This window comes from Streptomyces sp. NPDC058663, assembly GCF_042716745.1.
GTDB lineage: Bacteria > Actinomycetota > Actinomycetes > Streptomycetales > Streptomycetaceae > Streptomyces.
Genome location: NZ_JBHXRV010000006.1, coordinates 112,525 through 199,193 on the forward strand (window position 1 = coordinate 112,525; position 86,669 = coordinate 199,193).

73 protein-coding genes are annotated in these 86,669 nt (G+C 72.2%); 48 read left to right on the forward strand and 25 right to left on the reverse strand.

From position 1 onward, the window contains the following. Positions 1-61 precede the first annotated feature (61 nt). The 3 genes from rplQ to ACFWVV_RS06410 all read left to right on the forward strand — a co-directional run bounded on the left by rplQ (position 62) and on the right by ACFWVV_RS06410 (position 2,490). Complete coding sequence (rplQ, locus tag ACFWVV_RS06400; protein ID WP_384349976.1) at positions 62-550, forward strand: 50S ribosomal protein L17; 489 nt, start codon at positions 62-64, stop codon at positions 548-550. A 95-nt stretch (positions 551-645) separates the two neighbouring features. Beyond that, entirely contained in the window at positions 646-1,524 is an 879-nt protein-coding gene (gene truA / locus ACFWVV_RS06405) for a tRNA pseudouridine(38-40) synthase TruA (RefSeq protein ID WP_384349979.1), read from the forward strand. 165 nt (positions 1,525-1,689) lie between these two features. Beyond that, the gene (locus tag ACFWVV_RS06410) at positions 1,690-2,490 is read left to right on the forward strand and encodes a hypothetical protein (protein WP_384349982.1); all 801 of its coding nucleotides are present in this window, start codon (positions 1,690-1,692) and stop codon (positions 2,488-2,490) included. Positions 2,491-2,536: 46 nt separating this feature from the next. Here ACFWVV_RS06410 and ACFWVV_RS06415 read toward each other — a convergent pair whose 3' ends face one another. Continuing rightward, positions 2,537-4,024, reverse strand: a complete 1,488-nt coding sequence (locus ACFWVV_RS06415; RefSeq protein ID WP_384349985.1) for a hypothetical protein — start codon at positions 4,022-4,024, stop codon at positions 2,537-2,539. An 89-nt stretch (positions 4,025-4,113) separates the two neighbouring features. After that, on the reverse strand, positions 4,114-5,124 hold the full coding sequence (locus tag ACFWVV_RS06420; protein WP_384350160.1) for a hypothetical protein: 1,011 nt from the start codon (positions 5,122-5,124) through the stop codon (positions 4,114-4,116). A gap of 626 nt (positions 5,125-5,750) precedes the next feature. Between ACFWVV_RS06420 and ACFWVV_RS06425 the strand changes: the two genes are divergently transcribed. From ACFWVV_RS06425 to glmM, 4 genes are all read left to right on the forward strand, one after another. After that, positions 5,751-7,379 carry an ABC-F family ATP-binding cassette domain-containing protein gene (locus tag ACFWVV_RS06425; RefSeq protein ID WP_384349988.1) on the forward strand — a complete coding sequence of 543 codons (1,629 nt, stop codon included), beginning with the start codon at positions 5,751-5,753 and terminating at the stop codon, positions 7,377-7,379. Between the two features lie 290 nt (positions 7,380-7,669). Then, the gene (gene rplM / locus ACFWVV_RS06430; RefSeq protein WP_189821091.1) at positions 7,670-8,113 is read left to right on the forward strand and encodes a 50S ribosomal protein L13; all 444 of its coding nucleotides are present in this window, start codon (positions 7,670-7,672) and stop codon (positions 8,111-8,113) included. 44 nt (positions 8,114-8,157) lie between these two features. Next, positions 8,158-8,685: a 30S ribosomal protein S9 gene (rpsI, locus tag ACFWVV_RS06435; RefSeq protein WP_384349992.1), complete on the forward strand. Its 528-nt coding sequence runs from the start codon at positions 8,158-8,160 to the stop codon at positions 8,683-8,685. Between the two features lie 168 nt (positions 8,686-8,853). Continuing rightward, positions 8,854-10,212 carry a phosphoglucosamine mutase gene (gene glmM, locus ACFWVV_RS06440; RefSeq protein ID WP_384349995.1) on the forward strand — a complete coding sequence of 453 codons (1,359 nt, stop codon included), beginning with the start codon at positions 8,854-8,856 and terminating at the stop codon, positions 10,210-10,212. A gap of 92 nt (positions 10,213-10,304) precedes the next feature. On the opposite strand, the gene coaA is transcribed toward glmM, so the two are convergent. Then, positions 10,305-11,282 (reverse strand): type I pantothenate kinase, encoded by a 978-nt coding sequence (coaA, locus tag ACFWVV_RS06445; RefSeq protein ID WP_384349998.1) that lies wholly within the window; start codon positions 11,280-11,282, stop codon positions 10,305-10,307. 344 nt (positions 11,283-11,626) lie between these two features. Here coaA and ACFWVV_RS06450 point away from each other — a divergent pair, with 344 nt between their 5' ends. The 3 genes from ACFWVV_RS06450 (at position 11,627) to ACFWVV_RS06460 (ending at position 14,895) form a co-directional block, all read left to right on the forward strand. Continuing rightward, complete coding sequence (locus ACFWVV_RS06450; protein WP_384350001.1) at positions 11,627-12,415, forward strand: hypothetical protein; 789 nt, start codon at positions 11,627-11,629, stop codon at positions 12,413-12,415. Between the two features lie 298 nt (positions 12,416-12,713). Continuing rightward, positions 12,714-13,082, forward strand: a complete 369-nt coding sequence (locus ACFWVV_RS06455) for a holo-ACP synthase (protein ID WP_384350004.1) — start codon at positions 12,714-12,716, stop codon at positions 13,080-13,082. A gap of 154 nt (positions 13,083-13,236) precedes the next feature. Continuing rightward, positions 13,237-14,895, forward strand: a complete 1,659-nt coding sequence (locus tag ACFWVV_RS06460; RefSeq protein ID WP_384350007.1) for a bifunctional ADP-dependent NAD(P)H-hydrate dehydratase/NAD(P)H-hydrate epimerase — start codon at positions 13,237-13,239, stop codon at positions 14,893-14,895. Between the two features lie 193 nt (positions 14,896-15,088). Here ACFWVV_RS06460 and ACFWVV_RS06465 read toward each other — a convergent pair whose 3' ends face one another. After that, the gene (locus tag ACFWVV_RS06465) at positions 15,089-15,961 is read right to left on the reverse strand and encodes a L,D-transpeptidase (RefSeq protein WP_384350010.1); all 873 of its coding nucleotides are present in this window, start codon (positions 15,959-15,961) and stop codon (positions 15,089-15,091) included. Positions 15,962-16,253: 292 nt separating this feature from the next. On the opposite strand from ACFWVV_RS06465, the gene alr reads away from it, so the two are divergent. The 4 genes from alr to ACFWVV_RS06485 all read left to right on the forward strand — a co-directional run bounded on the left by alr (position 16,254) and on the right by ACFWVV_RS06485 (position 20,019). Continuing rightward, complete coding sequence (gene alr / locus ACFWVV_RS06470; protein WP_384350163.1) at positions 16,254-17,561, forward strand: alanine racemase; 1,308 nt, start codon at positions 16,254-16,256, stop codon at positions 17,559-17,561. A gap of 31 nt (positions 17,562-17,592) precedes the next feature. After that, on the forward strand, positions 17,593-18,819 hold the full coding sequence (locus ACFWVV_RS06475) for an alpha/beta fold hydrolase (RefSeq protein WP_384350013.1): 1,227 nt from the start codon (positions 17,593-17,595) through the stop codon (positions 18,817-18,819). A 72-nt stretch (positions 18,820-18,891) separates the two neighbouring features. Further along, on the forward strand, positions 18,892-19,428 hold the full coding sequence (tsaE, locus tag ACFWVV_RS06480; protein WP_384350017.1) for a tRNA (adenosine(37)-N6)-threonylcarbamoyltransferase complex ATPase subunit type 1 TsaE: 537 nt from the start codon (positions 18,892-18,894) through the stop codon (positions 19,426-19,428). A gap of 285 nt (positions 19,429-19,713) precedes the next feature. Then, the gene (locus ACFWVV_RS06485) at positions 19,714-20,019 is read left to right on the forward strand and encodes a hypothetical protein (RefSeq protein ID WP_384350021.1); all 306 of its coding nucleotides are present in this window, start codon (positions 19,714-19,716) and stop codon (positions 20,017-20,019) included. Between the two features lie 62 nt (positions 20,020-20,081). Here the strand turns inward: ACFWVV_RS06485 and ACFWVV_RS06490 are convergent, their stop codons facing one another. Then, entirely contained in the window at positions 20,082-20,657 is a 576-nt protein-coding gene (locus tag ACFWVV_RS06490; RefSeq protein ID WP_384350024.1) for a hypothetical protein, read from the reverse strand. 145 nt (positions 20,658-20,802) lie between these two features. Between ACFWVV_RS06490 and tsaB the strand changes: the two genes are divergently transcribed. The 7 genes from tsaB (at position 20,803) to ACFWVV_RS06525 (ending at position 25,664) form a co-directional block, all read left to right on the forward strand. Next, complete coding sequence (gene tsaB, locus ACFWVV_RS06495) at positions 20,803-21,624, forward strand: tRNA (adenosine(37)-N6)-threonylcarbamoyltransferase complex dimerization subunit type 1 TsaB (RefSeq protein ID WP_384350027.1); 822 nt, start codon at positions 20,803-20,805, stop codon at positions 21,622-21,624. Between the two features lie 38 nt (positions 21,625-21,662). After that, positions 21,663-22,133: a ribosomal protein S18-alanine N-acetyltransferase gene (gene rimI / locus ACFWVV_RS06500; protein WP_384350166.1), complete on the forward strand. Its 471-nt coding sequence runs from the start codon at positions 21,663-21,665 to the stop codon at positions 22,131-22,133. Next, a complete protein-coding gene (tsaD, locus tag ACFWVV_RS06505) occupies positions 22,130-23,278 on the forward strand; it encodes a tRNA (adenosine(37)-N6)-threonylcarbamoyltransferase complex transferase subunit TsaD (RefSeq protein WP_384350030.1) in 1,149 nt (382 codons plus the stop codon). The genes rimI and tsaD overlap by 4 nt, the downstream gene beginning before the upstream one ends. Next, positions 23,275-23,535, forward strand: a complete 261-nt coding sequence (locus tag ACFWVV_RS06510; protein ID WP_384350033.1) for a hypothetical protein — start codon at positions 23,275-23,277, stop codon at positions 23,533-23,535. Before tsaD ends, ACFWVV_RS06510 begins: the two co-directional genes overlap by 4 nt. 215 nt (positions 23,536-23,750) lie before the next feature. Beyond that, positions 23,751-24,512: an amidohydrolase family protein gene (locus tag ACFWVV_RS06515; protein ID WP_384350036.1), complete on the forward strand. Its 762-nt coding sequence runs from the start codon at positions 23,751-23,753 to the stop codon at positions 24,510-24,512. 114 nt (positions 24,513-24,626) lie between these two features. Next, a complete protein-coding gene (locus tag ACFWVV_RS06520) occupies positions 24,627-24,989 on the forward strand; it encodes a hypothetical protein (RefSeq protein ID WP_384350039.1) in 363 nt (120 codons plus the stop codon). A gap of 54 nt (positions 24,990-25,043) precedes the next feature. Beyond that, positions 25,044-25,664 carry a hypothetical protein gene (locus ACFWVV_RS06525; protein ID WP_384350042.1) on the forward strand — a complete coding sequence of 207 codons (621 nt, stop codon included), beginning with the start codon at positions 25,044-25,046 and terminating at the stop codon, positions 25,662-25,664. Between the two features lie 153 nt (positions 25,665-25,817). Here ACFWVV_RS06525 and ACFWVV_RS06530 read toward each other — a convergent pair whose 3' ends face one another. Then, the gene (locus ACFWVV_RS06530) at positions 25,818-27,122 is read right to left on the reverse strand and encodes an SAM-dependent methyltransferase (protein WP_384350044.1); all 1,305 of its coding nucleotides are present in this window, start codon (positions 27,120-27,122) and stop codon (positions 25,818-25,820) included. A gap of 226 nt (positions 27,123-27,348) precedes the next feature. Here ACFWVV_RS06530 and ACFWVV_RS06535 point away from each other — a divergent pair, with 226 nt between their 5' ends. The 4 genes from ACFWVV_RS06535 to groL all read left to right on the forward strand — a co-directional run bounded on the left by ACFWVV_RS06535 (position 27,349) and on the right by groL (position 31,637). Beyond that, the gene (locus tag ACFWVV_RS06535; protein ID WP_384350047.1) at positions 27,349-28,341 is read left to right on the forward strand and encodes a polysaccharide deacetylase family protein; all 993 of its coding nucleotides are present in this window, start codon (positions 27,349-27,351) and stop codon (positions 28,339-28,341) included. Next, positions 28,338-29,297 (forward strand): polysaccharide deacetylase family protein, encoded by a 960-nt coding sequence (locus ACFWVV_RS06540; RefSeq protein WP_384350050.1) that lies wholly within the window; start codon positions 28,338-28,340, stop codon positions 29,295-29,297. The genes ACFWVV_RS06535 and ACFWVV_RS06540 overlap by 4 nt, the downstream gene beginning before the upstream one ends. 277 nt (positions 29,298-29,574) lie before the next feature. Next, on the forward strand, positions 29,575-29,883 hold the full coding sequence (gene groES / locus ACFWVV_RS06545; protein WP_345229175.1) for a co-chaperone GroES: 309 nt from the start codon (positions 29,575-29,577) through the stop codon (positions 29,881-29,883). A gap of 128 nt (positions 29,884-30,011) precedes the next feature. Then, positions 30,012-31,637 (forward strand): chaperonin GroEL, encoded by a 1,626-nt coding sequence (gene groL / locus ACFWVV_RS06550; protein ID WP_384350053.1) that lies wholly within the window; start codon positions 30,012-30,014, stop codon positions 31,635-31,637. A gap of 115 nt (positions 31,638-31,752) precedes the next feature. Here groL and ACFWVV_RS06555 read toward each other — a convergent pair whose 3' ends face one another. The 5 genes from ACFWVV_RS06555 to ACFWVV_RS06575 all read right to left on the reverse strand — a co-directional run bounded on the left by ACFWVV_RS06555 (position 31,753) and on the right by ACFWVV_RS06575 (position 37,547). Continuing rightward, positions 31,753-32,778, reverse strand: a complete 1,026-nt coding sequence (locus tag ACFWVV_RS06555; RefSeq protein ID WP_384350056.1) for a hydroxyacid dehydrogenase — start codon at positions 32,776-32,778, stop codon at positions 31,753-31,755. A gap of 60 nt (positions 32,779-32,838) precedes the next feature. Next, complete coding sequence (locus tag ACFWVV_RS06560) at positions 32,839-33,714, reverse strand: carbohydrate ABC transporter permease (RefSeq protein ID WP_384350059.1); 876 nt, start codon at positions 33,712-33,714, stop codon at positions 32,839-32,841. Beyond that, the gene (locus ACFWVV_RS06565) at positions 33,711-34,715 is read right to left on the reverse strand and encodes a carbohydrate ABC transporter permease (RefSeq protein ID WP_384350170.1); all 1,005 of its coding nucleotides are present in this window, start codon (positions 34,713-34,715) and stop codon (positions 33,711-33,713) included. Before ACFWVV_RS06565 ends, ACFWVV_RS06560 begins: the two co-directional genes overlap by 4 nt. A 143-nt stretch (positions 34,716-34,858) precedes the next feature. Continuing rightward, a complete protein-coding gene (locus ACFWVV_RS06570) occupies positions 34,859-36,181 on the reverse strand; it encodes an ABC transporter substrate-binding protein (protein WP_384350062.1) in 1,323 nt (440 codons plus the stop codon). 229 nt (positions 36,182-36,410) lie between these two features. Next, complete coding sequence (locus ACFWVV_RS06575; protein ID WP_384350066.1) at positions 36,411-37,547, reverse strand: substrate-binding domain-containing protein; 1,137 nt, start codon at positions 37,545-37,547, stop codon at positions 36,411-36,413. A gap of 328 nt (positions 37,548-37,875) precedes the next feature. On the opposite strand from ACFWVV_RS06575, the gene ACFWVV_RS06580 reads away from it, so the two are divergent. Beyond that, the gene (locus ACFWVV_RS06580) at positions 37,876-39,720 is read left to right on the forward strand and encodes a DUF2264 domain-containing protein (RefSeq protein ID WP_384350173.1); all 1,845 of its coding nucleotides are present in this window, start codon (positions 37,876-37,878) and stop codon (positions 39,718-39,720) included. Positions 39,721-39,753: 33 nt separating this feature from the next. Here the strand turns inward: ACFWVV_RS06580 and ACFWVV_RS06585 are convergent, their stop codons facing one another. From ACFWVV_RS06585 to ACFWVV_RS06595, 3 genes are all read right to left on the reverse strand, one after another. Next, positions 39,754-40,527, reverse strand: a complete 774-nt coding sequence (locus ACFWVV_RS06585) for an SDR family NAD(P)-dependent oxidoreductase (protein ID WP_384350069.1) — start codon at positions 40,525-40,527, stop codon at positions 39,754-39,756. A 10-nt stretch (positions 40,528-40,537) separates the two neighbouring features. Beyond that, positions 40,538-42,061, reverse strand: a complete 1,524-nt coding sequence (locus tag ACFWVV_RS06590) for a multicopper oxidase family protein (RefSeq protein WP_384350071.1) — start codon at positions 42,059-42,061, stop codon at positions 40,538-40,540. Positions 42,062-42,250: 189 nt separating this feature from the next. Beyond that, positions 42,251-42,925 carry an MOSC domain-containing protein gene (locus ACFWVV_RS06595; RefSeq protein WP_384350074.1) on the reverse strand — a complete coding sequence of 225 codons (675 nt, stop codon included), beginning with the start codon at positions 42,923-42,925 and terminating at the stop codon, positions 42,251-42,253. Positions 42,926-43,007: 82 nt separating this feature from the next. Between ACFWVV_RS06595 and ACFWVV_RS06600 the strand changes: the two genes are divergently transcribed. Beyond that, entirely contained in the window at positions 43,008-43,904 is an 897-nt protein-coding gene (locus ACFWVV_RS06600) for a LysR family transcriptional regulator (protein ID WP_384350077.1), read from the forward strand. Positions 43,905-43,968: 64 nt separating this feature from the next. Here the strand turns inward: ACFWVV_RS06600 and ACFWVV_RS06605 are convergent, their stop codons facing one another. Continuing rightward, positions 43,969-44,370, reverse strand: a complete 402-nt coding sequence (locus ACFWVV_RS06605) for a WhiB family transcriptional regulator (RefSeq protein ID WP_384350080.1) — start codon at positions 44,368-44,370, stop codon at positions 43,969-43,971. A gap of 330 nt (positions 44,371-44,700) precedes the next feature. Here ACFWVV_RS06605 and ACFWVV_RS06610 point away from each other — a divergent pair, with 330 nt between their 5' ends. The 4 genes from ACFWVV_RS06610 (at position 44,701) to ACFWVV_RS06625 (ending at position 49,062) form a co-directional block, all read left to right on the forward strand. Further along, on the forward strand, positions 44,701-45,312 hold the full coding sequence (locus ACFWVV_RS06610) for a response regulator transcription factor (protein ID WP_003948568.1): 612 nt from the start codon (positions 44,701-44,703) through the stop codon (positions 45,310-45,312). Between the two features lie 254 nt (positions 45,313-45,566). Next, positions 45,567-46,154, forward strand: coding sequence for a sigma-70 family RNA polymerase sigma factor (locus tag ACFWVV_RS06615; RefSeq protein WP_185028094.1), 588 nt, complete (start codon positions 45,567-45,569; stop codon positions 46,152-46,154). 164 nt (positions 46,155-46,318) lie between these two features. Beyond that, positions 46,319-47,824 carry an IMP dehydrogenase gene (gene guaB, locus ACFWVV_RS06620; RefSeq protein WP_384350084.1) on the forward strand — a complete coding sequence of 502 codons (1,506 nt, stop codon included), beginning with the start codon at positions 46,319-46,321 and terminating at the stop codon, positions 47,822-47,824. A gap of 110 nt (positions 47,825-47,934) precedes the next feature. After that, positions 47,935-49,062, forward strand: a complete 1,128-nt coding sequence (locus ACFWVV_RS06625; RefSeq protein ID WP_384350087.1) for a GuaB3 family IMP dehydrogenase-related protein — start codon at positions 47,935-47,937, stop codon at positions 49,060-49,062. Between the two features lie 118 nt (positions 49,063-49,180). Here the strand turns inward: ACFWVV_RS06625 and ACFWVV_RS06630 are convergent, their stop codons facing one another. After that, the gene (locus ACFWVV_RS06630) at positions 49,181-49,747 is read right to left on the reverse strand and encodes a hypothetical protein (protein ID WP_384350090.1); all 567 of its coding nucleotides are present in this window, start codon (positions 49,745-49,747) and stop codon (positions 49,181-49,183) included. A gap of 186 nt (positions 49,748-49,933) precedes the next feature. Then, positions 49,934-51,196, reverse strand: coding sequence for a nucleotide sugar dehydrogenase (locus ACFWVV_RS06635; RefSeq protein ID WP_384350093.1), 1,263 nt, complete (start codon positions 51,194-51,196; stop codon positions 49,934-49,936). 334 nt (positions 51,197-51,530) lie between these two features. On the opposite strand from ACFWVV_RS06635, the gene ACFWVV_RS06640 reads away from it, so the two are divergent. From ACFWVV_RS06640 to ACFWVV_RS06665, 6 genes are all read left to right on the forward strand, one after another. Beyond that, a complete protein-coding gene (locus tag ACFWVV_RS06640; protein WP_384350096.1) occupies positions 51,531-53,237 on the forward strand; it encodes a glycerol-3-phosphate dehydrogenase/oxidase in 1,707 nt (568 codons plus the stop codon). Between the two features lie 227 nt (positions 53,238-53,464). Continuing rightward, positions 53,465-55,501, forward strand: a complete 2,037-nt coding sequence (locus tag ACFWVV_RS06645) for a serine/threonine-protein kinase (RefSeq protein WP_384350098.1) — start codon at positions 53,465-53,467, stop codon at positions 55,499-55,501. A gap of 210 nt (positions 55,502-55,711) precedes the next feature. Further along, the gene (locus ACFWVV_RS06650; protein ID WP_384350101.1) at positions 55,712-58,861 is read left to right on the forward strand and encodes a protein kinase; all 3,150 of its coding nucleotides are present in this window, start codon (positions 55,712-55,714) and stop codon (positions 58,859-58,861) included. A 573-nt stretch (positions 58,862-59,434) separates the two neighbouring features. Further along, positions 59,435-61,285, forward strand: a complete 1,851-nt coding sequence (locus ACFWVV_RS06655; RefSeq protein ID WP_384350176.1) for a protein kinase — start codon at positions 59,435-59,437, stop codon at positions 61,283-61,285. Between the two features lie 268 nt (positions 61,286-61,553). After that, the gene (locus ACFWVV_RS06660) at positions 61,554-63,170 is read left to right on the forward strand and encodes a succinic semialdehyde dehydrogenase (protein WP_384350104.1); all 1,617 of its coding nucleotides are present in this window, start codon (positions 61,554-61,556) and stop codon (positions 63,168-63,170) included. Between the two features lie 141 nt (positions 63,171-63,311). Then, positions 63,312-65,147, forward strand: coding sequence for a GMC oxidoreductase (locus tag ACFWVV_RS06665; protein ID WP_384350106.1), 1,836 nt, complete (start codon positions 63,312-63,314; stop codon positions 65,145-65,147). 204 nt (positions 65,148-65,351) lie between these two features. On the opposite strand, the gene ACFWVV_RS06670 is transcribed toward ACFWVV_RS06665, so the two are convergent. Both ACFWVV_RS06670 and ACFWVV_RS06675 read right to left on the reverse strand, forming a co-directional pair. Then, complete coding sequence (locus tag ACFWVV_RS06670; RefSeq protein ID WP_384350109.1) at positions 65,352-66,326, reverse strand: LAETG motif-containing sortase-dependent surface protein; 975 nt, start codon at positions 66,324-66,326, stop codon at positions 65,352-65,354. A gap of 547 nt (positions 66,327-66,873) precedes the next feature. Then, positions 66,874-67,218, reverse strand: coding sequence for a chorismate mutase (locus tag ACFWVV_RS06675; RefSeq protein ID WP_384350112.1), 345 nt, complete (start codon positions 67,216-67,218; stop codon positions 66,874-66,876). Between the two features lie 319 nt (positions 67,219-67,537). On the opposite strand from ACFWVV_RS06675, the gene guaA reads away from it, so the two are divergent. From guaA to ACFWVV_RS06700, 5 genes are all read left to right on the forward strand, one after another. After that, positions 67,538-69,115: a glutamine-hydrolyzing GMP synthase gene (gene guaA / locus ACFWVV_RS06680; protein ID WP_384350115.1), complete on the forward strand. Its 1,578-nt coding sequence runs from the start codon at positions 67,538-67,540 to the stop codon at positions 69,113-69,115. 110 nt (positions 69,116-69,225) lie between these two features. After that, positions 69,226-70,023, forward strand: coding sequence for a class II aldolase/adducin family protein (locus tag ACFWVV_RS06685; RefSeq protein ID WP_384350118.1), 798 nt, complete (start codon positions 69,226-69,228; stop codon positions 70,021-70,023). Between the two features lie 36 nt (positions 70,024-70,059). Continuing rightward, complete coding sequence (locus tag ACFWVV_RS06690; protein WP_384350121.1) at positions 70,060-70,638, forward strand: hypothetical protein; 579 nt, start codon at positions 70,060-70,062, stop codon at positions 70,636-70,638. Positions 70,639-70,739: 101 nt separating this feature from the next. Further along, positions 70,740-72,005 carry a hypothetical protein gene (locus tag ACFWVV_RS06695; RefSeq protein WP_384350124.1) on the forward strand — a complete coding sequence of 422 codons (1,266 nt, stop codon included), beginning with the start codon at positions 70,740-70,742 and terminating at the stop codon, positions 72,003-72,005. Between the two features lie 142 nt (positions 72,006-72,147). Then, entirely contained in the window at positions 72,148-72,669 is a 522-nt protein-coding gene (locus ACFWVV_RS06700; protein WP_384350127.1) for a DoxX family protein, read from the forward strand. On the opposite strand, the gene ACFWVV_RS06705 is transcribed toward ACFWVV_RS06700, so the two are convergent. Both ACFWVV_RS06705 and ACFWVV_RS06710 read right to left on the reverse strand, forming a co-directional pair. Continuing rightward, positions 72,576-72,839 (reverse strand): hypothetical protein, encoded by a 264-nt coding sequence (locus ACFWVV_RS06705; RefSeq protein WP_384350130.1) that lies wholly within the window; start codon positions 72,837-72,839, stop codon positions 72,576-72,578. The genes ACFWVV_RS06700 and ACFWVV_RS06705 overlap by 94 nt on opposite strands. Then, positions 72,826-74,313, reverse strand: a complete 1,488-nt coding sequence (locus tag ACFWVV_RS06710) for a PspC domain-containing protein (protein ID WP_384350133.1) — start codon at positions 74,311-74,313, stop codon at positions 72,826-72,828. The genes ACFWVV_RS06705 and ACFWVV_RS06710 overlap by 14 nt, the downstream gene beginning before the upstream one ends. Positions 74,314-74,466: 153 nt before the next feature. On the opposite strand from ACFWVV_RS06710, the gene ACFWVV_RS06715 reads away from it, so the two are divergent. From ACFWVV_RS06715 to ACFWVV_RS06725, 3 genes are all read left to right on the forward strand, one after another. Next, positions 74,467-75,771 (forward strand): PspC domain-containing protein, encoded by a 1,305-nt coding sequence (locus tag ACFWVV_RS06715; protein WP_384350136.1) that lies wholly within the window; start codon positions 74,467-74,469, stop codon positions 75,769-75,771. After that, positions 75,768-76,478, forward strand: a complete 711-nt coding sequence (locus ACFWVV_RS06720; RefSeq protein ID WP_384350139.1) for a LuxR C-terminal-related transcriptional regulator — start codon at positions 75,768-75,770, stop codon at positions 76,476-76,478. Before ACFWVV_RS06715 ends, ACFWVV_RS06720 begins: the two co-directional genes overlap by 4 nt. A 110-nt stretch (positions 76,479-76,588) precedes the next feature. Next, complete coding sequence (locus ACFWVV_RS06725; protein ID WP_384350142.1) at positions 76,589-77,707, forward strand: alpha/beta hydrolase; 1,119 nt, start codon at positions 76,589-76,591, stop codon at positions 77,705-77,707. A gap of 299 nt (positions 77,708-78,006) precedes the next feature. Here ACFWVV_RS06725 and ACFWVV_RS06730 read toward each other — a convergent pair whose 3' ends face one another. Together ACFWVV_RS06730 and ACFWVV_RS06735 are read right to left on the reverse strand one after the other, a co-directional pair. After that, on the reverse strand, positions 78,007-78,168 hold the full coding sequence (locus ACFWVV_RS06730) for a hypothetical protein (protein WP_384350145.1): 162 nt from the start codon (positions 78,166-78,168) through the stop codon (positions 78,007-78,009). A gap of 113 nt (positions 78,169-78,281) precedes the next feature. Then, complete coding sequence (locus ACFWVV_RS06735) at positions 78,282-79,364, reverse strand: NlpC/P60 family protein (RefSeq protein ID WP_384350148.1); 1,083 nt, start codon at positions 79,362-79,364, stop codon at positions 78,282-78,284. Positions 79,365-79,653: 289 nt separating this feature from the next. On the opposite strand from ACFWVV_RS06735, the gene ACFWVV_RS06740 reads away from it, so the two are divergent. Beyond that, complete coding sequence (locus ACFWVV_RS06740; RefSeq protein WP_384350151.1) at positions 79,654-80,007, forward strand: hypothetical protein; 354 nt, start codon at positions 79,654-79,656, stop codon at positions 80,005-80,007. A gap of 292 nt (positions 80,008-80,299) precedes the next feature. Continuing rightward, on the forward strand, positions 80,300-82,774 hold the full coding sequence (gene pcrA / locus ACFWVV_RS06745) for a DNA helicase PcrA (protein WP_384350152.1): 2,475 nt from the start codon (positions 80,300-80,302) through the stop codon (positions 82,772-82,774). A 119-nt stretch (positions 82,775-82,893) separates the two neighbouring features. Here pcrA and ACFWVV_RS06750 read toward each other — a convergent pair whose 3' ends face one another. Both ACFWVV_RS06750 and ACFWVV_RS06755 read right to left on the reverse strand, forming a co-directional pair. After that, positions 82,894-84,558 (reverse strand): M23 family metallopeptidase, encoded by a 1,665-nt coding sequence (locus ACFWVV_RS06750; protein ID WP_384358865.1) that lies wholly within the window; start codon positions 84,556-84,558, stop codon positions 82,894-82,896. A gap of 273 nt (positions 84,559-84,831) precedes the next feature. After that, complete coding sequence (locus ACFWVV_RS06755) at positions 84,832-85,785, reverse strand: esterase/lipase family protein (RefSeq protein ID WP_384358863.1); 954 nt, start codon at positions 85,783-85,785, stop codon at positions 84,832-84,834. Positions 85,786-86,170: 385 nt separating this feature from the next. Here ACFWVV_RS06755 and ACFWVV_RS06760 point away from each other — a divergent pair, with 385 nt between their 5' ends. After that, positions 86,171-86,584, forward strand: coding sequence for a cobalamin B12-binding domain-containing protein (locus ACFWVV_RS06760; protein ID WP_384358861.1), 414 nt, complete (start codon positions 86,171-86,173; stop codon positions 86,582-86,584). Positions 86,585-86,669: the final 85 nt, after the last annotated feature.

An 86,669-nucleotide genomic window follows, 5' to 3' on the forward strand; every position in this document is an offset into this window, starting at 1 on the left:
CGCTCGTGGGGCCCTGACACCGGTACCTGATACGGCCGGTGCAGACACTAGGAGAATCACCATGCCGCGTCCCGCAAAGGGTGCCCGTCTGGGCGGCAGCGCCGCGCACGAGAAGCTGCTCCTCGCGAACCTCGCGAAGTCGCTCTTCGAGCACGGCCGCATCACGACGACGGAGGCCAAGGCCCGCCGCCTGCGCCCCGTCGCCGAGCGCCTCGTCACCAAGGCGAAGAAGGGCGACATCCACAACCGTCGCCTGGTGCTCCAGACGATCACGGACAAGAGCATCGTCCACACGCTCTTCACCGAGATCGCCCCGCGCTACGAGAACCGCCCCGGTGGTTACACGCGCATCACCAAGATCGGCAACCGTCGTGGTGACAACGCCCCGATGGCCGTGATCGAGCTCGTCGAGGCCCTCACCGTGCAGCAGAACGCTGTGGGCGAGGCCGAGGCCGCCACGAAGCGCGCCGTGAAGGAAGACGACTCCAAGAAGGCCGAGCAGGCCGAGGGTGTCGAGGACACGAAGACCGAGGGCGACGAGTCCAAGTAGTACCCCGCAGTACCTGGACGGGCCCGTTCCCAGTTTTTCTGGGGGCGGGCCCGTTCTGTGTTTCCGTGTGTTCCGGGTGAGCGTGGAGGTTGGTTGTGGCTGACGAGGTGGCGGACGGTTTCGTACGGGTCCGGCTGGACCTTTCGTACGACGGCAAGGATTTCTCCGGGTGGGCGAAGCAGCCCAGCGGGCGGCGGACCGTGCAGGGGGAGATCGAGGCCGCGCTGCGCACGGTGACCCGGTCGGACACGACGTACGACCTCACCGTGGCCGGGCGCACCGACTCCGGGGTGCACGCGCGCGGGCAGGTGGCGCACGTGGACCTGCCCGCGGAGGTGTGGGCGGAGCACGAGGGAAAGCTGCTGCGGCGGCTGGCCGGGCGGCTTCCGCACGACGTACGGGTGTGGAGTGCGGCGCGGGCGCCGGAGGGGTTCAACGCGCGGTTCTCGGCGATCTGGCGGCGTTACCAGTACCGGGTGACGGACCACCCGGGCGGCGTCGACCCGCTGATCCGCAGTCATGTGCTGTGGCACGACTGGACGTTGGACGTCGAGAAGATGAACGAGGCGTCGGCGAAGCTGCTCGGTGAGCACGACTTCGCGGCGTACTGCAAGAAGCGGGAGGGTGCGACGACCATCCGCACGCTGCAGGAACTGTGGTGGGAGCGGGGGGCCGACGGGGTGGTCGCCGGGACCGTGCGGGCCGATGCCTTCTGCCACAACATGGTGCGCTCACTGGTGGGGGCGCTGCTGTACGTGGGGGACGGGCACCGGGAGGTGGAGTGGCCGGCGAAGGTGCTGGCCGCCGGGGTGCGGGACTCGTCGGTGCACGTGGTGAAGGCGCACGGGCTGACGCTGGAGGAAGTGGCCTACCCGGCGGACGAGTTGCTGGCGGCTCGCGCGGTCGAGGCGCGGAATGTGCGGACCCTGCCCGGCGCGCCGGGAAGCGGGGACACGGGGGGCGGCTGTTGCTGAGGGGGAACGGCTGCTTCTGAAGGCCTGGTGCGGCCCGTGAGGCTTGTGCTGTCCGGGCCCGGGGCATTGTCAGTGGGCTGTGCGATGGTGATTTCGGGCGTCGCTCCGAGCGGCGCACGGGGGCTCCGAGGGGCTGCGGAGAGGACGCTGAGGGGGCGGGTTCGGATGACGGGGGCGGAGAAGCGCGGGGTGGTGGTGCTGTTCGTCGCGGTGCTGCTGTTCGTGGTGGGAGTGCTGCCGCGCGTACTGGAGCGGGGCGGCGGGGAACAGCGGATCGGAGTGGCGGGGGCCGCGCTGGGCATCCCGCGGGTGGCGCAGACCCCCGGCGGGTCCGGTACTTCCGGGTCGTCGGGGGCGGTGCCCTCCGGCGGAGTTCCGGGGAAGTCGTCCGGGGCCGCCTCGGCGGGGGCCGGGGACGCCGTGCCGGACGGGGGCGAGCGGGAGGACGAGCCGGACGCCGAGGAGCGGGCCGAGGCGTTCGCCGCGATACGGGCCGGGGACTGCCTCGCCCTGTACGACACGGGGAAGGGCTGGAACACCCGGATACCGCAGAAGGTGAGCTGCTCCGGCGAGGCGGGGCTCAGCCGGGTGAGTGCGGTGCGGACCGGCTGGAGCGCGTGTCCCACGGGCGACGGGCTGTCGTACGTGGTGAGTGTGACGGACGGGCGCAAGCGGGTGCTGTGCCTGGCCCGGCAGTACAGGCCCGGGTACTGCGTACTGGCGGAGAAGGAGACCCAGGGCGGCAGCACGCGCATGCGGCTGGGCTCGATGACGGCCGTGGACTGTTCGGCCAGGGCGCCGCGGTCTCCGTACAACACGGTCCTGCACATCACCGGCGTGTACGGGCCGTCGTCGGGGCGGGGTCCCGGGGAGTGCGCGCGGGCGGCGGGGGACCGGACCTACTACTGGTCCTGGCCGGTCGGCGTCGACTCGACCCTGCTGTGCACGATGGTCTACCGGGGGTAGGGGCGGGGCGTCGGCTCGGCGGTTGGGTGGACCGAGGGGGTTCGGTTCAGCGGCGGGTGGTGGCCCACAGGAGGGCGCCCGCGGCGGCCAGGGCGGCGAAGGTGGCGGCGCCGAGTCCGTACAGGAAGGGGAACCAGACCAGGGTGAGCAGGAGGCAGTAGCCGGCTGCCAGGACGGAGAGGCCGATCTGGAGGAGGGCCGGACCGCTGCGGTTGAAGCGCACCACGATGGCGATGAGGACTGCCGCCCACAGGAACGCCCGAGGCTGGTCGAAGGTGAGGATGCGGGCGAGTTCGCTGATCGCCTCGTACCAGTTCCGCTTCATCAGGTCGGCCTGGAGACGGGCGATCTCGCGCAGTTCGGGGGAGCCGCCCGCGGCCAGCTGGGCCGGGGTGAGGTTGCTGACCGAGGCGCGGAAGTACTCGTAGACGGCCAGCAGGGTGAAGCCGAGGGCGTGCAGGGCGCCGGTGGTGAAGCCGGTGGCACGCCGGCGACGGGCGGCCTGGAGCTCGGCGTCGTCCAGCGCCGCACGGTCCGGGGCGGGGGGAGCGCCGTCCGGGTACTGGCGGTGCTGGTTGAACTGAGCGGCGGGGTGCGCGCCGGAGTCGGCGCGGGCGCGTGGCCGTGCGGGGGAGCCGGCTCGGAGGGACGTGGTGGGCGGGTCCTGCGGGGATCGGGGCCGGGCGGGAGCTGGGGAGGGGCGGGGGATTCCGGCTGCCTTGCGGGGGCCGGCGGCGTTGCGGGGGCCGGTGCCGATCGCCTTGCGGGGGTTGGGGCCGTCTGTTGGTCGTGGGCGGGGGCCGGCGTGGGGGCCGCTGGTGCCGGTGTGGGCGCTGGTGCCGGTACGGGAGCCGGTGCCGGAGCGGGGGCTGGGGGTGCTGGAGCGCGGGCGGCCGGTGCCGGTGCCTGTGCGCGTGGCGCCGGCGGGTGGCGCCGGGGGCGGACCGGGGGGCGTGGGCTGAGTGAAGGGGGCGGCCGGGAGGGTGGGCCAGGGGGAGCGGGGGCGGCTGGTGGGCGGCGGGTCCTGCTGCGGCTCCGGCTCAAGGTCCCGCTGAGGGGAAGCGGCCGGGGCGGGGGTGGCTGGAGCCGGAGTGGTGGGGTGGGGTGTGCTGGTGGGCTCCGGGCCGGTTCGGGTGGCCGGAGCCGGAGCCGGACCGGGAGTAGGGGGGTGGGGTGTGCTGGTGGGGTGCGGACCGGTCGGGGTGAGCGGAGTGGTCGGGGTGGCCGGCCTGACCGGACTGGCCGGAGTGGCCGGAGTGGGAGAGGGCGGCTTCCGGGGGGCGGCAGGGGGCTCCAGCGAGGGCGGGCGGGTGGTGTCCGAGGGGGCTTGGGAGGGCTCGTTCGCGGTGGCGGGCGGGTCCGTCCTGGCGGGCTCGGAGGGCGCGGCGGTTCTGGTGGGCCGGGAGGGCGCGGCGGTCTTGGCGGGCCCGGAGGGCTCGGGTTGCGTCCCGGGGGGTGGGGGAGCGGTGTGGTCCTCGGTTGCGGGGCCGTCGGGGGTGGCTGCCGTCGGGTGGTCCTCGTCGTGGTGGTCCATGCGGTTCAGCCCCCGGGGTGTGGCGGTCCGGTACCGCCTCGGCGGCCAGGGTAGTCAGGGGGCGGGTGGGCGGCCAGAGGCGGAGTGGGTCAGCTGTGCAGGGTGCCGGAGGCGGCGGCGGCCGAGGCCTGGGTGCGGCCCCGCTCGACGATGCGCAGGAAGGTGTACTTGGCGGCGTCGTCGCCGAGGGCGAAGACCGGCCTGTCGCCAGTGGTGACGTTCCGCTTGTTGTCGGTGAAGCCGGCCACGGTGAAGTAGGCGTAGCGGCCGTAGGAATTGGCCGTCTTGCGGCAGATCGTGCCGTTGCGGCAGAAGGTGGGGACGCCCGCGCCCGGGAGGGAGGCGATGCCGTCCTTGACCTCGTTCTTGGCCTTGAGGGCCTCGGCCTCGGTCTTGAAGACCGCGACGCCGACCGTCACCGCCGCGCCGCCCTTGGTGAAGGTGGCGCGGATGACCTGGTCGCAGCCGTTGCGGGTGAGGATGCCGCCGAGGGCGCCCTGGGCGGCGGAGGCACAGGCGGTGACCCGGTTCGTGGCGCCCTTGTCGTAGGAACGCCCCTCCAGCGTCAGGGACTTGCCGGGAAAGAGGGTGTCCGCGCTGAGGGGGGCCTTGTCCTTGTCGGCGCTGGAGATGAACTCCTTGGGGTCCGGCGGGGGCGGCGGTGCCACCGGTGAGAAGGAGGGCGCCGGTCCTGCGGACTGCGTGGGCAGGCTCTCCGGGGAGGGGAGCGCGGAGTTCTTGCCGTCGGACGAGGTGCCACCCGCCGCGACGACGGCGGTGGCCACCAGGGCGCCCACGACGAGGGTGGCCAGTACACCGCCGCCCACGTAGAGGAGGCGCTTGCGGCGGGTGCGGGACGCGGCGGCATCCGCGAGGGCGGCCCAGTCGGGGGTGGGTCCCGAACCGGGGGTGGGTCCCGGGTGGGGGGCGGCGGTGGGGTGGGCGCCAGTGCCAGTGCCGGTGCCGGTGCCAGTGCCCGGGCCCGGGTGGCCGGGGCCCTCGCTCGTACCCGGGCCGAAGCCCGCGCCCGGGACGGGGTGCGGGGCAGCCCCCGGCGCCGTGGGGCCGGGCTCGTTCCTGACGAGCTGCACCGGGGGCATCGGCGCGGCCGGCTGGCGGGTCGGCTGGGCCTGCTGGGGCTGGTCTGCCAGGTACGGGTTCGGGGCCGGCTGCTGGGGCTGGGGGGCGGCGCCGTACGGGTTCGGATGGGCCGCACCGCCGTGGGGGTGCGGGTGGGTGGCGTACGGGTTCGGCTGCGGGGCGCCGTAGGGGCCGGGCTGAGCGGCGGGGTACCCGTGGGGGCCCAGCTGAGCGGCGGGGTACCCGTGGGGGCCGGGCTGAGCCGCGGGGTCTCCGTGGGGGCCGGGTGGCGGCGGGGTGGTCCCGTGCGGGCCGGGCTGGTTGGAGCCGTGCGGGCCGGGCCGGGCCGCGGAGCCGTACGGGCCGGGCTCGGCCGGGGGTGGGGTGGCGGGGTCCGGCGGGGAAGTGGCGTCGTAACTGCCCTGCTGTGGTGGGTTGTTGTCCTGCGGGGGCTGTCCCGCGGGGCCGCCGGAGGGTCCCCCATGCCCGAAGCTCATGCCGCGCATCCTAACGACTCGGACCCGGCGTGCCGCTTCCGCGCCGGGTGCCCGGGGCCGCCCGCTCGTCCGCCCGTACCGGCGCGTGCGGGGTGTGCGGGCCGGCGGCACCGTAATCCGGTTGGGAGGCGGTGCGGTGGACGGCGAGAATGATGCGCATGGGACATCTTGAGGTCGGACACGTCGAGTACTACTTGCCGGACGGGCGGGTGCTGCTCGGAGACGTCTCGTTCCGGGTGGGCGAGGGGGCCGTGGTGGCCCTGGTGGGGCCCAACGGAGCGGGCAAGACGACCCTGCTGAAGATCATCGCGGGCGAGCTGCAGGCTCACGGCGGCTCGGTCACCGTGAGTGGCGGGCTCGGGGTGATGGGGCAGTTCGTGGGTTCGGTGCGCGACGAGCGGACCGTGCGTGACCTGCTAGTTTCGGTGGCGCAGCCGCGGATCCGGACAGCGGCCGGCGCCGTGGACAAGGCCGAGGCCGCGATTCTCGAGCGCGACGACGAGGCCGCGCAGATGGAGTACGCGCAGGCGCTCAGCGACTGGGCCGAGGTGCAGGGGTACGAGGCCGAGACGGTCTGGGACATGTGCACCATGGCCGCGCTGGGCATTCCGTACGAGAAGGCGCAGTGGCGGGAGGTGCGCACGCTCAGCGGCGGCGAGCAGAAGCGGCTGGTGCTGGAGGCGCTGCTGCGCGGGCCCGACGAGGTGCTGCTGCTCGACGAGCCGGACAACTACCTGGACGTGCCCGGCAAGCGGTGGCTGGAGGGCAAGCTCAAGGAGACCCGCAAGACGGTCCTGTTCGTCAGCCACGACAGGGAGCTGCTGTCGCGGGCGGCGGAGAAGATCGCGAGCGTGGAGCCGGGCCCGACGGGGTCCGAGGTGTGGATCCACGGCGGGGGCTTCGACACGTACCACGAGGCGCGCAAGGAGCGTTTCGCCCGCTTCGAGGAACTGCGCCGGCGCTGGGACGAGAAGCACGCGCAGCTGAAGAAGCTGGTGCTGAACCTGCGGCAGGCGGCATCCATCAGCCACGAGCTGGCGTCCCGGTACGCCGCCGCGCAGACCAGGCTGCGGAAGTTCGAGGAGGTCGGGCCGCCGCCGGAGCCGCCGCGCGAGCAGGACATCACGATGCGGCTGCGCGGCGGACGCACCGGGGTGCGGGCGGTGACGTGCGAGGGGCTGGAGCTGACCGGCCTGATGAAGCCCTTCGACCTGGAGGTCTTCTACGGGGAGCGGGTCGCGGTCCTCGGATCGAACGGGTCAGGGAAGTCGCACTTCCTGCGGCTGCTGGCCGGGGACGACGTCAGGCACACGGGGAAGTGGAAGCTGGGGGCCCGGGTGGTGGCCGGGCACTTCGCGCAGACGCACGCGCATCCGGAGCTGATGGGGCGGACCCTCGTCGACATCCTGTGGGCCGAGCACTCCAAGGACCGTGGCGGCGCGATGTCCGTGCTGCGGCGGTACGAGCTGGAGGGGCAGGGCGACCAGGGCTTCGAGCGGCTGTCGGGCGGGCAGCAGGCGCGGTTCCAGATCCTGCTGCTGGAGCTGCGGGGGACGACGGCGCTGCTGCTCGACGAGCCGACGGACAACCTGGACCTGGAGTCGGCGGAGGCGTTGCAGGAGGGGCTGGAGGCGTACGAGGGGACGGTGCTGGCCGTCACCCACGACCGGTGGTTCGCGAAGTCCTTCGACCGGTATCTGGTCTTCGGGTCGGACGGGGTCGTGCGGGAGACGGCGGAGCCGGTGTGGGATGAGCGGAGGGTGGAGCGGGCTCGCTGACGCTCGGGGGGGCGGGGGGAGTAGGGGTGCGGGTGGCCCCGCCGCCCGAGGGGGCTGCGGGGAGGGTGCCGGGGTGGGACGTTTTGACCCGTCCGGGGGGGCGCGGGTAGTGTCAGGGGTTGTTATACGTATGGGCAGTAGCGTTTTCACGCGAAGGGCCCGTGCGTAGGTTCCCTGGAGCAGTTACCAGTGGCTCGCATACGGGCGGCGTCCCGGCATTGCGAGCCCCAGCTGCATGATCGCTTCAGGTGTGTCTGGATCCCATCCACTGAAGAAGCGAAGGCTACGAAGTGCGTACGTACAGCCCCAAGCCCGGCGATGTCACTCGCCAGTGGCACATCATTGACGCTCAGGACATCGTCCTGGGTCGTCTGGCGACCACGGCAGCGAACCTCCTGCGAGGCAAGCACAAGCCGACCTATGCCCCGCACATGGACATGGGTGACTTCGTCATCATCATCAACGCCGACAAGATCCACCTGTCGGGCAACAAGAAGACCCAGAAGATGGCGTACCGCCACTCCGGCTTCCCGGGCGGCCTCCGCTCCATGCGCTACGACGAGCTCATGGAGAAGAGCCCCGAGAAGGCCGTCGAGAAGGCCATCAAGGGCATGATCCCCAAGAACACCCTGGGCCGTCAGATGCTCTCGAAGCTGAAGGTCTACGCGGGCGACACGCACCCGCACGCTGCCCAGCAGCCGGTCCCGTTCGAGATCACCCAGGTCGCGCAGTAGTTCCGGCCACCCCCTAAGACGTACAGAAAGATCTGAGGAGAATCGTGGCCGAGACCACTGTTGAGAACCCCGTCGAGGGCACCGAGGGCGAAGAGACCTTCGCTGAGGTGACCACCTTCGAGTCGGAGGTTCCCGTCGAGGGCGAGTACACCAGCGAGTCGCTCGCCGGCCGCTTCGGCGACCCGCAGCCCGCCGCCGGCCTTGGCCGTCGCAAGAACGCCATCGCCCGCGTCCGGATCGTTCCGGGCACCGGCAAGTGGAAGATCAACGGGCGTACGCTCGAGGACTACTTCCCGAACAAGGTCCACCAGCAGGAAGTCAACGAGCCCTTCAAGGTGCTCGAGCTGGACGACCGCTACGACGTCGTCGCCCGTATCTCCGGTGGCGGTGTGTCCGGTCAGGCCGGTGCGCTCCGTCTCGGTGTCGCCCGTGCGCTGAACGAGGCCGACGTCGACAACAACCGCGCCATCCTGAAGAAGGCCGGCTTCCTCTCCCGCGACGACCGTGCGGTCGAGCGCAAGAAGGCCGGTCTCAAGAAGGCCCGCAAGGCGCCGCAGTACAGCAAGCGTTAATCACGCGCCTGCTGGCCGCACAACGCTTCACCGTTCGCCCCGGTGGCACTTTCCGTGCCACCGGGGCGTTCGTTTAGTTCGGATTGATCCTTATCGATCCCCTCGGGCGTATAACGGGCAGAAAGCGCTCAGGGGTTTTGCGTTTTCGGAGTATTTCGGAGGACAGCTGTGGGACGACTCTTCGGCACCGACGGTGTGCGCGGCGTGGCCAATGCGGATCTGACGGCGGAGCTGGCGCTCGGCCTGTCGGTCGCGGCGGCGCATGTGCTCGCCGAGGCCGGTACTTTTGCGGGCCACCGGCCCACGGCCGTGGTCGGCCGTGACCCGAGGGCCTCGGGAGAGTTCCTGGAGGCCGCCGTGGTGGCCGGTCTGGCGAGCGCGGGCGTGGACGTCCTGCGCGTCGGTGTGCTGCCCACCCCCGCGGTGGCGTATCTCACCGGTGCGCTGGGTGCCGACCTCGGCGTGATGCTCTCCGCGAGCCACAACGCGATGCCCGACAACGGCATCAAGTTCTTCGCCCGCGGCGGCCACAAGCTGGCCGACGAGCTGGAGGCGCGGATCGAGAAGATCTACGACCAGCACCGCGGCGGCGAGGCCTGGGACCGTCCGACCGGCGCGGGCGTCGGCCGGGTCGCCGACTACGACGAGGGCTTCGACAAATACATCGCCCACCTGATGGGGGTGCTTCCCAACCGTCTCGACGGCCTGAAGGTCGTCCTCGACGAGGCGCACGGTGCGGCCTCCCGCGTGTCGCCCGAGGCGTTCGCCAGGGCCGGCGCGGAGATCGTCACCATCGGCGCCGAGCCGGACGGCCTCAACATCAACGACGGCTACGGCTCCACCCACATGGAGCACCTGAAGGCCGCCGTCGTCGAGCAGGGCGCCGACCTCGGTGTCGCGCACGACGGTGACGCCGACCGCTGCCTGGCCGTCGACGCCCAGGGCAACGAGGTCGACGGCGACCAGATCCTCGCCGTCCTCGCGCTCGCCATGCGCGAGGCGGGACAGCTCCGCAAGAACACCGTGGTGGGCACCGTGATGTCCAACCTCGGCTTCAAGCTGGCCATGGAGGCCGAGGGCATCGAGGTCGTCCAGACCGGTGTCGGCGACCGCTACGTCCTGGAGTCGATGAAGGAGCACGGCTACGCGCTCGGCGGCGAGCAGTCCGGACACGTCATCGTCCTGGACCACGCCACCACCGGCGACGGCACCCTCACCGGCCTGATGCTGGCCGCCCGGGTCGCCGCCACCGGCCGCACCCTCGCGGACCTCGCGGGCGTCATGACGCGGCTGCCGCAGATCCTCATCAACGTTCCCGACGTCGACAAGTCGCGGGTCGGTACGTCGGCGGAGCTGGCCACGGCCGTCGCCGAGGCCGAGCGCGAGCTGGGCTCCACGGGCCGGGTGCTGCTGCGCCCGTCCGGCACCGAGCCGCTGGTGCGGGTGATGGTCGAGGCCGCCGACACCGAGCAGGCGAAGGCCGTCGCCGAGCGGCTGGCCGACGTGGTGAAGTCCGCGCTGGGCTGAGCGGCCCCGCACCGCGGGTGAGTGATGGCACGTACGGGAGGGGCCCGACCGGGAGTGCACCGGCCGGGCCCCTCCCGTACGTACCGGAACCGTCAGAGCTTGCGCAGGGAGAGACGCTGGATCTTGTGGTCGGGGCCCTTGCGGACGATCAGCGTGGCGCGGCCCCGGGTGGGGGCCACGTTCTCCAGGAGGTTGGGGCGGTTGATGGTGCGCCAGGTGTTGCGGGCGTACGCCATCGCCTCCTCCTCGGAGACCTGGGTGTACTTGCGGAAGTAGGAGAACGGGTTCTGGAAGGCGGTGGCGCGCAGCTTGCGGAACCGGTTGAGGTACCACTGCTCGATGTCCTCGGGGCGGGCGTCGACGTACACCGAGAAGTCGAAGTAGTCGGCGAGGCCGACCCGGGTCCGGCCGTCGCTGCCGGGCAGGGCGGGCTGCAGGACGTTGAGGCCCTCGACGATCAGGATGTCCGGGCGGTGCACGGTGAGGCGTTCGTCGGGGACGATGTCGTAGATCAGGTGGGAGTAGACGGGGGCGGTGACCTCGTCCTTGCCGGCCTTCACGTCGGCGACGAAGCGGGTCAGGGCGCGGCGGTCGTACGACTCGGGGAAGCCCTTGCGGGCCATCAGGCCGCGCTTCTCCAGCTCCCGCATCGGGTACAGGAAGCCGTCCGTGGTGACCAGCTCCACCCGCGGGTGTTCCGGCCAGCGGGCCAGCAGGGCCTGGAGGAGACGGGCGACCGTGGACTTTCCGACGGCGACGCTGCCCGCGACCCCTATGACGAAGGGCGTGCCGCGCTGGGTGCCGTTCTCGCCGAGGAAGGTGTTGAGGGCGCCGCGCAGATTGCCGGTGGCCCCCACGTACAGGTTCAGGAGGCGGGAGAGCGGGAGGTAGATGTCGCGCACCTCGTCGAGGTCGATGACGTCGCCCAGACCGCGCAGCCGCTCGACCTCCTCGGCGGTGAGGGGCAGCGGCGTCTTCTCGCGCAGGGCGCTCCACTCGGCGCGGGTGAGGTCCAGGTACGGGGACGACTCGGCCCGGCGGGGGGAGCTTCGTGGCGGCGAAGTGATCACCAAGTCATTGTCGGGGCTGCGGGGCGGTTCCGGTCGGTCGGGCGTGGTGGGCTCGGTCACGTGGGAGGGGCTCCGGGGGAGGGTTGTACGGCGGAGGGTTGTACGCGGCTGGATCTCGATTGGGGCGATGAGGGGTCGCACGCTTGTCACGATCACGGGGCCGGCCAGGAATTCAATGTTCCGGCTGGTGAAGAGGCTCTACATTGCATGAGCACAACAGATTCCGCGTGAGACAGGCCGAGCGAACTGCGCGCGGGGGGACCGTTGTTCGGCTCGGCTGATTTCGGCTCGTCGGGCCGGTGTGCTCACCGATTTCCGTTGTTCTCTTCCGGAGGAACCCTTTCATGCGCCGTACGTTGTTCCGTCGTCATGCCGTCGCCGTCGTGTCCGCCGTGTCGCTGACCCTGCTGGTGGGGGCATGCGGGGCCGACAAGTCCGCCGACGCCCCGGCGAAGGGCGACGCCAAGGGCTCGCCGAGCGCTCCCGCGAAGGAGGAGCCGGCGGCCAAGGCCCTGACGGCGGCCGAGCTGGAGAAGGCGGCCATCGAGCAGGCCGACCTGACGACGCACCTGGTGACGAAGGGCACGAAGGCGGATGAGGTCCCGCCGGGTGCCGTCAAGACCGACAAGGCCGAGTGCAAGCCGCTGCTGGACACCTTCTCCGCCGTGCCGTCCGGTAAGCCGGTCGCACACCTGCTGCGCAAGGCGGTCGAGAAGCCCGCGAAGACGAAGACCGACCCGAAGGCCACCGAGGAGGAGAAGGCGAAGGCCGGTCTGAACGCGCTCACCCAGCCGGTCACCGCCGACGTGCTCGCCTCGTACGAGGCCAAGGGCGCGCAGGACGCCTACACCGCACTCGGCAAGGCCGCGCAGACGTGCTCGGGCGGCTTCAGCGGTGAGCAGGCCGGCGAGAAGATCAAGATCAAGAAGATCGTGCCTGACCAGGTGACGGGCGGCGACGAGGCGCAGGGCTGGACGATCACCATGGAGGGCGACGGAAGCGACGTTGTTCTGAAGCTGGCGGCCGTACGCAAGGGCAGCACGCTGGCCACCTTCTCCACGATCAGCCTGGGCGGCACGGTCAAGGCGCAGCCGACCGCGGTGATCGAGGCGCAGCTGAAGAAGCTGGGCTGATTGAGGTGATCGGGGCGCAGCTGAGGAAGCTGGGCTGATTGAGGTGATCGGGGCGCAGCTGAGGAAGCCGGGCTGACCGCTCGGTGGGGTGCTCCCCGGTCGCGGAACCCCGTTCCGGCCTTCGGGCCGGGGCGGGGTTCTGTGCTGTGGGGGTTCCTGGGTTTCCGATGCACGGTTCTGTGCTGTCCGGGGTCCCGGGGTGGCGGCCCCGGCGGCCTACGCTGCTGGGTGGGGCGGGGGGCCCGGGATCCGAAATGGCGCGGTGGCCTCAATGGCCGGAGACATCTGGAGTGAGCACGTGATTGTTGGGGTCGGCATCGACGTCGCCGAGATCGAGCGGTTCGGGGCGGCGCTGGAGCGTACGCCGCAACTGGCCGAACGGCTCTTCGTGGAAAGGGAGTTGATGCTGCCGAGCGGGGAGCGGCGCGGGGTGGCCTCGTTGGCGGCCCGGTTTGCCGCCAAGGAGGCGCTGGCCAAGGCGCTGGGGGCGCCGGCGGGGCTGCTGTGGACGGACGCGGAGGTGTACGTGGAGGAGTCGGGGCAGCCGCGGCTGCGGGTCTCGGGGAGCGTGGCGGCGCGGGCGGCGGCGCTGGGGGTGCGGTCCTGGCACGTGTCGCTCAGCCATGACGCGGGGGTGGCTTCGGCAGTGGTGATCGCGGAGGCATAGGGAGCAGAACGCGAGGGGCGGAACGCGAGAGGCGGCAGCGAGGGGCGCAACGCGAGAGACGGCATGCGAGGGCGGAACGCGAGAGGCGGGACGTCGTGGTGGGGCGGGTGGGCCTTGGGGTGTGGGGTCGGCGGGCGTGGAGCAGACTCGGGGCATGCGGACTGCGTGGAGTGTGGAGACGGTGCGGGGGGCCGAGCGGGAGCTGATGGCCCGCCTGGGCGACGGGGTACTGATGCAGCGGGCGGCTGCCGGGCTGGCTGCCGCCTGCGCCGATGTGCTGGGGAAGGTGTACGGGGCCCGGGTCGTGCTGCTCGTGGGCAGCGGGGACAACGGGGGTGACGCCCTGTACGCAGGTGCGCGGCTGGCCCGGCGCGGTGCCGGGGTGACCGCCGTCCTCGTCGACGCGCGCGGGCGGGCGCACGAGGGCGGGCTCGCCGCGCTGCGCGGGGCCGGCGGCCGGGTCGTACCCGGGCCGCACCGCCCGCACGAGGTGCACGAGGGGGGCGCGGCGGGAGCCGGGTCCGCCGCGTACACCGCGATCGCCCGGGCCGGTCTCGTACTCGACGCGATCACCGGCATCGGAGGCCGGGGTGGGCTGCGGGACGAGGCGGTGCCGCTGGTGCGGGCCGCCGAGCGGTCCGGGGCGGTGCTGCTGGCGGTGGACCTGCCCAGTGGCGTCGACGCGGACAGCGGGCGGGTCGACGGGGAGTGCGTGCACGCGGACGTGACCGTGACCTTCGGGGCGTACAAACCGGGGCTGCTCATCGATCCGGCCCGGGAGTGCGCGGGTGCGCTGCGGTTCGTCGACCTCGGTCTTGAGACCGCCGGGGTGCCGGGCGCGGTCGAGGCGCTCCAGCACGCGGACGTGGCGCGGCTGCTGCCCGTACCGGCCGCGGGGAGCGACAAGTACCGGCGGGGGGTCGTAGGCGTGGTGGCCGGTTCGGACCGCTACCCGGGGGCCGCCGTGCTGGCCGTGGCGGGTGCGCTGCGGGGCGGCGCCGGGGCGGTGCGGTACGTCGGGGAGGGCGGCGACGCGGTGCTGGCGCGCTTCCCCGAGACGCTGGTCAGCACGGGTGCGCCGGGAGAGGCAGGGCGGGTGCAGGCGTGGGTGATCGGCCCCGGGCTCGACGACGGGGCGAAGGACGCGCTGGGTGAGGTGCTGGCGGCCGACGTACCCGTCCTGGTGGACGCCGACGGGCTGCGCGGACTCGACCCGGAGACGGTACGTGCGCGCCGTGCGGCCACCGTGCTGACACCGCACGCGGGAGAGGCGGCACGGCTGCTCGGCGTGGAGCGGGAGGCGGTGGAGCAGCAACGGCTCGACTCGGTACGAAAGCTGGCGGTGTTGTACGGGGCGACGGTGCTGCTCAAGGGATCGACCACGCTGGTCGCGGGCCCGCCGGGCCCGCCGGGCCCGCCGGGCCCGCCGGGCCCGCCGGGCGGCGCGGACGGGTCGGACGGGGAGCTGGGGGGAAGCGGGCCTGCGGGTGGTGACCCTGCGGGCGGGGGCGCTCTGGGCGTTGACCTGGCGGGCGTTGAGCCCGCGGACGGGGGCCCTGCGGGCGGTGGGCCGGGGCCGGTGCGGGTCAATCCGACCGGGACGGGATGGCTGGCCACGGCCGGCAGCGGCGATGTGCTGTCCGGGCTGATCGGGGCGCTGCTGGCGGCCGGGCTGCCCGCGCTCGACGCGGCGTCGGCCGGCGCGTACCTGCACGGGCTGGCGGGGCGGGGGGCGGCCCGGGGAGCGCCCATTTCGGCGATGGACGTGGCGGAGGGACTCGCGGAGGCTTGGCGGGGTGTGCGGGTCTGCTGAGGCTTGGTGGGGCTGAAGGGCCTGAGACCCGGCACGGTCCGGGCCAGGCATGGCCTGACCCCGCCCTCGGCTGTTCCCCCGAACCGCCCGGTTCCCCGCGCCCTGCCCCGGGACGCGGGGAGCCGCACGCACCGCCAGGCGCGTGCGGCTCCCCGTCACACCCCTGCGCCCCGCACTCGTGTCGTGGTGCGGGTCAGGGCGTGGCCGCCGGTGACAGGCCGGGCGTCAGTGGAGTGTTCAGGGTCCATTCCACCGGGATGTGCTCGCCGCCGAAGCCCTGGATGATCAGCTCGTCGTCCGTGAGGCGGCCGTCCCGCTTCCCGCGGACGTCGGTGCCCGGCTTGGCGCCCCAGACGTAGATCCTGCTGCCGACGCCGAGCTTCTTCCACAGGCGTTCCGCGTCGTGCACATAGAGGTTCACGCAGCCGCCGGAGCCCGCCTCGAAGAGGTCGCCATACGTGCCGTGCAGCGCCTGACCGCCGCTGAAGAACTGGCTGTACGGCATGGGGGCGTTGTTGTAGATGGTGGAGAAGTGGTTCTTGTGCTTCCAGTAGACCCGGTGCCAGCCGGTACGGGTCTCGTGTCCACGGATACCGCTGCGGATCGGCACCGGGGCGAAGGTGACCCTTCTGCCGACCTGCACCCACAGGAGCTGGCGGGGGAGGTCCACGCAGGTGACGGAGTAGCTGCGGACCGGGCACCGGCCCGCCGCGTTGGGGTTGCTGCGGGCCTCGCGGACCAGCAGCAGGCCGTACGTCTTCGCGGTCGCGCGGCCGTCCGCCGGGACGATGTTCAGCTGCCGCTGGAGCCTGCGGATGGCGACGCAGTCCGCCGGTGACTGCTTGCCGTCGACCGTGAGGCGCAGCTTGCGTTCCAGTTCCTTCTGGTACGGGCCGGTGGGGGCGGTGCACGGCGGCTCCGGCGCTGCTGCCGGGAGCACTGCCGGTGTGACGGGGCGGGGGGAGGCGAGGGACGTCTCGGCCGCCGCCGACGCGGCCGGGAAGGCCGCCCCCACGGAGACGAGTGCGGCCAGCGCGGATATACGGGCGGGGCGGGTGGCCCTCATGGTTCCTCAGCTCCTCCGGCGAACGGCGGCACCCCGACAGGGGCCCGCCTCTCGTCCCATCCGGCGGCCCCGCCGCCCCGCGCGCCAGGCACGGCTCGCCGGGCGGGTGAACGCCCGGGCCAAATGTGTGACATGACGTGAAGACGCGCATACGCACAGGCAGCTGACGCCGCGGGGAGTCGGGTGGCGTGGGTCACCAGGGTCCCCGCCCCGGCTGGGCCTGTCGTACCCCTCTGCGAGACTGGGCGGGATGACCTTGAGAGACGAGACCGTGGCGAGCGACGTGATGAGCATGGCGACGAGTCGGCCGACGACACCGGCGACGGTGGGTGCCCCCCTGCGCGCCCGCGCAGAGATCGACCTTGCCGCGCTGCGCGCCAACGTCCGTTCGCTGCGCGAGCGCGCCCCGCACGCCGCACTGATGGCCGTCGTGAAGTCGGACGCGTACGGGCACGGGGCGCTGCCCTGCGCCCGCGCGGCCCTGGCCGCCGGCGCGACCTGGCTCGGCACGGCCACTCCGCACGAGGCCCTCGCGTTGCGCGCCGCCGGGATCACCCCCGACCGGGCCCGTGTGATGTGCTGGCTCTGGACCCCGGGCGGGCCCTGGCGCGAGGCCATCGAGGCGGATCTCGACCTGGGGATCAGCGGCATGTGGGCGCTGCGCGAGGTCACCGCTGCCGCCCGCACCCTTGGACGCACCGCCAGGATCCAGCTCAAGGCCGACACCGGCCTCGGACGCAACGGCTGCCAGCCCGCCGACTGGCCCGAGCTCGTGGCCGCCGCCCGTGCCGCCGAGGCCGAGGGCACCGTCCGGGTGACCGGTCTGTGGTCGCACTTCGCGTGCGCGGACGAGCCCGGCCACCCGTCCATCGAGCTCCAGCTCACCGCCTTCCGCGAGATGGTGGGCTACGCGGAGGCCCAGGGCCTGGCCCCCGAGGTGCGCCACCTCGCCAACTCGCCGGCGACCCTGACCCTGCCGCAGTCGCACTTCGATCTCGTACGGACCGGAATCGCGATCTACGGGGTGTCGCCGAGCCCGGAGCTGGGCACACCCGCCGAGCTGGGGCTGCGGCCGGTGATGAAGCTGGCCGCTTCCGTGGCCCTGGTGAAGGACGTTCCCGCGGGTCACGGCGTGAGCTACGGCCATCACTACATCACCGAGCGGGACACCACCCTCGGCCTGATCCCGGTGGGTTACGGGGACGGCGTCCCGCGCAACGCGTCCGGGCGCGGCCCGGTGCTGGTCGGCGGCCGGTGGCGGCGGGCCCGCGGACGGATCGCGATGGACCAGTTCGTGGTCGATCTCGGCGGTGAGACCCTTGCGGCCGGGGCAGAAGCAGTCCTGTTCGGGTCGGGAGAGCGGGGCGAGCCGACCGCCGCGGACTGGGCGCAGGCCGCGGACACGATCGCGTACGAGATCGTCACGCGCATCGGTCCACGTGTTCCGCGTGTCTATGTGAACGAAGAGGATGGCGGGACGGCAGAGGGCGGAGGCGTCGGGGGAGGCGCCGGCGTCGGTGACGATGTCGTCGGCGGGGTCGTCGGTGACGATGCCGTCAGTGGGCAGGAGGGCCGGGAGGGCCCGGCCAGGGACCGGTAGGCAGCAGCCAGGCACCAGCGAGGAGCGGCACGTGAGCGAGAGCAGTGCGGAGGGGGTCGTCGCCGCGGCACTGGCGGCGGCCGAAGCGGCCGATGCCGCGCCGGCGGGCACCTGGCGCCGGGCCGGACTGGCCGGAGCCGCCATAGGCGTGGTCGCCGCGGGCGCGGCCGCCGGTGTCGCCATGGAGCGGCTCACCGTCGGCCGGGGCATGCGCAAGAAGGCCCGTCTCGCCCTGGACGCGGCCGGGCCGTACGGAGCCCTGCGCGGCACCCCTGGCACCGCTCTCGCCGACGACGGCACCGAGCTCTACTACGAATGCGACGAGCCGCAGGCGGACTCGGCCAAGCAGCGCCGCAAGCTCTTCGGCCGCCGCGGGTCCGCCCCGGTCACGGTCGTCTTCAGCCACGGCTACTGCCTCAACCAGGACTCCTGGCACTTCCAGCGCGCCGCCCTGCGAGGCACCGTGCGCGCCGTCCACTGGGACCAGCGCAGCCACGGCCGCTCCGCGCGCGGAGCGGCCCAGGCCGACGGCGTGCCCGTCGACATCGACCAGCTCGGCCGCGATCTCAAGGCCGTCATCGACGTGGCGGCCCCTGAGGGGCCACTGGTGCTGGTGGGGCACTCGATGGGCGGCATGACGGTGATGGCGCTGGCCGACCAGTACCCGGAACTGATCCGCGAGCGCGTCGTCGGCGTCGCCTTCATCGGTACGTCCTCGGGACACATGGGCGAGGTGAACTTCGGGCTCCCGGTCGCCGGGATGAACGCGGTGCGCCGCGTCCTGCCCCGCCTGCTGCGCACGCTGGGCTCGCAGGCGGAGCTGGTCGAGCGGGGGCGGCGGGCGACCGCCGACCTGTTCACGGGGATAGTCAAGCGGTACTCGTTCGGGTCGCGGGACGTGGACCCGGCGGTGGCGCGGTTCGCCGAGCGGCTCATCGAGGGGACCCCGATCGACGTGGTCGCGGAGTTCTACCCGGCGTTCCAGGACCACGACAAGGCGGTCGCGCTGCAGGTCTTCGCCGAGGTGCCGGTGCTGGTGCTGGCCGGGGCGAAGGACCTGGTCACCCCCAGCTCGCACAGCGAGGCCATCGCGGCGCTGCTGCCGGACGCGGAACTGGTCGTGGTGCCGGACGCCGGTCACCTGGTGATGCTGGAACACCCCGACCTGGTGAACGGCCGTCTCGCGGACCTGCTGGCCAGGGTCGGGGCGGTCCCGCCGACGGCCCGCACCTGTCCGGCCGATCCTGTCGGACAGTGAGACGCGCCGACGATCCCACTGCCGCCCCGACCCGTGACACGTTCCGCCGGACAGGCCCTAACGTTGACCGGCATGGAAGCACCGCACAGCGGGGCGGCTGAGCACGCCCCCGGTACCGACCCGGTCCACTCGTACTCCCTCACCGTCCACTCGCCCGCCGAAATGGGTGAGCTGGGGCGCGCGCTGGCCGCACTGCTGCGCCCCGGCGACCTGGTGATGCTCACCGGCGAGCTCGGCGCGGGCAAGACCACGCTCACCCGCGGTCTCGGCGCAGGACTGGGGGTGCGCGGCGCCGTGACCTCGCCGACCTTCGTCATCGCCCGCGTGCACCCGCCGCTCGCGCAGGGGCCCGCGCTGGTCCACGTCGACGCCTACCGGCTCGGCGGCGGGCTCGACGAGATGGAGGACCTCGACCTCGACGTGTCGCTGCCCGAGTCGGTGATCGTCGTGGAGTGGGGCGAGGGCAAGGTCGAGGAACTGTCCGACGACCGGCTGCACGTGGTGATCGACCGCGCGAAGGGCGACACCGACGACGACGTACGCCGGGTCCGGCTGGACGGGATCGGGGCGCGCTGGGCGCGGGTGGACCTGGCGGGGCTGGGGGCCTGAGGGACGCGGAAGCAGCACGACTGAGGGACGCGGAAGCACGACTGCGGGGCACGGAAGCACGACTGCAGGACACGGAAGTACGACGACTGCGGGGCGCCGGAGGTGGGAACTCCGGCGCCCCGCCGCGCGTTGTCCCCGTACATTCCGACAAGCTGTCGGGAAGATGTTGCGTCGGGGGCCCCGGACATGGTCACATGGGACCGGAGTCCTTGGTTAGGTATACCTAACCACGTCTCGCTGCGCCTGCTCCCGTCGCGCCTGCCCCCGTCGCCCCAGGAGGCGTCCATGTCGGCACCGGAACGAGAAGTCGAGAAGCCCATGACGCCTGCCCCCGTCACTACGGGCCCTGCGGACGGCGCCCCCGTGACCATGCGCGCGCTGCTCGCCTCGTGCGCGGCGGCCACGGCGGTCTCCACGCCGCCGCGGGACAAGGCACGCGACAAGGCGGGGGACAAGGCGCGCGAGAAGGCACCGGCCGGGGAACCGGCAGGCACGGGTACGGCGGTCACGCGTGCGGCCGGCACACGTGCGACGGACACGCGAGCAGCGGGCACCGAAAAGGGGACCGCCGAGCGGCGCGACGCCGCTTAGACGGCCCCCCGGGGGTACTGGGGACTCTCCGGAGGAGGGTGCAGGGGAAGGGCCCCTGTGGGCTACGGGACGACCACGACCTTGACGTTGACCGTCGCGAACTCCCACATCCGGTTCGCGTCCGCCCGGGTCATCCGCACCGCGCCCGTCCCCTCCTGCGGAGAGGCGCCCGGGCCCGGCATCGTGCCGTCCACCGCCGCGCTGAATCCGACCGTCACGCCGTCCACGCTGGTGAACCGCACCACGTGCTCCACCGGCTTGCCGTCCGACCCCGTGACCTTCAGGGAGCGGGTGGAGACCCGGTAGGTGTCCGGCGCGGGGCTGACCGCGCTCGGCGCGACCGGGTAGGTCGGCGGCTTCTGGCGCGCCGCCGCAGGGGCCTCGGTGTCCACCAGCCACACCCGCTTGCCGGACAGCGAGTACACGACCCGGGTGCCCGTACCCGAGTTCGCGGGCAGGGCGAGCGGCGAGGGCTTGGCCGTCTTCCCCTTGCCCTGGGGAACCGTGGGCGAGGCGGTCGCACTGGGCATGGCCACCGTGTCCGGCACGTTCGCCGACGCCTGGTAGGCGAGGAAGCCGACGACGGCGAGTGCCCCGGCGGTGAGCCCGGCCACGATTCCCGAGCTGCTGCTAGCCACCTTGCTGCACCTTTCGATCACCACTCGCGGACCCCTGCGCGGACGGCCCGCACGAGGTTCCGCACGACTTTGTCGTGACGGTAGCAGCAGCCGCCCCAGCCGTCCGGACGCCGTGCTTCCGCCGCGTGGGCCGTAGGCTGTTTGCGTGCTCCTGCTCGCTGTTGATACCGCCACCCCCGCCGTCACCGCCGCCCTCCACGACGGCAGGTCCGTCGTCGCCGAGACCACCCAGGTCGACGCCCGCCGGCACGGGGAACTGCTGCTGCCCCTGATCGACGCGACCCTGCGCGAGGCCGGGCTGAAACTCGATGCCGTCACCGGCATCGTCGTGGGCGTCGGCCCCGGTCCCTACACCGGACTGAGGGTCGGGCTCGCGACGGCGGAGACCTTCGGATTCGCGCTCGGCGTCCCGGTCCACGGCCTGTGCACGCTGGACGCCCTGGCGTACGCGGCCGGGGTCGAGGCCGGTGTCGAGGGCCCCTTCGCGGTGGCCACCGACGCCCGCCGCAAGGAGGTCTACTGGGCGCGCTACGACGACGCCCGCACCCGCACCACCGAGCCCGCCGTGGACCGCCCCGCCGACATCGCCGAGCGCCTCGCGGGGCTGCCGGTGGTCGGCGCGGGCGCGCTGCTCTACCCCGAGGCCTTCCCCGACGCGCGCGGCCCCGAGCACGTGTCGGCCGCGGCACTCGCGTCCCTGGCCGCCGAGAGGCTGGCGGCCGGGGCGCAGGCCGTGGGCAAAACGCCCGTCGGTGAAACGGCCGCCGGGACAGCGGCGGCAGGGGAGCGGGGCGACGGTGAGCCGACGGCAGAGGAGCAGAGCGGCGGGGAGCCGACGCCAGAGGGGCGGACCGAGGCCGGCGGGAAGCCGACCACCGGGTACGGCTTCCTGCCCCCGCTGCCCCTCTACCTGCGCCGCCCCGACGCCCAGGTGCCCAAGAACTACAAGGTGGTCACCCCCAAGTGACCACCGCCGCCAAGCCGTCGACGACCGTCCTGCGCGAGATGCGCTGGTGGGACATCGAGCCGGTGCTCGCCCTGGAGCACGCGCTGTTCCCCGAGGACGCCTGGTCACCCGGCATGTTCTGGTCGGAGCTGGCGTACGCGCGCGGCCCCCGCGCCTCCCGTCGCTACGTCGTCGCCGAGGACCCGGCCACCGGCCGGATCGTCGGGTACGCGGGCTTCGCGGCCGCCGGTGACCTCGGCGACGTACAGACCATCGCCGTCGCCCGCGACCAGTGGGGCACCGGCCTCGGCGCCCGCCTCCTCACCGACCTGCTGAAGCACGCGACCGCCTTCGAGTGCACCGAGGTGCTGCTCGAAGTGCGCGTCGACAACACGCGCGCGCAGAAGCTCTACGAACGCTTCGGCTTCGAACCGATCGGCTTCCGCCGCGGCTACTACCAGCCCGGCAACATCGACGCGCTCGTGATGCGGCGTACGACGACCGAAGAGACAGAAGAGATCCAGCCATGAACCTCACCAGCGGTATCGACGAGCCCCTGGTCCTCGGCATCGAGACCTCCTGCGACGAGACCGGCGTCGGCATCGTCCGGGGCACGACGCTGCTCGCGGACGCGGTCGCCTCCAGCGTCGACACGCACGCCAGGTTCGGTGGCGTGGTCCCGGAGATCGCCTCCCGCGCCCACCTGGAAGCGATGGTTCCGACCATCGAACGGGCTCTCGCCGAGGCGGGCGTCACCGCGTCCGACCTGGACGGCATCGCGGTCACCGCGGGCCCAGGACTGGCGGGCGCGCTGCTGGTGGGCACCACGGCGGCCAAGGCGTACGCGTACGCGCTCGGCAAGCCCCTCTACGGCGTCAACCACCTCGCCTCGCACATCTGCGTCGACCAGCTGGAGCACGGCAAGCTGCCCGAGCCGACGATGGCGCTGCTGGTCAGCGGCGGGCATTCCTCGCTGCTGCTGGCCCCCGACATCACCTCCGACGTACGGCCGCTGGGCGCGACCATCGACGACGCGGCCGGCGAGGCGTTCGACAAGATCGCCCGGGTGCTGAACCTCGGATTCCCCGGCGGCCCGGTCATCGACCGGCTCGCCAAGGAGGGCGACCCGAAGGCGATCGCGTTCCCGCGCGGTCTGACCGGCTCGCGCGACCCGGCGTACGACTTCTCCTTCTCCGGCCTGAAGACCTCCGTCGCCCGCTGGATCGAGGCGAAGCGCAACGCGGGCGAGGAAGTCCCTGTGCGGGACGTCGCCGCCTCGTTCCAGGAGGCCGTCGTCGACGTGCTGACCAGGAAGGCCGTACGGGCCTGCAAGGACGAGGGCGTCGACCACCTGATGATCGGCGGCGGCGTCGCGGCCAACTCCCGCTTGCGGGCACTCGCCGAGGAGCGCTGCGCACGGGCCGGCATCCAGCTGCGCGTCCCGCGTCCCGGTCTGTGCACGGACAACGGTGCGATGGTCGCCGCCCTCGGCGCCGAGATGGTGGCCCGCAACCGGCCGGCCTCGGACTGGGACCTGTCCGCCGACTCCTCGCTCCCGGTGACGGAGCCCCACGTGCCGGGGCACTCCCACTCCCACGCCGATGCGCACGGACAGGGACACGCACACACCCACGACCACGTCCACGAGATCAGCAAGGACAACCTGTACTCATGAGCGTGGCGCTGATGTGGGAGGCCCGTGCCGTCGAGGGCAGGGGCGCCGAGCTGCTGGAGTGGGCCAGGGCCCGGACGGGCGAGCTGGCCGCCACCCCGCTGCGCCGGGAGTTGTTCCGGGCCCCGCAGGACCGGGTGCTGGTCATCACCTGGTGGGAGGCTTCGTACGACGCGGAACTGCCCGAGCTGCCCGAGCCGGACGCGGAACTGATCACCAGGGCCGTGCACAGGTGGCGGTTCGAGAGCGTGGAGGACTAGGGCCTCCGCGGTGGACCGTGCCGTGCCGCGCGCGGAGCGGTGGACCTGGCTCGCGCGGTGTGGTGGACCGGTCCGTGTGCGGCAGGCTCCGTTCCGCGTGCGGTGGGCCCCGTTCCGCGTGCGGCAGGCTCCGTTCCGCGTGCGGCAGGCCCCGTTCCGCACGGGCGAGTACGCTCGGAAGCCGTAGCGAATAGGGCAAAAGGAGCGAAGCGGTCATGAGGGTCGACGTCCACGCGCACTACTTTCCCGAGCTCTACCTCGCGATGCTCGACGACTTCCACGGCCCCCCCGACCGCACAGCCGAAGCGCGCAAGAGCGGTGGCGGCTCTGCCCCGGCGCAGGTCGAGGCACGGCTGGCGGCGATGGACGCGACCGGGGTCGACGTACAACTGCTCTCCGCGCCGCCGCTCACGCCGTACTTCGAGGACGCCTGGCAGGCGCTCGGTGCGGCCAGGGTCGCCAATGCCGCGTACGCCGATCTGCTCGCCGCCCACCCCGGCCGCTTCCGCGCCCTGGCCTCCCTGCCGCTGCCCAACGGTCTCGCGGCGGCAGACGAACTGGGGCGCACGATGGACGAGTTGGACTTCCTCGGTGCCGCCGTCACGGCGACCGTGCTCGGACGGCCGCTCTCCGACCCCGAGTTCGTCCCGCTCTTCGAGGCGCTGGAACTGCGCGGCGCGGTGCTGCTCGTCCACCCGGTGGACGGCGAGGACCCCGCGCGGATCTACGAGCGGCTGGACCTCGCCCCCTACCCCTCCGTCCGGCTCATCACCACCGGCCCCACCCCGCCGCCCCGCCCGCTGAACCCCCTCCACCACCACGCGGTGTCCGACGCGGACGGGCTGCGGCGCGCGGCGGTGACCTTCGGCCCCGGGCGGCTGCTGCTCGGCAGCGGCTTTCCGTACGGTACGGAGACGGCGGACCACGCCCTCGTACCGGACGAGAACGCGGTGGAGCTGCTGGGGCTCGGGTGGTAGAGCCACTGGAGTCCGGCCCCTGTCCCGACGACAAAGGCTGCGGGGCCCGGCCCCGTTCGCCGAGGCGGCCGTACCCTGAAGGAACGGGGACGCGCTTGGGGGAAGGGGTGTCAGATGGCTTGGTACTGGTGGCTGTTCATCTTCTTCATGATGGGCGGCTTCGGCGGCATAGCGAACATGGGGCGACAGGCGCTCGCCACCCGGCACGAGCGGCAGATGGAGCGCATCGCGGCGCAGCGCAAGGAGCGGCAGGCGCTGGAGGCGGCCGGCAAACCGCCGGAGCCGGTCTGTGGCTGTACGCACCACCTGGCGAAGCACGACAAGGCGGGCAAGTGCCACGAGGTGGTGGAGCGGCCGACCGCCTGGGACGAGGACAAGAAGCCGGTGCGCTTCGAAGCCGGGGCCTGCAACTGTCAGCAGTACGTGGGGCCCCAGCCGCTCTCCCTCGTGTACGCGGATGAGCTGACGGACCTCTGAGACGCGGTAGCGTCGGCGCGGACCCGCCCGTACGTACGAAGGAACCCGAGCCGGATGCCTCGCCCGCCCCTGCCGCCGCCCCCGCCGCCTCCCGGGATCCGGGCCTGGCCCGACCGGGGCGCGCTGCTGGCCGACCGGGCCCGCGCCATGCGGGAGTTGGGGCGCCGCACGCTCGGGGCGCCGGCGGCGGTGAGCTTCTGGCTGTACGGGCTGCTGCTGGCGGTCGGGTGGGGGTGCGTGGGCGCGGCGCTCCAGGCCTTCGGGCAGGGCATCTTCCCGGAGGTGGTGATCGGCGGGATCCTGCTGCTGCTCGGCATCGGAGCGATCGTGCCCGCCGCGATCCTGCTGTGGCTGGGCGTCAGGCGCGACCGGGTGATACGGGAACGGCTGCGCGCCTGGGGCGAACTGGGCCCCGACCCGGCGGTGGACGCGGGGCTGCGCGCGCCGGTCCGCAGCCTCGCCTGGCTGCTGCCGTCCTTCGTGCTGGCTGCGGTCGGGCTGTGGATCTCGCTGGGCTGGGCGGCCCGTGCGCTTCCCGGCCAGGACACCTATGCCGACGCCGCGTACTTCATCGGGATGGGGTGCGTGCTGTGGCTGGTGGGTCTGCTGGGCATCGTGAAGGCCGTGGGGCACTACCGGTGGGCGCTGCGCGGGCTGGGACCCGTACGGGCGTAACCGTGACCTGAGTCCGGCTGACCCCGTGGACCTCGTTAACCCCGTGGACCCCGTGGACCCCGTGGACCCCGTTAACCCCGGGGGCCCCGTTAACCCCGGGGGCCCGCGGGCCCGGGTCCGGCGCCGCCGTGAACCGGAGTGGGGCCCTGCCCGTCAGGTGGTGGCCGGGTGGCCGATGAGCATGGTCGGGGCGCCGGCCACGCGGGTCAGGAAGACGGTGGCGGAGTTCTTGCCGGAGAGCTTCATCTTCTTGCGCAGCTCCTCGGGTTCGACGGCCGAGCCGCGCTTCTTGACGGTCAGGATGCCCACCTCGCGCTCCCGGAGCAGAGCCTTCAGCTTCTTCATGCCGAAGGGGAGCCGGTCGGTGATCTCGTACGGGGTGGCGTACGGGGTCGGACGGAGCTCGTCGGCCGTGATGTAGGCGATGGTCTCGTCGATCAGCCCGCCGCCGAGGTCTTCGGCGACCTCCGCGACCAGGTGGGCGCGGATGACCGCGCCGTCCGGCTCGTAGAGGTAGCGGCCGACGGCGCGTACGTCCGGATTGGGCAGGCCGCGGCCCACCAGGGAGGCGCCGCCTGGCAGGAGGGTGGCGCGGCGGACGCCGGGGGTGACGGGGGCGGATGCTGCGGGGGCGTTCGCGGTGTGCCCCACGACGACTTCCTCCGGCGGGGCTGCGTTCGCGGCATGCCACAGGACGGCTTCCTTCACGTCGCCGTGGTCGGAGATCCACTCCGCCTCGAAGTCGGCGGGTACGAGCTCATGCGGGATGCCGGGAGCGATCTTGATGGCGCCCGTGCCCACGCGGCGTACCGCCTCGATCGAGAAGGAGAGGGGCGGTGAGTAGGCCTCGGGGTCGAAGATCCGGCCGCGGGCCCCCGACCGGCGCGCCGGGTCGATGAAGACGGACTCGGCGCCGGTGAGGTCGTGGCTCAGGACGTCAGCGGTGACGACGGTGAGGGCGGACGGGGCGGGGAGCAGGGCGTCCGCGTTGGCCCGGGCGGCCAGGCAGGTGGCCGGGTCGAGGTCCACCGCTTCCACGGTCAGGCCCGCCCTGGCCATGGCGAGGGCGTCGCCGCCGATGCCGCCGCAGAGGTCGACGACGTGGGAGAGGGGGGTTCCCGATGCCGTGCCCAGGGCACGGAAGCGGGCCGCCCGGTACTCGGCGACCGACTTCCGGGTGGACTGCTCGACGCCGTTGGGGGTGAAGTACATCCGCCGCGCGTCCTCGGCCCCGAACTTCGCTGCCGCCCGCTGCCGCAGCCGTGCCTGGGCGAGTGCCGCGGACACCAGCTCGGGGGAGTGGTCGCGGCGCAGCCGGGTCGCCACCGCCAGCTCCTGGGCGGGGTCGTAGTCCCGGAGCTCGGCGAGCAGTGCCTGCCCCTCGGGGGAGAACAGGGCGCGGAAGGTGTCCGTGGGGCTGGTGGCCGCGGGGCCGGGGTGGTTCGTCACCCGGTCCATTGTGGGCCAGACCGGGGAGTGGGCCGGGAGAGGGACTGTCGGGCGGGTGTGGGCCGGGCGAGGGACGGCCGCGCGCGGGTGCGGGCCGGGGCGGGGACGGCCGGGAGAGGGTGTGGGCCGGGCGAGGGACCGCCGCGCGCGGCTGTGGGCCGAGCGGGCGACGGCGGGGCGGGCGGTCGCGGTGTCGGCCGGTTCGCGGGGTGCCGCACTGACAGGATGCGGCGCCATGCGACTTGTACGACAAAAGGAAGAAAGAAGGCTCTCTGTGGATATCTCGGGAGCAGGTGGGCGCCGTCGGGGGACGATGGTGATCGCGGTTCTGGTGATGGCCGCGATCGCCTCGGGGTGCGCGACCCCGGCGGAGGAATCGGGCGGGCAGGGCGGGTCCGCCCGGGAGAAGGGGGAGCACGGAGGGCAGGGGGTGGACGGCGCTGCGGGGGCGCTGCTCTCCCCGGCGGAGAAGCTGCGGCGCGAGCGGGCCGCGGCCCGGGCGACGAAGGCGGCCCGGGCAGCTGCGGCCCGGCGCTGGGGCCTCGCCCAGGTGCCGCTGACGGCGCCCGCGCCGCCCAAGGTCAAGCCGGCGCTCAGGACCCGGCCGGGCTTCGAGGTGGACGGGCAGGTGTCCGAGGGGCTGCCGCCCGTCTTCACCACCGTGCCGGTCAAGGACAGGGTCGTCTTCCTGACGATGGACGACGGGGCCGAGAAGGACCCCGAACTGCTGCGGATGATGGACGAGCTGGGGATCCCCTACAGTGCGTTCCTCTCCGACTACCTGGTGAAGGAGGACTACGACTACTTCAAGAAGATGCAGGACAGGGGCGTTGCCCTGCACAACCACACCCTCAACCACCCCTATCTGCCGGCGCTTTCCTACCGCAAGCAGAGGTACGAGATCTGCGGCCAGCAGGTCAACATCGAGAAGCGGTACGGCAAGCGGCCCCCGCTCTTCCGCCCGCCGTTCGGCAACTACAACAAGAACACGCTCCGCGCGGCCAAGTCGTGCGGTGTGAAGGCCGTGCCCCTGTGGGCGGCCGAGGCCTTCCCGGACCGGATGGAATGGCGCGAATGGGACCGCGATCTGCACCCCGGTGACATCGTCCTCACGCATTTCCGGGGGCGGGGTGACTGGAAGGGATCCATGCCCGACATGATTCGTCGCGTCATGAAGACCATCACCGCCAAGGGTTACGCCGTGGCCAAGCTGGAGGATTACGTGTGAGACGTGGACGGGTGGGCCGGCCGGGGATACGGGTGGCGCGAGCGGTGGCGGTCGGTGTGCTCGTCGCGGTGACGGGAGCCTGCGCCCAGACGGAGGGCGGCGGAGCGGGGGCCGGGGCCTCGCCCGGGCGCCCCGAGGTGTCCGCGGGAGCCGGGACCGGGATCGGTGCCGGTGCCGGTGCCGGTGCCGCGAGCGCGGTGCCGGGGGGCCGGGCCGGGGAAGGGGTGCCAGGGCGGGCGGCGCCCGTCGCGCCGGGGGTCGACGCCCGCGGAGTGGCGGCGAAGGCGTACGCGCGGTGGGGGCTGGCCGGGCCGCTCGCGCCCGTTCCGGTGAAGCCGGACCGTACGCCCGTGCTCAAGGCGTCCGGACCGCCCGTCGTGCTGGACCGGGTCCGCACCCGCGACAAGGTCGTCTTCCTGACCTTCGACGACGGCGCGGAGAAGGACCCCGCCTTCGTGCGGATGGTGCGGGAGCTGAAGCTGCCGATCAGCATGTTCCTGACCGACAGCGTGGCCGGCAGCGACTACGGGCACTTCGAGCAGCTGCGCGCGGCCGGTGCCACCGTCCAGAACCACACCACGGGGCACGCGAACCTGCGCACCCTTGCCTACGAAGGCCAGCGCGCCCAGATCTGCGGCCAGCAGGACCGGCTGAAGGCCCGCTTCGGCACCAGACCCGCACTCTTCCGCCCGCCGTACGGCAACTACAACGCGGACACCGTGCGGGCGGCGGGAAGCTGCGGGGTGCGCGCGCTGGTGCTGTGGCGCGAGTCGATGCAGATCAACAACATGCGCTACGCGGAGGGCGACCGGCTCAAGCCCGGTGACATCGTCCTCGCGCACTTCCGCGGCCCGGACGAGCTCAAGGGCTCGACGATCACCGAGATGACGGCCCGCATGCTGCGCCGCATCCAGGAGCAGGGTTTCACGGTGGCGAAACTGGAGGACTACCTCTGAGGAGGACCGCCCCGGGGCGGCGCGCCGGAGTGACGCCCGGGGCGGCGCGCCGGGGCGTTCGCGGAGCCCGGTGGGGGACCGGGTCCGCGCACCGCCGGGGGGCTTCGATTGGCACTCCGCTTGACCGAGTGCTAACCGCGTCATAGTCTCGGTTCTGGCACTCACCAATGGAGAGTGCCAACGCAGCGACGGGCAGGTCCGGCACCCGCGACGACGGATCCACCTGGTCGCCACCCCAGACTGTTAACCCCGTGAGATCTCCGAAGGGGGAGACCGGATCGTGACGACCGCCAGCAAGGTTGCCATCAAGCCGCTTGAGGACCGCATTGTGGTCCAGCCGCTCGACGCCGAGCAGACCACGGCCTCTGGCCTGGTCATCCCGGACACCGCGAAGGAGAAGCCCCAGGAGGGCGTCGTCCTCGCCGTGGGCCCGGGCCGCTTCGAGAACGGCGAGCGGCTTCCGCTCGACGTGAGCGTCGGCGACGTGGTGCTGTACAGCAAGTACGGCGGCACCGAAGTGAAGTACAGCGGCGAGGAGTACCTCGTCCTCTCGGCCCGCGACGTTCTCGCGATCATCGAGAAGTAAGCAGGCCGGGGAGTAACTCACTTCCCGCATTTGTTGACTGCGCCCCTGGCCCCCGCATACACGCCGGGCGGCCGGGGGCGTAGTTCATTTTGCGCAGTTCGTAATTCCGAGAGGACTTGAAAAGCTCCATGGCGAAGATTCTGAAGTTCGACGAGGACGCCCGTCGCGCCCTTGAGCGCGGCGTCAACAAGCTTGCCGACACCGTGAAGGTGACGATCGGCCCCCGCGGCCGCAACGTCGTCATCGACAAGAAGTTCGGCGCCCCGACCATCACCAACGACGGTGTCACCATCGCGCGTGAGGTCGAGCTCGACGACCCGTACGAGAACCTCGGCGCCCAGCTGGTGAAGGAGGTGGCGACCAAGACCAACGACATCGCGGGTGACGGTACGACCACCGCCACCGTGCTGGCCCAGGCGCTGGTCCGCGAGGGTCTGCGCAACGTCGCCGCCGGCGCTTCCCCGGCCGCCCTGAAGAAGGGCATCGACGCCGCGGTCAAGGCCGTGTCCGAGGAGCTCCTCGCGTCCGCCCGCCCGATCGACGACAAGTCCGACATCGCCGCCGTGGCCGCGCTCTCCGCGCAGGACCAGCAGGTCGGCGAGCTCATCGCCGAGGCGATGGACAAGGTCGGCAAGGACGGTGTCATCACCGTCGAGGAGTCCAACACCTTCGGCCTGGAGCTCGACTTCACCGAGGGCATGGCCTTCGACAAGGGCTACCTGTCCCCGTACATGGTGACCGACCAGGAGCGTATGGAGGCCGTCCTCGACGACCCGTACATCCTGATCCACCAGGGCAAGATCGGCTCGATCCAGGACCTGCTGCCGCTCCTGGAGAAGGTCATCCAGAACGGTGGCTCCAAGCCGCTGCTGATCATCGCCGAGGATGTCGAGGGCGAGGCGCTCTCCACCCTCGTGGTCAACAAGATCCGCGGCACGTTCAACGCCGTGGCCGTCAAGGCCCCGGGCTTCGGCGACCGCCGCAAGGCGATGCTCGGTGACATGGCCACCCTCACCGGTGCCACCGTCATCGCCGAAGAGGTCGGCCTCAAGCTCGACCAGGCCGGTCTCGACGTACTGGGCACCGCCCGCCGCGTCACCATCTCCAAGGACGACACGGTCATCGTCGACGGCGGCGGCAACGCCGAGGACGTCAAGGGCCGCGTCAACCAGATCAAGGCCGAGATCGAGTCCACGGACTCCGACTGGGACCGCGAGAAGCTCCAGGAGCGCCTCGCGAAGCTCGCCGGCGGTGTCTGCGTGATCAAGGTCGGCGCCGCGACCGAGGTCGAGCTCAAGGAGAAGAAGCACCGTCTGGAGGACGCCATCTCCGCGACCCGCGCCGCGGTCGAGGAGGGCATCGTCTCCGGTGGTGGCTCCGCGCTCGTCCACGCCGTCAAGGTCCTGGAGGGCAACCTCGGCAAGACCGGCGACGAGGCCACGGGTGTCGCGGTCGTCCGCCGCGCCGCCGTCGAGCCGCTGCGCTGGATCGCCGAGAACGCCGGTCTCGAGGGTTACGTCATCACCTCGAAGGTCTCCGAGCTCGACAAGGGCCAGGGCTTCAACGCCGCCACCGGCGAGTACGGCGACCTGGTCAAGGCCGGCGTCATCGACCCGGTGAAGGTCACCCGCTCCGCGCTGGAGAACGCCGCCTCCATCGCCTCGCTGCTGCTCACGACCGAGACCCTGGTCGTCGAGAAGCCGGCCGAGGACGAGGGCGACGCCGGTCACGGTGGCCACGGCCACTCCCACTGACGTCCCCGCAAGGACCGTTGGCAGCTGAACGGCGCCGAGGCCCGGCACCCCTTCGGGGGTGCCGGGCCTCGGCGTTTCGCGTGGTGGTGTGCAGCGGTGGTGTGCGGCCGGGGCGTTATGCGGAGTGGCCGAGCACGTCCGGGCGTACCGCCTCGGCGAACGGCGCCCCGGCCGCGTACCGCTCCAGCTCGGCGAGCGCGTGGTCGGCCATCCGGTGCAGCTCATTGCCGAAGGACCCGGCCATGTGCGGGGTGAGCAGCACGTTCGGCAGGGTGTACAGCGGCGAGCCCGGTGGCGGGACTTCCGGATCCGTGACGTCCAGTACGGCGTCCAGCCGGCCGGACCGGAGATGCGGGAGGAGCGCGGCCTCGTCGATCAGGGAGCCCCGCGAGGTGTTGATCAGCGTCGCCCCGTCCGGCATCGCGGCCAGCTCGGCGGCGCCGATCATGTGCCGGGTCTCCGGCAGCTGCGGGGCGTGCACCGAGATGACGGTGCTGCGCGTACAGAGCGCGTCCAAAGCGACCGGCTCCGCGCCGAGCCCGGCCGCCTCCGCGGGGCTCACATACGGGTCGTACAGCAGGACCGTCACGTCGAAGGGGCGGAGCAGCTCCATGACGCGGCGGCCGATCCGGGAGGCGCCGACGATGCCGACGGTGCGGCGGTAGTTGCCGGAGGTGTGCAGGACGGCGTGCCAGTCGTGGCCGGTACCGTTCAGCTCCCGGTAGCCGCGGGCCGCGCGGTGGACCTGCTTTCCGGCGAAGAGGATCGCGGCGAGCGTGTACTCGGCGACGGGCAGGGCGTTGGCCCCGGCGGCCGAGCTGACCCGCAGCCCGCGCTCCCAGCAGGCCGGGGTGATGTGGTGCTTGACCGACCCCGCGGCGTGCACGACGGCCCGCAGCCGCGGCGCCCTGTCCAGGATCCGCTCGGTGAGCGGGGTCGCGCCCCAGCAGGTGAGGAGCACCTCGGCCTCGGCGAGCGCGGCCGCGAACTCAGGGGCGTGCAGGTCGTGGGCGACCAGGTGGGGATCGGTGCGGGCGATACGGGCCAGCCGGGTGCGGCGGTCGTCGGTGAAGAGGCGGTCGGCGATGCCGGGGGCCATCGCGAGCAGGGTCGCGGGGCGATTGTCAGTGGCGTGGTGCATGGTGGAACTCGGGCTCCTCATCGATTCGTTGGGTGCCCGGGCGCGGCACCCGGGCACCCGTCACTTGACGCTGCCGGCGGTGAGCCCGGCCTTCCAGTGCCGCTGGAGGGAGACGAAGGCGACGATCAGGGGGATGACGGCGAGGAGCGAGCCCGTGACGACCATCGGGAGGTACGTCGGCTCGGCGTGGGCGCCCGAGTTCCAGGCGTACAGGCCGAGGCTCAGCGGGAAGAGGTTCTGGTCGGAGAGCATCACCAGGGGGAGGAAGAAGTTGTTCCAGATCGCGGTGAACTGGAAGAGGAAGACGGTCACGAAGCCCGGCATGATCATCGGCAGGCCGATCGAGACGAAGATCCGCAGCTCGCCCGCCCCGTCGATACGGGCTGCCTCCAACGCCTCGTTCGGAATGTAACCCGCGCTGAAGACCCGGGAGAGGTACACGCCGAAGGGGTGCACCAGCACCGGCAGCAGGACCGCCCAGTAGGTGTTGACCAGACCGATCCTGCTGGCCAGCAGGTACATGGGCAGGGCGAGCGCGGTGGTGGGGACCAGCACCCCGAGCAGCACGGTGGAGAACAGCTTCTCCTTGCCGCGGAAGGCGTACTTGTCGAAGGCATAGCCCGCCGCGACGCTCACCAGCGAGCTCAGGACGGCTCCGACGCCCGCGTAGAGAAGGGAGTTGGCGTACCAGCGGAAGTAGATGCCGTCGCCGTGTTCGGTCAGCGCGGAGAGGTTGGCGCCGAGGTCGAAGCCCTCGAAGGAGAAGGCGTTGCCCGCGAGCAGCCCGCCGACGTCCTTGGTGGCGGCGGTGAGCAGCCAGACCAGGGGGAAGAGCATGTACAGGGCGGCCAGCACGAGTGCGCCGTTGACCGCCGTACGGGACAGCCAGCGGCTCGCGGGTCCGGGCGGGGCGGTGGGGGAGACGGTGGTGCTCATGAGGTGACCCCCTTCACTGCCTGCTGCCCGGCCTCCTGCTGCCCGGCCTCTCGCTGCCCGGTCTCCTGCAGCCCGGCCCTCTGCCGCGTGGCCTTCTTCGGCTTGCGTCCGGCGGACAGTCTCGTCACCACGAACGACAGCAGCGCCGCCGCCAGGGCGAGGAGTACGGAGGCGGCCGCGGCCAGCCCGTAGTCGTTGCGGTCGAAGGCCGCGGTGTAGGCGTACATGTTCGGTGTCCAGGTGGAGGAGACGGCGGAGCCCGTCCCCTTGTTGAGGATCAGTGGCTCGGTGAACAGCTGGAGCGAGCCGATCACCGTGAACAGGGCGACCATCACCACCGAGGCCCTGATCAGCGGCACCTTGATGCTGAACGCGATGCGCCAGGCCCCGGCGCCGTCCACCGTGGCGGCCTCCAGGACCGAGCGGTCGACGGCCTGGAGGGCGGCGTAGAAGATCACCATGTTGTAGCCGAGCCACTCCCACAGCGCGATGTTCACCACCGAGGGCAGCGCGCCCGAGGGCGAGAAGAAGTCGAAGCCGATCCCGCCTGCCTCCATCGCGTCGACCACCGGGCTGAGCTGGGGCGTGTAGAGGTACACCCAGATCAGCGCGGCGATGATGCCGGGGACGGCGTGCGGCAGGAACAGCGCGAGCTGGAAGAAGCGGCGGGCGCGGGCGAGCGTCGAGTCCAGCAGCAGCGCCAGCGCGAGGGCCCCGCCGATCATCAGCGGAATGTAGAGCACGCAGTACCCGAGGAGGACGAGGAAGCCGTCGCGGAAAGCCGGATCGCCCAGGGCGGCGGTGTAGTTGCCGAGCCCGCTGAAGACGGTCTCGGCTCCGCCGAAGCCCAGCCCCGACTGCTTCTCGCTGAAGAGGCTGAGCCCGACCGCGTAACCGATCGGCACGACCATCACCAGCACGAACAGGACGAAGAAGGGAGTCAGGAGGAGGGCGGCCGCGGCATTGGTACGGGCTCTGGCACCCGAGCGGCCCCGGCCCATGCCCCGTCCTATGCCCCGGCCCATGCCTCGTCCCCGGCCCCTGGGGACGGCTCCGGTGCCGGCGCGGGCGGTGGCCCCGGAGGCCGCGCCGGCACCGGAGCCGGTGGTCCGGGTGGCGGACTTCGTGGTGTTCATGGTGCTGCTCAGCCCTCGACCTTCAGGCCGCGCTTCTTCAGTTCGGCGACCGTGGCGTCGTGCCCGGCCTTCACCGCGTCCGCGATCGTGCTGCTGCCGCCGGAGAGCTTGCCGAACTGGTCCTTGATGACGCTGTTGGTGGTGCCGGTGCTCGGACCCCACGACCAGTTCGGGTTGATCGACCTGCCCGCGTCCTCGAACACCTGGTAGATGTCCTGGCCGCCGTAGAACTTCGCGTCGAAGGCCTTCTTCGCCACCGGGCGCAGGTCGCCCGCGGCCGGGAACGCGCTCGAAGTGCCGGACGCGATACGGGCCTTGACCCCCGCCTCGGTGGTCGTCATCCACCGGGCGAACTCGACGGCCGCTGCCGCCTTCGCGCTGCCCTTGGTCACTGCGAACGTCGAGCCGCCCAGCATGCCGGAGGCAGCCTTGCCGTCCCAGCTCGGCATCGGCGCTACCGCCCACTTGCCGCTCTGCTCCGGCAGCGTCCCCTTCAGGACGCCCGCGCCCCAGGCCGCCCCGAGGTACCCGACGGTGCCGCCGCTCTTGAGGGAGTTGGTCCACTCCGGGCTGAACGAGGCGTTGTTGCGGATCAGGTCGTCGTCGAGCAGCTGCTGCCAGTACGCGGCGGTCTTCGTGGTCGCGGCGTCGGCGGTGTTCACCTTCCAGGTGTCGCCCTCGGCCTTGAACCACTGGGCGCCCGCCTGCCAGGCCATCGCCTGGAAGGTGGACGGATCGTCCGGGAAGAAGGTGCCGATCCTGGCCTTGGCGTCGGCCTTCCTGACCTTCTCGGCCGCCTTGCGGAACTCGACCCAGGTCCGGGGCACCTCCACGCCGTACTTGGCGAAGAGGTCCTTGCGGTAGAAGAACGCCTGCGGCGCCGCGTCGAAGGGCACCGCCCACGTCTTGCCGCCCAGCGTGGTCAGCTCCACGGCCTGCGGCAGGAACTTCTTCTTCACGTCGTCGCCGACGAGAGCGCCGATGTCCTGTACGGAGCCCTGGCTGACGAACTCCGGCAGCATCGGGTACTCGATGGACACCAGGTCGGGCGCGTTGTCCGCCTTCACCGCGTTGGAGATCTTCGCGTAGCCGCCCGCGTTGCCGGACGGGATCTCCTCGAACTTCACCCTGATGTCCTTGTGCGAGGCGTTGAAGGCGTCGACGGCGTCCTTCGTTCCCTTCGCCCAGCCCCAGAAGGTGATCTCGACGGGCTTGCCGTCGGCCCCCGGGGCGGCGGTGTCACCGCCACCGCCGCCGCACGCCGTGAGCACGGCGAGGGCGGTGGCAGCACCGGCTATGACATGGGTCGTACGGTTCCAACTGCGGCTCACGGCACGGCTCCTGTACGGAAGGCGACACTGACGTGTGGGGTTGGCCGCGATCCTGGGACCAGCCCTGACCGAAGTCAAGAGCGATTGATCGATTGATCGAAAACAGATCAGCCGAATGTGCCAGGGGAGACCCGAGGAGCCGCCCCCGACCCGCGGCCGGAGTTCCGGCCTCGGCTCTCCCCCGGCCCGCCGCCGGAGCCTCCGCGGCCCCCCGGCCCGCCGCCGGAGCCTAGACCTCCGTACCCCGTCGGCCCGCCGAGGAAGGCTCGCCCTCCGCGCCCCGCGCGGGCCTCGGCGCCCCGCACGACGACCGCACCCGCAGCCTCGGCAGCAGCGTCAGATGCCGCCGGGCGGCCTCCTGCGCACCGTCCCCGCCCAGTCGTTCCAGCAGGAGCTGCGCCGCGTGCTGTCCCACCTCCCGCTTGGGGGGCGCGACCGCAGTGAGCGGGGTGTCCGCCAGCGCCGCCACCTCGTCGTCGTACGCCACCACCGCCAGGTCCTCGGGCACCCGCACCCCCAGCTCGGCCAGCCGCTGCACGATCTGGATGGCGTCCACGTCGTTGTGCACCAGCGCGGCCGTCGCCCCGGCCGCCACCGCCGCCCGCAGATCCCCCACCGCTGCCTCGAACCCCGCCGGATCCAGCTCCGCGGGTACGGAGTCGATGACGGCGCGCGGCGCGGCCAGACCCAGCGCGCCCAGCGCCGCCGCGTACCCGGCCCGCACCGACAGCGCCGTCGGGCTGTCCGCCCGCGCCACCAGCACCGGCGTCCCGTGCCCGAGGTCCACCAGGTGGCGCACCGCGATCAGCGCCCCGTGCCCGTGGTCCGAGCAGACCCGGTCCAGCGCGTCCGCCGCCGAGCCGGGCACGGGCTGCCGCTCCAGCAGCACCGCGGGCACCGGAAGCCCGGCCAGCCACCCGCCGTGCTCCGCCGGGTCCTGCGGCCTCCGCCAGCCGGGCGCCACCAGCAGCCCCTGCGCACCGGCGGCGAGCAGCCCCTCCACCCGGGCGTGGTCCTCCTCGGGGCGGTAGTCCGAGATGCGCAGGATCAGCCGCGCCCCGGCCCGTGCCGCCGCCTCGTGCGCCCCGCGGATCACCTCGGCGAAGTAGTACGTCGCCGAGGGCGCGAGCAGCCCGAGTACTGGTCCTTCGGTGTGCCCGGGCGCCCCGTCGGCCGAGGGCCCCGGCCAGGACACCGACCCGTGCACCCGGTCCAACAGCCCTCTGCCGGCGAGTACTTCGACGTCCCGGCGGGCGGTCACGGGGGAGACCCCGAGCAGTCCGGCGAGATCGGAGACCCGTGCGGTGCCCTGCCGGCGGACCAGCTCCAGCAGGCGGTCATGACGTTCAGCGGCGCTCTCGCGCACGGCTGCCTCCCCCGGGGTCGTGTCTGGGCGGTGCGCGTCCGGTGACGCGGCCGGCTCCGACCCTAGACCAGCAAGTGTGATCGAACGGCGCAAGTTTCGATCATTCGAACGCGACCCATTGACCCGCACTCAACGGAAGTCGATGATTCCGGGCGACGCCGCCAAAGCCGCCCACCGCCCACCGCGACGCCGCCAAAGCCGCCCACCGCGACGCCGCCACTGCCGCGTGCCGCGACGCCGCGCGCCCCGCCACCGCCGAAGCCGCACGCCCATAGGGAGCACCATGCCCGCGCCGCCCCCAAGGAGCCGCATGCCCGCAGGGATCAGCATGCCCGCGCCGCCCGAGAACCGTGGGCTCAGCCCGTACACCGGCTGGACCCGCGCGCACTGGGAGCACGCGGCCGACCAACTGCTGCTCGCGGTCCGCCCGTACAGCACTCCCCGCCACGGCATGATCCACCTCCCGGGCCCGCGGCCCAGCGTCTCGGGCCCGCGTTCCGACGGCCTCGAAGGCTACGCCCGTACGTTCCTCCTCGCCGCGTTCCGGGTCGCCGGAGCCCGTGGCGACGACCCGCACGGCCACCTCCCGCGCTATGCCGAAGGGCTCGCCGCAGGCACCCGCCACCCCACCTCCAGCGGTGAGCTGAGCGCCGCGGACCCCGAGTCCTGGCCCCGTACCACCGACGTCCGGCAGGCCGTCGTCGAGTCCGCCTCGGTCGCCCTCTCGCTGCGGCTCACCCGCCCCTGGCTCTGGGACACCCTCGGCGACACCACCCGTCAGCGCACCGTCGACTGGCTGCTGCCCGCGCTCGGCCCGTCCCCGGTGAACAACAACTGGTGGCTCTTCGGCCTCACCGTCGCCGGCTTCCTCGCGGACGCCGGCATCGAGACCGACCGCGCCGCCGCCACCATCGACACCGCCCTCGCCCGCATCGAGGAATGGCACCTCGGCGACGGCTGGTACAGCGACGGCCCCAACGGGTGCTTCGACCATTACAACGCCTGGGCGCTGCACTTCTATCCCGTCCTGCACGCCCACCTCGCCGGCGACAGGGAGCTCCTCGACCGCTACGGCCCCCGCCTGCGCGCCCAACTGGACACCTACACCGCGCTGTTCGACACCAACGGCGCCCCCATGCCGTACGGCCGCTCCCTCACCTACCGTTTCGCCGCTGCCGCCGCCCCCTGGCTCGGCGCGCTCACCGGCCACACCCCGCTCACCCCGGGCGCCACCCGCCGCCTCGCCTCCGGCACCCTGCGCCACTTCCTCGACCGCGGCGCGACGGACCCCGAAGGACTGCTCACCCTCGGCTGGTACGGCCCCTACCCGCCCATGATCCAGTCGTACTCGGGCCCCGCTTCGCCCTACTGGGCAGCCAAGGGCTTCCTCGGCCTGCTCCTGTCCGCCGGCCATCCCGCCTGGACGGCCACCGAGGAACCGCTGCCCGCCGAAACCGCGGACGCGGTCACCCTCGTCGCCCCGCCCCACTTCCTCGTCCACTCCACCGCCGCCGACGGTCTGGTCCGCCTGCACAACCACAGCACCAACCACGTCGGCCCCGAGGGCGACCCCGGCTACGCCCGCTTCGCCTACTCCACCCGCACAGGACCCGCCCACCGGACCTCCGACAACCACTTCTCCCTCGTCGTCGACGGCACGCACACCCGGCGCGGCCCCGCCACCCCCCTCGCCCACGGCCCGGGCTGGGCGGCCTCCGCCCACACCCCGGCCCCCGGCATCCGCGTGCTCTCCGCCACCGCCGCCCACGGCCGCGGTGAGGTCCGCGCCCATCTGGTCCTGGGCGCAGCGCCCGGCACCCCGGTCCGCCAGACCGGCTGGGCGATCACCCCGGACGGACCCGCCGCCCAACTCCACCCGGTCCACGGCTACGGCGAGGAGGTCACCGAACTCCCCGTCGGCCCCACCCAGTTCGGCCCGCACGCCACCGCGCTCGCTCTGCACGGACGGACGGCGGAGAGCTCCGCTTCCCTCTTCGTCGCGCTCGCCTCCCTCACCGCCGAGCCCGCCCCGGGCCCGGCCGCCTCACTCGCGGACGTCCAGGTCCAGGGCCTCACCGCCCACGGCGCCGACCTCCGGGTGACCTGGCCGAACGGCACCACCACCCGGCTCCGGCTCACCCCGGCGGAACCGCCCGCACTGGCCCCCCACTGAGGCCTGCTGAGGCCCGTACCCGCCCACTGAGGCCTACTGAGGCCCGTACTTGCGGCCCGTCCGGGACGTGATCCCGCCGAGCAGGCCGCGCGGCGCCACCTTCACCACACCCATCAGCGCCTTGTACCGAGGGTCCGGGATCGACAGCGACTTGCCGCGCGCCAGGTCCTTCAGCGCCTCCGCGACCAGCTTGTCCGCGTCCAGCCACATCCACGACGGGATGTTGTCCGTCCCCATCCCGGCCCGCTCGTGGAACTCCGTGCGCACGAAACCCGGGCACAGCGCCATCAGCCGCACCCCGCTCCCCGCCATGTCCTTCGCGACGCCCTGGGTGAACTGCACCACCCACGCCTTGCTCGCCCCGTACGTCCCACGGGGCACGAAGGCAGCCACCGAAGCGACGTTGACGACCCCGCCGCGCCCGCGCTCCTTCATGCCCGCCACCGCGGCCGAGGTCAGCCGCAGCACCGCCTCGCAGTGCACCTTCAGCATCGCCAGCTCGTCGGCCATCGGCACGTCCAGGAACTCGCCCTTGTTGCCGAAGCCCGCGTTGTTCACCAGCAGGTCCACTGGGTGGGTGCGGTCCGCGAGCCGCTTTTCGACGGCGGCGATGCCTTCCTCGGTGGACAGGTCGGCGCTCAGCACCTCCGCCTCGACCCCGTGCTTGTCGTGCAGCTCCGTCGCCTGTTCCCGGAGGCGTTCGGTGGAGCGGGCCATTAGCACGAGGTTGTGCCCGTCGGAGGCCAGTCGCCGCGCGAACGCGGAGCCGATGCCCGCGGTCGCTCCTGTGATCAGTGCAGTCGTCATAAGGAACACGTTAGTGCCCGGCATGATCGCCCGTGGCTCCGCCGGCTCCCGGCGCCCCGGCCCGCTGCCCCTTCTCCACCACCACGAACTGCCCCATCATTCCCTGGTCCTCGTGGAACAGCAGGTGGCAGTGGTACATGTACGGCGTGTCCGGGTCGGCAGGGCCCTCGAACCGCATCGCGAGCTTCACCGTGCTCCCGCCCGGCACGAACACCGTGTCCTTCGCCCCGCGCAGCATGCCCGTGGGGGCCTTGCCGTCCACTTCCAGCACCCGGAACTGCACGTCGTGCACATGGAAGTTGTGCGGCATGCCGTCCTCGTTCCGTACGGTCCAGGTCTCCGCGGTGCCGCGCGTCACCGTCTCGTCGACGCGCGACATGTCCATCTTCCGGCCGTTGATCCCGGACATCCGCAGCCCGAAGAACCGCCCGCGCACCGCTTCCTTCTCCCGCGGCACCTCCCACGCGCCGAGCACGCCCGGCAGCTGCGGCGACGTGCGCAGGGAAGGCTTCGCCCGCAGTTCCAGCACGTCGAAGGAGTCGTCGCCGCCGCCGAACCGGCGCTGCCAGCCGTCCCCGTAGTTGTCCTGCGGAAAGCTGCGCAGGACGGCCTTCTCGCCCGCCCGCATCCGCACCACGATCTCCGCGCGCTCTCCCGGCGACAACTGCACCCGCCGCAGGGATTCCGGTTTCTCCAGCAGGCCGCCGTCCGTGCCGATCAGGGCGAAGTCCCGGTCGTCACCGAACCCGAAGTCGTAGATCCGCGCCGTCGACGCGTTGACCAGCCGGAGCCGTACGAGTTCGTCCCCGACCACCTTGTACGGGTCCAGCGTGCCGTTCACCATCGTCCGCTCGCCCAGGAAGCCGGTGCTCTGAAGCATCCCCTTCCCGTGGTCGAAGGCCGCCCCGTCGAAGGTCACGTCCTGCACCGCCACCGGCACGTCGTCCACCCCGTACCGTGCGGGCAGCTTCAGCGCGGACGCGCGCGCGTCGTCCACCAGGAACATCCCCGCCAGCCCCCGCTGCACGTGCTTCTCGGTCTTCCCGTGGGGATGCGGGTGGTACCAGAGCGTCGCGGCCGGCTGGCCGATCTTCCAGTACGGGGTCCAGGTCGCGCCCGCCGCGACCTCCTGGTGCGGGCCGCCGTCCATGCGGGCGGGCAGGTGCATCCCGTGCCAGTGCACGCTGGACGCCTCGCCGAGTTCGTTGGTGACCCGTACCTTCACCTTCTCGCCGCGCGCCGCCCGCAGCGTCGGCCCGAGGTAGGACCCGTTGAAACCCCAGGTGGGCGTCCTGACCCCGGGCAGGAACTCCGTCGTCCCGGCCCGCATCCGCAGGTCGAAGACCCGGGTGCCGTCCTTCTCGACCACCGACTTCGCCAGCGGCGGCACCTTCAGCTCGTTGCGGAACTCCGTCCTGCCGACGGTGCTGATCTCCGCACCCGTCCAGAGCGACAGGAACAGGCCGCCCACGGCGGCGACGAACACAGCCGCGGCCGTGCCGAGAACGATGAGGACGCGCTTCCATCGGGACATGCCCCGAGCCTCGCCCGGCACCCCTCGCCGGGGCATCGGGGACGCCCCCGGCCGCCCCCGGAACCAACCCCCGTACCGCCTGGGGGATTTCACCCAGACCGGTCCGAGGGCCCACCGCGGCGACGGCCCGCGGGAGACCCTCACACCGGCCCTCGATGGACCTCCGCGCAGGCCCTCGACAACCCCGGGTCAGCCCTGCTTCGCCTGCTTCTCCAGGTACGTGAGGACATGGTCGCGCGCCTCGGGCTCCAGCGCGTCGCCCGCCGCCAGCAGCCGAGGCAGCAGCGTGTTCTCCCTGAGGAACGCCTGGAAGAACAGGCCGACCGTCACGTCGTGCTCCGGCCTGTGCACGACCTCGATCGCATCCCCGGCCCGCACGGAACCGGGCTCGACCACCCGGAGGTAGGCCCCCGGGGCCCCCGCCTCGGTGAAGCGCTTCACCCAGCCCTTCTCACCGACCTCGCCCGCGAACGTACGGCACGGAATGCGCGCACTGCTCACCTCCAGCACCAGGTCCGCCCCGACGCGCCAGCGCTCGCCGATCAGTGCGCCGTTGACGTCGAGGGAGCGGGTGGTGAAGTTCTCGCCGAACTCGCCGTTGCGCAACGGACGTTGCAGCTCCTCCTCCCAGGCGTCCAGGTCCTCGCGCGCGTACGCGTAGACCGCCTGATGGGTCCCGCCGTGGTGCCGCAGATCGCACACGTCGTCCCCGGCGACCCCGCTGGCGCCCACCCCCTTCGGACCCGGCTCCGACACCCGCACCGGCCCTTCCACGGGCCGCTTGCCCGCACCCGTCACCTTGTCCGGGTTGGCGGTGTACTCGCTGGCCGTGGCCCGCCCCGCATTCACGCTCAGTAGCTCCATGGCCGGAACGCTAGCCCAATCGAGCTAAAAGACGATATTGACAATTCGCCTACGGCCCCAAGTCGGACTTATACTCCATGCCATGATCGAAGCCCGCCACCTCCGCGTCCTGCGCGCGGTCGCCGCCACCGGCTCCTTCTCCGCGGCCGCCCGCGAGCTCGGCTGCACGCAGCCTGCCGTCAGCCAGCAGATGAAGGCCCTGGAGCTGTCGGCGGGCACCCCGCTCCTCATCCGCACCGGCCGCGAAATGCGCCTCACCCAGGCCGGCGAGGCCCTCGTGCGGCACGCCGCGGGCATCCTCGCCGGACTCACCGCCGCCGAGGAGGAGGTCGCCGCCATCGCGGGCCTGCGGGCCGGCCGGGTGCGTCTGGTCTCCTTCCCGTCCGGCAGCTCCACCCTGGTCCCCACCGCGCTGGCCGCCCTGCGCGCCGCCCACCCCGGCACCCGTGTCTCCCTCGTCGACGCGGAGCCGCCGCGCTCGGTGGAGATGCTCCGCGAGGGCGACTGCGACGTGGCTCTCGCCTTCCGCTACGGGCCCGGTGGCGCCACCGAGGACTGGAGCGACCTGGTCGTCCGCCCGCTGCTCACCGACCGCCTGGTCGGCCTGGTTCCCGAGGGCCACCGGCTCGACGGGGCCGGCACGGTCGGCATCGGCGAACTCGCCGGGGAGCCATGGATCGCGGGCTGCCCGCGCTGCCGCCGACAGCTGGTCGAGGTCTGCGAGAGCGCGGGCTTCGCCCCGCGGATCGACTTCGCCACCGACGACTACCCGGCCGTGATCGGCCTGGTCGGCGCGGGCCTGGGCGTCGCCGTCCTGCCCGCGCTCGCCATGGAGTCCGTGCGGCACAAGGCCGTCCGCACCGTCGTCGTCGAGCCGGCCGTGCAGCGCGAGATCGTCGCGCTCACCCTGCCGGACCTGGCCCAGGTGCCCGCCGTGGCGGCCACGCTCGACCAGCTCGCCCTGGCAGCGACCCGCTGAGCGGGCGCCCGCCGGGCGGGTGTTCCTTGCGCAGAAACGTTCCTTCGCAGGTTTGGTCCGCCGATTACTTCACCAGAGTGATGCGGCGCGAGTGCTCGGAGCCGCCGCCGTGCACCGGAGGCGGTCCGTCCGCGGAGGGTTTCTTTCCGCCCGCCGGCCCTGTGGCCGATCCGGCCGGGACCAGGCGGTGCCTGGCCCGGCCCATCAGCTCTTCCCGCTCGTCCTCCGTGAGGCCGCCCCACACGCCGTAGGGCTCGCGCACCTGGAGCGCGTGCGCCGCGCACTGCGCGCGCACCGGGCACCTCATGCAGACCTCCTTCGCCGAGTTCTCGCGTGCGCTCCGCGCGGCCCCGCGCTCGCCCTCCGGGTGGAAGAACAACGAGCTGTCGACGCCGCGGCAGGCGGCCAGGAGCTGCCAGTCCCACAGGTCGGCGTTGGGTCCGGGAAGGCGGGAGAAATCTGCCATTGGTTGTCCCCTTGCGTCTGTGCTGAGGCGGAAACGTGAGCGAGCCCGTACATCTACGGTGTGAGTAGATGAAAATATGACTCATTGGAAATCTAGCCCTAGACACCAGCAAAAAGGAAGAAAACTGACTAAATGGGGCACCTGGGCCGCGAGAGGCCGAATCCGGGGCCGTAACTCTTTCGAGTGACCGTCGTTGAGTTGGCTGAGGCGGTTGAAGGAAAGAGCGATCGGGCAAGTGTCCGAGAGTGTCAACCGCTCAGGTGACGACTTGTATTCAGCCTGGAGGCCCAAGGTGACGCGCATCAGCTGTGCGAGCGGCGGAGGTCGGTCATGACATCCGTCCTCGTCTGCGACGACTCCCCGCTTGCCCGAGAAGCGCTTCGCCGTGCGGTCGCGACCGTGCCCGGCGTCGAGCGCGTGACGACGGCCGCCAACGGTGAGGAAGTCCTCCGCCGCTGGGGCGCCGACCGTTCGGACCTGATTCTGATGGACGTACGGATGCCCGGTCTCGGCGGTGTCGAGACGGTCCGGCGTCTGCTGTCGGCCGACCCCGGCGCCCGGATCATCATGCTCACGGTCGCGGAGGACCTCGACGGGGTCGCGCTCGCGGTCGCCGCCGGAGCCCGCGGCTATCTGCACAAGGACGCGTCCCGCGCCGAGCTGCGCGCGACCGTGACGCAGGCCCTCGCCGACCCGACCTGGCGGCTCGCCCCGCGCCGGCTGCGGTCCGCCGAGATGGGCGCGGCCCCCACGCTCACCGCGCGCGAGATCCAGGTGCTGGAGGGCATGAGCCACGGCCGCTCCAACGCGGAGATCGGCCGTGAGCTCTTCCTCTCCGAGGACACGGTGAAGACGCACGCCAGGCGGTTGTTCAAGAAGCTCGGCGCCTCGGACCGGGCGCACGCGGTGGCGCTCGGGTTCCGGTGGGGTCTGGTCCGCTAGGACCGCGGCCGGTGTCGAACCACCACGCGTGAGAAGGTCCCCCGTCCGCCTCGTGCGGACGGGGCGCAGGACGCCCGATCCCGGTTCGGCGGCCGATGCCGCATCCTTGAGGGATGGGGTTCCTCGGGAACGGATCGGTCGAGCGGAAGGGGAGGGCGCGGGAGATGAGTCCTGGCGTACCTGCTCATAACGCTTCAGTGCACAACTACGGGCGCGGCGGCGCGGATGCCGGTACGTCAAGGCACCATGGACCGATGCGCGACGACGAGGCGGTGGCGGCCCAGGGGGCCATCGGTGCCCTGGTGCACCACGCCGTCGAGGGGGACGAGCAGGCCACGCACGACCTGCTCGCCCACGTACACCCGCTGGCCCTGCGCTATTGCAGGTCACGGCTGTCCCGGCTGCCCGGTGACGCTCGTCACTTCGTGGAGGACCTGGCCCAGGAGGTCTGCGTCGCGGTGCTGATGGCACTGCCGCGCTACAAGGACACCGGCCGGCCCTTCGAGGCCTTCGTCTTCGCCATCGCCGCCCACAAGGTCGCCGACCTCCAGCGTGCCGCGATGCGCCACCCCGGGTCGACCGCGGTGCCCTCCGACGAGATGCCGGAGCGGCCCGACGACTCGCTCGGCCCCGAGGAGCGGGCGCTGCTCAGCAGCGACGCCGCCTGGGCCAAGAAGCTGCTGGCCAATCTCCCCGAGCACCAGCGCGAGCTGCTGGTGCTGCGTGTCGCGGTCGGGCTGACCGCCGAGGAGACCGGGCAGAAGCTCGGAATGTCGCCGGGGGCGGTGCGTGTTGCACAGCACAGGGCGCTGAGCAGACTGCGCGCCCTCGCGGGGCAGTAGCCCCCCACGTCCGGCCCGCTCCTGTCGTACCGCGTACCGCATCGGCGTACCCGCGCGCGGGAGAAACGTACAAACTCGGCCGCTTGTCATGATCGTGGAATCCGACACGTCAGGTTCCCGTTAGCATGGACATCCGCGCCGGGCAAGACCATTTGGAAGGTGTCATGACTGCGAACGTCGATGGAGTGCCGGAGAAATTCGCGACGCTCGGGCTGACCTACGACGATGTGCTGCTGCTTCCTGGCGCGTCCGACATGGCACCCGACCAGATCGACACCTCCTCCCTGATCTCGCGGAACGTACGGGTGAACATCCCCCTGCTGTCCGCGGCCATGGACAAGGTCACCGAGTCCCGGATGGCCATCGCGATGGCCCGCCAGGGCGGAGTCGGCGTCCTGCACCGCAACCTCTCCATCGCCGACCAGGCCAACCAGGTCGACCTGGTCAAGCGCTCCGAGTCCGGCATGGTGACCGACCCGATCACCGTGCACCCGGACGCGACGCTGGCCGAGGCCAACCAGCTGTGCGCCAAGTTCCGCATCAGCGGCGTGCCGGTCACCGACGCGGCGGGCAAGCTGCTGGGCATCGTCACCAACCGCGACATGGCCTTCGAGACCGACCGCAGCCGTCAGGTGCGCGAGGTCATGACGCCGATGCCGCTGGTCACCGGGCACGTCGGGATCTCCGCCGTGGACGCGGTGCAGCTGCTGCGCCGCCACAAGATCGAGAAGCTGCCGCTGGTCGACGACGCGGGCATCCTCAAGGGCCTCATCACGGTCAAGGACTTCGTCAAGGCCGAGAAGTACCCGAACGCGGCCAAGGACGCCGAGGGCCGCCTCCTCGTCGGCGCGGCCGTCGGTGTGGCCGGTGACGCCTTCGAGCGCGCCCAGGCGCTGATCGAGGCCGGCGTCGACTTCATCGTGGTCGACACCGCGCACGGCCACTCCCGGCTGGTCGGCGACATGGTCGCCAAGATCAAGTCGAACTCCTCGCACGTCGACGTCATCGGCGGCAACATCGCCACCCGCGACGGCGCCCAGGCGCTCATCGACGCCGGTGTCGACGGCATCAAGGTCGGTGTCGGACCGGGCTCGATCTGTACGACGCGCGTCGTCGCCGGCATCGGCGTTCCGCAGGTCACCGCGATCTACGAGGCCTCGCTCGCCGCGAAGGCGGCCGGGGTCCCGGTCATCGGTGACGGCGGCCTGCAGTACTCCGGTGACATCGCCAAGGCGCTCGTCGCCGGCGCGGACACCGTGATGCTCGGCTCGCTGCTCGCGGGCTGCGAGGAGTCACCGGGCGAGCTGCTGTTCATCAACGGCAAGCAGTTCAAGTCGTACCGCGGCATGGGTTCGCTGGGTGCCATGCAGACCCGCGGCCAGGACAAGTCGTACTCCAAGGACCGGTACTTCCAGGAGGGCGTGCGTACCGACGACAAGCTCGTGCCCGAGGGCATCGAGGGCCAGGTGCCCTACCGGGGCCCGGTCTCGGCGGTCGTGCACCAGCTCGTCGGCGGTCTGCGCCAGTCGATGTTCTACGTCGGCGGCCGCACGGTTCCCGAGCTCCAGGACAACGGACGCTTCGTCCGGATCACGTCGGCGGGCCTCAAGGAGAGCCACCCGCACGACATCCAGATGACGGTCGAGGCGCCGAACTACAGCCGCAAGTAGCCGTAAGCAGTCCGCGCGCGGCGTGGGGCGGTCCCGGATCACCGGGACCGCCCCTTCGCTGCGTGTCGGGGATACTGGAACGGCAGACCAAGAGGGAAAGGCCACACAACGTGACTGAGATCGAGATCGGGCGCGGCAAGCGCGGCCGCAGGGCGTACGCGTTCGACGACATCGCCATCGTGCCGAGCCGGCGTACGCGGGACCCGAAGGAGGTCTCGATCGCCTGGCAGATCGACGCCTACCGCTTCGAGCTGCCGTTCCTGGCCGCCCCCATGGACTCGGTCGTCTCCCCGGAGACCGCCATCCGCATCGGGCAGCTCGGCGGGCTCGGCGTACTGAACCTCGAAGGCCTGTGGACGCGGTACGAGGACCCCGAGCCGCTGCTGGAGGAGATCCGCGAGCTGAACGACGAGGGCGCGGCCACCCGCCGCCTCCAGGAGATCTACGCCGAGCCGATCAAGGCCGAGCTGATCGGGCAGCGCATCAAGGAGGTGCGTGACTCGGGTGTGGTCACCGCCGCCGCGCTCTCCCCGCAGCGGACCGCGGAGTTCTCCAAGGCCGTCGTCGACGCCGGCGTGGACATCTTCGTCATCCGCGGCACCACCGTCTCCGCCGAGCACGTCTCCGGCGCGGCCGAGCCGCTCAACCTCAAGCAGTTCATCTACGAGCTGGACGTCCCGGTCATCGTCGGCGGCTGCGCCACCTACACCGCGGCCCTGCACCTGATGCGCACCGGCGCGGCCGGTGTGCTGGTGGGCTTCGGCGGCGGCGCCGCGCACACCACCCGCAACGTGCTGGGCATCCAGGTCCCGATGGCGACCGCCGTCGCGGACGTGGCAGCGGCCCGCCGCGACTACATGGACGAGTCCGGCGGCCGGTACGTGCACGTCATCGCCGACGGTGGCGTGGGCTGGTCCGGCGACCTGCCCAAGGCCGTCGCCTGCGGTGCGGACGCCGTCATGATGGGCTCCCCGCTGGCCCGTGCCACGGACGCACCCGGCCAGGGCCACCACTGGGGCATGGAGGCCGTCCACGAGGACGTGCCGCGCGGCAAGCGGATGAACCTGGGTGTCGTCGGCACCACGGAGGAGATCCTGACGGGTCCGGCGCACATCCCGGACGGTTCGATGAACCTCTTCGGCGCCCTGCGCCGCTCGATGGCGACGACGGGCTACAGCGAGCTCAAGGAGTTCCAGCGCGTCGAGGTGACGGTGGCGGACTCGCAGCACCGCCGCTGACCGCCCGTTCCGTACGCGTACGGCCGCAACGGAGGAGGGGCCCCGCACCGGGTTATCGGTGCGGGGCCCCTCCTTCTGTGCCGGGCGCTCCGGGTGCGGCGCTCCGGGAGCTGGTCGTTTACGAGGCCTTCTTGGTGCCCGCGACCGCGCCGACCACGGCGAGGACGAAGAAGAGGAACGTCATGAAGTCCAGCTCTTGCTTCCAGGCCTCGTTGAGCAGGCCGAAGTGCTCGGTGAGCATCGACATGACACCGACGCCCATGGCCTTGTCGGCCAGGATCGCCATGCCGAGCAGCTGGCCGAGGTACACGCCGATCAGCGAGAAGACCGAGGCGAAGACCATGACGACCGGGCTGCGGCCGCCGAGCTTGCCCGCGGCCAGACCGGTGAGGAAGCCGACGCCGACGGCGGCGTAACCCACCTCGGCCTCCAGCATGCCGATGACGGCGCCGTAGATGCCCGCGGTGACCAGGGCGACCACGAAGCCGGTCAGCAGGCCGCCCCCGACGTTGCCGCGCGCCGGAGCGGGCTCGGGCGGCGGGAAACCGCCGCCGAACTGGCCCTGCTGCGGGGGGAACTGGCCGCCGGGGAACTGGTGGGGCCCCTGCGGGTGGCCCTGCGGCGGCGGGTTCTGGGCGTACGGGTTGCCGCCGGGCTGCTGGGGTGGCTGAGCCGGATAGGACATGGGTGGTTCCCCCCTGGGAGTGATGTAAAGCGCGCATAAGTTCGATGGTGCGGGCTTGACGGTAGCAGCCGGCTCCGACAGGCGGGGGTGGGGATTGCGGGGCGGCCTCCTGCGCGACGTGTGCAGGTCGGCCAGGGGTGCGGGAGGCATGGGGGACCCGGTTCGGCGGATCGTGCCGGAGCGGTCCTACAGCCGGTACGTCGCTCCGGCCGGGCTCGCGCCGCGGGTGTCGAGCAGGAGTTGGGCCTTCACCGCGAGGCCCTGGAGGTCGTAGGTGCGGTGGTGCTGGAGCAGGATCGTCAGATCGGCCGCCGCGGCCGCCTCGTAGAGCGAGTCCGCGCGGGGGACCGGGACGTCGCGCACCCGCCAGTGCGGGACGTGCGGATCGTGGTAGGTGAGGTGGGCGCCCATGTCGCGCAGCCGGGAGGCGATTTCGGGGGCGGGGGAGTTCTCCTGGTCGGCGAGGTCGGGCTTGTAGGTGACGCCGAGGAGCAGCACGCGGGCACCGCGGGCGGACTTGCCGTGCTCGTTGAGGAGGGTGGCGCAGCGTTGCAGGACGTAGCTCGGCATCCGCCCGTTGATCTCCTGCGCCAGGCCGACCATGCGCAGCGGGTGGCCGGGGGTGCGGTTGCTGTACGAGAGGTAATTGGGGTCGAGGGGGACGCTGTGGCCGCCGACGCCGGGGCCCGGGCGGAAGGCCTGGAAGCCGTACGGCTTGGTCTCGGCGCAGCGGATCACGTCCCAGAGGTCGACGCCCAGGTCGTGGCAGAGGACGGCCATCTCGTTGGCGAGGGCGATGTTGACGTGCCGGTAGTTGGTCTCCAGGACGCCGACGGTCTCCGCCTCGCGGGGGCCACGCGCGCGTACCACCTTGTCGGTGAGGCGGCCGTAGAAGGCGGCGGCGGACTCGGTGCAGGCGGGCGTGAGGCCGCCGATGACCTTGGGGGTGTGGGCGTAGCCGTGACCGCGGTTGCCGGGGTCGAGCCGGGAGGGGGAGTAGGCGAGGTGGAAGTCGCGGCCCGCGCGCAGCCCGGAGCCCGTCTCCAGGAGGGGGCGCAGGATGTCCTCGGTGGCGCCCGGGTGGACGGCGGACTCCAGCAGCACGGTGGTGTGCGGGCGCAGCCTGGCGGCGAGGGTACGGGCGGCCGCCTCGACGGCGGACAGGTCGAGGGTGCGGTCCTGGCCGAGCCGGGTGGGCGCGCAGATGACGGCGGTACGGACGCGGCCCAGCTCGGCCGGGTCGGTCGTCGGACGGAACCCGCCCGCCAGCATCCGCCGGATCTCGGCCGCGGAGAGCGAGCCCTCCACCGGTGGCCGGCCGGCCGCCAGCTCGGCGACCGGGCGCGGATCGGTGTCGTAACCGATGGTGGCGACGCCGGCGGCGACGGCGGCCTGGGCGAGCGGGAGGCCGAGGTGGCCGAGTCCGATGACGGCGAGATCTGCGGGCATGGCGTGAGCCGTCCTTCCCTAGGGTCCGCCGGCGTGCGCTGTGCCCGCCCTAAGGGCAGGTGGGGCGGAGCGCAAGCCCTGTGGACAGTTCGAGCCGAGGAAATATCAGACTAGGCGTATATATGACCGTTATGAGGGATTTGCGGCACGGGTTCGGGGTGGCTCTGGGAGCGTGTCCCGGCGTCGTGCGGAGCCGCCCCTTCCCCTGGTTGTCCACAGGCGGTGGCTGAAGAAGGGACCTGGGTTGAGAATCGGGGGAGTGGCCCGGGGCAGGCTCCGTCCCACGGGACGACCGCGACCCCGACCGCACCCACCGCACCAACGGGAGGCAGCAGTGAGGACAGCGACACTGGGACCGGCCGAGCGCGCCCAGGCGCTCGCCGCGATGGCCGAGCGGGAACTGGACGTGCTGGTGGTGGGCGCGGGCGTGGTCGGCGCCGGGACGGCGCTGGACGCCGCGACCCGGGGTCTGTCCACCGGGCTCGTCGAGGCCCGCGACTGGGCCTCGGGCACCTCCAGCCGCTCCAGCAAGCTGATCCACGGCGGCCTGCGCTATCTGGAGATGCTCGACTTCGCCCTCGTCCGCGAGGCACTGAAGGAACGCGGTCTGCTCCTGGAGCGGCTGGCACCGCACCTGGTGAAGCCGGTGCCCTTCCTCTACCCCCTCCAGCACAAGGGCTGGGAGCGGTGGTACGCGGGATCGGGCGTGGCCCTGTACGACGCGATGTCGGTCTCCTCGGGGCACGGCCGCGGACTGCCCATGCACCGTCACCTGTCGCGGCGTCACGCGCTGCGGGTGGCTCCCGCGTTGAAGAAGGACGCGCTGACCGGGGCACTCCAGTACTACGACGCCCAGATGGACGACGCCCGGTTCGTGGCCACTCTGGTGCGCACCGCCGCCGCCTACGGCGCGCAGGTCGCCAACCGGGCGCGGGTGATCGGCTTCCTGCGCGAGGGTGAGCGCGTCGTCGGCGTACGAGTGGAGGACGTCGAGGCGCGCGGCGAGTACGAGATCCGGGCGAAGCAGGTCGTCAACGCGACGGGGGTGTGGACAGACGACACCCAGGCGCTGATCGGGGAGCGCGGGCAGTTCCACGTCCGCGCGTCCAAGGGAATTCACCTCGTGGTGCCCAAGGACCGCATTCACTCCTCCACCGGATTGATTTTGCGTACCGAGAAATCGGTGCTTTTCGTCATTCCGTGGGGAAGGCACTGGATCGTCGGAACGACGGACACGGACTGGGATCTCGACAAGGCGCACCCGGCGGCCTCCAGCGCGGATATCGACTATCTGCTGGAGCACGTGAATTCGGTGCTCGCCGTTCCGCTCACCAGGGACGACGTGCAAGGGGTGTACGCGGGACTGCGGCCGCTGCTGGCCGGGGAGTCGGACGCCACCAGCAAACTGTCGCGGGAGCACACGGTCGCCCACCCCGTACCCGGGCTGGTCGTCGTCGCGGGCGGCAAGTACACGACGTACCGGGTGATGGCCAAGGACGCCGTCGACGAGGCGGTGCACGCGCTGGACGTGCGGGTCGCGGAGTGCGTCACCGAGGACGTCCCGCTGGTCGGCGCCGAAGGCTACAAGGCCCTGTGGAACGCGCGGGCCAGGATCGCGGCCCGGACGGGGCTTCACGTGGTGCGCGTGGAGCATCTGTTGAACCGGTACGGATCGCTCGCGGAGGAACTCCTCGAACTGATCGCGGAGGACCCCGGCCTCGGCGATCCGCTCACCGGCGCCGAGGACTATCTGCGCGCGGAGGTCGTCTACGCCGCCTCGCACGAGGGGGCGCGCCACCTGGACGACGTACTCACCCGGCGCACCCGGATCTCCATCGAGACGTTCGACCGGGGCACACGCAGTGCGCTGGAGTGCGCCGAGTTGATGGCGCCGGTGCTTGGCTGGGACAAGGGACAGGTGGAGCGGGAGGTGGAGCACTACCAGAAGCGGGTGGAGGCGGAGCGCGAGTCGCAGCGCCAGCCGGACGATCTGACGGCCGACGCCGCACGGCTGGGGGCGCCGGACATCGTGCCGTTGTAGGGAGAGGATACGGAGGCGGGTGGGGCGCGGCCCGATCGCGCGCCCTGCCCCGGGGGTGGTGGTGGTCCGCGCGTGGGGGACAATGGGGGCTCTGCCAGGGCGGGTTGCCGCATCGCCGGGGAAGCTGCCGAAACGACCGACGTCATGTACGGACATGGGCTGCCATGGACGGACATGCGCGCACGGCCGGGGCGCGTGGCGAAGATCAGGGATCGCAGAGGGGACGCATGTCGGACGAGCGGAAGCAGTCGCCGAACAGCACGCAGGACGCCGTGTCCGACGATGAGGCGGGCGCGGAGGCAGCGGCCGCCGAAGCCGCCAAGGACGCCGCTTCGGACACCTCCGCGGAGGTCGAGGGGCGTCTGCTGGCCGGGCGTTACCGGCTCGGCGACGTACTCGGCCGGGGCGGTATGGGCACGGTCTGGCGGGCGATCGACGAGACACTGGGCCGGACCGTGGCGGTCAAGGAACTCCGTTTCCCGACCGCCATCGACGAGGACGAGAAGCGCCGCCTGATCACCCGGACCCTGCGCGAGGCGAAGGCCATCGCCCGGATCCGCAACCACGGGGCCGTCACCGTCTTCGACGTCGTCGACGAGGACGACCGGCCGTGGATCGTCATGGAGCTCATCGAGGGCAAGTCCCTCGCCGAAGCCGTGCGCGAGGACGGGCTGCTGACACCGCGCCGTGCGGCCGAGGTCGGCCTCGCCGTCCTCGACGTGCTCAGGGCGGCCCACCGGCAGGGCATCCTGCACCGCGACGTCAAGCCCTCCAACGTGCTGATCGCCGAGGACGGCCGGGTCGTCCTGACCGACTTCGGCATCGCCCAGGTGGAGGGCGACCCCTCGATCACCTCGACCGGCATGCTCGTCGGCGCGCCCTCGTACATCTCCCCGGAGCGCGCCCGCGGCCACAAGCCGGGCCCCGCGGCCGACCTGTGGTCGCTCGGCGGACTGATCTACGCGTCGGTGGAGGGAGTCCCGCCGTACGACAAGGGCTCCGCCATCGCGACGCTCACCGCGGTGATGACCGAGCCGGTGGACCCGCCGAAGCACGCGGGACCGCTGGAGGAGGTCATCTACGGGCTGCTCGCCAAGGACCCCGCCCAGCGGCTCGACGACGCGGGCGCCCGGGCGCTGCTCAACGACGTGCTCAACCAGCTCGACGACGCGGACGCGGCCGGCGACGAGCTGGCCCGCTCGGACGCCACGAAGGTGGTTCCGCTTCCGCCGGTGCCGGAGGAGCCTTCGGCACCGCTGAAGCCCTCGGCACCGCTGAAGCCGTCGGTGCCGCTGAAGAAGGAGAAGCGGGAGAAGCCGGCCAAGGCTCTGCCCGCGGCTGCGGCGACGGCTGCCGCGGCTCCCGCGGTGGCGGGTGCGGCAGCCGCCGGTGCGGCCACCACGGCAATGCAGTCCGGCGGTACGGGTTCCGGCTCCGGTTCCGGTTCGGCGCCGGCCGCCGGATCGGGTGGCGGGGGTACGCCGCCCGGGACCCTCGGCGGGATGTCGGCCGCCACGCGCAAGCGGGCACTGCTCGTGGTCGCGCTGGTGGCGGCCCTCGCCGTACTGGGCACCGTCCTCGCGCTCGCCCTGAACACCGACCCCCCGGCGGGCAAGGAGGAGGGCAAGAACGGCGGCGCTGCCACGAGTTCGAGCGGGGCCACGGCGGGCGGCGAGGGAAAGAAGGCGGACAAGACCCCGGACACGGGCACCGCCCCGGACAAGGGCGACGCCACGGCCGGTTCGGGCAGCACCGGCACCAAGCCCTCCGGCGACCCGGCCACCGGCAAGCCCGCCGACGGCGCGGTGCCCGCCGGATTCGAGACGGTCACCGACTCCCGTTTCCACTTCACGATGACGATGCCCGCCGGGTTCAGGCGGACGGCCATAGCGGGCGCGAACTCCGGCGGGATATACAGCAAGGACGGCGGATTCCCGCGCGTTCAGGTCGACTTCAACGGCAGCCCGAAGTCCGACGCGGCAGCCGCGTGGAACGCCGCGCGCGCCGTGGTCGCCGCCACCAGCGACGGCTACGAGCACATCGGGATAAAGCCCGTCGAGTACAACGGCTACCCCACCGTCGCCGACTGGGAGTTCACGCGCACCCAGCAGGGCCAGCGGGTTCACGTCCTCAACCGGGGGTTCAAGGTCGACGGCTCCCGCGGCTACTCGATCATGGTGAGCTGCCCGGCCGACGGCTGGCAGGGCGAGGAGTGCACCAAGCTCCGGGAGACCGCGTTCGCCACCTTCAAGCCGACCGGCTGAGCGGGATGCGGTGACACTGCCTCGCAACGGGGTATTGCCACGTATCGTGAGACGTCGCGGACCGTACGCAGCCGCAATACGCCGGTAAACGACTGGAATTGATGGTTTCGGGTACTTCCGAGGGACAGCCCCGAGGATCGACGGCAGGCCCCCCGGGGCAGGCTCCGATGGCCGGGGACAGCGGGGAAGAGCGCGCTTTGGGGAGGCGTCGTGGAGGACTACGCGGGTCGGGTGCTCGCCGACCGCTACCGCCTGCCGTTGCCGCCCTCGGACGAGTACGACCTGGTGGAGACCCGGGCCTTCGACGGGTACAGCGGTCAGGAAGTCCTCGTGCGGCAGGTGCCGCTGCCCGAGGTGGTGGACGCCGAGTTCCTCGACCACGACGGCGGGCCCGTGCACCGGCGGCCCGCCCCCGGCCGTGGCGGGCCCCGCCGGTCGGGAGATCCCGCCGTGCGGCGCGCGATCGAGGCCGCCCAGGCCGCCGCGCAGATTCCCGACCACCCCCGGCTCGACCAGGTCTTCGACGTGTTCGAGGAGGACGGCTCCCTGTGGATAGTGAGCGAGCTGGTGGCGGCACGGCCGCTGGCGGCGCTCCTCGCCGAGGCGCCGCTCAGCCCCTACCGGGCCGCCGAGGTCGCCTCGGACGTGCTCACGGCCCTACGGGTCCTGCACGCGCACGGCTGGACCCACCGGAACATCACCGTCCGCACCGTGCTGGTCTGTGACGACGGCCGCATCGTGCTGACCGGCCTGGCGGCGGGTGCAGCGGAGGAGGCGCTCTGCGGCTACGCGCCGATCCCCGGGGCGGCCGGCGGGGGTGCTTTGCTCGCCGGAGAAACGGACGCGGGCGGCCCGCAAGGTGCGGCGGGGCCGCCCGGCGAGGGCTGGGGCGACGCGGTGGTGCCGGTGCCGCGCGGCCATGTCGACCGGGGCGATGGGGGCTTCGGGGGGACGGGCAGCGGACCGGGCACGGGGCTGCCCGCGCTGCCGACGGACTTTCTGGGCCGGCAGGACGAGCAGCCCGACGCACGACAGGCACTGCCTCCGGGGGCACCGGGCCGGCACACGGGGCCCCTGGGTCCCGCGGGACCGGCGGGTACGTCCGGCCAGGCGGGTCCAGCAGGTGCCCCCGGCCCGGCGACACCTCCCGCGGCGGACGCGCGGGCGACTCGTGCCGGGGCGATCGCTGCCTACCGCGCGGGCGCCAGGGCAGCGGTCAAGGCCACCGAGGAGCAGCGCCGCCAGGCCGCCGCACCCGCACGCGGCCCGTACCTGCAGGACCCCGGCAGCGGCCCGGGAGCAGAACCGGGCGGCGCGACGGGCACCGGTACGGCCGACGGCCCCGGCGCGGGGTCTCCCTACGGCGCCGCGGCGGCGGGCACCGGACCGGTGTCGCCCTACGGCGAGGCCGCCGGACCCGCCGGGCGGCGGCCGGGCGCGGTCTCCCCGTACGGGACGGGCTCCGGGACCGGCAGCGGGAACAGCGGGACCGGCGGTTCCGGCGGCGGTACGGAGCCGACCAGGCCGGGCGCGGTCTCCCCGTACGGCAGGCCGACCCGGGCGATCTCGCCGTACGGCGAAGGAACGGGGCCCGCCCGCAGCGATCGCGGGGAAGGAACCGAGCGGGTCGGCGGGCAGACGCCCGGCACCAGCTGGCACGGCGTGCTGCCCAGGGGCGGCGGGGCCGGTGGCGAGGCCCTGCGCGCGGACGAACTGCGGCACAGCCAGCCGGGCCAGGCCCACGGGCAGGCCCAGGGGCAGAACCAGGCACAAGGGCGCGCGCAGAGCCAGGGCCACGGGCAGGCGCAGGGGCCCGGGCACGGCGCCGGCCGGCAGCCGGAAGGCCGGGCGGCAGGGCAGCAGGTGGAAGGCCGGGCGGCAGGGCAGCAGGCGGAGGGCCGATCGGCCGGACGGCAGCTCGCCGTGCCCGGCGCTCCGGCCGCGCCCCCCGCCCCCAGGGCGTCCGGCGGCAGCGGCCGCTGGGACGACGTCATCGCCGGGCTCCCGTACCGCGGCCCCAGCACCCCGCTGGCCGCCGAGCGCGCCCGGCAGACCCGTATCTCCGTCATCGGCGCGGTCACCGAGCGGTGGGCACCCGAGCAGGCCGGCCCTGTGTACGAGAACTGGCAGCTGGCGCCGCCGATCGGGCCCGCCACCGACCTGTGGGCACTGGGCGCGCTGCTGTTCCGCGTCGTACAGGGGCACGCGCCCTATCCGGAGGACAACGCCGCCGAGCTGGTGCAGATGGTGTGCGCCGAGCCGCCCGCCTTCGCGGAGGAGTGCGGTCCGCTGCGGCCCGTCGTGGAGTCGCTGCTGCGCCAGGACCCCACCGAGCGGCCCGACTTCGAGGAGCTGCGCGGCTGGCTGCGTTCCCTGGTGCGCTCCGCGCCCGAGCCGGACGCGGGCACCAAGGTCGTACCGCTGCCGTCACCGCCCGACGCCGCGCGGCTGCCGATCGTACGGCGCAGGGGCGAGCTGGTCCGCAAGCGCAAGGGCGGCTCGCAGCACGGGCGGCACCGGCACAAACAGGGCAAGGGCGGCGAGCAGCCCGCGAAGGGGGCCAGGCCGCCGCGTGCCCCACGGGTCCAGCGCGAGCCCAGGATCGCGGCGCGGCAGCCGCGCTCGCTGGGCAAGTGGCTGATCGTGCTCATCATGGCGGGACTGGCCGCGGCCGTCGTCTACGCCGTGGTGTTCCTGCCGAAGGGCGAGGGCGAGTCACCGGGCGGGCAGAACACGGGCAGCGGCCAGCAAGCCCCGTCCGGGCAGCAGCCGGACGGCGCACAGCAGCCTGCGCCCGAGCCCAGCGACGACGCCAAGGGCGACGGGGGCCAGGGCGACGGCGAGGCCGATGACGCCCCGTCGGCTTCCGCACCACCGCCCGCGCAGCAGAACCCGGCGTCGGACCTGCCGCCGGGGTACCGCATCGTCGAGGCCAAGGACGGGTTCCAGATCGCCGTCGACAAGAACTGGCGGCGCTCGCCGATGAACGACCGCGGGCAGGTCCGCTTCCAGGGGGGCGACCTCGAACTGGTGGTGGTTCCCGGCCGGGACACCGTCAAGGACAAGGGCGGCGACCCGATGGTCTACCAGCTCACGGAGGAGCCCGAGCTGGCGCAGGTGCGCGACTCCACCTGGGCCTCGTCGAGCGATCTGCGGCGCATCAGCGTCGGACAACAGGCCATGGCGGAAGGACAGTTCGCCTGGCCGGACGGCAGCGGCCGCGATGTCTTCGTCCGCAACCGGGCGATGATCATCGACGGGAAGTACCACATCGTCCAGGTCATCGGCCCGAAGACGCAGCGGGACGAGGTGTCGCGGGTGTACGAGGCCGCGGTGCAGCACTACCGCGCCGCGAAGTGAGTCCCGGCCGGATCTCGCGACCGGGACGGATCTCGCGCGGGGACGGAGCCTCGCGACCGGGCCGGACCCCGCGCGGGCACGGATCTCGCGACCGGGCCGGATCTCGCGCGGGCACGGAGCCTCGCGGCGGCCGAACCCCGCGCGGGGGCGGAGTCTCTCGATCGGGCCGAACCTCGTCAGGAGGCGCAGTCGCAGTCTCGGGACCGGCCCGAACTTCGCGCGAGAGGAGGGACATTGCCGCCCGGCGCCCCGGAGCGCGGCGGCCCGGCGGTCCAAGGACCGGGCGCTCCGACGGCCAAGGACCGGGCGCTCCGACGGCCCAGGGCCGGGCGCTGCGGTGGCCCGGCGGGCAGGGGGGCCGTGGCGGCCCGGTCACAGTGCGGTCTCGTGATCGCACTGTGTGCTCTCTCGGCAGCCCCGGTCCGTAACCTGGGTTCCCTAGGACACGGGGCGGTGGGCTGGACTGTGGAGAACGCGGGCAACAGTACGACAGGCGAGGCGGGCAGTGGCCCCGCTGAGGGGCACCTGCTGGCCGGGCGGTACCGGCTGGGCGATGTGCTCGGCAGCGGCGGCATGGGGCGGGTGTGGCGTGCCAGGGACGAAGTACTGCACCGCACCGTCGCCGTCAAGGAGTTGCGGGCCGGTCTGTACGCGTCCGAGGCCGAGCGCGCTCAACTGCACGCACGGACCCAGAACGAGGCGCGGGCTGCCGCCCGGATCAACCACCCCGGTGTCGTCACCGTGCACGACGTACTGGAGCACGACGACCGGCCGTGGATCGTCATGGAGTACGTCGACGGGCCCTCGATGGCGGACGCGCTCCAGGAGACCGGCGGCTTCGACGCCCGTGAGGCGGCCAGGATCGGGCTGCACGTCCTGGGCGCACTGCGCGCCGCGCACACCGTCGGCGTACTGCACCGGGACGTCAAGCCCGGCAATGTGATGCTGGCCAGGGACGGCCGGGTGCTGCTCACGGACTTCGGCATCGCTGCCATCGAAGGCGACTCCAACCTCACCCGTACCGGTGAACTGATCGGCTCCGTCGACTATCTGGCGCCCGAGCGGATACGTGGCGAGGACCCGGGCCCCGCCTCCGACCTGTGGTCTCTCGGCGCCACGCTGTACACCGCCGTCGAGGAACGTTCGCCGTTCCACCGTACGTCGCCCCTCGGTACGCTCCAGGCCGTGGTGGCGGAGGAGCCCGCGCCGACGTACCGCGCGGGGGCACTCGCCCCGGTGATCGTCGCGCTGCTCCGCAAGGAGGTGGCGGGCCGGCCGGGTGCCGAGGAGGCCCAGCGGATGCTGCTCGAAGCGATGGAGGGGCGGCAACCCCAGCAGGTGCCACCGCATCCGCCGACGCGGCGGGTCACCGAGGAGGAGCTGCAGGCCCCCGCCCACCTGCGGCCGACGGCTTCGGGCCCGCTACCGGGCCAGGGGCCCTCGGGGCATCCGCAGGCGCAGACCGCGGGCCATCCGCCCGGCCCGCAGACCGGTCAACCCGTCGGCCATCCGCCGGGCTACCCGCTCGGCACGGCCGCCGGTCACCCCGCCGGCCACCCGTCCGGTTACCCCGTTGGGCCCGCGTGGACACCGGTACAGGGAGCGACGCAGGGCCAGGGCCACCGCCCACCGCCGGTCACACGGCGTGCCAAGGCCGTGCTGGGAATCGTCGCGGCGGCGGTCGTCGGGGGCGGAGCCGTCTTCGGCGCGATCCAGTTCCTGGGTGACGAGGACGGAACCAAGGGCACAGCGGTCCGCGATTCCGCGGACCGGAGCGGAGGCAGGACTCCCCAGGGCGAAGGGGACAAACAGAGCCGGAACCAGAACCGCAGCCCGGACCGGACCCCGGACACCCATCCGGACCCGACCACGGACAACGACACGGCCCCGGCCCCGGGCGCCGGTCCGGACCCGACGCCGAGCACCGACCCGGACCGCAGCGGGGCCGGAGCGAACAGCCCGGGCACCGAACTCCCGGCCGGCTGGCGCTTGAGGCAGGAGGACGGGTTCAGCGTTCCCGTCCCGGAGGGGTGGCAGCGCGACGCGAGCAAGCCGGGCCAGTACGACTTCTCGCCCGACAACGGCCGCCACCTCATCCGTATCAACGTCGACCCGGACCCCGACTACAACAGTCCGTACCGGCACCTGGCCGATCTGGGACAGTACATCTCCGGGCGGCTGCCGGAGTACCGGCAACTCCGGCTGGAGGAGGGCACGTACCGCGATCGTCCGAGTGCCCGGCTGGACTTCACCTTCACCGAACGCGACACCAACCCGGGGCCCCGGTTCGCCGTGGACCACATGCACTTCGCCAGTAGCTCGGGGCCCGAGTACGCGATCTACGTGACGGGTCCGCTGGCCGACCGGGCCCAGACGCTCGAACGGTTCGACACGCTGCTCAAGGGCTGGCGGCACGCGGGGTAACGACCGGCGCCCGGCCGTGCAGGGAAGCAGCACCCGGCCGTGCCGGGAATCGGCGCCCGGCCGTGCAAGCAGCACCCGGGTCGTGCCGGGAAGCGGTGTCGGCCGTGCCCGGAAACGGGCCGAAGATTCTGGATCTCCTGTCGAATCCGGGAGAGCGCCCCTGATCAGGCCTTATGTGCCAGTGATCGCTGGCGTGGTCGTGAGAGCCCGGTGAAAAGCCATTACCGACGGGTACCAAATCGGCCCGCCGCGCCATACGCTCGCCCGTATGACGGACTCGCAGGCTCTCACGGCACCCCTCGGCACCAACCCCGTGGCCACTCCGCCCGCAGGCGCGCGTACCGCGGCGGACGTGATCACCCCCGAGGTGGTGGCCCAGCTGACCCGTGGAGTGGTCGGATCCGGACGGACCGCCAGCCACGGACCGCTCACCGGCGAGAAGCTCACCGACCTGCCCGAGTCCACGCCCGAGGACGTCGCCGTCGCCTTCGAGCGGGCCCGCGCCGCCCAGAGCGTGTGGGCGGCCGTCCCGGTCAGGCAGCGCGCCGCGGTCCTGCTGCGCTTCCACGACCTGGTGCTCCAGCGGCAGGCCGAGATCCTCGACCTGATCCAGCTGGAGACCGGCAAGGCCCGGCTGCACGCGCACGAGGAGATACAGGCCGTCGCGATGGCCGCCCGCCACTACGGCCGGCAGGCGCCCGCGTATCTGAAGGCCAAGCGGCACACCGGCGCCGTACCGACCCTGACCAAGGTCACCGAACAGCGTCAGCCGCGCGGTGTGGTCGGTCAGATCTCGCCGTGGAACTACCCCTTCGAGCTGTCCGTCGGGGACTGCCTGCCCGCCCTGGTCGCGGGCAACGCCCTGGTGATGAAGCCCGACACCGAGACCGCGCTGTCCGCCCTGTGGGGCCGCGACCTGCTCGTCGAGGCGGGGCTGCCGCCCGAGGTCTTCCAGGTCGTGCTGGGCGAGGGACCGGTCGTCGGCCCCGAGGTCGTCCGGCACGCCGACTACGTCTCCTTCACCGGCTCCACCCGCACCGGCCGGGAGATCGCGCAGAGCGCGGGCGCCCGCCTGGTCGGCGTCTCCCTCGAACTCGGCGGCAAGAACGCCATGCTGGTGCTGGAGGACGCCGACGTCGAGAAGGCCGCCGCCGGCGCCGTCCGCGCCTGCTTCGCCTCGGCGGGCCAGCTCTGCATCTCCATCGAGCGGCTGTACGTCCACGAGTCGATCGCCGACGACTTCGTGCAGCGCTTCGTCGCCCGTACGAAGGCGATGCGCCTGGGCACCGCCCTGGCGTACGGCGCCGACCTGGGTTCGCTGGTCGGTCCGCGCCAGCTGGAGACCGTCACCCGGCACGTGGACGAGGCCGTCAACAAGGGCGCCACCGTCCTCGCCGGCGGCACTGCCCGCCCCGACGTCGGCCCGTACTTCTACGAGCCGACCATCCTGGAGGGTGTCGAGGCCCCGATGGCGGTCTGCGGTGAAGAGACCTTCGGCCCCGTCGTCTCGATCTACCGGTTCCGCGACGAGGACGAGGTCATCGCCGAGGCCAACGGCACGTCGTACGGCCTGAATTCGAGCGTCTGGACCAAGAACGGCAAGCGCGGCCACGCCGTCGCCTCCCGGCTGCGCACCGGCACCGTCAACATCAACGAGGGCTACGGCCCCGCCTACGCCAGCGTCCGCGCCCCGATGGGCGGCATGAAGGAGTCCGGGCTCAGCCGCCGGCACGGCTCCGAGGGCATCCTCAAGTACACCGAGGCGCAGACCGTCGCCCACCAGCGGCTGATACCGCTCGCGCCGGCCTTCGGCATGGACGACGAGAAGTACGCCGCGTTCATGACCACCAGCCTCAAGGTCATGAAGGCCCTGCGCCTGCGCTGACGGCGACCGCCCACCCGCCTCCGCTTACACCGAACGAGGCCGTCCGCCTTCGCTTATACCGAACGAGGCCGTCCGACTGCTCCACCTTCACCGAACGAGGCCGCCCGACCCCCTTCGCTTTTCACCGAACGAGGAGTGCCAGTGCCGCAGGAGAGCTCTGCCCAAAACCAGGACACGGAGCAGGAGTTCGACTACGACGTCATCGTCGTGGGCTCGGGCTTCGGCGGTGCCGTCTCCGCGCTCCGGCTCACCGAGAAGGGGTACCGGGTCGGCGTCCTGGAGGCAGGCCGCCGCTTCACCCGCGAGACCCTGCCCCGGAACTCCTGGGACCTGAAGAACTACCTGTGGGCTCCCGCGCTGGGCCTGTTCGGCATCCAGCGGGTGCACCTGCTGGGCAACGTCATGGTCCTGGCGGGCGCGGGCGTCGGCGGCGGTTCGCTGAACTACGCCAACACCCTCTACGTGCCGCCCGCTCCCTTCTTCGAGGACCAGCAGTGGGCGGGCATCACCGACTGGCAGGCCGAACTCGCCCCCTACTACGACCAGGCCAAGCGGATGCTGGGGGTGCGCCTCAATCCGACCATGACCCCCTCCGACGTCCACCTGAAGGCGACCGCCGAGGCGATGGGGGTGGGCGACACCTTCCACCTGGCCCCGGTGGGAGTGTTCTACGGCGACGGGCGGGACGCCGACGGTTCCTCGACGACGGGGCCGGGACGGGAGGTGCCCGACCCGTACTTCGGCGGGAAGGGCCCGGCCCGCAAGGCCTGCACCGAGTGTGGCGAGTGCATGACGGGCTGCCGGCACGGGGCAAAGAACACCCTCAACGAGAACTACCTGCACCTCGCCGAGCAGGCCGGCGCGGTCATCCACCCGATGACGTCCGTCCTCGGCATCGCGGAGCACCCCGAGGGCGGTTACCGCGTCGCGACCGCCCCCACCGACAACCGCCGCAAGGGCACCGCGAGGATCCTGCGCTCCGCACGCGTGGTGGTCGCGGCCGGCACGTACGGCACCCAGACCCTGCTGCACGCCATGAAGGACGGCGGCCACCTGCCGCGCATCTCCGCCAGGCTGGGCGAGCTGACCCGTACCAACTCCGAGGCGCTGGTGGGCTCCCAGACCACCGACCGCCGCTACCGCAAGGCCCACGGCCCCCAGCTCGGCGCGTCGCGCGGCTCAAGGAAGGTCGATTTCACTCGCGGAGTGGCCATCACATCCTCCATCCACCCGGACGTCAACACCCACATCGAGCCGGTGCGCTACGGCCGGGGTTCCAACGCGATGGGCGCGATGTCGATCCTTCAGGTGCCGTACGCGGAGAAGTTCCCGCGCGTGCTCGGCTGGGCGGCGAACATGGTCCGCCACCCGGTGCTGGCCGCCCGTTCGCTCTCCAACCACCGCTGGTCGGAGAAGACCATCATCGGCCTCGTCATGCAGTCCCTGGACAACTCCCTGACCACCTACCGCAAGCCGGACGGCATCGGGAAGGGCCTGCTCACCGCCCGCCAGGGACACGGCGCGCCCAACCCCAAGCAGATACCCGAGGCCTCCCGCGCGGCCACCCTCCTCGCCAAGGAGATCAACGGCTTCGCCGGCAGCAACGTCGGCGAGCTGATGGGCACCCCGCTCACGGCGCACTTCCTGGGCGGCTGCCCGATCGGCGCGAGCGCGGAGGAGGGTGTCATCGACCCCTACCACCGGCTGTACGGACACCCGGGGATCTCGGTCGTCGACGGCTCCGCGGTCTCCGCGAACCTCGGGGTGAACCCGTCGCTGACCATCACCGCGCAGGCGGAGCGGGCGATGTCCCTGTGGCCCAACAAGGGCGAGCCGGACACCCGCCCCGAGCAGGGGTCCGGCTATGTGCGCCTCGCCGCGGTCGAGCCGAAGAACCCGGCCGTACCGGCGGAGGCGTTCGGCGCGCTGCGGCTGCCGCTGCTCGCGATCCCCGAGGTGCCGCCGAAGAAGCCCTGACCGGGAGGGCGGGCACGCGACACCGGACGGGGCGGGCGGGCACGCGAAACCTGACCGGAAGGGCGGGCACGCGAAAGGGGGGCTGCATTCCCCTCCGAATGCAGCCCCCCTCCCTTGTTCCGGAGCGGTCACGCGGTCGCCGCGCGGCTACGCCGTTCTCGCGTGGCTACGCCGTCCTCGCGGGACTGCGCCGTCCGCGCGTGGTTACGCGTCGGACTTGCGGCGGCGCACCAGGAACAGCGCACCCGCGCCCAGCACGACGGCCGCGCCACCGGCGATGCCGAAGACCGGGACCTGCGAGGACGCACCGGTCTCCGCCAGGTTGCCGGTGACCGACGGGACCTTGCCCGGGGCGGGCTTGGCGCCGGGCAGCGGCACCTTGCCGCCTTCCTGCGGCTTGGTGCCGGAGGTGTCCGTACCGGCCTTGACGATCTGGAACTTGTACGCGGTCTCGCCCGCGCCGATGCAGCCCTTGTCCAGGTCGACGTACACGCCGCCGCCGAGGGTGAAGCCGGCACCCACGGGGGCGCCCGCCGCGACGTTGAGGCGCAGCTTGATGTTGACCTCGAAGTCGGGCTCCAGCGTGTCGGTCTCGCCCACGTAACCGGCGGCCAGGTCGTCCAGGCTGACGGGCTGCCAGCTCTTGCTGGTCTCGTCGTACGCCTCCAGCTGGACCTGCTTCGTGGTGAAGAGGTTCGAGCCGTCCTTGTCGGCGGCGGCGCCCGCGAAGACGGTCACCCCGTCGAGGTTGCGGTCCGACTTGTTGTGGACGTTCAGGTTGAACGGGTGCCAGCCACTGCCCGCGGCGATCTTGCCGGGCAGACCGCTGATCGTCAGGTCGATGGAGACGTCCTGGCACTCACCCGGTATCTCCTCGTCCGGGGCGGACGGGGTCGGCTTGCCGGAAGGCGTCTTGCTCGGCGTGGTAGACGGCGTCCCGCTGGGCGTGGCCGTGGCCGACGGCGTCTTGCTCGGCGTTGCGTCGGGGCCCTTCGTCGGCGTGGCCGACGGCGTCTTGCTGGGCGTGGCCGAGGCCGAAGGCGTACCGCTCGGCGTCACGCTGACGGACGCGGAGGGGGTCGGGGTGGTCGTGGCGTACGCGGCCGAGGCCGAGAACAGCGAGACCGGGGCGATGACGGCCGTGGCGGCCGCGAGGGCCAGTGAACGGCGAAGTTTCATGGAGCCTCAGAAAGTCTGGCGCACCTACAGGGGGACGTGGTGCGAGATGTGAGGGGCCTGCGGTGCGGGAGCGCACCGAAGAGTCCTATGGGTACGCAGGAGAGACCTGTGGCCGTGCCCAAAGGTTGTACGCGTACATACAAAACATTTACGTGAGCCGCGTCACACCCGAGGCGCTGGCCGGCCCTCTGCGCGCGGGGGCGGGGCGGGGGCGACAGGCGGCCCTCTGTGCGCGGTGGCGGAAGTGACAGGCGGCGCGCCGCGCGCCGCAGGAGGGCGGGTCCTGCCGACCGGCTCCGGGCGTCCCCGGAGCCGACCGTCTGGGCGACCGGTGATGGCTGTCCCCTGCCTTCCGGTCACACACGCTGGGGCGAGGTCCCACGGCGCACCGGCCGAAGCCCGTGCGCCACACGCCCCAGCCGGGCCACGCGTGGCACCGGGACCAACGAAGCCGCGTCCGGCCGGGTCACGCGCCGTACGAGTGAGTGCGGGAACGCACGCGCTGCCGCGGACCCGGCGGGCGGGCGCACGCACTGCCGCCGGGCACTCACACCCGGCCGCGGCACAGCTCCAGCAGCGTCATCGCGAGGGACGTGCCCGGCTTGCCGAGGGCGTCGCTGTAGTGGGCGAGCACCTCCATCTCGCGGGACAGATTGACCCGGCGGCCGCCCGAGGCGATGCGGGCCTGCTGGATGACGGCCGAGACGGCCATCCGTTCCTGGACCAGCCCGATGATCCGGTCGTCCAGTGCGTCGATCCGCTCCCGCGCGCCCGTGATCAGGGCGGCGGCGTCCTCGGTGCGGGCGCCGGTGATCTCGGTGGCGGTCTCCGCGCGGTGCCCGGCGGCGGGGGCGGTGCGTGCGGCAGGGGCGGTGGTGGTGGCGGTGCTCATGTCCGTACTCCTGAAGTGAGGGTGCGCGCCCCTTCGAAGGACCTCAGGTCCGGAAACGACAGAGCGCCCCGGGCCTGATCGGCCCGGGGCGCCTGGGAAGTCGCTTGTCAGTTGCTACAAGCAGCACGACCGTGGCAGCCGGACGGGCCGGTTGCCATAGGTAAAGACGAAGGTCTGGTGCTTGCGCATGGCTCCAGTATCGCCCCACGCGCGCGTGGAGCGTCAATCCGGGCTCGTACGGTGAGACGAACCGGGCGCCCCCGGCCCCGGTAGAATCGACAAAACCGACCCACCTGCTCCCACCGCCGGAAGGCCGCCAGTGTCATCTGCGTCCCCCGCTGCCGCGCCAGACGTCGTTCTCGTCGTCGACTTCGGTGCCCAGTACGCCCAGCTCATCGCCCGCCGCGTCCGCGAGGCCCGGATCTACAGCGAGATCGTCCCGAGCACCATGCCGGTGGCCGAGATGCTGGCCAAGAACCCCAAGGGGATCATCCTCTCCGGCGGTCCCTCCTCGGTGTACGCCGAGGGCGCCCCGGCCATCGACCGCGCGCTCTTCGAGGCCGGGGTCCCGGTCTTCGGCATGTGCTACGGCTTCCAGATCATGGCCACCACGCTCGGCGGCACCGTCGACGACAACGGTGCCCGTGAGTACGGCCGTACGCCGCTGAAGGTCACCCGCTCCGGCTCCACCCTCTTCGAGGGCACCCCCGACGAGCAGTCGGTGTGGATGTCGCACGGAGACGCCTGCTCCGCCGCCCCCGAGGGCTTCACCGTCACCGCGTCCACCGACGTCGTACCTGTCGCCGCCTTCGAGAACGACGAGAAGAAGCTCTACGGCGTCCAGTACCACCCCGAGGTGCTGCACTCCACCCACGGCCAGCAGGTCCTGGAGCACTTCCTCTACCGCGGCGCCGGCATCGAGCCCACCTGGACGACCGGCAACGTCATCGAGGAGCAGGTCGCCCTCATCCGCGAGCAGGTCGGCGACAAGCGCGCCATCTGCGGCCTCTCCGGAGGCGTCGACTCCGCGGTTGCCGCCGCCCTCGTGCAGAAGGCCATCGGCGACCAGCTGACCTGCGTGTACGTCGACCACGGGCTGATGCGCAAGGGGGAGACCGAGCAGGTCGAGAAGGACTTCGTCGCGGCGACCGGCGCCCGTCTGGTGGTCGTGGACGCGCAGAAGCGCTTCCTCGACGCGCTGGCCGGGGTCTCCGACCCGGAGACCAAGCGGAAGATCATCGGTCGCGAGTTCATCCGCGTCTTTGAGCAGGCGCAGCTGGAGATCATGCAGGAGGAGGGCCCCGAGGTCGCCTTCCTCGTCCAGGGCACCCTGTACCCGGACGTCGTCGAGTCCGGCGGCGGCACCGGCACCGCCAACATCAAGTCCCACCACAACGTCGGCGGCCTCCCCGACGACATCGAGTTCGAGCTCGTCGAGCCGCTGCGCCAGCTGTTCAAGGACGAGGTCCGGATGGTCGGCCAGGAGCTCGGCCTGCCCGAGGAGATCGTCCAGCGCCAGCCGTTCCCCGGCCCCGGCCTGGGCATCCGCATCGTCGGCGAGGTCACCAAGGAGCGGCTCGACCTGCTGCGCGACGCCGACGCGATCGCCCGCGAGGAACTGTCCGCGGCCGGTCTGGACCGCGAGATCTGGCAGTGCCCGGTCGTGCTGCTCGCCGACGTGCGCTCCGTGGGCGTGCAGGGCGACGGCCGCACCTACGGCCACCCGATCGTGCTGCGCCCGGTCTCCTCCGAGGACGCCATGACGGCGGACTGGACGCGGATGCCGTACGACGTCCTGGCGAAGATCTCGACGCGGATCACCAACGAGGTGGCCGACGTCAACCGTGTGGTGCTCGACGTGACGAGCAAGCCGCCGGGCACCATCGAGTGGGAGTAACACCTCCCCCTCGCCACGACACCGATGCCGCCGCCCGTACCCTCGGGCGGCGGCATCGCCGTTTCCGCGCTCCCTTCTCTCCTGCTGTACCAGGCGGTAGCTTCCGCCCCATGACCGCCGAGATCCCCGCGCCCCCGCCCGTGCCCCTCGACCAGCTCGACTTCTCGATGCCGCCCGTGCACGACGATCCGGCCGACGAACGCCGGTACCGCAAGGAGCGGCTGGCCGGGGCGCTGCGGATCTTCGCCTCGTACGGCTACGAGGAGGGCGTGTCCGGGCACATCACGGCGCGCGACCCCGAGTACGCCGACTGCTACTGGGTGAACCCCTTCGGGCTCGCCTTCGCCGACGTCACGGTGAGCGATCTGATCCTGGTGAACGGGGAGGGGCAGGTCGTCGAGGGACGGCGGCACGTCAACCAGGCCGCCTTCACCGTCCACGCCCAGGTGCACAGGGCACGGCCCGACGTCGTCGCCGTCGCGCACACGCACTCCGTGCACGGACGGGCGTTCAGTGCGCTGGGCGAGCTGCTCGATCCCCTCACCCAGGAGTCCTGCGCCTTCTACGAGGCGCACTCCCTGTACGACGCATACACCGGTGTCGCCGTCGATCCCACCGAGGGCCGCTGGATCGCCGGTGCGCTCGGCAGCCACAAAGCGGTGATCCTGCGCAACCACGGGCTGCTGACGGTGGGCGACTCGGTGGACGCCGCGGCCTGGTGGTTCCACACGCTGGAACGTTCCTGCCAGGTGCAGCTGGCCGCACGCGCGGCGGGCAGGCCGGTGCTGATCGGGCACAAGGAGGCCGTCGAGACCCGCGACCAGATCGGCGGCGACCTCGTGGCGTGGATCAACCACCAGTCGATGTGGCGCCGCATCAGCCGGACCGAGCCCGACCTGCTGACCTGAGAGGGCCCGGACGCGGGCCTCGGGTACGTTCATCGGATGATCGGGACGAGAGCGGCGCTCCGGGTGGCCGTGGGGGCCGTGGCGTGCGGGGCGGTGACGGTGCTCGCCGGGCTGGGCGCGCTCCTGCACTGGTGGAGCGACCCGGACTTCGCGCGGGAGTCCGCACGGGCCGTGCCGTGCCGCCCCGGCATGGGCAGCGCGTCCATGAACGGCAGCTGCGTGAACACCGATCCGTGGCGGGTCCTGCGCGTGCACCGGGGAGAGGGCCCGCGCGGCTCGGGTGCGTGGCTCGACATCCGGCCGGCAGACGACTTCGCGAGCGGCTGCGAGAGCTGCGACAACACCGAGCGCGTCCCCTTCGCCGGGAGGAGTCCGCTCCTGACGTCCCTGCGTCCGGGAGACACCGTCCAGGCCTCCGGCCTGGGCTTCACCGGCACCCTGCGCATCGAACGGGACGGTGTCACGCAGACGTCCCTGAACGACCTCTCGGGCGTCGCCGACGCACGGCTCGCCCGCGCGCTGACGGTCCTCGCCGCCGGGGCCGTGCTGCTGGCCTCCGGCGGCTGCGCCCTGCGCGTCGCACCCGTACCGCGGCCGTCACCCCGGCCGGCCTGAACCGCTGAGCGCGCCCCGCACTCCGTACGGCACAATTCCCTTCCAGTACATGCACGTTCACACGTCGACAATGAGTGGTTACGGAAAGGGCGGCACCTGCCGTGGCGGTGCAAGAGGCGAGGCAGAGCGCGCACGGCGGAGGATGTGTCTGCGGGGGGTGCCCCAGCGGAGCACGGGAGGGGCACCGGCAGGCCGTCGCCGCCTTTCTGGCCAAGCGCGACGAACTCGCCACGGGGGAGGGACTGCCCGCCGCCGTCGCGCACTCCACGGGCGCGTCCCGCCAGTGGGTCTCCGACGAGCTGACCCAGTCCGCCCGCGAGGTCGCGGACCGTTCCCGCGAGGCCGGGGAGGTATGGCTGCGGCACCTGTGGCGCAGGACCCTGCTGGGGGTCTGGGGCGCGGTGGTCGTCCTCGCACTGGTGCAGGCGTTCACCGCGATCGGTGCGGGCTGGACCGTCGCGCGTACGGCAGGACTCGTCGCCGCCTTCGTCACCGCCGCACTGCTGACCGGCGCGGCGCGCGTGCACCGGGCGCGCGGCGGGCTGCTCGCGCCCCTGATCGGCGAGGACAACCGGCTCTCCACCTCGCGCGCGGTCGCCGCGTCGTGGGTGCTGCTGGCCGTTTTCTCGGTGCTGGTGCTCGCCGTGCAGCTGGCCGGCGCCTCCGACCCGGCCGACCGGGACGCGCTGATCGCCGGACTCGAACTGGCCAGGGGCGCCGGCGTGCTGACCGTCCTCGCGCTGACCTGCGCGATCGCCGTGCTTGTCCGCCGTGTGGTGGGCTCCCGGGTGCGCGAGCAGACCCTGCAGAAGGTGCGGGCGGACCGGCCGCGCGCCGCCGACCTGCTGACCGACGACGCGGGGCGCGGAAACTTCGGCGACATCCAGTTCGTCCTGGTGTCGACGGTGGCCGTGCTCTTCGCCGCCGTACGCCTCGCCAGGCGGCCGGAGCAGCTGCCCGACCTGCCGTGGGGGCTTGCCCTGCTCGTGCTGGTGTCGGCGGCCACGTACGTCGCGGGGAAGTTCGCGGAGGGCGGCCGTCCCGTCGTGCTGTCCGTCGTACGGGCGCGGGAGGCCGGCGACCTCGACGGGCCGATCCGTACCGGTGACGACATCGAGATCAGGGGCGCCGGATTCGTACCGCCGGGGGCGGGGACCCCGGACCGGCTGGCGCGGATGGTGGTCCGGATCGGGACGGTGCACGTCCATGTACCGCTGGTACCGGTGGCCGGTGGATTCGCCAACCCGACCGACAGCGCACTCACCGTGCCGGTCCCGGTCGAGGTGGAGCCCGGCGAGGTCGACGTACAGGTGGTGACGGCGGCGGGGGTGGAGACGAACCGCTGCCGGATCGACGTCACGGACTGAGCCCGCCCGCCCTGCCCACGGCCGGACCCTGCCCCTTCCCCACCTTGCACGCGGCACCCCCCGCGCCGGGCTTTGGCCAGTCGTCGAACGTAGGGTCGAAGTGACGGGACGCGGTGAAGTACGAGGAAGGCAGGGCCGGGCGATGGCATACGGATTCGGAACAGCGGGCACGCGCGCGTACGGGACGAACGGACCGCGCGGCTGGAAGCACAGCGCGAGCCGGTTCGCCCTGCTCCCGCTGCGCGTCTTCCTCGGTATCACCTTCATTTACGCGGGCCTCGACAAACTCACCGACAGCACGTTCCTGTCCGGGAGCGGTACTGGTTCGATCGGTGAGGTGATGCGTGCCGTGCGCGACAGCTCGGCCGTCCCGTTCCTCGTCGACCTGGCGCTCAAGGCCCCCGAGGGCTTCGGATACGCCCTGGCGACCGGCGAACTCCTCGTCGGCATCGGCACCCTGCTCGGACTGTTCGCGCGGGTGGCAGCCGTCGGCGGGGCGCTGATCTCGCTCAGCCTGTGGCTCACCGTCAGCTGGCAGACCACGCCCTACTACTACGGCAACGACCTCGCCTATCTGATGGCGTGGCTGCCGCTGGTGCTGGCCGGGGCCACCGTCTTCTCGCTGGACGCGATGCGCGCCTTGCGGCGGCGGCGCACGCTGTAGGCGACCAGCCCCGCCAGCGAGGCCACGGCCAGTCCGGCGCAGACCACCGGGATCAGCGCCCACCAGGGCGTCTCCCAACTGCCCGTCACGTCCGCCGCGTACAGCCCGGCCGCACCCAGGAACGTCAGGCCCAGAATCGCCCTGCCGGGCTGGAACTCATGACGCAGCACGGCGCACCTCCACCTGTCCGACACCCAGTTCGAGCTTGATCGAGACGGTGCCCGCCGGTTTCGCACCGGCCGGCGGATCCAGCGTGACCGTCTCCTTCGCGTCGGTGCGCACGACGGCGTCCATGTCGCCGCGGTCCGGCAGCCGGACGTTCCCCATGCCGACCTCCAGGTCGAGCCGCACGGTGGCGTCCCTGGGGACCACGACGCGCAGCAGGCCCGCGCCGACCTCGGCCCTGGTGGACACGGTCGTGCCCCGTGGCACCGCGACCCCGGCGAGGTCGAGAGTGCCCTCGCCCGCGCCGAGTTCGTACAGCGGCAGGACCGCCGTGACGGTGGCCGGGCGCCAGTGCGTGACGCCCAGATCGGTGGTGATGTCCTTCGGGATCGTGGTGGCGGCCGTCAGCAGACCGGCGGTGACCAGCGCCAGGAAGATCGTCCCGGCACCGATCCGGCCGAGGAAGGAGCCGACGAGCAGGCCGGCGCCGAACACCGCGAGCGCGCAGGCGAGACCGGCCGCCAGGCTGGTGCCCAGCGGGTGGTCGTGCCAGGTCGCGTACGTCCCGGCGGCACCGGCGAGCAGCGCCACGAGGAAGGTGAGGCCGCCGAAGGAGCGGGGACGCGGGTCGTGGTGCCGTACCGCGGGCGGGCCGTCGGCGGGGGGACGTCGGTCGCGGGGCAGCTCGTTGGGCGGCCCCCACAGGTAACCGCGCGGAACGGGCCCCGTCGTGCCGTCCTTGACGATCGGGTCGCGCCACCAGGACGGGGCACCGGGAACCGGCGGGGCCTTGGTCTCCGGCGGGGCCTTCGTCTCCGGCAGGGCGGCTCCCTCGGCCACCTGGGCGGCACCCGGCTTCTTCGAGGCGGCGGCGGCCCGGCGCTGCCGGGACCACATGGTGCTCGCCCCGACGGCCAGCAGAAGCATGACGGAGAAGCCGAAGGCGCCGCCGTTGTGCAGCATCGACAGGAACATCCCGCAGCCGACCAGCGCGAGGAGCACCGCGATCAGCGCGGGGCCGTCGACGCGACCGGTCAGCAGCCGCTTCGCCTCGTTCTCCTCCTCGCGCTCCAGCGGGATCAGCAGCCAGGCGAAGCCGTACGCGATCAGGCCGATGCCACCGGTCACCGCGGTCACGCCGAGGACGACGCGGAAGATCACCGGGTCGACGTCGAAGTACTCGCCGAGACCGCCGCAGACACCGCCGACGGTCTTGTGCCGACGGCTGCGGCGCAGCGGGCGTGCGGGCTCGACGGCGGGATCGGCGGTGGCGCCGGAGCCGGGGCGCGGGGTGGCGTCGGGGGCCGGGCCGGTGGTGCCGGAGCCGGTGGTGCCGGAGCCCGGCCACGCGGCGGCGGGGTCCGTGAGGGCGTCGGCGCCGGGGCCAGTGGTGGCTCCGGAGCTGTGCCGGGAGGCCTGGACCGTGCGGCCGTCCGGGCCGCGGGCGGCCGTCGGCCCGTCGTCGTGGACTTCTGTCATACGCCCCATGGTGACCGCCATCCGCAGCAGGCGGCACCTGGGACGACCCTGGCTGATCCCTGATTTCCGAGGGCCGCACCCTGCGGTTTCCCTCAGGGGATTATGGGGTTTTCCCCCATGTGCGCGGCACGGCGGGCGTGTGACCATCAAGGCATGTCGTCCATCGCCCCGAGCCGCCGAGCGGCTCGCACCCTCGCCTCCGAGCCGGACTCGGCGGGCCCGCCACCGCGCAAGCTCTACCGCAGCGCGGACGGGCGGATGCTCGGCGGGGTCGCGCGTGGGCTCGCGGGGCATCTGGGGCTGCCGGTCGTCTGGGTGCGGATCGCGTTCTTCGGCCTGTTCCTCATGCAAGGGCTGGGGGCGCTGGTCTACGCGGTGTTCTGGTTCTTCGTGCCGCTGGGCGTCGGCGGCGTGGGGGCCGAGCCGCGCAGCCCCTTCGAGACCGGGCCCGACGGGCGGCGCAGGCTGCGCATGCCCGACAAGGGTCAGGTCGTCGCACTGACAGCCCTGTGCGTCGGTGCCGCGATCTTCATGGGCAACATCGACATGACCGGCTCCGGACGGTACGTATGGCCGCTGCTGCTGACCGGCGTGGGTGTCGTGCTGGTCTGGCGGCAGGCCGACAACGCCCGCCGCGCGCACTGGACGGAGGACGGCGGCAGCCGCCGCCGGATGCTCCAGGTGATGCGCGGTCTCGCGGGAGTGGCCCTGGTCGGGATGGGCCTGACGGTCTTCCTGGTCGTCCGGGGCTCCGCGGCCCAGCTGGGCAACGTACTGACCGCCGCTCTCGCCGTCATCGCCGGCATCGGTCTGCTGGCGGGCCCCTATCTCGTCCGGATGACCCAGGACCTGTCCGAGGAGCGGCTGATGCGCATCCGGGCCCAGGAGCGGGCCGAGGTCGCCGCCCACGTCCACGACTCGGTGCTGCACACCCTCACCCTGATCCAGCGCAACGCGGACGACGGCTCGGAGGTACGGCGCCTCGCCCGCGCCCAGGAGCGCGAACTGCGCAACTGGCTCTACAAACCGGAGGGCACGGGCAAGGACGCGGCCGAGGAGCCCACCACCCTCGCCGAGGCGGTCAAGCGGTCGGCGGCCGAGGTCGAGGACAAGCACGGAGTGCCGCTGGAGGTCGTGGTCGTGGGCGACTGCCCGCTCGACGAGAAGCTGACCGCACAGATGCAGGCCGCACGCGAGGCAATGGTGAACGCCGCCAAGTACGGTGGCGAGGGCGGGGCGGTGCAGGTCTTCGCGGAGGTCGAGGGCCGCTCGGTGTTCGTGTCCGTACGCGACCGGGGGCCCGGCTTCGATCTCGATGCCATACCCGGCGACCGGATGGGCGTACGAGAATCGATCATTGGCCGGATGGAGCGCAACGGCGGCAGCGCACGGCTGCGTTCCGCGCCCGAAGGGGGCACCGTAGTGGAGCTGGACATGGAGAGGGCGGCGGACGCATGACCGAACAGGGCAGGACCGAGCAGGGCGGCACCGGAGAAGCGGCGGAGCGGCACGTCAGGGTGGTGCTGGTCGACGACCACCGGATGTTCCGCACCGGAGTGCAGGCCGAGATCGGACAGACCGCCACCACCGGCGTCGAGGTGGTCGGCGAGGCCGCCGACGTCGACCAGGCGGTCACCGTCATCACCGCGACCCGGCCCGAGGTGGTGCTCCTCGACGTGCATCTGCCGGGCGGCGGCGGGGTCGAGGTGCTGCGCCGGTGCGCTCCGCTGATGTCGGACCCCGAGCGGCCCGTACGGTTCCTGGCGCTGTCGGTGTCGGACGCGGCGGAGGACGTCATCGGGGTCATCCGGGGCGGTGCGCGCGGTTACGTCACCAAGACGATCACCGGCAGCGACCTGATCAACTCGGTGTTCCGGGTGCAGGACGGCGACGCGGTCTTCTCGCCGCGGCTGGCCGGCTTCGTCCTGGACGCGTTCGCCTCCACGGACGCACCGCCGGTCGACGAGGACATGGACAGGCTCACCCAGCGCGAGCGCGAGGTACTGCGGCTGATCGCCCGCGGCTACGCGTACAAGGAGATCGCCAAGCAGCTGTTCATCTCGGTGAAGACCGTCGAATCGCATGTCTCGGCGGTGCTCCGCAAGCTCCAGCTCTCCAACCGGCACGAGCTGACCCGCTGGGCGACGGCACGGCGACTGGTCTGACGCCGGCCCGCACGGCGGGCCCGGGGAGGCCGGCGGGGCGGGTGTGAGGCACGCGACATGAAGGGAAGCGGGGCAACCCTGCCCGGCGGTCACCCCTCTGTATTCGTGTGATGAGTCTGACGGGGACCCCCTTCTTCGCGACCGCGGTGGCGCTGCTCGTGCTCGCGGTCGTGCTGCCGCTGGCGCTGTGGAGCCGGGTGCGCGGGCCTGCCGTCGTACGCGGCGCCGTACGGCTGCTGATGCTGCTGTTCGCCCAGGTCACGGCCATCACCGTGGTCTTCGTCGCCGTCAACAACGCCAACGGCCTGTACGACACCTGGGACGACCTGCTCGGCACCGGCAACCACGTGGGCACCGCGGCCGACCTCGGCCCCGACGGCACCGGCGGCCAGAAGCCGGCCGAACAGCCCAGGGAGGTGGCCAGGTTCAAGCCGGCCGCCGACGCCAGGATGGGCGAGGGCGTACAGGTCACCGACCTCAAGGGCCGGATCTCCGGAGTGGAGGGCGAGGTGTACGTGTGGCTGCCGCCGCAGTACGACGACCCCGCGTACAAGAACAAGAAGTTCCCGGTGGTCCAGCTGCTGCCCGGATACCCGGGCTCCGCGAAGGCCTGGTTCGGCACCCTCGAGGTCAACAAGCAGCTCAAGCCGCTGATGCAGCAGGGCAAGGTCAAGCCGTTCATCCTGGTCTCGCCGCGCACCGCCCTGCTCGGCGACCAGACCGACACCGGCTGCGCCAACACCCCCGGCAAGGTCAATGCCGAGACCTGGCTGAGCCTGGACGTACGGAAGATGGTCTCCGACACCTTCCGCGCCTCGGACCGGGCCGCGGACTGGGCCGTCGGCGGGTACTCGGCGGGCGCGCACTGCGCCGCGAAACTCGCCGTCGCCCACCCCGACCGCTACCGCGCGGGCGTCAGCCTCTCCGGCTTCAACGACCCGAACGGCGAACCCGCCGCGCTCACCGCGGCCACCCCGGAGCTGCGGCGCGCCAACAACCCGTTCCTGATGCTCAAGGCGGCGAACAAGGCGGGTAAGCCGCCGCGCACCGCACTGTTCGTCTCGGGTGCGGCGGGCGACGGCTACGAGAGCGGCACCGCACTGAAGGGCGAGGCGAAGGCCCCGACGACGGTGCGGGTCGTGAAACTGAGCGGGCCCCACGGCACCAGCGTGTGGAAGCAGCAGGTGCCGGAGGTCTTCCGGTGGCTGTCGGAGCAGGTCGGCAAGTAACCGGCGAGGCCGCCGGCTCACCTGCGTGGGCCGGCCTGGCCGCGGCCGACCCCGCGCGGGACCTGCCTGCCCGCGGCTCACCTGCGCGGGGCTGACCCACAAGAGGCCGACCCACGCGGGCTCACCCGCGCGGGTCCGACCTGTGCAGCCCGGCTCATGCGGGGCTCACCTGGGCCGGGCCGGCCCACGTGGGGCTCACCTGCCTGGGGTCGGCCCCGCGGGGCCGACCTGCGCGGGGCCGGCCCACGAGGGACCCTGCGCGGGACCGGCCTGCGAAGGGCTGACCGGCAGGGGGCCGGTCAGTACCGCCGGCTGCGCCCGCCGCCGCGCAGCCGGCCGAAGAGCTGCTTGGCCTGGGACCGCCTGCGCGGGTCGGCGGCTTCGCGGCGGCCCCGGGCGATGGTGCGGCGCCCCTGCGGACTGCGTGCGTAGTTCTTGAGCTTGCTGATGATGCCCGGCATGGCTGTTCCTCCGGTCGTCTCGTGCGCCGTGGAGGTCACGGCCCTGCCAGTCGTGTACCCGGGCCCGGCCCGCTGATGCTGTGGATCAGCGGGCGGGGTGGTACCGCGCGCGCTCAGGCCGGACGGGTGGCCCCCGTCAGCGGCATCTCGTCGATCGGCGCGATCCGCACAGGCGCGCCGGGCCGCGGGGCGTGGATCATCCTGCCGTCGCCGATGTACAGGCCGACGTGCGTGATCCCGGAGTAGAAGAACAGCAGATCTCCCGGCGCGAGCTGGGAACGCGGGACGCGCTGCCCCGCGTTGATCTGGGTGTACGTGGTCCGCGGCAGCGCCACTCCCGCCGCGCGCCAGGCCGCCTGCGTCAGCCCGGAGCAGTCGAACGAGGAGGGTCCCGTGGCACCCCATACGTACGGCTTGCCGAGCGCGCCGTAGGCGAACGAAACGGCCCTCGCGGCGCGGGCGTTGGGTGCCCGGGTGCCGCCGCGCGGCATCTCGGCGCGCCCCGAGGACGCGCGGTCGGCGCGGCCGCCGTCCCCGTCGCCGTGCCCGTCCTGGGCGGCGTACCGGGCACGGTCCTCGGCGCCGAGCCGTGACAGCAGCGCCTCGGCGCCGGCGATCTTCCGCTGGATCGTCGCCTTCTGCTTCTTGAGCTCCGCCTGCTGCCCGGTGAGTTCGGTGAAGCGCTGGTGCGCGGTGCTGCGCAGCCTGGTGAGCTCGGCGAGCTGCCGCTGGGCGCCCCGTACCGCGACCGTCTGCCGCTCGCCCGCCCGTGCGGCGCGCGAGGCCCGCTCCAGATAGCGGTCGGGGTCAGAGGACAGCGCGACCTGGAGCGCGGGCTCGATGCCGCCGGTGCGGTAGTGCGCGGCGGCCATCGAGCCGAGCGACTCGCGGGCCGCGTTGAGCCGCTCCGTCCGACGCGCCGCCTCGTCCCGCAGTGCGTCCAGGGACTTCCTCGTGCGCTCGGACTTCTCCTTCACCCCGTTGTACGTCTCCGTGGCGGCCTCGGCGTCGTGGTAGAGCTTGTCGATCCTCGACTTGAGCTGCGCCGGGGTGGCGCCGGGCTCCGCCTGGGCGGTCCCCTCCAGTGCGGTGGTGCCCGCGGCCCCTGCCAGAACGAAGGAGAGCGCGGTGGTACGGGCGGTGCGAGCGGTGCTGCCGGTGAGTGAGCGCTGCTTGGGCTTCCGGTGCGCTGCCACGGGGGCGTTCACGTCCTTCCACAGGTGCGTCCGTTGCGTACGCGGGTTCCGTACGCGTCCGGCGGCGGCCCCGGACCGGGGGGAGTGGCCGCCTGGGGAGGGACGCTAAACCCGGGCGTCACGGCACAGCCTTCGAATGACCACTAGTGACCGGAAGTGCCGCGCCGGCGACTGCTCCCGATCGACTGTTCTGAGGCGGAATCTCTACTTCCGCTCTCTCTGCGACCGAGGGGACGGAAGTGCCCGCCCTGCCGCAAGAACCCTGATAAGGCCTGGTTAGGCTCCGCCCATGGACGTACTCACGCATGTCTTCGTCGGCCTGCACATCATCGGCATCGCCGCGCTCCTCGGCGGCTTCCTGACCCAGATGAAGGCGATGGGGGCGGGCACCGCCCGCTTCACCCCCGCGATGCTGCACGGTGCGCTGACCATGCTGGTCACCGGCATGATCCTGGTCGGCATCCACCAGGCCCAGGACCACAGCCTCAACCACATCAAGATCGGCATCAAGCTGGCGATCCTGGTGGTGATCCTCGGCCTGGTCTACGTCAAGCGCGACGAGGAGAAGGTGGAGAAGTCCCTGTTCGGCGCGGTCGGCGGACTGACGGTCGTCAACATCTTCGTCGCGGTCCTCTGGACCTGACAGAGGCGCACGGCCGGGCCGGTCTCGCCGGGACCCGGCAGAGGTGCAGGGCCGGTCGCCCTGGCCGGGACCCCGCAGAGGCGCACGTCCCGGCCGCCGTCGCCGGGACCCGGCAGAAGCGCACACCCGGCCGCCGTCGCCGGAACTTCGCCGGAACTTCGCCGGGACGGGACTTCGCCGGGGCTTCACCGGGACGGGATCCGGCCGCGGGCCGGCATGTCCGCCAGGTCACCCACGGTTGTGGCCGAATCCGGGACCGGCTGTCAGTGGGGCCGCCTAGACTCGGTAGGCGATGAGCAGCCTCTTTGACGACAGCTTCCTGGCCGATCTCCAGCACAAGGACGACACGGCCCCCCCGCCCCCGGAGGACACCGCGGAAGGTGCCCCTGCGGAGGAGGTCCCGCACGACCTCTTCCAGGGCGCGTTCGACGGGCCCCCGCCGCCCCGCGACGCCTACTACCGGGACGGTGCCCCGCGCCCGGTGGTCGACGCCGCCGCGCTCCTGGACGGGCTGAACGACAACCAGCGGGCCGCCGTCGTGCACGCCGGATCGCCGCTGCTCATCGTGGCCGGCGCCGGGTCGGGCAAGACGCGTGTGCTGACCCACCGGATCGCCCACCTGCTCGCCGCCCGCGGCGTCCACCCGGGCCAGATCCTCGCGATCACCTTCACCAACAAGGCCGCCGCCGAGATGAAGGAACGCGTCGAGGCCCTGGTCGGCCCCCGGGCGAACGCGATGTGGGTGTCCACCTTCCACAGCGCGTGCGTGCGCATCCTGCGCCGCGAGTCCAAGAAGCTGGGCTTCACGTCCTCCTTCTCGATCTACGACGCCGCCGACTCCAAGCGTCTGATGGCCCTGGTCTGCCGCGACCTGGACCTCGACCCGAAGAAGTTCCCGCCGAAGTCCTTCAGCGCCAAGGTCTCCAACCTCAAGAACGAGCTGGTGGACGAGGAGGACTTCGCGGGCCAGGCCGCCGACGGCTTCGAGAAGACCCTCGCCCAGGCGTACGCGATGTACCAGTCCCGCCTCCGCGAGGCGAACGCGCTGGACTTCGACGACATCATCATGACCACCGTGCATCTGCTCCAGGCGTTCCCGGACGTCGCCGAGCACTACCGGATGCGCTTCCGGCACGTCATGGTCGACGAGTACCAGGACACCAACCACGCCCAGTACACGCTGGTCCGCGAGCTGGTCGGCCCGTCGGGCCCCGGCCTCGCGCCCGGCGAGCTGTGCGTCGTGGGTGACGCCGACCAGTCGATCTACGCCTTCCGCGGTGCCACCATCCGCAACATCCTCCAGTTCGAGGAGGACTACCCGGACGCGACGACGATCCTCCTGGAGCAGAACTACCGCTCCACCCAGACGATCCTCACCGCCGCGAACGCCGTCATCGAGCGCAACGAGAACCGCCGCGCCAAGAACCTCTGGACCGACGCCGGCGCCGGCTCCCTGATCACCGGGTACGTCGCGGACACCGAGCACGACGAGGCCCAGTTCATCGCCGAGGAGATCGACCGCCTCACCGACGCGGGCGACGCCAAGGCCGGCGACGTCGCCGTCTTCTACCGTACGAACGCCCAGTCCCGCGTGTTCGAAGAGATCTTCATCCGGGTCGGCCTGCCGTACAAGGTCGTCGGCGGCGTCCGCTTCTACGAGCGCAAGGAGGTCCGGGACATCCTGGCCTATCTGCGCGTGCTGTCGAACCCCGAGGACACCGTCCCGCTGCGCCGCATCCTCAACGTGCCCAAGCGCGGCATCGGCGACCGAGCCGAGGCGATGATCGACGCACTGTCCCTGCGCGAGCGCATCAGCTTCCCGCAGGCCCTGCGCCGCGTCGACGAGGCGTACGGCATGGCCGCCCGCTCGACCAACGCCGTCAAGCGGTTCAACACGCTGATGGAGGACCTCCGTACGATCGTGGAGTCCGGCGCCGGACCCGCCGTCGTCCTGGAAGCCGTACTGGAGCGCACCGGGTATCTCGCCGAGCTGCAGGCGTCCACCGACCCGCAGGACGAGACCCGCGTCGAGAACCTCCAGGAACTCGCCGCCGTCGCGCTGGAGTTCGAGCAGGAGAGCGGGGACGGGGACACCCCAGGAACCCTGGCCGACTTCCTGGAGAAGGTCGCACTCGTCGCCGACTCCGACCAGATCCCCGACGAGGACCAGGACGGGTCCGGCGTCATCACCCTGATGACCCTGCACACCGCCAAGGGTCTCGAATTCCCGGTGGTCTTCCTGACCGGCATGGAGGACGGTGTCTTCCCGCACATGCGCTCCCTCGGGAACACCAAGGAGCTGGAGGAGGAGCGCCGGCTCGCGTACGTCGGCATCACCCGTGCCCGCGAGCGCCTCTACCTCACCCGCTCCACCCTGCGCTCCGCCTGGGGCCAGCCCTCGTACAACCCGGCCTCCCGCTTCCTGGAGGAGATCCCGGACACGCATCTGGAGTGGAAGCGCACCGGGGCGCAGATCCCGGCCGGTCCTGTGTCGGGCCGCGGTGGCTCCGGCATCGCGTCCTCGCTGTCCTCCACGCTGAACGCGCAGAAGGCGCGCGGCGGCCCGTCCGGGTTCGCGACCCGGCGCACCTCCGACAAGCCGGTGATCAGCCTCGTCGTGGGGGACCGGGTCACCCACGACCAGTTCGGTCTCGGCACGGTGGTGACGGTGACCGGCTCCGGGGCGGACGCCCAGGCGACGATCGACTTCGGCGACGAGCGGCCCAAGAAGCTGCTGCTGCGGTACGCGCCGGTCGAGAAGCTGTAGCGGGGACGGCAGAGGCAAGGGCCCGCACCGGAAGGTGCGGGCCCTTGCCTCTGCCGTCAGTTACGTGCGGGCCCTTGCCTCTCCCGCCGGGTACCCGGCCTTGTGGTGCCTTGCGGTCCTTACGTCGGGTCGAGGCCGTGGCTGCGGAACCAGGCCAGCGGGTCGACGGCGGACTCGCCGCCGGGCCGGACCTCGAAGTGCAGGTGCGGGCCCGTGGAGTTGCCGGAGCTGCCCGAGTAACCGATGACGTCGCCGGCCTTCACCGAGCCCGAGCGGACCTTGGTCGAGCCGAGGTGGCAGTACCAGGTCTCGACGCCCTTGGGCGAGACGACCTTCATCATGTTTCCGTACGCGACGTTGTACTCGGAGCTGACCTCGCCGTCGGTCGCCGCCAGGACGGGCGTGCCGTAGTCGACGGGGAAGTCGATTCCGGTGTGCACGGCCGCCCAGTTGACGCCGGCCTGGCCGTAGTACGCGCTGAGTCCGTGCTGGGCGACCGGGAGCGCGTACTTGGGGCGGGCGGCCTCCTTGCGGGCGGCCTCCGCGGCCTTGCGCTTCTTCTCGGCCTCCTGGCGTTCCTTGAGGTCGATGCGCTCCTGGGTGCGGCTGGCACGGTCGCCGAAGTCGCGGGCGTCGGCGCTCAGTCCGGCGAGCTGGGTGTCGAGCTTGTTGTTGACCGCGACGGGCTTCACGGTCGCCGGGTCGGCGGCTGCCATGGTCGTCGGCTTGATCTTCGGCTCGTCCGCTCCGGCGACGCCGCTGACGGAGGCGGCGGCGATGCCCGCGACACCCATGACACAGGCGGAGGGGACGGCGACGGTGAAGAGGGCGGAGCGCTTGGCGGGGGGGCGGCGGCGGCCGCGGCTCGCGGGGGCTCGGCGGGCGGCACGGGGGCCGGCCGCCACGGGTTCCGGCTCGGGGCCGGAACCGTCCGTGTCGTACGGGTGGGGGTGCCCGGGGGAGTGCGCGCCGTCCGGGGCGAGGGTGACGGCGGGGAACTCGGCGGTGCTGAAGTCGCCCTCGTGACCGGCGGGGCCTTCGGGGAGATCGTCGGCGAGGTCGTCGGTGCGGCCGCCGGTGTGTCCGCCGGAGAGGTGCTCCGGGGGGCTGAACTCGCCGTGGCGATCGCTGAGTTCGGGCGACGGCGCGTCCGGGGCCGGGTTCGCAGTGGTGTTCCAGGCGGTGGCGTCGAAGGAGCCGGAACCGAAGGTGGTGGTCTCGAAGGCCGCGGTCGCGAAGGTGGTGGTTTCGGAGGCCGCGGTCTCGAAGGAGGTGTTCTCGAGGGACGTGCTCTCGAAGGACGTGCCGGTGAAGGCGCTCGTGTCGAAGCTGCCGGATTCGAGGTGCGCGTCGTACGGCTGCCACTGGTGACCGGACGAGGCGTCGGACGCGTACCCGAACCGGGTGGCGTCGAACTGACCGGTCTCGAAGGGCGACTGGTGCACCTGGTGGATCTGGTCCGACTGGCTCCAGGCGGTGGCGTCCCACTGGCCGGTGGGCATCGAGTCCGCCCCGTAGGCCGACTGGGCCGGGATGTCGGCGACGGGCTGGTAGCCGTCGAGCCGGCTCCAGCTGCCGGTGCCGTCGTGACCCTGGTCCTGGCTGTGCGTGCCGTACGCGTCGTCAGCGAGGTACTGGTGCGAGCCGGTGTCCCACTGGCTGGTGTCGTACTGGCCGCTGTGCCCGCCGGAGTCGGCGCCGGGCAGTCCGCCGAAGAGCGGGTCGGTCTCAAAGGTGCCGGTGGGGTACGTGTCGTACCCGGCGTGGGGTTGCTGGTCGTTCACCAACGTCTCTCTCGCCTCGGCAGCAGGGCCTGTTTCCCGGGGGGTACGGGGGGTACCCCGGGTGAAAGCAGTGGCGCGACTGTACCCGGCGGTATGCGGCGGCGACAATCTCCGGCAGGGTTTAGGTATTCAGGAAACGGGCAATCGGCCGCCTTTTGGTGGTCCGCGGGCGGCGCTTTGGCGCTGCGTTCGGCGAATGTTCGAAGAATGCGCGGGCCTTGATCACGGCACTTTCACGGTGCGTGCACGGCCTCTCCGGTTTACGTCGCGGGGTTACGCCACGGAGCTGCTGCCGGTGGTCGCGGCGGTCTGTTCCGGTGTCTGCAGCACCTGCCGGATTCCGGCCGCGACCGCCGGGTGAACGGGCAGGGCGAGATGGCCGATCCCACTGACCTGCACGTTCTGGGCGATCAGATCGGGGTGGTGGATGCGGGCCGTTTCCACCGGAAGCATTAATTGATCAAGGTCGCTCCAGAAACTCACGAACCGGGTCCGGCAGCCGGGAGCGGGCCGGGCAAGTTCTTCGATCAAGGAAGATCCGGGCCGCATCTGCCGTACGAGCGGGTGCGCACTCATGGGTGGGGCGACACGTGTTCCCTCGTGCGGAGTTCCGAGAGTGACAAGGGTGCGTACCCGCGTGTCGCCGCCGAGTCGCTGCGTGTAATAACGGGCGATCAGGCCCCCCAGGCTGTGCCCGATGATGTCCACCTCCCGGTGGCCGGTCCGCGCGCAGATTTCCTCGACGTGGCGGCCGAGCAGTCCGGCGGCGGTACGTATGTCGCAGGTCAGCGGCGAGTAGTTGAGGGAGGTGAGGTGGCACCAGCCGTGCCGGGCGAGCGAGCGGCGGAGCAGCACGAACACCGAGCGGTTGTCGGCGAAACCGTGCAGCAGGACGACGGGCGGCAGGAACCCCCCGGCACTGGGGAGTGCGGTGGCCGTCGCGGATCCGGTGGCTGCCGTGGGGCCAGTGGTTGCCGTGGGTGCGGTGGGTGCAGTGGCCGTCGTGGGACCGGCAGTTGCCGTGTATCCGGCGGGACCGGTGGGTCCGACTGCTCCGACTGCTCCGGTGGGTCCGGTGGGGACTGCGGAACCGGTGGGGCCGGTGGTGGGCTCCGGGCGGATGCCAGAGGGGTAGAGGAGCAAGTGGCCGAAGAAGACGGCCACTTCGAGTGCGGTGGCGCGCAGCAGCGGAGAGAGGGCGGAGCGGGGCAGGGGGAAGAGCTTCATGGCGGCCGGCCTCCCGAACGGCACGCGGGGACGGCCCTGTCCCCCGTATGCCCTCATGGGGTGCCGTGGCGGAGGCCGGTGGAGCAGAGGGGCGGGCCGTACCGCCGTGCCGTGCGGCTGGCGGCGCGGTGGTACGGCGACCTCGTGGCGGCTCCCCGTGCGACCGGCCCGGTGGCGGCTGACGCGGTGCGGTGACCGCGGTGCCGGCTGTTCCGGGTACGACGCGCAGCGAACGTTTCCCACTGTGTGATTTCCCCCTCTCCGGTCACCGTGAAACGGTGGCGTGCGCGATGCTGTGGATAACGTTCGTTCACTTCCCTGCTCCTGCTGGGGCGGGGGACGTTGCGCGCCAATGGCGGCGTGCGCGTACTGGGAGGCAACAGCGATGGGTGTTACTGGACCGATCCGCGTGGTGGTCGCGAAGCCGGGCCTCGACGGTCACGACCGCGGTGCCAAGGTGATCGCGCGGGCCCTGCGGGACGCGGGCATGGAGGTCATCTACACGGGCCTGCACCAGACACCGGAGCAGATCGTGGACACGGCGATCCAGGAGGATGCGGACGCCATCGGCATGTCGATCCTGTCCGGCGCCCACAACACGCTCTTCGTGAAGGTCATGGACCTCCTCAAGGAGCGCGACGCGGCGGACATCAAGGTCTTTGGCGGGGGGATCATCCCGGAGGACGACATCGCGCCGCTCAAGGCGAAGGGGGTTGCCGAGCTCTTCACGCCCGGTGCCACCACCACGGAGATCGTCGAATGGGTCCGCACCCACGTCCGCCAGCCGTCGGACGCCTGAGCGGCAGCACACTCTGGGAACGCAGCACACTCCGGGGATGCGGGATCGGGGAACCCCGCCTCGAACAGGACGAGTACGCCCTCCG

Bases quoted from the DNA above. Each gene is read 5' to 3' on its own strand.
- rplQ (WP_384349976.1), top strand. From the start codon at position 62: ATGCCGCGTCCCGCAAAGGGTGCCCGTCTGGGCGGCAGCGCCGCGCAC.
- ACFWVV_RS06410 (WP_384349982.1), top strand. From the start codon at position 1,690: ATGACGGGGGCGGAGAAGCGCGGGGTGGTGGTGCTGTTCGTCGCGGTG.
- ACFWVV_RS06415 (WP_384349985.1), bottom strand. From the start codon at position 4,024: ATGGACCACCACGACGAGGACCACCCGACGGCAGCCACCCCCGACGGC.
- ACFWVV_RS06420 (WP_384350160.1), bottom strand. From the start codon at position 5,124: ATGCCCCCGGTGCAGCTCGTCAGGAACGAGCCCGGCCCCACGGCGCCG.
- ACFWVV_RS06425 (WP_384349988.1), top strand. From the start codon at position 5,751: ATGATGCGCATGGGACATCTTGAGGTCGGACACGTCGAGTACTACTTG.
- ACFWVV_RS06450 (WP_384350001.1), top strand. From the start codon at position 11,627: ATGCGCCGTACGTTGTTCCGTCGTCATGCCGTCGCCGTCGTGTCCGCC.
- ACFWVV_RS06460 (WP_384350007.1), top strand. From the start codon at position 13,237: ATGCGGACTGCGTGGAGTGTGGAGACGGTGCGGGGGGCCGAGCGGGAG.
- ACFWVV_RS06465 (WP_384350010.1), bottom strand. From the start codon at position 15,961: ATGAGGGCCACCCGCCCCGCCCGTATATCCGCGCTGGCCGCACTCGTC.
- alr (WP_384350163.1), top strand. From the start codon at position 16,254: ATGGCGACGAGTCGGCCGACGACACCGGCGACGGTGGGTGCCCCCCTG.
- tsaE (WP_384350017.1), top strand. From the start codon at position 18,892: ATGGAAGCACCGCACAGCGGGGCGGCTGAGCACGCCCCCGGTACCGAC.
- ACFWVV_RS06485 (WP_384350021.1), top strand. From the start codon at position 19,714: ATGTCGGCACCGGAACGAGAAGTCGAGAAGCCCATGACGCCTGCCCCC.
- rimI (WP_384350166.1), top strand. From the start codon at position 21,663: ATGCGCTGGTGGGACATCGAGCCGGTGCTCGCCCTGGAGCACGCGCTG.
- tsaD (WP_384350030.1), top strand. From the start codon at position 22,130: ATGAACCTCACCAGCGGTATCGACGAGCCCCTGGTCCTCGGCATCGAG.
- ACFWVV_RS06510 (WP_384350033.1), top strand. From the start codon at position 23,275: ATGAGCGTGGCGCTGATGTGGGAGGCCCGTGCCGTCGAGGGCAGGGGC.
- ACFWVV_RS06515 (WP_384350036.1), top strand. From the start codon at position 23,751: ATGAGGGTCGACGTCCACGCGCACTACTTTCCCGAGCTCTACCTCGCG.
- ACFWVV_RS06520 (WP_384350039.1), top strand. From the start codon at position 24,627: ATGGCTTGGTACTGGTGGCTGTTCATCTTCTTCATGATGGGCGGCTTC.
- ACFWVV_RS06525 (WP_384350042.1), top strand. From the start codon at position 25,044: ATGCCTCGCCCGCCCCTGCCGCCGCCCCCGCCGCCTCCCGGGATCCGG.
- ACFWVV_RS06530 (WP_384350044.1), bottom strand. From the start codon at position 27,122: ATGGACCGGGTGACGAACCACCCCGGCCCCGCGGCCACCAGCCCCACG.
- ACFWVV_RS06535 (WP_384350047.1), top strand. From the start codon at position 27,349: ATGCGACTTGTACGACAAAAGGAAGAAAGAAGGCTCTCTGTGGATATC.
- groL (WP_384350053.1), top strand. From the start codon at position 30,012: ATGGCGAAGATTCTGAAGTTCGACGAGGACGCCCGTCGCGCCCTTGAG.
- ACFWVV_RS06555 (WP_384350056.1), bottom strand. From the start codon at position 32,778: ATGCACCACGCCACTGACAATCGCCCCGCGACCCTGCTCGCGATGGCC.
- ACFWVV_RS06560 (WP_384350059.1), bottom strand. From the start codon at position 33,714: ATGAGCACCACCGTCTCCCCCACCGCCCCGCCCGGACCCGCGAGCCGC.
- ACFWVV_RS06565 (WP_384350170.1), bottom strand. From the start codon at position 34,715: ATGGGCCGGGGCCGCTCGGGTGCCAGAGCCCGTACCAATGCCGCGGCC.
- ACFWVV_RS06580 (WP_384350173.1), top strand. From the start codon at position 37,876: ATGCCCGCGCCGCCCGAGAACCGTGGGCTCAGCCCGTACACCGGCTGG.
- ACFWVV_RS06585 (WP_384350069.1), bottom strand. From the start codon at position 40,527: ATGACGACTGCACTGATCACAGGAGCGACCGCGGGCATCGGCTCCGCG.
- ACFWVV_RS06590 (WP_384350071.1), bottom strand. From the start codon at position 42,061: ATGTCCCGATGGAAGCGCGTCCTCATCGTTCTCGGCACGGCCGCGGCT.
- ACFWVV_RS06595 (WP_384350074.1), bottom strand. From the start codon at position 42,925: ATGGAGCTACTGAGCGTGAATGCGGGGCGGGCCACGGCCAGCGAGTAC.
- ACFWVV_RS06600 (WP_384350077.1), top strand. From the start codon at position 43,008: ATGATCGAAGCCCGCCACCTCCGCGTCCTGCGCGCGGTCGCCGCCACC.
- ACFWVV_RS06605 (WP_384350080.1), bottom strand. From the start codon at position 44,370: ATGGCAGATTTCTCCCGCCTTCCCGGACCCAACGCCGACCTGTGGGAC.
- ACFWVV_RS06610 (WP_003948568.1), top strand. From the start codon at position 44,701: ATGACATCCGTCCTCGTCTGCGACGACTCCCCGCTTGCCCGAGAAGCG.
- ACFWVV_RS06615 (WP_185028094.1), top strand. From the start codon at position 45,567: ATGCGCGACGACGAGGCGGTGGCGGCCCAGGGGGCCATCGGTGCCCTG.
- guaB (WP_384350084.1), top strand. From the start codon at position 46,319: ATGACTGCGAACGTCGATGGAGTGCCGGAGAAATTCGCGACGCTCGGG.
- ACFWVV_RS06630 (WP_384350090.1), bottom strand. From the start codon at position 49,747: ATGTCCTATCCGGCTCAGCCACCCCAGCAGCCCGGCGGCAACCCGTAC.
- ACFWVV_RS06635 (WP_384350093.1), bottom strand. From the start codon at position 51,196: ATGCCCGCAGATCTCGCCGTCATCGGACTCGGCCACCTCGGCCTCCCG.
- ACFWVV_RS06645 (WP_384350098.1), top strand. From the start codon at position 53,465: ATGTCGGACGAGCGGAAGCAGTCGCCGAACAGCACGCAGGACGCCGTG.
- ACFWVV_RS06655 (WP_384350176.1), top strand. From the start codon at position 59,435: ATGGGGCGGGTGTGGCGTGCCAGGGACGAAGTACTGCACCGCACCGTC.
- ACFWVV_RS06660 (WP_384350104.1), top strand. From the start codon at position 61,554: ATGACGGACTCGCAGGCTCTCACGGCACCCCTCGGCACCAACCCCGTG.
- ACFWVV_RS06670 (WP_384350109.1), bottom strand. From the start codon at position 66,326: ATGAAACTTCGCCGTTCACTGGCCCTCGCGGCCGCCACGGCCGTCATC.
- ACFWVV_RS06675 (WP_384350112.1), bottom strand. From the start codon at position 67,218: ATGAGCACCGCCACCACCACCGCCCCTGCCGCACGCACCGCCCCCGCC.
- ACFWVV_RS06685 (WP_384350118.1), top strand. From the start codon at position 69,226: ATGACCGCCGAGATCCCCGCGCCCCCGCCCGTGCCCCTCGACCAGCTC.
- ACFWVV_RS06690 (WP_384350121.1), top strand. From the start codon at position 70,060: ATGATCGGGACGAGAGCGGCGCTCCGGGTGGCCGTGGGGGCCGTGGCG.
- ACFWVV_RS06700 (WP_384350127.1), top strand. From the start codon at position 72,148: ATGGCATACGGATTCGGAACAGCGGGCACGCGCGCGTACGGGACGAAC.
- ACFWVV_RS06710 (WP_384350133.1), bottom strand. From the start codon at position 74,313: ATGACAGAAGTCCACGACGACGGGCCGACGGCCGCCCGCGGCCCGGAC.
- ACFWVV_RS06715 (WP_384350136.1), top strand. From the start codon at position 74,467: ATGTCGTCCATCGCCCCGAGCCGCCGAGCGGCTCGCACCCTCGCCTCC.
- ACFWVV_RS06720 (WP_384350139.1), top strand. From the start codon at position 75,768: ATGACCGAACAGGGCAGGACCGAGCAGGGCGGCACCGGAGAAGCGGCG.
- ACFWVV_RS06725 (WP_384350142.1), top strand. From the start codon at position 76,589: ATGAGTCTGACGGGGACCCCCTTCTTCGCGACCGCGGTGGCGCTGCTC.
- ACFWVV_RS06730 (WP_384350145.1), bottom strand. From the start codon at position 78,168: ATGCCGGGCATCATCAGCAAGCTCAAGAACTACGCACGCAGTCCGCAG.
- ACFWVV_RS06740 (WP_384350151.1), top strand. From the start codon at position 79,654: ATGGACGTACTCACGCATGTCTTCGTCGGCCTGCACATCATCGGCATC.
- pcrA (WP_384350152.1), top strand. From the start codon at position 80,300: ATGAGCAGCCTCTTTGACGACAGCTTCCTGGCCGATCTCCAGCACAAG.
- ACFWVV_RS06755 (WP_384358863.1), bottom strand. From the start codon at position 85,785: ATGAAGCTCTTCCCCCTGCCCCGCTCCGCCCTCTCTCCGCTGCTGCGC.
- ACFWVV_RS06760 (WP_384358861.1), top strand. From the start codon at position 86,171: ATGGGTGTTACTGGACCGATCCGCGTGGTGGTCGCGAAGCCGGGCCTC.